The sequence below is a fragment of the Streptomyces pactum genome, assembly GCF_002005225.1.
GTDB classification, from domain to species: domain Bacteria; phylum Actinomycetota; class Actinomycetes; order Streptomycetales; family Streptomycetaceae; genus Streptomyces; species Streptomyces pactum_A.
In genome coordinates this window covers 8,185,639-8,300,981 of record NZ_CP019724.1, presented here as the reverse complement: position 1 = coordinate 8,300,981, position 115,343 = coordinate 8,185,639, and the positions used below count along the sequence as shown (strand labels likewise).

The following is a 115,343-nucleotide window of genomic DNA, read 5'->3' as shown; positions in this document are numbered from 1 at the left end:
GGGCAACGGTGACCGCGATCAGCTTGATGGTGGCCAGATCGGCTGCCGCCATGGCCAAAAGAACCACGAGGACGAGCGCCGCTGAGGCAGCGAACAAGGGCGCGGCGCTTTGGAGGCCCTGTGCCGTGGCCTGGACAGTGTCGCGGGTGCGCTGGTGAGCCTCGGTGATCCGAGCGAGCAGCAGGATTTCGTAGTCCATGGACAACCCGAAAGCCAGGAAGAAGGCGATCAGGGGAAGCATCAGGTCTGTGGTGCCCGTAGCCGTGACGTGGCCGACGAGCCAGGTGAAGTGGCCGTCCTGGAAGACGAAGACCATGGCGCCGAAGGTCGCGGTGAGACTGAGGCTGTTGACCACGAGAGCCTTGACGGGCAGGAAGAGGCTGCGTGTGAAGAAGAACAGCAGCAGCAGCGTGGCCAGGACAATGACAGTCACCGCTGCCGGCAGCGCCCGGGCGACCGCTGCTTGCGAGTCCAGGAACTCCTTCGTGGGGCCGCCGGCCATGACGGGTGCGGGCGCCGGCACGTCCTCGATTGCACGCACGAGACCGGTGGCGTCGCTGGAGTAGGGCAGGGAGGCGGTGCTGATCGCCAGCCACGTACCGCCGACGACGGTGAAGCGCTCATCAGGGGAGCAGACACTTTGGGTGGGCGAATCGGAGCACGAGGTTCCTACGGCTTTTCCGTCGGCGTATGTGCCGGTGGCCGTGCGCAGCCCCTGCACGTGCGGCAGACCCGCCAGCCGACGGGCATAGGCATCAAGGTCCTTCACTCGCTGAGCACCGGCGGGCTGCCAGCCGCGCAGGACGACATCGATATGCGTACGGAACTGCGGGAAGTCGTGGCGCAGGGTTTGCGCGGCGTGCACCTCCGGGGCGTGGGAGGGAAGAGCGCGCTCGTCGCTGAACCCGAATGCGGCATGCCGGAACGGCAACGCCAGGAGCAGCAGCACAGCGGTGACGGCAGTCACGACGACGAGCGGACGGCGCATGACGGTGGTGGCCAGCCGGTGCCAGCGACCGGTCGTTGCTGTACTGCGGCGCCACCGGGCGAGCAGGTCCCGTTGCGCCAGGCGTTCCCCCCAGCACGCCAGGGCCGCTGGGATGACGATGAGGGAAGCCAGCGAGGCCAGCAGGACGACGCTGATCCCGGCGAGCGCGAACGACCGCAGGAAGTACAGCGGGAAGAGCAGCAGACCGAGCAAGGACGCGATCACCGTGGCTGCGGAGATGACGACGATGCGTCCGGCGGCACAGGTGGCGCGCACCAGTGCCAGGGTGTGGGGGTGCCCGGCGGCGGTTTCCTCGCGGTAGCGGGCGACGAGAAAGAGGCTGTAGTCGACCGCGAGAGCCAGTCCGACGGCTGTGGTGAGGTTCAGAGCGAAGGTCGAGACGGGGGTGAAGGCAGTCAGGCCCCGCAGGATGGCGGCCGTGCCGGTGATGGCGACGACGCCGACTGCCACGGGGAGACAGGCAGCCAGGACACTGCCGAAGACACCGAGCAGCAGCAGGAGGGTGATGGGTAGCGCCCATGCCTCCATGCGGAGCATGTCCAGTGTGATGTGCCGCTCCAGTGCACGGGTGACCACCGCTTCCCCGGATGCTTGGACCGTCAGGGGCCCGCTGGACCGGGTGACGGTGGCCAGCACGGTGTCGGTGATGGTGCTTTGTGCGCGCTGGTCACCGTCGAGCCACAGGGCGATCAGCGCGGTGTGGCTGTCGGCGGACCGCAGCAGCGGGTCCGGGACGGGCCGGGCAGGCAGCGACGCTGGGTCAGGGCCGATGGGTCCGGTCCAGTAGGAGTCGGCGCCGCGCACGCCTGGTAGGTGGCGGAGCTGGTCCACGAGGCGGGTGCCCGCCGTCCGCGCGGCCGCGTTGTCCACGGAGCCGCGGCTGGTGGCCAGCAGCATCACTTCCGGCGTGCCTGCGTGGGTACTGTGACGCAGGATGATGCGGGTGCGTGCGGAGTCGGTGTTGTCGGTCAACCATCCGCCGTTGGTCAAGTGGGCGGGCAGGCCGATGGCGAGGAAGCCGCTGACCGCGGTGAACAGGACGGTGGCGGTCAGGATCCGCAGTCGGTTGCGGACAGCCCAGAACGTCAGGACGGCAAGCCAAGACGTTCGTGTGGCGGAGCAGCCGGGAGTGCTGGGGCGCGGCTGCTCGCTCATGAGTGATCACTCCTGTGGGCATCGGGGCCGATGCCTCTGTGGGCCGGTGAATAGGTTCAGTTGCTCAGGGCGGGACCGTGTGTGCGCTTGGGTGGCTGGTGCCCGAGCCGGATGAGGGCGCGCCGGGCGAGGTCGGTGATGCCGTGGGCGTTGAGGAATTCCAGGGTGGGTAGTTCGCACCCCAGCCGGTCACGGGCGGCGATCACCGCCTCGACGGCCATCAGGGAGTCCAGGCCGAGCTGGTCGAGCCGCTGGTCACGGTTCAGGCGGCTGGGGTCGATCTGGAGGATTCCGGCGAGGACCTCGGTGACGGCATCGGCGGCCAGCGTGAGTGCTTCTTCGGGGGTGGCGGTGGCGAGCTGGTGACGCAACTGGTCGCTGAGGTCCTCCGCGGAGGTGTGGGCGGGGATGAGACCGGCGAGGCGGGGGTGCTGCACCGCGGGCAGCATGCTGCGCATGCGCCTCCAGTCGATGCGGCCGACGGCGGTGACCGCGGTGCCGCGGGCGGCGGCGTGTTCCAGAGCAGCGCATGCCTCGTCGGGGCTGATGGTGCTCAGTCCCAGTCGGTTCAGCAGGTCGGTGATGCCGTGGCGGGCGGCATAGCCGGCTTCGTCGACGGCGCCCCAGGCCACCGTGGTTCCGGCTTGTCCTGTGGCTTGCCGGTGGCGGGCCAGTGCTTCCAGGTAGCTGTTGGCTGCTGTGTAGTGGGCCTGGTAGGCGTTGCCGACCCAGGCAGTGACCGATGAGCACATTGCGAACAGACGCAGGTCGCGGTCGTGTGTGAGCCGGTGGAGGAGGGCGCCGCCCAGCATCTTGGGCTCCAGGACGGTACGGAGGCGCTCATCAGTCAGTTCTACGAGGGAGGCGTCGTCCATGCCCATCGCGGCGTGGACGACACCCGATAGGGGATGACCGCTGGTGTCGATGGTCTGCAGGACCCGCCGTAGATCCGTTTCCTGGGTGACATCGGCGGCCACCACGGTGACCTGTACGCCGCGCCGGCCCAGCGAGTCGGCGAGGTCAGCAGCTTCGGGTGCCCCGGCCCCGCGGCGGCTCACCAGTGTCAGATGGCGGGCGCCGTGATCGGCCAGTCGGCGGGCGGCGACGGCGCCCAGCCCGCCCAGCCCGCCGGTGACGAGGTACGAGCCGTCCGTGGACAGCCGCAGCGGTTCGGCTGCTTGCACAACGGAGGGTGGCTCATCGAAGGTAATGATGATTTTGCCGATGTGGCGTGAGCGCTGCAGGACGCGCAGGGCTTCGTCCACCCTTGCCGCCGGATACGTCAGATGCGGCAGCGGCCGGTACGTGCCGGTGCTGACGCGGTTCACCACCTCCTCGAAGCACGCTTCGGCCTGGGGGAGGCACTCGGAGATCATCTGATGGGCGTCGATGCCGTAGAAGGCGATGTTGTTCTTGAAGGGGCGAAGCCCCAAGGGGGTGGAGGCGTAGATGTCGCGTTTGCCGAGCTCGAGGAACCGACCTCCGGGGCGCAGGCATTCCAGGCTGCGGGTAATGGCCTCCCCCGCCAGGGAGTTGAGCACGACGTCGACGCCTTGGCCGCCGGTGAGCTGCGACACCCGCTGGCCGAAGCCGAGCGTGCGGGAGTTGAGCACGTGCGACACGCCCAGCATCCGCAGCAGATCCCGCTTGGCCGGTGTGCCGGCGGTGGCGATGACGCGTGCACCACGGCTTTGGGCCAGTTGCAGGGCCGCCAGTCCGACGCCGCCGGCTGCGCCGTGGATCAGGACGGTCTCGTCGCGCTGGAGGCGGGCCAGACGCTCGAGGGCGTGATGGGCGGTGAAGAACACCACCGGCAGCGTCGCGGCCTCGGTGCAGCTCATCCCATCCGGGACGGGGCCGACCAGGCGTGCGTCCACGGTGACGTGTGAGCTGAGGCTGCTTGGTGCCAGGGCGTAGACCCGGTCGCCCGGCCGGAAGGCGGTGACGCCCCGGCCGACCGCGGTGATGGTGCCGGAGCACTCCAGTCCGAGGGCCGGGCCCCCCGGCAGCGGTGTTTCGGCGCCCGGCGGCAGGAGGCCGATCGCCAGCATGACATCGCGGTAGTTCAGCGCTGCCGCCTCGACGGCGATGACGACCTCGTTGTCCGCGGGCGCGGCAGGATCGGTGGCGGTCCAGGCCAGTCGAGGCTTCAGCCCGGCCTGATCCAGCCGCAGCGTGTACGCCGTCGAAGCCGTGTCGGCGGGGCGTGCGACGGCGGGTGCTTGTGGTCGCACACGTGGCACGAAGCGGCCGTTGCGGGTCAGGACGACTTCGTCCTCATCGCTGGGGTGGAGAAGTTCGGCCGCCAGGCGCTCCGCGTCGTCCGCGGGTCGCGGGCCTTGCTCAAGGGAGATGCGCCGCACAGCGAGTTGCGAGTGTTCGTTGGCGAGCGTGCGCGTGGCCCCCCACAATGCGGCATCTTCAGGGTGAGCAGGGACTTCGGGGGCCGGGTGCAGGCCGCTGGGCCGGGTGACGACCCATAGTTGGGCCGGCGCCGCGCGGGAGGTGTCGGAGCAGGCGGTAGCCAGTGCCCGCAAGGCGCCGAGCCGTGCTGTTGCCTGGTCGGTGACGGCGGTGGCCTGATCGCCTGTGGGGTCGCTGTCGAAGATCAAGGCGACGTGGACGGAAATCTGGTCTTCGGTCCACCGGGCTGCCTGCTCTGCGGCCTTCGCGCACACGGTCGTGCGCACTTCGGCGCCGGCCCGGGCGAGTGTGGCAGCCAGATGACGGGCCAGAGGGCTGTCCGTGCTCTCGGCTGCCACGATCCAGCGGGTGGTGTCGACCGCCGGGAGCCCGGGAAGGGCGAGCGGTGCGGTGCGGGCGGCTCGCTGGGCGCAGATGACGGAGTAGTCGAGCTGGTCGGCAGGGTGGTCGTGGCCGAGTTGGGCGACCTCGCCGAAACCGCAGGACTGCAGCAGCGGCCCCCAGGCATCAGCCGCCAACAAGGGGGAGTACTTACGCAGCGAAGTGTCGGTGAAGTTCCAGAACCCTTCGAGGGGCCCGAATACGGGCGCGAGCAAACCGGGGTTGTGGGTTTCGAAAGCCAGCAGTTGGCCATCGTCAACCAGCAGCCACGACACCTTGGCAAGGGTCTGACGCAGATCGGTGGTGGCGTGCAGGACGTTGGTGGCGATCACCAGGTCGAAGGAGGCTTCGGTGAAGCCCTGTTCTGCTGGATCCTCCTCCAGATCCAGGCACTGGTAGGTGAGGAAGTCGGCGTCTGCGAAGCGGGACTGGGCGTGGAGGAAGAAACTGGCTGAGCGGTCGGTGAACGTGTAGGTGGTGCGCTCCGGCGGCAGTTCGTCCAGTAGCACGGCGGTACTGCCACCGGTACCGGCCCCTACTTCCAGGATGCGCAGTGGTCGGTCGGCAGGCCAGGCGGCCACGATCTCCCGGAGGAGACCGCGAAGCAACTGATTGTGGAACCTGGGCTGCGCGGCATCGCTGTAGAAGTACTCGATCAGGTGCCGGTCGGGCTCGTCGAAGAGCAATTGCAGTGGATCCCGTTCGCCGCGCAGCACCTCGGCCAGGTGCAGGCTGCATCGGCCGAACAGAATCGCTTCCACGACATGCTGCGGAAAGGCGGACATCGTCTGGCGGAAGTGCTCCAGGGACCGGCGCTGAGCGGGCAAGCGCCAGCGCTGGGGCTCTGCCGGCTCAGCAGGGACGGGCTCGATGACGCCGCATGCTGTGACCCGGGCGAGCAGCTCGGCCAGCCGGGCATGTTGACGCAGCATTCCCGCGTCCACCAGGTCACCGACGCTGAACTCTTGGACACCGGGAGGCAGGAGATGAGCCAAGGCGTCGGCAATCAGGTGCGCACACGTCTGGTGCAGGCTGTTCAGCGCGGCGTCGTGGCCGTCGCGCCGCCATGCCTCCTCCAGCACCTGCTGATGCGGTTGGACGGCCTCGGCCAGGATGTGTGGCGAGGGGAGGGGGGCCGAGCGGTTGCGATCGGCCGTGGTGGGAGCGGAACGCAGGGTGCTCACAAGGTGCTGGACGGGATCGGTGACCGCGTCCGCCAGGCGTCGCAGCCGGGCCCCGGCCATGACGGCGCAGACCTGCCCATCGGGATCGGTGATGGTGATGTCCCAGCACTGTTCACCGGTACCGCGTTCACGGGCCCGCACATGGATCAGCCCGGTGTTCGGCAGTTCCTGCCAGATCTGCAGCGCGTCGACTCCCACCGGCAGGAAGGGCTGGTAGAAACCGTCCACGGCTGTGAAGACCGCTCCGGCCTGCAGGGCTCCGTCGAGCAGCGCGGGGTGAGCGTGGTAGCCGTCCGCAGGAGCGGTCTGCGTGTAGGTGGCCACAGCCTCGTCCTGGCCGAAGTCAAGGTGGGTGAGGACCTGGAAGGCCGGTCCGTACGACAGGCCGGCCCGCTGTGCACGCGCGTAGTGCTCGCTGCCGGCCATGCTCGACCGCAGCCGGGCGCGGATCGCGTCGATGTCCATGGGCTCGGGCCGGTCCGCAAGGAGGCGCCGTACCCGGGCGCGGGCGTGCAGTTGCCATGCCGTCGACGGGCTGGGTCGTGCCGCGATCTCGAGCGCCTGGTCCTGCTCGCTCAAGGAGACCTGGACGTGTACGTCCGCCGTGTCGTCGTTCCACGGCACGTCCAGCGCCCTGAGGATGAGCAGGTTGTCGACTTCGACCGGTGCGTCATGCACGAGGCGTCCGGCAGCCAGAGCCATCTCCAGATAGCCGGTGGCCGGCATGACCACGCTGCCGGTGACCTGGTGATCGGCCAGCCACGGCAGCCGGTCCGGTTCGATGAGCGTGGACCAGGTGGGCTGTTTGACCGGCACACCGACCCCCAAGAGGGGATGCTGCACGGGTCCCGTTTCGCCGAGGCTGCGCAGCCACCACTGCGGATCGCCGTGGAACTGCCGCTCACGCTGCCAGCGGTAGGAAGGCAGGGCAACCAGTCGGCCCGGCACGCGGAAGATGGTCTCCCAGTCCGGCCGCGCACCGACAGCAAGGAGCTGGGCGACCGCGGTGGCCACCGCGGTCGGCGCGTCGACGGCCCGGGCGCACGGCGCCAGAATCAGCGAAGGCCGCTCGGCCGCCCGCATCGCTTTGCGAAGGTAGGGCCGCAGCACAGGGTGGGGGCCAATTTCTACGAAGGTGTCGTACCCCTCTGTGAGGAGGTGCTCGAGCGCGGGCCCGAACGCGACCGGCTCCCGTACGTTGCGCCACCAGTAGTCCGCGGTCAGCTCCCGGCCAGTGGCCGGCAGTCCTGTCACCGTGGAAACGAGCGGAACGCGCGTCGCACCGGCGTGGAGGCTGGCCAGGGCAGAGGTCAGACCCTGGCGAACCGGGTCCATGGCCCGGCTGTGGAAGGCGTAGTCGAGGTCGAGCAGGCGGAAGAACACGCCACGGGCTTCCAACTCCTGCCCCAGCTGGGCAAGGCGCCGCCCGGGCCCGCAGATGGTGACGTCGTCGGCGCCGTTGACCGCGGCGATCTCCAATACTCCGCCGTAGGGTGCGATCTCCTTGACTGTCTGCTCCCTGGACGAGCTGACGGCAGCCATGCGACCGGTTCCCCGGGTGGCGGCCTGCGCGCGGCTGCGCTCGGCCACCACCAGTGCCGCAGCCGGCAGATCCAGCGCCCCGGCCACATACGCGGCGGCGATCTCCCCGACGCTGTGCCCAAGGACGGCGGCCGGGCGGATCCCCCTGGACCCCAGCAGCTCGGCCAGAGCGACCTGGAAGGCGAACAGCACCGGTTGGGCGACCTCCGTGGCCTGCATCCGCCCGGCGTCAGCCGTCTCCATCTCCTGCTGTACGGACCAGCCCAGGTACGGCTCGAGGGCCTCGTCGACGCGGGCGACTGCGCCGCGGAAGACCGGCTCCTCACGCAGGAGGTCAGCGCCCATACCCGCCCACTGGCTGCCGTTGCCCGCGAAGGCGAACACCACCCGGCCGTCGTTCAGTGCCTGCCCGGTCGCGGTGCCGGCCGGGGGCGCGCCCTCGTGTGTGCTGAGCGCCTCCAACAGCCTGGCGCCCTCCTCCGCGGTGCCCGCCAACACCACCGCACGGTGCGGGTGGGCGGTGCGCCGACGTGCGGCAGTCCAAGCCACGTCGTACAGGCCCCGCTCGGACTCCTGCCGGAGACGTTCGGCCATGGCGGCTGCCGTCGCGTCCAGAGCCTCCTCGGAGCGGGCGGAGATGACCACAGGAAAGGTGGCACGCCCGTCCCAGCTCGTCGGCCGCGGCGCTGGGGCAGGGGCAGGGGCGCTGCCCAGGATCACGTGAGCGTTGGAGCCACCGAAGCCGAAGGAGTTCACGCCCACCGCCAGCGGGCCTTCGGCCGGAAGCGGCAGGGGTGCTGTGCACGGTTGGATGCCCAACCCGGCGAAGTCGATATCCGGGTTGAGAGTATCGGAGTGCAGCGTGGCAGGAACATGCCGACGCTGCAGGATCAGCAGAGCTTTGAGCAGACCGGCCATGCCGGAGGCCGCTTCGAGATGCCCCAGATTGGACTTGACCGATCCGATCGGCAGTGCGCCGTTGGTACGGTGCCTGCCCAGTGCCCGCCCGATCGCCTGGCATTCGACGGGGTCGCCCGCCGGCGTGCCGGTGCCGTGGGCTTCCAGGTAGTTCAGCTCGCCAGCGTGCATGCCGGCACTCGCGTAGACCTGCTCGAGCAGGTTGCTCTGGGCGGTGGCGCTGGGCATGGCCAGGCCGGCGGTGCGGCCATCGCTGTTGGCGCCGCTGGCGCGGATGATCCCGTGGATGCGGTCCCCGTCCGCCAGAGCGTCGGCCAGCCGTTTCAACACGGTGACGCCGCCGCCTTCCGCGCGGACGTAGCCGTCGGCTTCGGCAGAGAACGGTCGGCAGCGTCCGGTCGGCGACAGCATGGAGGCGGCGGAGAACCCGACGAACCCCATGGGGTTGAGGAGTACGTTGACACCGCCGACCAGTGCCATGGAGCTTCGTCCGGCTCGCAGTGCCTCACATGCCTGGTGCAGGGCGGTCAGGCTGGAGGAGCAGGCGGTGTCGACGGCCATGCTCGGGCCGTTCCAGTCGAACAGATAGGAAATGCGGTTGGCGGCATTGGTCGAAGCCACCCCCGCCATGGTGTAAGCGGTGGACGAACTGCCGCCCACCATCTGCAGGTCGCCGTAGTCGCGGCTGGAGATGCCGACGAATACAGCCGTGTCCGATCCCGCGACGACATGTTGGTCGATCCCTGCGTCATCCAGGGCTTCCACCGCCATCTCCAACAGCAACCGGTGCTGCGGGTCCATGCGGCCGGCCTCGCGGGGCGAGATGTTGGAGAAGTATCCGGTGTCGAATCCGGCGATATCACCCAGGAACCCCCCGCATGACGTGTAACTGCGGTCTCCCCTGCGTCGGCGGCTGTCGACAAAGCGGCTGACATCGAACCGGTCAGCGGGGACGCTGCTCACCTCGTCGCGGCCTTCACCCAGCGTTTCCCACAGCCTGTCCAGGCCGGTGATGTCACCCGGCAGTCGGCAGGAAACGCCCACGATGGCCACAGCCTGGCCATCGTGGTCCACGGTGGTGCTGGCCACGAGTACACGCTCCGATGTCGTACGGATGCCGCCAGAGGAATCGTCCGGACACCGTCAGGCTGAAGGAATCCCGCCCGGCGGGACGGTTAGCGAGTGGATCTTAGAAAGGGATGACAAGCGGGTTAGACCGCAGCCGATGAGGCGCCGCCCCGTGGAGCGACGACACGGGGCGGCGTAACCGGCTGCTGACCTGCAGAAGCCGGTCCAACCACCCGCAAATCCGGGCACCGAAGCGCACGCCTGGGGTTCACCAGCACGGGTGAATGCGACCGTCACCTGTCCTCGTGGCACCGCGCAGCGCCGCACAGGGGAGCTCACGCGATCGGGTGATTGATGCCAGCCCGAGTGCCCGCGACCGGTAGTGTCCGCGCTGCGTGACGACGCCTGGTTCGTGGGACAGAGCACCGCTCCGTTCAGGGCTGGGACGGCGGTCATGGGCAATGCCGTCGCACTGGGCCCGGGTCGCGCTTCGCTGGCATCTTTCCCGCTGACGTCCTGGACGGTTTCTGTGAGCATGTCCCCACCTGTCGAGTCCTGCGCCGACCTGTCGATGTGTCAGTGGTGGCGTCCGTGCACGGTGCAAGTCATCGACGACGTGCCGGCCGGACAGCAGACGGCGGTCGAGGCGTTCGTGGAGCATTTGACGGCTTCCTTCGAATTCCAGGGCCACAGCGTGGTCGACCGCTCGCACGGCGACGTAGATCTGCTGCTGATGTGCGGGCACATTCCCGACGGTCCTCAGCCGCTGCATGAGCGCATTCCTGAGCGGTACCCGCCCCTGAGCGCCACACTTCGCCAACGCCACCAGCTACGTCGGACACCCCGGCATGTGGTGGCAGTCGTCGAAGTGCCCGAACGGCTCAGTTGCTTGCCGCACCCCGAGGTAGTCGCCGCCGCACGCACGGCCATGGGCCGCTTCGGAGCCGCCAAGGTGCTGTTCGTCACCCGCGGCAGCGCCCCTCGGCAGGTCACTGAGGCGACGTTGTGCACCATGGAGGGCGGCCACCCCACCGAGCACCGCAACGTGGCCGACCGCATGCGCGACCGCCTGGTCACCGCCGCCTGCGCCACAGAGGTCGGCGAGCACTACGACATCGTCCGCGACGCATTGCCCACCGATGCCTGGCAGGCAAGCCCCACTCCAGAGGCAATCGCCTCCGCCGGCCGCCGCATGGGAGAACTGGGCCTGCTGACCGCACCGGTGCGCGTCGCGGATTTCGTCTCCCCCCAACTGGCAGACATGTACGAGCTCTACATGGGAGTCCGCGGCTACAGCGAAGGAATGCTCTTCGCGTACGACCCCGACCTCGACTGCCTGATGGTCACCGGCTCCGGTAGCTGGGACGTCGACAAACGTGCCCTGACGCGCGAGCAGATCGTGGCCGTCGACCCTCACCTTGTCAACGGACAGCGCCTGCGCGTCCTGGCCCCACACGACACACTCCCGCTGCAACCATCCGTGGAGACATGGGAAATCTGCGCGCTGATGGAAGCAGTACCCAAGGTGCGCGTGAGCCGCGACGACGCAGGACGATGGCGGTTCGACCCGAACGGGGAACGACTGGTTCCGATGATCCGGGCCGGCATCCACGCGCACGTGGGCGTCACCGGGAGCGACGATTCGGTCATCGAGACCATCGAGCCGGACCGGCAACAGTTCCCCTACGGCTTCGGCTGCGGCACCGACCTGACCATGGAGGTAGCCCGCACGACCATCACCCGCTCCGCCGCCGTGCACGACCCCGACGACCACCGCCGCTTCGTACGCTGGCCACTCCTCTACCACGGCGAGATGGCCGTGGAACTATGGAAGCCCGGCTTGCGCCAGGAGTCGTTCACCGGCCTGCTGGACCTGTACGGCACAGCCGTGAAGTACACGCCGGATGACGTCCCCCAGCCGGTGTGAGCCGTGCCCACCGCCTTCATCACCGGAGCCAGCTCCGGGATCGGCCGCGCCTTCGCCGGGCAACTGGCCGCCCAGGGCTATGACCTGACGCTGGTGGCTCGCACCACCGCCAGCCTCGACCCGACCGCTGCCGCGCTGCGACGTTCTGGACGACAGGTACGGGTACTGGCCGCCGACCTGGTCACTGACACCGGCATCAACCGGGTCACGGCAGCTCTGGAGAGCCGGACGCCGGATCTCCTGATCAACAGCGCGGGCATGGGGCTCGGGGGTGCCTTCCCCTTCACGAACGCGGCGGCCGAAGAGGCTCAGGTGCGCCTGAACGTCGTTGCCGTCATGCGCACCACCCATGCGGCCCTTCCGGGCATGCTGCGTCGCAATACCGGCGCGGTCGTCAACGTGACCTCCGTGGCTGCCTGCGGACCCGCTTGGCTGGCCAGCACCTACCCGGCCAGCAAATCCTGGGTGCTCTCCTTCACCGAATCCATCGCACGCTCGGCGACGGTCCGACGCAGCGGTGTTCACCTCATGGCCGTCCTCCCCGGCTACACCCGAACGGCGTTCCACACCCGGGCTGGTATGGGCACCGACCACCTACCGGCATGGATGTGGCTGAGCGCCGACCAGGTCGCCAGTGACGCCCTGCGCGACCTGTCCCAAGGCCGACTGGTCAGCATCCCGTCCTGGCGGTACAAAGCCGCAGTCTGGGGCATGCGCCACCTCCCGCACCGCCTGACCGCCGCACTGGGCTGGGACTTCAGCACCGGCCGTGGAGCGCCGGCCGAACCACCGGGAACACGCGCATGAGCGTCCGCTTCCCGCAGCGCCGGCGGGCTGCGGGACGGAAGCCGCAACTACGCCTGTCCGAACTGTTGAAAAGCCACCGTTTCCCTTGGGTTTGTGCTGTCACCCTCGCCTGGTCCTCGACCGCGGCAGGACTGACCCTGCCGTGGCTGGTCCAGGACGTAACACGAGCCCTGATCGAGCAAAGCCCGGTCACACGTCCGCTCCTCATGCTGACCGCCCTGACCCTGGCCACAGCGCTGGGCCAGGCAGGTTGCGGATGGCTGCTCGCCCGGGTCGGGGAACGCCTGCTGCTCAACCTGCGACGCCACGTGACGGACCACATCCTGCGCCTTCCCATGCCCGCGGTCCGGGCCTGCGGCAGCGGTGACCTCCACACCCGCATCACCTCCGACGCCGCTCAGGTACGCGCCTGGGCAGAGACCGCTGTAGTGCACCTCCCAGCGGCAGGACTCGGGACCATCGCCACCCTCGCAGCCATGGTGGCCGTCGATCCGGTGCTCACCCTGCTGGCGTCCGCGGCATTCGTCCTCGCCGGCGCGCCATTGGTCGGCGTCCTGGCCCGCACGCGGCGCGCGGCCTCTGACCAGCAGGCCGCCCTTGCAGACCTCAGCCAGCGCTTCCTCTCACAGCTCGTGGCGCTGACCACCATCAAGGCATACCGCTGCGAGGCGCGAGCCACCCGAACCATCAGCCACGCGGCGAGCGATCTGAGCTCCGCCTCCGTCACCGCCGCGCGCCTGCAAGCGCTCATCGGCCCCTTGGTGGGACTGGGGCAGCAAGTCGCACTGGTTACAGTCACCGTCACAGCAACACACCGCATCACCTCAGGCGGCATGTCACTGGTCACCTTCAGCGCTTTTCTCTTCCTCCTGCTGTTCCTCCCTTCCCCGGTAACAGTCACCGCCCTCGGCATCGCCCACCTGCGGACAGGTCTGGCTGCCCGTGCTCGTCTCGAGACGCTGCTCGCTCTCCAGACCGAGCAGGAGCAACCCCGCACGAAGCCGCGTCCGGCCCCTCTACCAGTACGTCACGCCGTGGTCTTCCGAAACGTCACCTTCACATATCCAGGCACCGGTCGGCCCGTGCTCGACGGTTTGTCCTTCACCGTCCCGGCGACCGGCCTGACTGCCCTCACCGGCCCTACAGGAGCCGGCAAATCGACGGTCTTCTCCCTGATCAGCCGATTCTCGGAACCCGACGCGGGACATATCCGCGTCCTGGGACAAGAGGTCGGATCATGGCAGCTCTCGTCCCTGCGCCGCCGAATCGCCTACGTGGAGCAGCGCACCACCGTCCTGGAAGGCACCGTTCGGCAGAACCTGCGATTGGGCAGTCCTGACAGCACCTCAGACGACGACCTCTGGGAAGCGCTCAAGACAGTAGGACTGCATGAAGTCGTCCAACGACTCCCCTACGGCCTGGACACGCTGCTGGGCCGGGGGCAGGCACTGTCCGGCGGCCAGCAACAACGCCTGTCACTAGCCCGTGCGCTTCTCACTGGTGCCAACCTCTTCCTGCTGGACGAGCCAACCTCACAGCTCGATCACACAAGCGAACAGCAAGTACTTCAGCTCCTCCAACACCTCGCGGCGACACGCCCGATCATCATGGCCACACACCGACCCGCCACACTCCGCCACGCTCACCACACCATCGCCATCCCGCCCCCCGCGGACCGCAGCACCGATCCCGCGGAGGCCGTCACCACCCGCCTGCCTTCAGCCGCACACACCCAGACACCCGCCATACACCGTGCCGACGAAACCCACCACGACGAGGTTCTTACTCCCGCGCTCCCGCCCCCCGAAAGCGTCGTCAGGCCGCACTCCCATCAGGAGACTTCCGCGTGAGCGCCACCCCGCACCACACCAGTGGACCACTGGATCGCCTCTTCCTGCGCCTTGGCACCATCACCGGGTTCGTCCTGGACCTCGACGGACCGGCCCCACCACCGGAACAACTCGCTGCCCGCGTCATCCAGCGGGCGTCCAGCCTGCCCACGCTCAACCTGTCACCTCCCACGTCCGGCAAGCACCAGTGGAAACCGCACCTCGAAACACTCTCCGAAGCAATCCACGTGCACCGAAGCGAACCGCCCGGAGCAGAACAGGGCCTGGAGAGTGTCACCAACACAGTGCTCCGGCAGCCCTTGCCCAGCGCCCCCCACCCACCCTGGGACCTGTGGCTTCTCCCTTCCGACCGGTGTCGCTTTCGCATCTGCTACCGGGTTCACCACGCCCTGCAAGACGGAGCCGGCGCCGCACACACGCTCCTGACACTCCTGGCGGACCGACCGACGCCAGGCCCACACCCGCATCGTGCCACCGCTCCCACAGCCTCGGGTGCCCTCCGTGAAGGATGGGCCCTCACGCGCTCCCTGTTCCCCAAGAAGACCTGGCCCGTCCTGCACCAGCCCCCAACACACCGGACGCAGTGGACTTATCGAGACGTTCCCGAGGCGTGCGCGCGCAAAGCGGCACAGGCGCATGATGTGACCGTCAACGACGTATGCCTGGCGGCACTCGCCCAGGCCCTTCAGCACTGGCGTACGACCTACCTGGAGCCCACCCCGCGCTGTCCCGATGTACATGCCCTCGTGCCACTGTCTCTGCGCCAGGACCACGAGCGTCATGCGCCTGGCAACCGGGTAACCGGGCTTCGTCTCACCCTGCCCTCCTCTGCGCCTGACTTCGGTCAGGCCCTTCACTCCGTCCACCGTCAGACCCGACGGGTGCGTGCCACCCGCCAACGGGACGTATCGCGTGTGGCCCTCCGCCTGATGCCCTCCCGCCTCGGAGAGATGACGGGCAAGGTGATCACCGCCAAGGCGACATGCCCCTTGATCGCCAGCACGATCGGCCTCCCGGCTACTTTCACCTGCCAGGGAGCTCACCTTTACGCCGCATCGATGTTCAACGATCTGTACGACGAACGACTGAGTTACATCTCGTTCACCCGCGCCGCGGGCATCATCAGATGCGGCATGTTCTATGACAGCGCGCTTCCCGGTGCCCGCGCCATCCCGGAGTTCTGGAGCGCGAACTTGACCTCGGTCGTCGAAGAACTCCATTAGAAGCGCGTCCGCCTTCCTCACGCCCCTACTCCGCGATCACTGCTGGGCTTTCGATGAACAGGCCCACTGGAGCCGGCGTCGGAATGCGGCAGTCGTCATCAGCGGTGCGGCCGCAGAGGCGGAGCGAAGTGCCGAGGGCACAGGTTCTTGGAGTCTGGGCAGCACGCCATCACCCCTTCCGGTGCCGGATCGTCCAGTGGCTGCGCGGAGCTATGGGGGTACCGCCCGAAACAACGCAGGAAACGCCCTTCGCCGCCTCGTCCGACAGCCGCGCGGCCGCCACCAGCCGTCTTCGCCTGCCGACGGCTGCTTGCGGTCGCAGCATCGTCGCCCGCGTCGTACACGGGTCGTATGAGCGTCCACTGCGCAGCTCGAGCGGTGTAGGCGTACCGGGTGCCGCCACCGGCATCGGCACATCGGCGAGTGAAGCAGCGGCGGCGCTGGCGAGCGGGGTCGACCGTCCGGTGCAGCGCGGCACGTCCGAGTGCGTAACGGCTCAGCAGCAGCGCGATCTCCCCCAATGGCTCCCGGCCACACTCCACTTCACCGCCACCTGCATCCGCTACTGGCGAGACACACGGCCCTGCCCACACTGACCATCAGTTACCAACCCCTGGCCTGCACCCGTCGGGGGAATTGTTCACGTCGGTAGAAGTAGCTGCTGAACAATGCCGGCGGTGCTGCAGTCATGGAAACAGGTGACTGAGGGTCCGGAGGTTTCGGCGGTCGCACGCCGGCCATCGTTCGTCGGCTGGTGCTGTGGCCGCTGAGAAGCTGCTTCCGGGCCGTGCATGACAAGTCGAGCTGAGTCGAATCTGCGGTTGAGGAGGCGATTTCCGTGCACACGTCGGACATGCTGGAGGCCGAGGGGGTATCGCTGGTCAACCGTGGCTTGGCATTGTGGAGCCAAGGTCTGCGCGAGGAGGCTGTGACCCTACTGCGGCAGGGAATCGCCGTATGCCGCCAACTGGCCGTGGCGGAACCCGCCAAAATCAACCATCTGGCACTGGCCCTGAGCAACCTGGGCGGCATGCTCATCGACTGGGGCCGGCCGGCCGAGGCCATCCCCGTGCTCGAGCATTCGATCAAGATCACGCGGATCTACAGCGACAAGAGCCACGAGTTCACCGCCGACCTTGCGGGTGCGCTGAAGAACCTCGGCAGCGCCCTGAACGAGTGCGGGTCCCAGCCGGAGGCGATCGCGGTCTTGACCGAGTCGGCCGCGACGTATCGGAGTCTGGCGGAGCAGGGCAGGCCGCAGTACGAGGTCCCCTTGGCCCGGGCGTTGAACAGCCTGGGCAATGCCCGCGGCCTGGTCGCCGAGGCGAGGGACGACTTCGACGCGGCCATTGCCCTCCTGCGCCGTGAGGATTCCGCCGAGGCGGCGATGCAGTTGGCCGTGACGCTGGCCAGTCAGTGCGGAGTCCTGTTGCATCTGCACTGTAACGAGCATGCCCTGGCCAACTCCGAGGAGGCGGTGGCGATCTTCCGACGGCTAGGCGATACCAACCCCGGGGGTGTTGAGCCGTACTTGGCCAATGCTCTGCCCACCATGGCCAAGGCCTTGGTGGCCGTCGGCCGGCTGGACGAGGCGCACACCGCCGCCACCGAGGCGATCGGAATCGTCCGTAGGTACTCCACGGCGAATCCGGACGGGTGGCGACAGCAACTGATCCGGGCGCTCCGTGTGCTCGGTGACCTGCTCCCCACGCTGAACCGGCACGCGGAAGCGGCCGAAGTCGCCGAGGAACTCGTGCGGCTGGTCGAGGAAGACCGCCACGATGTCAAAGCCCTCCACCAGCCTGCCCCCGAGAAGCCCGAGAAGCCGAAGGGGTTCTTCTTCTCCCGCTTCAAACGCAGGCGCTGACAGGCTGTTTCGGTTCCTTTGCGCAGGAAGGCCGTGACCTGCGTCGGTCCCATGAGCCGGGTCACCACCCACCTTCGACAGGTGGCATGTCCCGTCGGTGGCGATCGTGGTCGGCCGGGTCGTTCTGGCGCGTGGACTGGCCACGAGTGCTCCCGCCTCACGCAGCGGGGTGGCGGCCTGCCGCGGATCGGCCAACTTCTCCGTCAGACGGACCAGACGACGCCGCGAGATCAGAAGCGGGCCGAGGGGCAGGCGCAGCCCGCCTCCAGCATCCGCTCCCGCCAGGCTCGGCTCCGCGCTCCGCGGGCGCTCCTTCATGAGGGGAGTCGCTCCGCGACGCACCGGCCAGCGCGCCACGCGGTAGCGAAGGTGGGCGAAGGTCACGGCTCTACGCCCCGGCGGGCAGTTCACCACTGTCGAAATAGACCACCTGCGTCTGCTCCGGTTGTTCGGCCAGGTGAAAAGCGGTGTAGGCATAATCGACCGCTCCCTGTCGCGGATGCCGCTCGGCCGTCAGCGGCTCGCGTTCCTCGGCTTGGGCCGCGGGCACGTGACCGGCAAGCTGGAGCAGGTGATCGCGCTCGTGACGGTCGAGCCGCAGCGCCGCGGCGAGGGCGTTGAGCACTTGTTCGGAGGCGCGGATCTCCCGCCCCTGCTCCAGGTACGAGTACCAGGTGGCGCTGATCCCGGCCAGCAGTGCCAGTTCCTCCCGGCGAAGGCCCGGGGTCCGGCGGCGGCCGGTCTGGGGCAGGCACCGGCGCCCGGCCTCCGAGTGCGCAACAGCTTCCCTGCGCCCCACCAGGATCTGCTGCCGCTCAGTACCCCAGCCCCGGCGTCAAGGACGGAGAGGACGAGTTCATGTCCGGAATCAAGGGCAAGGTCGTGGCCATCACGGGAGCCAGCAGCGGCATCGGCGAGGCGACCGCGCGACTGCTGGCCGAACGCGGTGCGCGACTGGTCCTCGGTGCGCGCCGGTCAGAGCGCCTGGCGGAACTGGTGGCCCGGATCGAGAAGGCGGGCGGCACAGCCGTACATATCCGCACCGACGTGACCCGGCGGGAGGACCTGCACGACCTGGTCGCGCTGGCCGGTGAGCGATTCGGCCGACTCGACGTACTCGTCAGCAACGCCGGAGTCGGCACGGTCTCGCCTCTCGACGATCTACGATCGTCGTGCGACCCACCGCCCAGAGCTGACCTCCTCCGCTCTTCCCCACGCGGACGCCGCACTCCCGGCCGCAGGAGAGGCAGTAGCCCGGCCCACTGCTCCCGCAGACAGGAGGGCTGCTCGCGGCCCCCGGCGCAGGGTCGCGCCAACCGTTCGACGGCACAGGCCTCACTCGTCGGCCGGGGTCCGGGCAGCCGGTGGGGTCATTCCCAGACCACGACGTTACGTCGCACGGGCACCGTCGAGGTGTCGCCGGCGAAGAGTTCGGGCGAGTGTGCGCGGATACGTTCGATGTCGCTGAAGACGGCCCTCAGGTGGGTGCGCATGGCCGTGTGGGCGAGCGGGACGTCCCCGCCGAGGATCGCCTCGAAGATCTCGTGGTGCTGGGCGGCGAACGCGGCCGGGGACACGTTCTCATGGAGGCCGAGGCGCCGGGCCCGGTCCAGGTGGCCCTTGGCCGCGGCGACGGTGGTCCACACATTGCCGTGTCCACTCAGCCGCATCAGGCCCTGATGGAACGCCTCGTCCAGTTCGAAGAACTCCTCCAGGTCGAGGTCGGCGCACTTCTGGCGGTTCAGGTTGGCCCGCAGGTCCTCGACGACTGCGGGGTCGAGCCGCTCGGGGAGGTCGTGGAGCGATGCGAGCTCCACCGCCTCCCGGAGGAACTGCGCGTCCGCGACCTGCGCCGGATCCACCCGCGACACGAACGACCCGATCTTCGGGAAGACCTGCACCAGGCCCTCCTGAGCCAGCAGGATCAGACTCTCCCGCACGGGCGTGCGGCTGACGCCCAGCGACGCGGCGAGTTCGTTCTCCGAGAGAGCCGCACCCGGGGCGAGTTTGAGGGTCAGGACCATCTGACGCAACTTCAGGTAGATGTCGCGCCGACTCGTCCGCCCGTTCGTTTGAGGCATGTGCACATCGTACGTAGACCGACGGGACAAGTATTGCCATGCTCCGCGACGGATGCTTGTATACAAGTACTTCGCGACCAAGGAGTACCTGTGAGCAAGATCGAACGCGTCGAGGTGTTCGTCGCCTCTCCCGGCCGGACCTTCGTCACTTTGCGCATCACCACCTCGGACGGAGTGACCGGGCTCGGTGACGCCACGCTCAACGGTCGTGAGCTGGCCGTCGCGAGCTACCTGCGCGACCACGTGGTTCCGCTGCTGATCGGCAGGGACCCCGCCCGTGTCGAGGACATGTGGCAGTACCTCTACAAGGGTGCCTACTGGCGGCGCGGGCCGGTCACCATGACCGCGATCGCCGCCGTCGACACCGCGCTGTGGGACATCAAGGGCAAGACCGCTGGGCTGCCCGTCTACCAGCTCCTCGGCGGCCGGTCGCGCGACGGCGTACTGGTCTACTCGCACGCCAGCGGCACCGACACCCCCTCGCTGCTGGCCGACGTCGAGCGCCATCTGGAACTGGGTTACCAGGCGGTACGGGCCCAGGCCGCCGTGCCCGGCGTCGGCGGCACGTACGGCGTGCGCAAGGGCAAGGTCTACGAGCCGGCCGCGACCGAGCTGCCCGACGAACAGCCCTGGGACACCGAGGCCTATCTGGGCTTCGCGCCCACCTATCTGGAAGCGGTGCGGGAACGTTTCGGCTTCGGCTTCCACCTCCTCCACGACGTGCACCACCGGCTGACCCCGATCGAGGCGGCCCGTTTCGGCAAGAGCGTCGAGGGCTGCCGCCTGTTCTGGATGGAGGACCCGACCCCGGCCGAGAACCAGGAGTCGTTCCGGCTCATCCGCCGGCACACCACGACACCGATCGCGGTCGGCGAGGTGATGAACTCGATCTGGGACGTCCAGCACCTGATCACAGAACAGCTCATCGACTACGTCCGCACCACCGTCGTCCACGCGGGCGGCATCACGCATCTGCGGCGGATCTTCGACCTCGCCGCGCTCTACCAGGTACGGACCGGGTCCCACGGGGCGACCGACCTCTCCCCCGTCAGCATGGCGGCCGCCGTGCACGTCGACATCGCCGTGCCGAACTTCGGCATCCAGGAACACATGGGCCACTGCGACGAGACAGCCGAGGTGTTCCGCACGGGGGTCACCTTCGCCGACGGCATGCTGCGCCCCTCCGAGGAGCCGGGTCTCGGCGTCGAGTACGACGAGAAGGCGGCAGAGCGCTTCCCCTACCGACGGCGCTACCTCCCGGTGGCCCGCCGACTCGACGGGTCGGTGCACGACTGGTGAGCGCCGACGCCCTCTCCCGACTCGACCGCACGGTGCTCCCCCGGCTCTCGCCCGAGCTGCGGCCCGTGATCGACCCCGCCGAACTGCGCACCCGGGTCGTCCACTTCGGTCTCGGCGCCTTCCACCGAGCACATCAGGCGGTGTTCACCGAGCACGCCGCCGCCCGGTCCGGCGAACCCTGGGGCATCACCGCGGTCGCGCCCCGGTCGGCCGGGACCGTACGAGCACTGCGGGACCAGGACTGTCTGTATTCGCTCACCGAACGCCGTCCGGACGGACACCGCACCCGCGTCGTCGGTGCCGTCGTCGGCGCACTGGCCATGGGACCCGATGCCAAGGCCGTCGACGCCCTGCTCGCCGACCCCGAGGTGACGGTGGTGACGGTGACCGTGACGGAGAAGGGTTACCACCGCTCCCCGTCTACGGGCGGGCTGGACACCACGGCGGGGTCTGTCGCCGGCGACCTCACGGCTGCCCCCGACGGACACCTCACCACGGTGGTCGGACGCCTGGCCGCCGGACTGGCCGCCCGGATGCGCGCGGGCGCGCCCCCGGTCAGCGTTGTGTCCTGCGACAACATGGCGGACAACGGCGCCGCGCTGGGCGGCGTGGTACACGACTTCGTCCGTGCGTCCGCCTGGCCGGACCGTGCGGAGATCCTGGACCGGATGGCCGAGGCCGTCTCCTTCCCCGGGACGGTCGTGGACCGGATCGTGCCCGCGACGAGCGAGGCCGACCGGGCGGCGGCCGGCGCCGCGCTCGGGGTGTTCGACGCCCTGCCCGTGACCGGTGAGCCCTACCGTCAGTGGGTGCTGGCGGATTCCTTCGCCGCTCCCCGGCCGCCCTGGGAGTTCGACGGCGCCCTGTTCGTCCCCGATGTCACGCCCTACCAGCTCACCAAGCTCCGGCTGCTCAACGGCTCCCACTCGGCCCTGGCCTACCTCGGCAGGGCCGCGGGGCTCACCACGATCGCCGAGGCCATGGCGACGGGCTGGGGCGAGCGCCTCGTCCGGGCGCTGTGCGCGGAGATCGCGCCCACCCTCCCGGCCGGCGGCCCCGGTCCGGCCGCGTACGCCGACGACCTCGTCGTACGTTTCCGCAACCCCGCCATGCACCACCTGCTGCGGCAGATCGGCTCCGACGGATCACTGAAGATCACGGAGCGCTGGCTGCCGGCCCTGCGCGAACTGCGGGCCCGGGGCACGAGCACCCCGGTCCTCGAACTCGCCCTCGCCGCCTGGGCGCACAGCACCGGCACGGCCGACGCACCCGCCGATCCCGTCGCCGAGGCGCTGACCACCTGTTGGCGGGCCACGGCCCGCCCCGCCGAAACCGTACGCGCGCTGCTGCGCGTGCTCGGCGCGGCGGACCTGGCGGACGACGACGCGCTCACCACCGCCGTCGCGGACCGGCTCCCCGCTCTGCGTGCCGGACGTGTCGAAATCTGAAGCCCCGTCGGCACCCGTCAGCCCAACGCCTCTCAGGCCGGGGCATCTGAGCCGCACTCCATTTCCCCGAACAACGGAGTTCAAGATGAAGGACAGCGTCATAGCCGCTCAGCAGGCGCCATCCGCCCAGCGCACCACACGCGATCTGACCCGGGCCGCCGTCTCGGGCTGGCTCGGCACGGCCATGGAGTTCATGGACTTCCAGCTCTACTCGCTGGCCGCCGCGATCGTCTTCAACAAGATCTTCTTTCCGGACGTCAGCCCGGCCATCGGGCTGATCGCCGCGATGGCCACGTACGGCGTCGGGTACGTCGCCCGGCTCGCCGGCGCCGTCTACTTCGGGCGGATGGGCGACCGGATCGGCCGCAAGAAGGTCCTGTACCTCACGATCCTGCTGATGGGCGCCTCCACCACCCTCATCGGCGCCCTGCCCACGTACGCCACCATCGGCCTCCTCGCGCCGGTGCTTCTCGTCGTGCTGCGCCTGGTGCAGGGCTTCGGCGCGGGTGCCGAGATCGCCGGGGCCACCGTGATGCTGACCGAGTACGCGCCCGTACGGAAGCGCGGTCTCATCTCCTCGCTGGTGTCGCTCGGCACGAACTCCGGAACGCTCGCCGCCTCCGGCCTGTGGGCCGTTCTGCTCGCCGTGCTCAGCGAGGATCAACTGCTCGCCTGGGGCTGGCGGTTGCCCTTCCTGCTGAGCTTCGCGCTGATGATCTTCGCGGTCTGGCTGCGCCGCAGTCTGAAGGAGAGCCCGGTCTTCGAGGAGCGCCCCGACGTGGTCGACGGTGTGGCACTGGCCCGCGACGAGGCCGAGTCCGCGATCGCCACGGCGGACAAGCACGAGGGCGGTGTCCTGGCAGCCGGTATTCGCCAGCGCAAGGGCAAGGCGTTCTTCCTCGCGCTGGGGCTGCGCTTCGGCCAGGCCGGCAACTCCGGGCTGATCCAGACGTTCCTGGTCGGCTACATCGCCACCAATCTGGCGGTCGGCCGGTCCGTCCCGACAGACGCGATCGTGTACGGCTCACTGGTGGGATTCGCCACCGTGCCGGTGATCGGCCTGCTCGGTGACCGTTTCGGACGCCGCACGGTCTACCTCGCGCTGTCGCTGCTGACCGTCGCCCTCGCCTTCCCGGTGATGCTCCTCGTCACCTCCGGCTCCACCCCGGGCGTGATGATCGGCATGGTCCTCGGTTTGAATGTCGGCGTCCTCGGTCTGTTCTCGCTCGAAAGCGTCACGATGGCCGAACTCTTCGGTTCCCGCAACCGGTTCACCCAGCTCGCACTCGCCAAGGAGATCGGCGGCATCCTCGCCACGGCGATCGGCCCGGTACTCGCGGCCACCCTCACGACCGTCACCGGCAGTTGGTGGCCCATCGCGGCGATGCTCATCGTCTATTCGCTCATCACCTTCGTCAGCGCGTTCCTCGCGCCCGAGACACGCGGACGCGACCTGGTCCGGCTGGAGGACGCCGTATGAGGGCGGTAGTGGTGCACGGTCCCGGCGACGTACGCGTCGAGGAACGGGACCGGCCGGTGCCGGGCACGGGCGAGGTGATACTGGCCCTGGAATGGGGCGGCATCTGCGGATCCGACATCGCGTACTGGGAGAAGGGCGCGTCCGGCACCGCTTCGCTGGCACACCCCCTCGTGCTCGGACACGAGTTCGCGGGTCGGATCGCCGCGCTCGGCAGCGGGGTCACCGGCCTCCGCGAAGGGCAGCCGGTCACCGTGCACCCGGCCCGACCGGTCGGTGACGGTGTCCTTCCCGACCGGATCGCCGGACGGACCAATCTCCACCCGAACGTCCGCTACTTCGGCTCGGCGGCCTTCGTCCCGCACACCGACGGCGGGTTCAGCGAGTACCGGGCGGTCCCCGCAGCCCAGATCCGCCCCATACCCGACGGTGTCGGCACCGAACAAGGCGCTCTGGCCGAACCATTGGCCGTGGCGCTGCACGCCGTGGGCCGGGCCCCGGAACTGCGCGGCCGTACGGTCCTGGTCAACGGCTGCGGGCCGATCGGCTCCCTGGTCGTCGCCGCCGCACGGTATCGCGGTGCGGGCCGGGTCGTCGCCGCCGACCTGACGTCGTCCTCCCTCGCTGTCGCCCGAGCCATGGGGGCCGACGCAACGTGCGACCTCGCCGCCGGCGAGGGGTTGCCCGAGGATGTGGAGGTGGTCTTCGAGGCGTCCGGCGCCCCGGCCGCGCTCGGGCCGGTGCTGCGGGCCACGGCCCGAGGAGGCACGCTCGTCCAGGTGGGCAATCTGCCCGGTACGGCCGCGGCCGCCGCTCTCGGAGACCTGGTGACCCGGGAGATCACCTGGGTCGGCTCGTACCGCTTCGTCGAGGAGATCGACGACGCACTGCGCGCACTGGGGGACGGCCTGGACGTGACCCCGCTGATCACACACCGCTTCCCGCTGGACCGGGCAGAGGAGGCGCTCGCCGTCGCCGCCGACCCGAGGAGCGGGAGCAGCAAGGTCATGCTGCGCCTCACCGCCGAGGCCACCGAGGCCACCGAGGCCGCCGAGGCCGCCGAGTTGTGACGCGGTGCGGGCCTTCGTGTACGGGCCCGCCCGCCACGCGGGGCGCCTCCGCGCTGTGCCTGCGCACCCTGCACTACGTGACCTAGTCCGCCGCCCGCACCGTCCGCCAGGAGAACTCAGTGCCCTTGCCGTCCCCTCCCCACGCCGCCGACAGCCAGGTGCCGGTGGCCGACATCGTGTGCGTCGGCGAGACGATGGCCGTCCTCAGCCCGCCGGACGCCCGCCCGCTCGCCGAGCAGCCCGTGCTCAGCTTGGCCATCGGCGGCGCCGAATCCAACGTCGCCTGCGGGCTGGCGGGGCTCGGGCACCGCGCCGCCTGGCTGAGCCGCCTGGGCGACGATCCGTTCGCCCGCCGCATCCTGGCCGAACTCACCGCGCGCGGCGTGGACGTGAGCGCCGTCGAAGCCGATCCGGACCGGCCGACCGGCGTCTACTTCAAGGACCCCGGTCCGGGCCGCACTCGCACGCACTACTACCGCGGCGGCTCGGCCGCGACCCGGATGGGACCGGAGCTGGCCCGGCAGCCCGTACTCCGCCGGGCACGCATCGTGCATCTGTCGGGCGTTGCCGCGGCCATCTCCGACAGTTGCGCCGGCCTCGTGGAGGCGCTGCTCTTCGGACGGGAAGGCCGCGACCTGCGCGGCCCGGTCGTCTCCTTCGACGTGAACCACCGCCCCGCACTCTGGCGCGACGGCGCGGCAGCCGCGCGGAGGCTGCTGGCGTTCGCCCGGGCCGCGGACATGGTGTTCGTGGGACGGGACGAGGCCGAGGAGCTGTGGGGCACCGCCCGTCCGGACGACATCGCAGCCCTGTTCGATCCCGTACCCCTCGTGGTCGTGAAGGACGCCGAGCACGGAGCGGCCTCGTACGCCCACGGGTCGCGGACGTTCGTACCCTCACTGCCCACCAAGGTGGTCGAACCGGTCGGCGCGGGTGACGCGTTCGCGGCCGGTTACCTGGCCGGCGTCCTGGAGAACCGCGACGAACGCTCACGGCTGCGCCTCGGCCATCTGGCGGCCGCCGCCGCGTTGCGGACCAGGGACGACGTTCCGGTCATGCCGCCACGCGCGGAGACCGACCCGTACCTCGCCCTGGACGACGACGCCTGGGCCACCACGGCACCGCGCTGAGGGAGGTGGACCCGGCGTGGCGTGCTCGCGCCGCAGGTCCAATGTGGTCACCACGCTCGGAACGCAGCCGTCGTACGAGTGGACGCTGACCGAAGAGACAGAACCTAGCCGATCCGTTCGGCCAGAGCGACGATGATTCCCGAGGGACCGCGGAGGTTGCAGAGTCGGTAGATGTTCTCGTACTGCGCCACCTCGCCGAGAAGTTCGGCGCCATGGCGGCGCAGGCGGGTGATCGTGTCGTCGATGTCGTCGACGGCGAACATGACCCGGTGCAGGCCCAGGGTGTTGGGTGGCGGGTTGAGCGGTCCGGCAGTGATCGCCGCGGGGGTGTGGAACATCGTCAGCTCCAGCTTGCCGTGGCCGTCCGGGGTGCGCATCATCGCGATGGCGCTGCGGACCCCGTCGAGGCCGACCGTCTGGTCTGCCCAGGTTCCCTCGATCTGCGCTTCGCCTTCCAGCTCCATGCCCAGCTCGGTGAAGAAGGCGACGGCAGCCTCCAGGTCGTCGACGACGACGCCTACGTTGTCCATCCGCTCAATCGTCACGGGGTACTCCTTCTTCGTCGCGCGGTCCGTTCCGATAACTGGTACCCCTGGGACGGAGCCGGTGCCGCGTTCTCGACGCCCGGAAGTGTCAATGTTCTGGCGTGAGGGACAGCCGGCCATCCGCCCGCATACCCACCTCGACTCCGCGGCCCGACAGGGCGGCTTCGCCCCTGGCCCCTTCACTCTTCCCGCACGGCCAACCGCAGCGTCTGGATCTCGAAGGGGCGGAGGGCGACGGGGACGCTGTTGCCGTCCGTGTCCGTCGTCGTCAGCGGGCGCTCCAGGAGGTCGGTGATCCGCGCGCCGGCGAGGGGGAAGCCCGTGCGCAGGACGCCCTCGGCGCGTCCGCCGCGGGACTCGTAAAGGCGTACGACGACATCGCCCGAGGAGTCGTCGGCCAGTTTGACTGCTTCGATGGTCACCCCGTTTCCTGCCACGGACACCACCGGTTCGGGGGCGCCCGCCGCGTTGGCCAGCCGTAGCGGCAGGTTGAGCGCGTAGCCCTCCGCGACCGCTTCCTCGATCGTGGCACCGGGCAGCAGCGCGTACGTGAAGCGGTGCCTGCCCTGGTCGGCCTCCGGGTCCGGGATGCGCGGAGCACGGACGAGGCTGAGGCGGACCGTGGTGGTCGTACCGCCGTCCTCGCGGACCGTGCGGGAGACGTCGTGGCCGTAGGTGGAGTCGTTGATGAGCGCGACGCCGTAGCCCGGTTCGCCGATGTGGACCCAGCGGTGGCCGGAGACCTCGAAGCGGGCCGACTCCCAGCTTGTGTTGGTGTGCGTCGGGCGCTGGATGTGGCCGAAGGCGATCTCGGCTGACGAGTGGGCCGCCCGGATGTCGACCGGGAAGCCCGCCTTGAGGAACTTCTCCGCCTCGTGCCAGTCGATGTCCGTCTCGAAGTCGATCCGGGGGCTGCCGGCGCGGAGTGTGATCGTCTGGACGATACTCGACCCCCTCCCGAAGGAGCGCTCCACGCGGATCGCCCCGAGCAGCGAGTGCTCCTCGACCGCTGTCACGGAGTCCGTGTCCAGCAGGTCCGTGTAGCGGTTCCTGTAGTGCTTGTCGACGTCCCAGGCGTCCCAGTGGTTCGGGAGATCGGTGTGCAGACGGAGCAGGTTGCCCTTGTCGGCCAGGACCTCGCGGCCGCCGGAGCGCAGATCACGTACGGAGGCCAGGGTGCCGTCCTCGGCGACCTCCACTCGGACCAGGCCGTTGTCCAGGACGCGGCCGGCGACCGTCACCGGCAGGGGTCCCTCACCGGCGCCGAGCGGTGCGCTGCCGTTCGCCGGGACGACGGTGTGGGCCAGGGAGCCGTCGGCGGTCCGAACGACCTCCCGGCGCTCGACCGGACTGGTGTTGAAGACGCGTGGGGCACCTGCTCCGAGCGCGGTGACCGCCTCGGCCGTCAGGTCCTCGACCTCCCTCGCCACGCGCGCGTACTCGGCCTCGGCCTCCCGGTGCACCCAGGCGATCGACGATCCCGGCAGGATGTCGTGGAACTGGTGGAGCAGGACCGTCTTCCAGAGCCGGTCGAGGCGCCCGTACGGGTAGGCGTAGCCCGGCACGTGGAGCGCGGCCGTCGTCGCCCACAACTCGGCCTCGCGGAGTCTGTGTTCGCTCCTGCGGTTGCCCTGCTTGGTGCGGGCCTGCGACGTGTAGGTGGCGCGGTGCAGCTCCAGATAGAGCTCGCCGACCCAGACCGGGGCGTCGGGGTACTCCTCGCGGGCCTTGGCGAAGAAGTCGTCGGGATGCTCGACAACCACTTTGGGCGAGCCTTCCAGGTCGGCGAGCCTGCGAGCCCGTTCCATGATCTCGCGGGTGGGGCCGCCGCCGCCGTCGCCCCAGCCGAAGGGGGCCAGTGAGCGCGTGGCGGCTCCCTTCTCCCGGTAGTTGCGCGTGGCGCGGGCCATCTCCACCCCGCTGAAGCGGGCGTTGTAGGTGTCGACCGGCGGGAAGTGGGTGAAGATCCGCGTGCCGTCGATGCCCTCCCACCAGAAGGTGTGGTGCGGGAACTTGTTGGTCTGGTTCCAGGAGATCTTCTGGGTCAGGAACCACTCGTTGCCCGCGAGCTTGGCGAGCTGCGGGTAGGCCGCGGTGTAACCGAAGGAGTCCGGCAGCCAGACGCCCTTGGTCTCGATCCCGAAGTGCTCGATGAAGAACCGCTTGCCGTGGATGAGCTGGCGGGCGACGGCCTCGCCGCCGGGCAGGTTGCCGTCGGCCTCGACCCACATGCCGCCGACCGGCGCCCACTGGCCCTTCTCGACAGACTCCTGGATGCGGGCCCACACCTTCGGGTGGTTGTCGCGCACCCACTCGTACTGCTGGGCCTGTGAGCAGGCGAAGATGAAGTCGTCGTATTCGCCGGCGAGCGAGGTGACGTTCGAGAAGGTGCGGACCGTCTTGCGCTTGGTCTCGCGGATCGGCCAGAGCCAGGCGGAGTCGATGTGGGCGTGGCCGACACCGGAGATGACGTGGGCGCTGGCGTTCGCGGGCTTCGACAGGGACGGCCGCAGCGCGTCCCGTACGTCCGCCGCCGTGCCGCAGACGTCGTCCAGGTCCAGCAGGTCCAGGGCTCGGTCGAGAGTGTGTGTGATCTCGTGGCGGCGCGGGTCGTGCTCGCCCAGCTCCAGCATCAGCTCGCGCAGCACCTGGATGTCCAGGTCGAGGTGCCAGACTTCCTCATCGAGGACGGCGATGTCGGCGCGCCGGAAGGTGTAGAGCGGTTTGTCGCCGGCGGTGAGGATGTCACCGAGCGGTGTGGTCCTCGCGAAGTCGTCGGCGAGGATGTCCGGATTGGAAGCGGCCTCCACCAGGTAGTCGATCCGCTCACCGCCGGTCGCGGGGTCGGCGATCGCCACGTACTGGTTGAACGGGTTGACGGCCTTCAGCGGGGTGCCGTCCGTGAGATGGACGAGCGCCTCGGCCTGGTTGCCCGGCCAGCCGCCGACGAAACCGAGGTCGATGACGGCCTCGACGCGCTTGGCGGCCCATTTCGCCGGCACCTTCCCGCGCATCCGGAACCAGGTCGTGCCCCAGGGCGGCCCCCACGGGGTGTCCATGGCGAAGGGCTCGTACGGGGCCGCCCCGGCCTCTTCGAAGGAGACGGGCTCCCCCGGTGCCTGCCAGGCCTCGACTTCGAGAGGCACGGTGGCCGCGTAGATCGCTGCCTTGATGCGCTGGTCGTGAAGGCGCTGGACGCGCTCCTCGATGCGTCGGCGGTCGTCGTGCATGAAAGTCTCCAGAGAGGAAGGGAAAGCGCTTACTGCACAATGGATCCGACCAGGATGGACTCCGGCACATCCTGCGACCTCGCTCCGTTCACTGAGTCGACGAGCGGGTGCGGGGCAGCGGTTCACGGCCTGTCCCCCAGGAGCTCGGCTCGGCGACGGCTCGCGCCGCTTACGCCGGACCTGTCGCACGGTGGTTCCTGGAAGGCGACCAGTCGGGACGGTGCCGCTTGCGACCCCGCGGTATGAGCGCGCCCAGCCCTCACCGCCCCGTGGTTTCACGACCGTGCTTTCCACGGGGCGGTCGGCGAAACGGTCAGCCGAGCCGTACGGACAGCCCGCGCCCGGTGAAGACCGGCTCGGCGGGAACCCCGTCCACCGTGATGCTGCGGAACCGTCCTCGCAGCGTCCGGGTCTCAAGCACCGGCAAGACGGCACCCCGCCGCGGACGGCATGAGGTGTCGAGTCGGACGACGAGTCTGCTGTCCCGGCCGAGCAGCACACGACGGCTCACCTTCAGCGCGGGGACCCGGTCCCCGTCGAGCGTCACGTCGAGAGTCGTACCGGCCGCCTGGATGTACGAGCCCCGCACCCACAGCGGCGAAGTCGCGTGCAGGGCACCGCCCTTCACCCGTACGTCGCCGCAGCCGAGCGCGTTCGTCGAACCGGTCGCGAGGACGCCCTCCTCCAGCGTGCTGCCACCGGTGTAATCGTTGTCGCCGGTGAGGGTCAGCGTGCCGCTGCCGTGCTTGACGAGCGCGCCCCGGCCGCCGATGTCGTTGCGCCAGGTGTCGGTGGCGCCGAAGCCCCCTGCGGCCGCCTCCAGCGTGACGTGCACGTCCGTGTCGAAGGCCCCGTAACCGTCGGCCGCGGCGAAGAGGTTCAGCCGCCCCCACTTCTCGAAACCGTCCAGGAGGACGTAACCGGCGGGCAACGCGGTCGTCCTGAGCACCTCGCGCCGCTGGGCCGCCGAGAGATACGGCAGTCGTGTCTCCAGCAGGACTTCGGCGCCCTTCGGCACGGTCATGCGGTCGTCTACGTGGCGTCTGGGCAGTACGTACGTCAACCGGGGGCCGAGCGCACTCCAGTTGGCGGAGCGGTCCGCGTACGGATCGGTGTCCGGACCGGCCGAGTGGGCGTAGCCGTACAGGGTGTCGGGGTTCGTGCCCGTCTGCTCCTGGAAGTACGCGGCGGCCTGCGCACGGGCGGCCGCCTTGAGGCCGGCGTTCTTCGGGTCGGCGAGCGCCGCCGCCGCGAGGGCGGTGGCGAGGGTCCGGCCGCCGACCACGTCCACGGTGGAGTGCATGCCGGCCACGATGCGGGTGTGGGCGAGCTCGGAGGCACGGGCCACCAGTTCCTGGAACCGCTCGGGGACCGCATAGCCCATGGCCAGGGCCGCGAGGTAGAAGGCGTTCGTGTGCCCGCTGGTGAAGCCGCCGTCGTCGGCGGGGTCGGTGCCGCGCTGCCGCAGCAACTGCGGGACGACCACGACGTCGGACTCGTAGACGGGGAAGCCCTGTTCGTCCGTCCTCCCCGTCTCGACGACCTCGTTGTCCTCGTTCATGCGCCACGGACGGGGGTACTGGTAGGCGAGCTTGGAGGGGTTGCTCGACGCGAACGGACCGCGCACCGTGTCGACCAGTTCCGCCACCTTGCCGAGGTCCGAGTCGTGGGAACCGGCGCCCAGCGCGGAGCCCTCGGGCGCGTCGGCCGGGAGCGTGTCGTGTATTTTGCCCGCCGGGATGCCGTCCGGCGCCGAGGTGATGCCGGTGACGGCCTTCGCTCCGCGCTTGTAGAGGTCGGCGAGCGGTCCGAGGCCGGTGATCACCGCGTAACTCTGGTGCTGGCGGTCCTGGACAAAGGCCGTGCGGGCCTCGGCCTCCGTGCGGCGCCGGGTGACACGCGCGCAGTAGCGCATGTTGGCGCGCAGCACGTCGGGCATGAGTGAAACGCCGGTGTTCCAGGCCGTGCCCGTCTTCCAGATGCGGGCGAAGCCGTCGAGGATGTGCACGGCCGCGTTGGTCTCGGACGTGAGGTTGCCGATGGCGTTGGTGGTGTACGCGTCCACGAAGGCGGCGGACGTGCTGGTGACCACCGAGGCCGCGGCCGCCGGCCAGGACACCGCCACGGGGCCCGCGACCAGCCCGGACGAGACGCCCACGGAGGTCCGCAGGAACACACGGCGGTCGACGGCGGCTCTGTCATGACGGTAACGGGGGTGCGCACCGGGCATGAGGGTGCCTCTCCTTCTGAAGTCGCGACGGGAGGGAAGACGGCGAGAACGGTGAAACGCGAGAGCGGTGAAACGCCAACGGCACGCGAGCTGAACCCGGACTTCTCACGGCGAGTCGAACGCCCGGGTTCTCCGGACAGCGGTCGACGGGGTGTTCTGAGCAGCAGGTGCGGCCCGTGTCACCGCCGGCAGAGACGGGCAGGCGCCACCACTTCCGCACCCGGCGGCACCCGAACCGCTCTCGGCGACGAAACCGGCACCCCTGTCCAGGCCGGCGGCGGTTGCGAGGAGTTCGGCGTCGCCCACCGCGAGGCGGGGGGTGCCGAGAAGAGCACGGGGTACGCGGAGGACCCCCTCGCACCGGCGAGGTGCCTCACAGGCGGGCCCGCCTGTGGCCACCGTGGCCGTACGCACGCAGCGGGGCAACACGTCGTCGGTCAACGCGGTCGACCCCGTGGAAGCGGACAGGGCATCGCGCGTCCGCTGCCCCCTGCTCCTGCGCGCGTGATCGGTGACCGCACTCCGCGTGGGGCCGGGGGTTTTCCCGGCCTTCGCGAGAAGGGGGGTCTTCGTGCCGTCCACGTCGGCGCTCGTAAGTGGCACGAAGACGCACCACGTCGGTGCCGACGACGATGGGCATGGAGTTCTGCACGGAGCCTCTCTCGTCGTTGCGCGGTCCTGCGCATGCGAAGCGAACGGCGGGCGAACCGTGTCCCTGAACGGGCGATCGTTTCTTGGGGCGAGCACTAGGGAAGCCCCGGGACGGGCTTCTGGCGAGCGCGGCAGGCGGGTGCCGCGCGAGTTCGTTAGGAAGCTAACTAACGAAGTAGGGTGCGTCAAGGGATACGGAATTCCGGTGCCGTACAACCTTTTTCGACCGACCGCCGCGGCATGACCTGGGAGAGCCCATGAAGCTGAGTGAGAGCGCCCGCGCGGTGTTCGCCGTCCTGGCGGAGGCGGGCACCGCCACCCGGCCCCAACTGGCGGCCGGCGCGGGGCTGTCCAAGCCGACCGTCTCCTCGGCCGTCGCCGAATTGGAGAGCGCCGAACTCGCCGCCCATTCCGGCACCGTCTCCGGCGGCACCGGCCGCTCCGCCGCCGTCTACGGACTCGGGCCCGCCGCCGGCGCCGTCCTGGCCGTCGACCTCGGCCCCAGCCACACCCGGGTGCGGGGCTGCGCTCTGGACGGCACCCTGCTCGCCCACGGCACCGGGCTCCGGGAGGAGTCCGCCGACACCGTGCGCAAGGCCCTGGACGCGCTGCCGGCCGGAGCCCCGCTGCGCGCCGTCGTCGTGGCCGTGGGCGACGTCGCGGCACGGGACCGACAGGGCGTCGCGACGCGCCCCGCGACCGCCAAGGCCGGCCCCGCCTACGACGCCATGGCCGTCGCGCTGCCGCCCGGTGCCCCCGTCCACCTCGAGAACAACGTCAACTGCGCCGCGCTCGCCGAGCTGCACGAAGGCGCCGCGCGCGGCAGGGACACCTTCGGCTACCTGCGCATCGGTGTGGGTATCGGCCTCGGCATCGTCGTCGGCGGCCACGTACTGAGCGGGGCGAACGGCGCGGCCGGAGAGGTGGCCCGACTGCCCTACCCCTGGGACGACGGCACTGAACCGCGCCATGAGGCCCTGGAAGCACACATGGGCTCGCGCTCCCTCCTGGGCAGAGCCGCGGAGGCCTGGCAGGGCACCGACGGCCCGTGCCCCCGGACCGTCGAACGGCTCTTCGCCCTTGCCGACGAGGGACATGGCACGGCCCGTGCCGTGGTCGACCGCCACGCGGCCGACATCGGTCGGCTCGCCGCCGCGGTGACCGCCGTGCTGGATCCGGGACTGCTCGTCCTGGGCGGCGGCACGGGCGCGTATCCGCAGCTCCTGCCCGGTGTACGGGCCGAGCTCGCCCGGCTGAGCTGGCCCACCGACGTGGTCAGCAGCATGGTCGGCGACAACGGCACCGTGGCGGGCGCGAGCCGGCTCGCCGTGGCCCATGGCCGTCAAACCGTGACCGGTGGTATGCGGGCGAAGCATTGACGGCTTACGTGTGGGTCTGCCAATGTCCGGACAAGCGCTTTCCATAGCCGGTGGGACCCGGCTCTGAGTGAGGCGTCCCGCCGTACACGCAGTACGGCAGCCGTGCGAGGGCGCGCTCGTACGGCCACGGCCCGCGGGGGCCGGGGATTCCCACCCGTCAGTGCGCCGCGGCCGGGCGAGGCCGCGCGCAGGAGCGCCCGCCCCTTGGAAAGACCCGAGCCGCTCGACCGGCCAGGGGATCCGTCACGCACTCCAGGAGGACCCTGTGGGTCACCAGATCTCGCGCAGAACCCTCTTCCGCACCGCGAGCGGACTCGCCGTCACCGGAGCGCTCGGCAGCGCGCTCAGCGCCTGCAGCGGTGGCACCGGCGCCGGCAGCACCAGCAGCGACCTGACCATGACCTGGTGGGGCAGCGACGACCGGCACAACGCCTACAAAAAGGCGCTCGCCCACTTCCAGCAGGAGAACCCGGAGATCAAGATCCGGGAGACCTACTCCGGATACGAAGGCTACTTCGACAAGTTCAACACCAACATCGCCGGCGGCAGCGCCCCGGACCTGCTGCAGATGGACACCGCCCTGGTCGCCCAGTACGCGCGCAAGGGTGTCCTGGCCCCCATCGACCAGTACGTCGGCAAGGCTCTGGACCTCACGGGCTTCTCCAAGACCCTGCTCGCGGCCGGCACCGTCGACGGCAAGCTGTACGGCGTCCCGTCCGGCATCGGTGTCAACCAGCTCACCGTCAACCGGACCGGCTTGGAGAAGCTCGGTCTGAAGCTGCCGGACCGCGAGTGGACCTGGGCCGACCTGAGGAAGATCTCCCAGGACGTCCACAAGAAGAGCGGCGGCAAGGTCCACGGTGTCGACGACGTCGGCGGCGGCGCCCTCCAGGCCTTCGAGGTCTTCGCCCGCGAGCACGGCCAGACCTTCTTCTCCGACGACGGCAAGAAGGTCGGCTTCACCGCCGACACCCTCCAGGAATGGTGGGAGTACTGGGCCGAGATGCGCAGGCTCAACGCCTGCCCGCCGCCCGCGATCACCTCCGCCGCGCACAACGACCTCACCAAGAACGCGGTCGTCATCGGCAAGGCCCTGTTCACCTTCGACATCGGCGTCTACGGTGCGGGCGGCTCCATCACCGAGGCACAGCTCGACTTCCTGCCCACCCCGCAAGGCGACTGGTCCAATGCCCGTGAGGGCAACTACGTCAACGGCGGGGTGCTGCTGAGCGCCACGAAGGCCAGCAAGAAGGTCGCCGACTCGGTGAAGGTCATGACGTTCTTCGCGCAGGACGAGACGGCGATCAAGGGCATGCAGTTGCTGCGCGGCATCCCGCCGACGGAGAAGGCCCGCGACCTGATCGCGTCGAGCCTGACCGAGACGGACAAGCTGAACATGGAGTGCGCGGACTACATCTCCCAACGCGTCTCGAAGGCGGCCAACGCCCTGCCCGCTCCGGCGCCGCCGCCGCAGGGTGCGGACCAGATCTGGGACCTGCTGTTCCAGTCGAACCTCGCCGTCGCCTTCGGCAAGAAGACGATCAAGGCGCAGCTCGGCGAGTTCTTCGACCAGGCAGCCGGGATTCTGGGCGGCTGAGCGCTCCGCTCGGCCGACGTGCCGTTCGGGAACCGCGGGCCGGTCGCGCCCGCCCGGGGGGCGCGGCACGTCCGCCGAGCAGCGCCGCACCAGTCAAAGACCGGGGAGAGGGCCAGGGAGAGCCATGAGTATGACCACCGCGAAGACAGACGCGGCAGTGAAGGAGCAGTCCGCTCCCGTGACCCCGTCCGACCAGCGGGAGCGCGACCGCATGCGCCGCCGCCTCGCGAGAAGGCGGGGCGGGGGCTGGTGGCCGTACCTCTTCCTGGCCCCCTGGTTCATCGGCCTGTTCGGCCTGACGATCTACCCGATGATGGACTCGCTGTATCTGTCCTTCACCGACTTCGACCTGCTGACACCCGCGCAGTGGGTCGGAGTGGACAACTACGACAAGATGTTCACCGACGACCCGGTCTTCTGGGACTCGGTGCACGCCACCCTGCTGTACGTCGTCGTCTCGGTGCCGCTGAAGCTGGCGCTCGCCCTCGGCGTGGCGATGCTGCTCAACCGCGACCTGAAGGGCATCGGCCTCTACCGCGCCGCCTTCTACCTGCCCTCCCTGCTCGGCGGGGCGGTGGCCATCGCCATCGTGTGGCGGCAGGTCTTCGGCGGTGACGGCCTGTTCAACGACTTCCTCGCCTGGTTCGGCATCAAGGGCCAGGACTGGATCTCCAGCCCCGACACCGCGCTCTACACGCTGATCCTGCTGGCCGTCTGGCAGTTCGGCACCCCGATGGTCATCTTCCTCGCCGGTCTGAAGCAACTGCCGAAGGACGTGTACGAGGCGGCCGCGATCGACGGTGCCAGTCCCGTCACCCGGTTCTTCAAGATCACCCTGCCGTTGCTGACCCCGATCGTCTTCTTCAACGTGGTCCTGCAGATCATCGACGCGTTCAAGACGTTCACCCCAGCCTTCGTCATCAGCAACGGCTCCGGCGGACCGCTCAACTCGACCATGCTGTACTCCCTCTACCTGTACAAGAAGGGCTTCACCGACCTCCAGATGGGATACGCCTCGGCGCTCGCCTGGGTGCTCTTCCTGGTCATCGCAGGCTTCACGGCGGTCAACTTCATCGCCAGCCGCTACTGGGTCCACTACGACGACTGAGCGAGGAGTCCGTCCACCATGTCCGCCACCACCACGGCCCCGAAGTCGCCGCTGCACAGGCTGCGCTCCGCCACCGGTTCCCGCCGCATCTTCATCCACACCGTGCTCATCGGCGTGGCGATCGTCATGCTCTATCCGCTGCTGTGGATGCTGAGCAGCTCCCTCAAGCCCGACACCGAGATCTTCACCCAGCCCGGGCTCGTCCCGAGCTCGCTGCGTCCGGAGAACTACTCCGAGGGCTGGAGCGGCTCCGGCAACTCCTTCTCCCTCTACATCACCAACTCGCTGATCGTCACGATCGGCGCGGTGATCGGAAACGTGATCTCCTGCTCGCTGGCGGCCTACGCCTTCGCGCGCTTCGAGTTCCGCGGCAAGAGGATCTGGTTCGGTCTGATGCTGGGCACGCTGATGCTGCCCACGCAGGCCGTGCTGATCCCGCAGTACACGATCTTCTACAACCTGACCTGGATCAACACGTTCCTGCCGCTGATCGTCCCGAAGTTCCTGGCGGTGGACGCCTTCTTCATCTTCCTGATGGTCCAGTTCATCCGCTCCATCCCGCGTGAGCTGGACCAGGCGGCCATGATGGACGGTGCCAACCCCTTTCAGATCTACTGGAAGATCATTCTGCCGCTGATGAAGCCGGCCCTGATCACCACCACGATCTTCACCTTCATCTGGACGTACGACGACTTCCTCCACCAGCTCGTCTACCTGCAGCAGAACGACAAGTTCACCGTTCCCCTCGGCTTGACGCTGTTCCTGGACCAGACCAGCGGCTCCTCCTACGGCGCGATGTTCGCCATGTCGACGCTCGCTCTCCTGCCCACACTCATCTGCTTCCTCATCTTCCAGAAGAGACTGGTGGAAGGCTTGTCGACCTCGGGCATGAAGGGCTGAAACGTGCATCTCCCCCACCAGCGTGGCCAGGTGCACCACCTCTCGGACGACCCGGCTGCCTACGACGCCGTACTGGCCGGCGTCACCGAGGCGGCGTTGGCCCGGCTCGCCCCCGAGGGCAACCTCGAGAACCGGGCGGCGAGCGAGGACATCGGCGACACCTCACTCGGCATCACCTCACTGCTCGCCCTCGCGTGGCACCGCACAAAGGACCCGCGCCTTCCCGAAGCCGTGCGCCGCAGCCTCGCCTTCCACCTGGACTCGCGGGTCTTCACCGAGGACAACCCCGGCTACCCGAACCTGACACTTCGCGACTCCGGTCTGCCGTACGCCCGTTACGTCCTGGAGGCCGGCGCGCATCCCGTGGGTGACTGGCCCAGCACGGTGTGGGCGCTGCTCCAGGCGGTGAACGTCCTGGACGCGGCCGACGGGCTCGTCGACGAGGAGCAGTACCGCGAACTCCTGGGCGTGGCGGGCGGTTACTGGCGCTGGCTCACCCAGGCCACGGTCTTCAACCCGCAGGACGCGGCGAACCAGGCCATCGGATGCGTGGTCGGCGGACTGATGCTCGCCCGTCATCTTCCGCCCACAGAGGGCGAATCGGTCCGGCGACGGTCCATGCGGCTGTACCTCGACGAGGTCCGGGCCCGGCGTGTGCGGGACCGGGGCGCGCTCCTGCCTCCGGAGCACGGGGGCGCGTACGACAACAACTACGGGCCGATCTCCCTGTCGTTCCTCGCCCAGGCCCACCGGGTCAGCGGCGACGAAGTCTTCGCGCGGGACGGTGACGCGCTCGCCCGCTACATCGACGCGCGGGTCTGCGGGAGCGGCTTCGACATCGGCGGTCCGCGCTACAGCGAGCAGCACTCCGCCTTCGAATCCGTCCTCGGGCTTCGGTACTTCGGCCACCGTGTCGGTGCCGACATCGGCCGCTACGCCGGGGACTCGCGCTGGGCCCGGCACGCGGTCGGGGCCGACGGAGAGGTGGACGGGCACTTCGCGTTCCTGCTCGTCTGGCAGATCCAGGACTCCACACGCTGGCACCGCACCCCGAGCGAAGCACCCACCCGTCACCAACTGCGGTCGGGCACGGTCACGGTGTCCTTCGACGACCGGATGACGCCGTCCGTGATCGAGGCGGGCGGCACGGCGCTCGTCGCGGCCGCGGTCAACCGGCAGCACGGATTCGGACCCGTGACGGACACAACCCTGCTGTGTCGTCCGATGGGCTCGGTGCGGGTGGCGGATCACCGCGTCGGGAGGCTCGCGGCCAAACTGGTGAGCAAGCCGGTCGTCGGCCGGGACCATGTACTGCGCCACGTCCGGTCGCTGTACGTCACGGACGGCACGCGGCTGTGGACGATCGTGGTCGTCGAACGGCTGGGCGGGGACGGCTATCTGCTCGCCGGAATGCCGTACGTCGCGGCGGACGGCGACCGGTTCCGCCGGGTGGGTGACCTCCCGCTCGTCGCGGCGGCCGGGGCCCTGCGTCTCACGCACCCTGAGGAGGGCAGCCCGGACTCGTTCGACGCCCGCGCCGCACTCACCCAGCAGCAGGCCGCGTTCGAGCTGGCCGCCGATCCTCGTGGGTATGGCGACCCCGACGCGGGCTGGCGGCACCTGCGGACCTCGACCGCTCTGGAAGCGGGACCCGCGCCGGACGCGCCGGACGGGCTCGACGTCTTCGCGGTGCGCTACGGGGTGGCGGCCACCGAGCCCCTGACCATGGTCTGTGAGCGGACGGAGGAAGGGCTGGTGCTGCGCACGGAGTCCTTCACCGCAGTGCTCGGCGGACCGGACCCGCACGGCGAACCACAGCTCGCGCTGGTTCCCGTGACGCCCTGAGCTCGCCGGCCTCGCCTGAGCCTCCGGCCACGCACCGGCCGCGTCGCAGGCCTGTGGCATCAATCAGCCGGTGGGCCATGAGGCACAGTTCGTTGTCGGGCGCGGATTCCTCCGGCAGGCGGCGGGTTTCCCTCCCGAGCGGCGCCTACCTCGGGGAGCTCGCCGGGAAGTCGGATGGCTGCGTCGAGAACGGCGGCGGGGCTGAGCAGCTCGCTGCCGAGGCCGTGCGCTCCGCGGTGGAGCAAGCCGGCTACGAACTCACAGCATCCCAGGCCCGATCCGCAGCGGCAGGAGCCGGAGTCCACACCACCGCCCTTCGCAACTTGCGATGGCCGCGGGCGTTCGGGGGACTCACGCCGGTCGGATGCAGGGCTGCAGGAGAACAACAATCGCTTATGGACCGGCCTCTCGCTTCATACTGACTTCGGCTCGTCAGGGTGAGGCAGGTTCGTCGAGAGTCAGGCCGGTGCCGGCTATGAAGCCGTCGAGGGTGCCGGGCCGGTACTGAAGGCGCTTGAGTCGGTTACGGACGAGTGCTTCGAGCCGGTCGAGCGCGACGACGGCGAGGTTGGCCAGGCTGCGTTTGATGTGTGCCCATACCCATTCGACGGGGTTGAGGTCGGGTGAGTAGGCGGGCAGCAGGAACACTGTCAGCCATGCGCGCTCGGCGATCAACTTGCGCATGGCGTGAGAGACGTGGGTGTTGAGGCGGTCCCAGACCAGCACGATAGGTGCCTTGAGGAGCTGGTGGACGCCGTCGACGAGCGCGATGAAGTCACGCTCGCCCATGCTGCGGCGTTTGCCTCTGCCCGCCCGGTGGGCGCGCAGGCGGTGGCACAGCCGGGTACGGGAGCCGGGCCGCATGGCGATCAGTCCGGCCACCGACAGCCGCCCCGAGCGTCGCCCGCTGACGGTCACGACCGGGGTGTGCCCGCGCCGGCCCCAGGTTCGTCCCCGGGGCGGCTTCCGCGTGAACCCTGCTTCGTCCTCGAAGCAGATGTAGCCCCCGCAGGCCGCCCGGGCTCTTTTACCTCCGCCCAGGTCACCTCCTTCCACACGGTGACGGCCCTCTCGTCGCGCTCGGCGACCCGCCGTGCGGGGACCTGCGGGCTGAAGCCGAGCCGGTGCATCAGCCTCGTGGCACCGGAGACGCTGTAGGAGACGTGGAACTTCCGGCCGATCAGCGTGGCCACCCTCGCCGCGGTCCACACCTGGTCCTCCACCCAGCCGTGGGCGGCCGGGCCCTCATCGAGGTACGCAGCCAGTTTCTCCAGACAGCGCGGGGACAGCCGGCAACGGGATCCGCTCGGGCCGCGGGAGGCCAGAGCCTCATGACCACCGTCCCGCCACAGCTGGTGCCACTGGTAGGCCGATTTCAGGCTCACCCGCAGTCGCCGTGCCACCTCCGGCGGCTTGATCTCCTGCTCGAACAGCTCGGCCGCCTGCATCCGCACCGACTCCCGGCGCCGACGTCCCGCAGCGGTCAGCCCGCCCCCATCCGCATATCTCACACACCACGGAATACAGCCACCGCTCCAGACCCATCAGGGACTTCGCAAAGATTCACCCTGGCGAGCCGAAGTCAGTAACGCCGTTCGAGGGCGGGAACGAGGTCTCCCCGTCCTTGGTGAGGCGGGTCCAGCCTGCTGGCGGTGCGAGGAGCGTGCGGACATGTGGCTTGCGTCTTCGGAACCGCACGCTCCCCCGGTAGTTTCGGAGGATGAGGTAGCCAAGGTGCTCCAGAGCTTTGACGGCGAAGCCGTTCGCCGGGCACATCCCCTCGCCTTTCCCGAAGGGGAGATACGACCGCCTCTGGTCGTCGGTCGGTTTCTCCCAGCGCGAGGGACACACTTCGAATGGCTTGTCCCATACGGCCCCTGACCGATGGATCGCGTGCGTGCCGATCAGAACGTGCTCACCCTCGTGCACCGAGACGCCGGCTATGTCATGCGCGGTGGCGGCCACCCTGACCAGGCGCCATGCGGTTGGATAGAGGCGCAGCGTCTCCCTGACCAGGAAACGGACCTCCTCTGGTCGTACTGTTGGGCGGTTGTACCCGTGCTGAATGCCGAGCAGCACCACCCATTCAAGGGTTACGCCGGTGAAACCGACCGTGGAAAGGACGAGCCGCTGCAACAGTTGCGCGCGATCCGCCGAAGACAGTTCCCCCGGCAGACCCAGCACCAGATCGACCAGGTCCACCGCGTCGGCCAGGTCCGCCGCGTCGGCCGAGCGTTGCGGCAGGCGTCTCAACTGCTCCGCGAACCCGGCCCGGATGAGGGGTACCGAACGGTGTGGTCTTCTCACCAGGTGACCGACGATGTCGTCCGCGACCACGCTCGATGTCACGTAGTCATCGACAAGCATGTTGATCTCGGTATGGTGCTGGTCCGCTATGACGGGGGCGAAGTACCGCCGGATCAGTCCGACTCCCCACCGCTGATGCCGCAGACGGCTGCGGCTGTCACTCAGCTCACGGACGGCGGCGTCAACGTCGAACGACGCATCGAGATCGCAACGGGCCAGGACTTTGATCAGCTCGCGTGACGCTTCGGTCCGAAGCGCCTGGGAGAGGGGCGTCGGCCCGATCCGGAGGAACCCGGACTGTGGCAGGTAGTTGTCAGCCGAGTCGACCAGGACCTCCCGGGCCGCGTTTGCGTCGGCGATGAAGAGGGTCCCGAAGCGGAGCCTGAATGGACCATCGGCGTGCGCCGCCAGTTGTTCCCACCGCCGCAGGTGGGTCCACAGACTCCGTCTATTCAAGAGCACGAGGTGTTATGCCCGTCTGACAGGGGATGAGACGCGGCGATCCATCTGCGCACCCCTTCCCGAAGGTGAGGGTGTCAGTCGCTCCGTCCGTACTTGCCGCCGTACCCGTACCGACGGGCACGCATCTCACCGCTGAGCACTCGAAGAGTGCTGGCTATCCACGACATCGCGGCCCTCCTCGTTGATCGGTGCCATCAGTTGTCCGGAGCCGGCCCCGACCGGTACAGGGTCTGGTGGTGTCATTGCTGGAGGGCAAGGGTCGGACGCGAAGATCCCCGCTACGCGACCCATGTCACCGCCAGTGCGTCAGTCCCGCTGCCCATACCCGACGAAGTACCCGTGCCGGCGCGCACGCATTTCACCGCTGAGCATCCGAAGGCCGCTGGTGATCCACGACATCGTGGTCCTCCTTGTTGATCGGTTCTTCGCTGTACGGACCGGGTTGAGGCATAACGGTCCGCCACCGAACCACTCGGTGCATGAGCATCCCGTTGACAACTCAGCAGGCCGCAGGTGCACCTAACGGGTTATAACGCTACCGGCATGGCAGATACGAGTGAACGGGCGAAACCAGCCAAGGACGGTGATGCCACTGCAGCTCCTGCCGCCAGGCGCGGCGCGCGGCTTCGCACATGAGCCGCAACCGCCTCCCGCCGTAGCTGCGGAACAATCACCGAGGCAATGGCGCGCACGTTGGCTGGTCTGTCGTGACCCTGGCCGGCACGCAGGTGCTGCCGGTCGGCGCGGACGCCTGCGAGGCCATCGGGGTGCCGTGTCTGTGACGCGCGGTGAGACCCCAGTCGTCATCGAAGGCGGCGGCGTGGAGTCGCGCATGAGGAACGTCGTCCTGAAGGGCGGTCTGAGAATGCGGACGCGGCACGGCGATGAGATCTACCAGGAGGGGAAGCTTTCCACTGGCCCCCGTTATGTTTTTCGCAGTCCTGCAAGAGGGCCGCCGGCCTCCGGGCCCGGCATGACTGTTGCTCCCTGTCGAACGGATGACCTGGGGGTGGTGTCACCGGGCTCGAGGGGTGCCGTCGGAGACGCTGATCAGAGGTCCGACCACCGCCCGGCCGGGCGCAATGCCCGGCCGCTCGCGGGCGGCAGGTCTGCATAACGTGGATGCGCGCGAACGGCCCCAACCGCCGAGGCCGGCACGCATCGACACAGGTGGGGGCACGGTGATCAGCATCGACGGGGTGGGCGTCTTCCTGGGCCTGGACGTCGGCAAGCACGCGCATCACGGCCACGGCCTGACCCCGGCCGGGAAGACGGTCTTCGACAAGCCGCTGCCCAACAGCGAACCGAAGCTGCGGGCCGTCTTCGACAAGCTCCAGGCCAAGTTCGGCACGGTTCTGCTGGTCGTGGACCAGCCCGCCTCCATCGGCGCCCTGCCGCTGACCGTCGCCCGCCACGCCGGCTGCCAGGTCGCCTGCCTGCCCGGACTCGCGATGCGGCGGATCGCCGACCTCTACCCCGGCGAGGCCAAGACCGACGCGAAGGGACGCCGCGGTCATCGCGGACGCCGCCCGCACCATGCCCCACACCCTGCGCACCCTCGAACTCGCCGACGAGGTCACCGCCGAGCTGACCATGCTCGTCGGCTTCGACCAGGACCTCGCCGGCGAGGCCAACCGCACCTCCAACCGCATCCGCGGCCTGCTCACCCAGTTCCACCCCCGGCCTGGAACGCGTCCTCGGCCCACGCCTGGACCACCAGGCCGTCACCTGGCTTCTCGAGCGTTACGGATCCCCCGCCGCTCTGCGCAAGGCCGGCCGCCGCAGGCTGGTCGAAGTCGTCCGCCCGAGAGCCCCGCGCATGGCCGAACGGCTGGTCGACGACATCTTCACCGCGCTCGACGAGCAGACCGTCACCGACCCGGGCACCGGCACCCTCGACGTGATCGTCCCTTCGCTGGCGAAGTCGCTGGCCGCCGTCCATGAACAACGCCGGCCCTTCAGGCCCGGATCGAGACCCTGCTGGAGGCCCACCCTCTTTCCCAGGTCCTGACTTCGATGCCCGGCATCGGCGTCAGGACCGCCGCAGTCCTCCTGACCACCGTCGGCGGCGGCAGTTCGTTCCCGAGCGCAGACCACCTGGCCTCCTACGCCGGCCTCGCCCCGGCGACCCGCCAGTCGGGAACCTCGATCCACGGCGAACACGCCCCCAGAGGCGGCAACCGGCAACTGAAAAGGGGCGATGTTCCTCTCCGCGTTCGCGGCCCTGCACGATCCCGCCTCCCGGACCTACTACGACCGCTGCCGAGCCCGCGGCAAATCCCACACCCAAGCCCTCCTCCGCCTCGCCCGCCACCGCATCAGCGTCCTCTTCGCCATGCTCCGCGACGGAACCTTCTACGAACCGAGAAACCCTCGACTCGCTTGACGAAGGACATAGAGGCCCCCCGGGCAGCATCATCTGCCTGCGTCGGCTCCGCACCTCAGGATGGAGAAGGTGCCTGGACGGCAGACTCCGACGGCCAGCCGAGAACTGTGAGCTCGGGCCACTGCTGTTGCCAGCGGGCCGTCTTGGCCTCGTACACCTCGCGCGGAGCAAGCACCGGGTTGGGGCGTACGACGAGGTTGAACACGTCGGAGAGCCCGTGCGGCGCGTAGACACGCCACCGCCCGCCCCACTCCAGGCGCACGCCCAGGCAGCAGGTGGTCGACGCGAAGCTGTCGATGGCCGCCTCCGTAGAGACGTGAGGAGCGCACGCGACGCCGAACTTCTGCTCGTACCAGAGATGGACGCGAGCCTCGTTGCGGACCTCGACCTCTGCCGGAAGCCCTGTGAACGCTTCGCCGACGGCCTTGATCACCGCGTCCTCCGCTTCCCACGACAGATCGCGGTCGTCGAAGTAGAAGACGTCATAGTCTTTGATCCCGCTGGTGGGACGCCTGTCCGTGACCACGTTCCAGACGGTCTGGAACAGACATCCCGCCGTCACGTACCAGTTGGGCAGCCCCAGCCCCGCCGTGCGGTTCAGCACCTCCACCAGCACCTCATTGCGAGCCAGCGCGGACTTCAGGGCGGCAAGCTGCTCATCAAGCGGGAGGCGACCGATCATTGCCCATGCCTACCACGTGACGGGCCTACAACGTCCACGGCCCCCTTCTGCGAGGCCCTGCCGGGCGGCAACCGCAACGACGTCACTCAGGTGCCGCCCTTGCTCGACGCGATCCCGCCGGTGCGCGGCCGGGCCGACCGTCCCGGCCGCGCACCGGATGCGTTGTTCGCCGTACGCGGCTGCGACCACGACATCCACCGAGACCGGGTCCACCATCGAGGCATCGTGCCGGCGATCGCTCGACGTGATACCCGGCAAACCCGCCTGCTGCCTGATCGCACATCGCCAACATGGCGCGCTGTGCCGGGTCATCGACGGCTGACGAGCTGTCTCCGCTCACCACGCCGGCTCTCACCTTGAGCGGTCACGAGGAAGTCGCGCATCAGGTCATCACGCTCTTGTGGGAAGGAGCGTGTCATCTGGTGGAAGCGCAGGCTGATCGTTCGATAGCGGTCGCCTCCGACGCGGACACCCCGCTTGGACTCGTCTTCCTCCATCACGGGTGCAGGCTACGGGCAGGAGAGTCCCTGTGACCACGCTTTTCCCGTGATCTACGGCTTCGACAACCTTGATCATCAAAGGTCGCGTGTCACTGCTTCCAGTCGGGCCCATTCGGTTTCGGTCGCTGCTCGATCTACCGGGGTGCATCGCTCGTCACGTCGCCTGAGAACGTGTCCGCCTTGGCTGCGTACGCTGCGGTGAACCGCTCGGCGGCCTCCCACAGCTCGCCTTCGCGCCGCGGGTCGTAGGACTCCCGCGACGAGCGATCCGCACGGCCGCGGTCGACGTAGGAGCCGGTCGGCGCCTGGATCGCGCCGAGGACGACATCGGCCAGGTAGCGGCCCGCGGCACCGCGGCTGGTGGCGAACGGGGTGAGGGCCATCATCGGCATGATGCGGCGCATCGCGAACCGGGAGACGGGTCCTGCGTTGCGGGCGAGGCCGGTGCCGGGGACGAACCCCGGGTTGTAGGCGACGGCGTCTATCCCGGCCGGCAGCCGGCGGTACTCGTGAACCAGGTAGATCACGGCCAGCTTGCTCGTCGAGTACGCGGTACGCCCGCCGGCTGCGGTGTCCCGCTTGGGGAAGGCGCCGACCTGGCGAGCGCCTCACGAAGGACCTTCGCCACCTGCTCGCCGCCCAGGAAGCCGCCCGCCCCGCGATCAGCAACCGCGTCACCGCCATCGATCCACTCAGACGTCTCCAGTGAGCTTCGGCTGACCGTCACCGATGACCGGGCCCGCCGACCTGTCGGTGGGCGGGGCCCGAAACGTCAGGCCACCGATCGCAGCCGGTCCAGTTCGCTGCTGATCGCATCCCGCAGCACGTCATGCCGCGGACCAAGCCTGGACTGCTCGTCACTCCACCGCTCACGCGGGTAGAGCCACACCGGAGCACCCACCACATCGGCCGGCTCCCAGTCGAACCGCGGCCAGACGTGCGCGTGCAAGAACGGGTCCGTATTCCCCAAGATCTCCAGGTTGACCCGTCGGAAAGCCGGATCCAGCCGCCGACAGGCACGCTCGACCGCTTCACCGAGCTGGTCCATGTCGGACAGGAACGACAGCCGCTTCGGCCTCGACAGATCCGACAACCGCTGCACATCCGGTTCGTCGATGAGCAGAACTGAGTAGCCCGGCAGGAACTGAACATCCCCGATCACCGCGAACCCGGCCGTCAGGCGTCGCAGCACGGTCGGGTTCTCGCCCCTCAGCGCAGTCCCGATCCGATCCATCCGCCAGTCAAAAGTCATGGCCAAAACCTACAATCCGGCGATCAAGGGCTGCTCTTCGATCCCCACCCTCCTCACACAGTTCCAAGGCCAGACAAGTGCGGGGAGGGGCGGCCACTGCAGTTGCTTACCGGCTGGTGACGGGGCGCCAGGGGGGCGCTCCCATCCCCGGTGTCTCAGTTCGGCATTTCCTGTAAGAACTACTAACAAAATGATCTTCGAGGTGGTTGGACTGCTCCGGACCTGGTGATCTGGGGGTGCGGAGTGGCGCGGCCGAAGCCATGGGAGGCCGACGACGAGCTGTGGGCGGTGATCGAGCCGCTGCTGCCCAAGGTTGAGCGTCGAACCCGGCACCCCGCTCGCTGCCCCCCTGACCGACGGCAACCGCGACAACGTCACCCATCTGATCCCACTCCTCCAGGCTGTGCCGCCCGTGCGCGGCAAGCGCGGTCGGCCCCGGCGCCGCCCGGACTGGTACTGGGCGACCGCGGCTACGACCACGACAAGTACCGCCGCCTGGTCTGGGCTCTCGGTGTGAAGCCGCTGATCGCCCCTCGCGGCACTGAGCACGGCTCCGGCCTGGGCGCCCAACGCTGGATCGTGGAGCGTGCGTTCGCCCACCTTCGCTGGTTCCGCCGCCTGCGGATCCGCTGGGAAATCCGCGACGACGTCCACGAAGCCTTCCGCACGCTCGGATGCGCACTGGTCTGCTGGCGACGCCTGAACTCAGATGTCACTCGTTAGTTCTTCTGCAGGGTGCGGGTGACACCCGCGATGACGGCGGTTGTCAGCACCCAGCCGAAGGCGATCAGCAGGTAGGCCAGCCACTGGAGGCTGTCGTTCGCCCAGTACCACGCCGTGCGCTGACCCAGACCTCCGATGGGGATCAAAAGGTCGAGGGTGTAGACGAGGGGCTGGAACGGGGCGCCTTCGCCTTGTTTGACCGGGTTGGGGGAGTGAGTGCCGAAGGACAGCGTGCCCAGCGAGGTCAGCACGAGGAGCCAGACGCCGGCCAGCCAGGGGCGGTAGCCATAGCCGACGGTCGCATCGAGCAGGTGCCCCCACACACGCGCGGCCGGGGGCAGAGTTCGACGCCGATGGCGCTGTTTGGCCAGGAGCACGCGGCGGGCATCGTCGTCGTGGCCGGCCTTCCGGTACCAGCTCGCCAACTGCTCATAGGGCTGGGGGCTGTAGCCCGGGCTGCGTCGTATCCATGCCACGCGGCGGGCCACGGAGTCCCGCCGCCCCACTGCCTCCCGTCGCTCGCCTGCCTCGTCCAACTTGATGGAGCCGTAGACGAAGCCGTCCAGCTCCACCACGTCCGGCCAGCTGTGGTCGCTGTCGTGGAGGTAGGACACCTGCGCGCCCCGCAGGTCCACGATGCCGGACGGTGGCCGGGCGAGCCTGAAGTCGAAGTCGACGGCCTGTACCAATACTGCTTCCACTGACGGACCGTAGCCGTCGGGCGGCCCGTTCAGGACGGCTCCTTCAAAGGTCAGGTCCGAGATCCGGGCGCCCCGCAGCCGTACGGTCCCGTGAGCGGTGAACCCGTCGGAGAAGTCGAGCGTCGAGGCCACGGCGTTGTCCAGGGCGAGCGCCACCCCGCGCTGGCCGGGGTGTTCCAGTAGTGCGCCCCGCATGTGCAATCCGCCTGGCAGCTGTGCCCCCATGAGACGGACTTCGCCGTGCGCGACGAATCCGTCCTTGCAGTAGAAGCCGCCCTCCGCTACCAGTCCGCCGGCGGACACCGCCCATTCCTCGGGTGCGGTGATCTCGGCGCCGTTGAGGTTCACGGCGCCGCTCACGTGGGCGTTGATGAGCGACAAGGCGGTGATCCTGCGGTGGAAAGACGAGGCAGAGCTAGCTTCCAGGCGGGAGTGCCGCAGGTCGAGGCGTCCCTCGATACGGATCGAGCCGGCTTCCACGCCCGGCACTCGGCTGCCAACGATCGCAATGGACTGGGTCGATGCTCCGGAGAGGTCCACGCCCTCCTCGAACCAGCAGTCCTCGATCCAGAGGGCGTGAGCGATCTGTGCGCCGGCCAGGTCGAGGTGCCCGGATATCCGCGCCCCGGCGAGCCTCAGGCACGCGACGGCGCTCGGCTGCTCGGTGTTCGCGCCCTGGAGGAGAGCCACGATCACGGCGGCCCGGACCGTCCGCTCGGGGCCCCATTGCCCACCCTCGGAGACACGGCCGTCCTCGGGCACACCCGTGCGCAGGTCCACGTGGCGTCCCTCGGGGAACGCGTCCCACAGCTCACGTTCCGGTGAAGTCAACTCGTCGTATGAGAACACCCATGCAGAGTAGTGATCTTCCTTTGCGCTCGCCTTGCCTCACCGCGCGCGGATCGGAGAGCGGTTCATTCTGTTAGGAGCTCTAAGCGGTTCTTGATACGCGGACGATATGTGCCCGCTCGTAACATCGAGAGTATGCGTGTGTTGATCGTCGAGGACGAACCCTGTATGCGGAAGCCATCCGCGATGGCCTGCGCCTGGAGGCAATCGCGGCCGACCGCCTCGACGACAAGGCATCCGGCTTCGAACCCGGCGCGACGACTACCTCACCGAACCGTTCGAACTACAGGAACTCGTCCTCAGGCTCCGGGCGCTCGACCGCAGGTGTGCCCACAGCCGGCCTCCGGTCCGTGAGATCGCGGGGCTGCGACTGGATCCGTTCCGACGCGAGGTCTACCGGGACGGCCGCTACATCGCGCTGCCGCCCAAGCAGTTCGCCGTACTCAAGGGCCTCATCGCCGCCGAGGGTGGTGTCGTCAGTGCCGAGGAACCTTTGGAGCGCGCGTGGGACAAAAGCACCGATCCGTTGACCAATACTGTGCGCATCACCGTCTCACCCTGTGAGCGCCTCGGTGAGCCGTGGTTCATCGCCACGGTCGCCGGCGTCGGCTGCCGAACCGATGCACAGCCGCAGGCCGAGAATGGGGGAGAGAACCGTGGTCAGAGCGCCCGGATTGAGTGTCCGCCTCAAGCTCACGCTCAGCTACGCCGGATTCCTCATGCTCGCCGGTGCCTTGCTGCTCGCCGCCATAGGAGTGTTCCTCCTGCGACAGGGATGGTTGCGAACCAACGAAGAGGGGGCATGGAGAGCAACTCCGGGCACCGACTTCGTGCGCGGTTTCGCGCCAACGGCAGCCGCGGTGATGGTGTTCCTCCTCGTGTTCGGCCTCCTGGGCGGATGGATCCTCGCCGGCCGAATGCTCGCCCCGCTGACTCGCATCACCAACGCCACCCGCACGGCCACTACGGGATCGCTCTCGCACCGTATCCAGATGCCGGGCCGCCAGGACGAGTTCCGCGAACTTGCCGACGCCTTCGACGCGATGCTCGCACGGCTGGAAGCACACCTAGCCGAGCAGCAGAGATTCGCGGCCAACGCCTCGCACGAACTACGCACCCCGCTGGCGATCTCGAAGTCACTTCTCGACGTGGCCCGCACCGATCCATCACAGGACACCGGCGAAGTCCTCGACCGTCTCCAAGCTGTCAATACCCGAGCGATCGACCTCACAGAAGCATTGCTCTTGCTCAGCCGGGCCGACCGGCGATCCTTCACCCGAGAACAGGTCGACCTGTCCCTCATGGCGGAAGAAGCCACCGAAACGCTGCTCCCCCTCGCGGAAAAGAACGGCGTCACCATCGAGACCCGCGGCGACATCACCCCCACGAGCGGATCGCCGGCGCTCCTGCTGCAACTGACCATGAACCTCGTGCACAACGCGATCGTCCACAACACGTGTGGACAGGGCAGGGTGTGGGTCACTACCAGCGCCCACCCCGGCACCGTGATGCTCACGGTCGAAAACACCGGCGAGAAGCTGAATCCGCGCCTGGTCTCGACGCTCACCGAACCATTTCAGAGGGGCACCGAGCGCATCCACGCCGACCAGACGGGCGTCGGCCTCGGCTTGGCCATCGTCACAACCATCACCCGCGCACACGACGGCGCCCTCACCCTCACCCCGCGCGACACCGGCGGCCTGCGCATCACGGTGGAGCTGCCCGCGCACACGTCCCCGCGGTCGTGATCCACGCCCCGTCGGCCACGCGGGTGGTGCGCCGTGTCGACGTACGCCAGGATCCGCCGGATGTCCCACGCGTGCTGCGCGGCGTCGTGGGCGTTGTGGTGCGCCACGTCCCCGGCGCGCTGGATGCCGCGTTCGAAAGAGGGGCAGAAACTCCAGCAGTTCATGGGCCTTGGTAGCTCCAGTCCGGTGCGCTACCGGCGGGTGATGATGCTGCTGGCCTGGGCCGCCGGGAGCCGGGCCCCGGTGATCGCGAAGCTGGTGCAGGCCGACGAGGACACCGTCCGGGACGTGATCCACCGGTTCAACGACATCGGCCTGGCCATCCTGGCCCGTCGGTGGGCGGGAGGCCGTCCCCGCCTTCTCAACCGCCGGGCTCGAACTCCGCCACCGCCTGCGGGCACGGGCCGAGAACCGCATCCGCTGTCGGCCGGTCCGGGCTACGGGACCACGCCCGTGCCGATGTTCAGCCGCGCGTGCAGGACGGCTCCCGGGCCGCCGCCGGAGCGTTCACGGAGCATGCCGTCGAGGATCTGCCTGACCTCCGCGGCCTGCGACTCGGTGAGGTCGGCGAGCCACGCGGCGCCGATCGGGTTGCTGCCGCGGAGCGTGTCCAGGAGCTCGGCGGCGGACGCGAAGGACATGTCCACCGTCGCCTTCCGCACGGCGACTGCCCGCAGTCCCGCGTCCCGCAGCTCCGCCGCGAACCGGTCCGGGTCAGCGAGCCGGAACGGCAGCGGGGGCGGGTCGGCGGGCAGCGGTACGAAGCCCGGCACGGCCGCCTTCAGCGCGCCGATCGTCCAGCCGATGAACTCCACGTGTTGCGGCAGGCCGAACGCGGCCACCAGCACCGTGCCGCCGGACCGGGTGACGCGTGCCATCTCCGTCAGTCCGCTGTGCAGGCCGGGGAACAGGGACACACCGTTGAGGGACACGCACACGTCGAACGTGTCGTCGTCCAGCTCCAGGCGCTCGCCGTCCATGACGAGCGCGCGGATCTCGGTCTCTGTCAGGCCCCCGTCGTGGGCGCGCTGGACGAGGCGGTCCACCATCGTCGGCGCGAGGTCCACAGCGACGACCTGTGCTCCCCGGCGCGCCGCCGGGAGAGCGAGAGCACCGCTCCCGGCGGCCACGTCCAGCAGCCGGGTGCCGGGTCCGACCCGTACGCCGGACAGGATCTCGTCGGCGAACAGGAGCGAGCGCGGCGTGATCCGGCGGTCGAACGCGGGGGCGAGGGCCTCCCATGCGGCGCGGATCTGGGCCTGGGTGGGCGCTGGGTGTCGGGTGGGGGCGGTCATGACTGTGCTCCTTCCTCTCGTGCTGTCTCTGTCTCGTGCGTGCTCTGTCTGTCTCGTGCGTGCTCTGTCTGTCCCGTGTTCGCCTAGTGCGGGGCCGGGAGCGCGGTGCGCAGCGCGGCCACGAAGGCGTCCGGGTGTTCGAGGTTGGAGTCGGCGCCGCAGTCCTCCAGGATGTGCAGCGGCCAGCCGTGCCGTTCGGCGGCGCGCTCGGCGAACCGCAGCCGCGTCTCAGGGTCCCGCCGACCCCAGATCAGTGTCGTGGGAACGTCGATGCGGTCGAGATCGGCGTCCGGGATGGACGGCATGCCGAGGTGTTTCATCAGGGCACGACCCGCGGCCTTCGGACCGGGCGCGCGGGCCCTGTCCAGCGCGTAGTCGGCGATCCGGTCCCAGCACTCGCCCATGTCGCGCTGGACCCCGTCGAAGTCCACCATGCACCGGTTCAGCATGCGGTCCCAATTGCGTTCGGTCGCGTGCATCTGGAAGGCGGCCACGGTGAGGGCGAACCGCGGCTCCGGGCGGAACGAGCCCAGGCCGAAGGCGTCGGCGAGCACGAGTCCCGCGAGGCGTTCGGAGTGTTCGACCGCGAACCGGGCCGCGGCCGCGCCGCCGATGTTGTGCCCCACCAGGACGGGTGGTGCGGCACAGGTGTCGTCGACGAGCGCCGTGAGCCACTCGACGGCCCGGTCGGCGGTGGGCGGGCGGCCGTCCTCGATCTCGGACGCGCCGTGCCCCGGCAGGTCGGGAACGACCAACGAGTAGCCGTCGACCAGCTCCGGAATCACCCGGACCCACGAGAAGCAGGTCTGGCCGATGCCGTGCAGGAGCACGACGGGCGGTCCGCTGCCGCCCTCCAGGACGGCGGTCGACACACCGGCGAGGTCGCGCCGGTGCTCGATGAGGGGAATGTCCGCGAGCAGACGCCGCCTGGCGTCCTGTGCGGTGGCTGTGGTCATCACTGCCTCCTCCACTGACCCCTTCGTTCTACGAGGAGTCTCCGTCCGGCGGCGCGCGTGCCGCATCGGGCGAATCACGCAGATCCGGGCGGGTGCGCGGCGTGGGTCGAACCACCCATGCGCGAAGGCGGAGCCCATCTGGAGGCGCAGCCCGGCTGTGCGGGCTCAGCGTGTGAGGCCGTGCTCGTAGGCGTACGCGGTGGCCGCGGCCCTGCTGGAGACGCCCAGCTTCGTGAACATGTTGCTCAGATGGCGGGCCACGGTCTTCTCGCTGATCACGAGCGTGGCGGCGATCTCCCGGTTGCCGGCGCCCCCGGCGACGAGCCGCAGCACCTGCGCCTCGCGGGAGGTCAGCCCGCCGGGCAGCGGGGGCCGTGCCCGCTCGGACCGCGCTCGCAGGCGGGCCAGGTCAGGAGCGGCGCCGAGCTCTTCGAAGACCGTGCGGGCGGCGTCCAGCTCCAGCCCGGCCGTGTCGTGGTCGCCGAGCAGCGCGCACGCCTCGGCCATCGAGACACCGGCCCGCGCCGCCTCGTAGGGGACCCGCAGCTCCTGCCACAGCGTTCGGGCGGCGTTCAGGGCCTCCCAGGCGCCGGACGCGTCGCGTTCCGCGAGCAGGACCGTGCCGTCCGCGCCCGCGGCGACCGCACGCAGATACGGCGGCCCGAGGTCGTCCGCCGCCTTTCCGAGCTCGTCGGCGGCCTCCCGCGCGCCGCTCGTGTCGCCGGTGGCCAGCAGAATGTCGACGTAGGCGGCGAGGATCCGGGCGCGCCGCACCCGGTCGCCCTCGGCCTGCGCCGCGACCCTGCGCACCGCCGCGTCGGCATCGGCGGTACGGCCCTGGGCGAGCCGCAGCAGCGCCAGGCCGGGCTGCGGCGGGCAGCCCCAGCGTTCGGCCTGCCGGTAGGCCTCCTCGGCGTGCGCGAATTCACCGCGCAGCCGGAGCAGTTCTCCCCGCTGGTACTGGGCCATGCCCAGCGCGGGGTCGGAGTCGCGGTCGGCCATGTGGGCACAGGCCTCACGTACCTCGGCCAGCGCGTCGGACCACGCGCCGCGCATCTGCATGACCTCCGAACGGTGCACCAGACACTGCCCGCGGTAGGGCTTGAGGCCCGGTTGTCCGTCGCACCAGCGGCTGAGCGCTGCCGTCCACTCCGTGGCGCGCCGCACGTCGAACGCGTCCCGGCAGGCGAGGATCACCGCGCAGTAGACGATGCCCGCGGTGACCGGGGAGACCTCTCCGGCCGTCACGCCGACCATCGCCTCGTCCAGGAGCGCCGTACCGCGCACCACGTCCCCGGAGCCGATCAGCGCCTGGCCCTGGCCGAGCGTGCCGAACGCGGTGAGGTCGGGGTCGCCGAACCGCGCGGCGATCCGCTCGACGTCGGCGCACGTGGTGCGGGCACGGTCGAAGTCCCCGGTCCCGAGTGCCTGCACGCCGCTGGGCACCAGGAGATAGCCGCGTTCCACGCAGTCCGCGCCGGACTCCTCCAGCAGGCGTCCCGCGCGGCTGAACCAGCCGCCCGCGCGCGAGTGCTCGCCGAGCAAGGCCAGGGTCAGGCCGAGCCAGAAGGCGCACCGTACGGCGCGGCCGGTCGCGCCCTCGGCGCGGAAGGCGAGCCAGGCCCGCTCCCAGGCGGCGAAGGCCGTTTCCTCGTGCCCGACCAGATACGCGGTTGTGGCTAGGTGCTCCGTGTCCTCAGCCGGGAGCGGCGCTCGCGCGTCGGCGGCGGACAGCCGGTCGTAGGCCTGGGGCCAGTCCCGGCGGCGGTACGCCGCGCGGCCTTCCGCCAGCCCGCCACGGTCTGCGGCCGCCGTGGGTTCGGCCATCGCGCGCTCCTCGGGCCGGGTGGGGTCTGTTTCCCACCGTAGGCGCGTCGGGTCACTTGTGCACTGCCCGGTGGGCGGTGTGCGTTCTGTTTTGTTGTGGGGCGGGGGCGGGGGTCGCGTGCTCACGCCGAGCCCGGCATGGCTGTTGCCCCCTGGGATGACGAAGAGATGACCTGGGGGGATGGTGTCACCGCGTCCGAGAGGTGCCGTCGGAGACGCTGATCAGAGGCCCGACCACTGCCCGGCCGGGCGCGAAGCCCGGCCGGGCGCGGGCGGCTGCTGGAGCGGTCCCTGACACGGGTCGTGCCCGACGGCGATCCGGGGTGTCTCCAACACCGGTGCCTCGGCACTTCATCGTGTGAGCCGTCGCAGGGCGTGACACGGATCCGTCGCCTACTCGGACCGTTGGTGCCCCCGGCTTGCTCCGCACACCGGAGGGAACACGGGTCAACCAGTCAACGGACGGTGGATCACGAGGCGTTCTGCGACGTGGTGGGCGGGCGGTGCGACTGACCGTCGGCGGGTCCGTGGCCGGCATGGGTGTGACGGCCGTAGGAGAGGGTCAGTCGGTCGGGTTTGACGGTGACGACTGCCTGGGCCCGAGGAGGTCGTGACGTCAGTTCGAGGTGCGAACAGTTCTGGAGGATGGTCGCCAGGATGATCTGGAGTTCGGCCCAGGCGAAGTTCTCCCCGATGCATTTGCGTCGCCCGTCGCCGAAGGCGAGAAAGGAACCACGGGTGGCGGAAGCCGCTCCGGCCGTCCAGCGGTCCGGGTCGAACCGATCGGGATCGGAAAAGACCTCCGGGTCGTGCTGGTGGAGGTAGGGGCTCCATACGACGTCCGCACCTGCCGGAATGGAGTGCCCGCCCAGATCGGTGTCGCGGGTCGCCGTTCGCGTCACCATCCAGGCGGGCCCGTACTTACGCACGGCCTCCTGCAGTACCCGGCGGGCGTAGTCCAGCCGATCGACGTCGTCGTAGCGCAGTCGTCGGCCCTGGCAGACGGAGGCGAGTTCGGCGCGCAGGCGTTGCTCGATGTGTGCGTGCTGGCTGATCTCGTACAACGTCCAGGCGAGGGTGGTGCCGGTGGTCTCGATGGCACCGGTCAGCAGGGTGATGGCTTCGTCCTGCAACTGCTGCCGGCTCAGTGGCTCCGGGGCGGTGAGGAGAGTCTCGAAGAGTCCCGCGGGGCGGGCGGCGTGTGGGCATCCGGGGGCCTGCGCGGGTGCCGGTCCGGTGGTGGGGCCGGTGGTGGGGCCGGCGTGGTGGTCGATGGCCTGATCGATGAGGGCGCGTAGACGGGCGACCCGGGCCGCGTGGGCACGGTTCGCCGGCAGCGGCAGCCGACTGGCCCAGGCCGGCAGGAGGGTCTGCCGAATCGTTCCCTTCATGATGGCCGGCATGAGCGCGGTGAACTCGCTCTGCAGGTGGGTCGGCAGGTCCGTACCGAACAGTGCGACGAGGAAGGCCGCCAGGGTCAGGTCGTTCATGTCGGCGAAGACGTCGCGTTGCTCGCCGTCCTCCCACGCGGCGACCATCGTCTGAACCTGATCGATCATGGCGTCGCCGCGGGTGGCAATGTGCGCTTTGTTGAACATCGGCTGCATCAGGCGCCGGTTGCGCAGGTGGGTGTCTCCGTCGGCCACCGTGGCGAGCCCGTCGCCGAAGAACACGCGGAGTGCGTCGATGATCTTGCCGCCCTTGGTGAAGTCCGCGGCGTCGGTGACCAGGACCTTGCGGGTGAGAGCGGGGTCGGTGACCACGTAGGCGGGCGCGGTGCCGATGCGTATGCGCACGACGCTGCCCCGCTCTCGCAGCGAGGCGATGAAGGGAAGCGGGGTGCGGGCGAGGTGGTGGGCGTGTCCAACCAGCGGAAGGCTGCCCAGCGCAGTCGGTGTGGACGTGAAGTGCGGGGCGTTCACTGCTCGGCTCTCCTCGTGGTGGGGGCGCTGAGGTGCGGCCGGAGCATGCCCAAGATCAATCCCATGGATGCTGCCTGCACGTGACCTTCACATTCCCGAGGAGGCCGCCCGGCCGTGCGCGACCTTCTTCACCGGCGGCGCGGCCGAGCCACGGCGGCGCGCGGACTCGGACGCCCGTTCTGTGCCGAGGGCGCGATCACCGTCCGGTGCCTCCGCGAGGACAGGGGCGGGCCGGGACCGTGCGGCGGTCCCGGCCGCCGGCGTCATGGTGCGAGGACGGAGCGTACGTGTTCGACCTGCGGCGGAGCCGCGAAATGCGGTCCGGCCAGCGCCCGCCACCGGGCGAAGTCCTGGGAGCCGCGGAAGGCGACGGTGTGGTGCTCGAGGGTCTCCCACCGGACCATGAGCCGGTAGCGCGTGGGGGGTTCGACGCTGCGGTGCAGGTCGACCCCGTCACAGCCGTCGGCCGCGAGGAAGAGGGGCAGGGCCTCGGCGACGGCCTCCTCGAACATGTTCTCGTGGCCCGGATGGATCTCGATCCGAGCGATCTCAGTGATCACGGTTGCGTTCCTGTTCCTGGGGAGTGTCGGGGCCGGGGCCAGTCGCGGGTCCGGGCGGCGGCTTTGTCGTGCTCGGTATCGACGCGCGCGGTGACGCCGGTCCCGACGAGGGTGCGGGTGGCGTCGACGGAGGCGTAGATCCAGAGGATGCGCATGGGTTCGGTGGCGGAGGCGTTGCGGAAGCGGTGGGGGGTACCTGCGGCGACGTAGGTGGTGTCGAAGCGGGTGACTCGGTGTTCGGTGCCGTCGATCTCCACGATGGCGTCGCCTTCGAGGATGGTCACGCTCTCCGGGCAGTTGTGGGTGTGCAGGGCGATGCCGGCACCGCCCTCGAAAAGGGTCTGCCCGGTGAGGAAGACTTCGGCGCCGACGGCCTGGGTGACCAGGGGGATGGTGCGGGCGCCGCCGCCACGGCTGAAGGCGGTCAGTTCGGCCGGGCGCAGGACGGCGGGCGGGAAGGAGCCGAAACAGGGCTCGTCGGTCGGGTGGTTCACAGGGTCTCCGTGGCGAGGCGGGACAAGGGGCTGTTCATGCGGTCGTTGTGGCCGGGTCGATCCGGACGGTTCGGTGTTGACGAACTCGCGGATGCCTTCGGCTCCGTGCACCCGGCCGCGCCGGACTTCTTGACGCCGCCGGTGGGCAGGCGCGGGTCGGAGGCGACATGCCGTTGACGTAGACGGAGCCGGCGTCGAGGACCCGGGGGAGGCGGCAGGCTCGGTCGAGGTCGGACGTTCACGGGGCGTCGCCGAGGCCGTACTCGGTGCGGTTGGCCAGGGCGACGGCCCCCTCGGCGTCGGCGTCGGCGAGGACCACGAACGGGGCGGAGCCGCCGGGCGCGGTCCCTCCGTGCTGGAGGACGGTCGCGGCGAGGGCCGGCGCGGCGAAGCGGAAGGACTGCCGGGAGAGGTAGTTCCAGGGCGTCACCGCGAGGGCCACGCCCAGCGGTCGTGGACGACGGTGCTTTCGGAGGCGACGGGCCGGTCCGGGATTTGGCCCGGTGCTTGCCCTTCGTAGTACTCACGATCGCCTGACGCGGAGCCTCGTGGCGGCCGGCCGGGCCGTCGCCGCGACACGTGACAGCCCTGGTGGGCCGCACCGAGGCGTGGTGCGGCCCACCGGGGAACGAGGAGATCCGCGAGCATCGCGCGCGGCTCAGGTGACGCTGATGGCGCCGGTGACGACGGCGAAGAGGATGTAGGCGGCGGAGACGAGGACGCCCCAGCGCAGGGCGTGCCGCTGGAAGTCGCCCAGCTCGGCCTTGACCAGTCCGAGCAGGACCCACATCGGGGCGCTGGTGGGACCCATCATGTGGAGGATCTGGCCGATGGCGCCGGCGCGGGCGATCTCGTTGGCGGGGATGCCGTAGTGCGCGGCGGACTCCGCGAGCACGGGGACGACGCCGAACCAGTAGCCGTCGTTGGACATGAAGAAGCCGAGCGGCAGGGCGAGGATGGCGGTGAACAGGGGGATGATGTTGCCCCAGCCTTCGGGGACGACGGCGAGGGCGGCGTCGGCCATGGCCTTGATCATGCCGGAGTCGGTCATGATGCCGGTGAAGACGCCGGCGGCCAGGACGAGGATCATCACCGGGACGGCGTTGGCGGCCTGGCGCTTGATGAGCTCCTGCTGGTCGCCGATGGCACGGATGTTGACGAGCAGGGCGATGACGAACGCCACCATGAACAACACGAGCAGGTCGGCGACCTCCATGATGAGCAGGACCATCAGGAGCAGGGTGAGGGCGGCGTTGAACCACATACGCCAGTCGGCCTTGACCGGCTCGAACGCCTCACCGGAGGCGATCTCCAGCTTGTAGGCGGCGAGCTTCTCGGTGTCGATCTTGTGGCGTTCGCGCAGGCCGAGCCAGTAGGCGACGGCGATGATGGCCAGGCTGGTCAGGGCCATGGGGCCGATCATGTGGACGAAGTACTCGGTGGCGCTCAGGTGCAGGACGCTGATGCCGCGGGTGGCCGCGCCGCCCCAGGGGGTGGTGCCGGAGATGGTGCCCAGCGCCATGGCCGCCAACGTGGCCAGGATGAGGGGGTTCATGCCCAGGCGCCGGTAGATGGGCAGGAAGGCGGAGCAGACGATCATGTAGCTGGTGGTGCCGTCGCCGTCGAGGGCGACCAGCAGGGAGAGCACGGCGGTGCCGACCACGATGCGGACCGGGTCGCCCTTGGAAGCGCGGACGATGGCCTGGACGATCGGCTCGAAGAGTTTGGTTTCCATCATCAGGCCGAAGTAGAGGACGGCGAACAGCAGCAGCGCCGCGGTGGGCGCGACGGTGTCCAGACCGTTCATGATCATGTCGCCGAGTTGGGTGCCCTTGCCCGCGACGAGGGCGGCGGCGATCGGCGTGAGCATGATGGCGGTGAACGCGGAGAGGTGTTTCCGCATCACGAGCAGCATGAAGCTGCCCAGGGTGGCGAAGCCGAGGACGGCGAGCATCGTTGCTCCTTGGGGCAGGGCTGAGGGCCGCCGGTCAGGACGGCGGCGCGGGACGGCGCGTGGGGTCAGTGCGGGTCGGTTCGGACGGCGACCGGCAGGGCACGCGGGACCGTACTCGGCTCGTGCGTCGGGTCGGTCACGGGGGCTTCGGGCTCCTGTACGGCGGTTCGGCGGGCGCACGTTCGCGGCGGGCGGTGGCTCGCTGGAAGCGTGAGGAGTGCGCCTGGCATGGCTGGGGCTTCCGGGGGCTGCCGACGGGGAAGCAGACGCTGTTCGTTCCGTCGAACTTCCGGACAACCGGTTTACCGGATTGCCGGTAGGTAACTAGAATCCGGCCATCGCGTCAATACCGAAGTGAGGAAATCGATGGCCGAACTCGCCAGGATCACGGTCGAGCCGCGCGAGCCGCTGGCCGCCGAGGTCTCCCGCCGCCTGATCGACTACCTGATGTCCGGCGAGGTCCAGCCCGGCGACCGCATCCCCTCCGAACGGCGGCTGACCGAGATGCTCGGAGTGAACCGGCCCACCGTGCGAGAGGCGATCAAGTCGCTCGGGTTCCTCGGCCTGCTGGAGATCCGGCAGTCCAGCGGGACGTACTTCCGCGGCACCGACTCCGACGTGCTCTACCGCTTGTTCGAGCTGGGGCTGGTCCTGGGCGAGCGGGGCGCCCGCGACATGGTGCAGGCCCGCGCCGAACTGGAGGTCATCGTCGCCGGCCTGGCCGCGCAGGCGCGCGACGAGGCGGGCGTCGAACTGCTGCGGGCCCGGTTGACGGCGATGCGGGAGTGCCCGGACGACGAGTTCCCCGAGGCGGACACCGCCTTCCACGCCGCCCTCGGCGAGCTGGCCGGCAACACGGTGCTGCGCGACATGCTCAAGGGCATGCGCGCGATGATCCAGCGCGGCTGGGTGGAGCGCACCGGCGCCGTGCGGTCCCGCGAGGTGGCCTACGCCGACCACGTGCCGATCTACGAGGCGGTCGCGAAGGGCGACGCCACGGCCGCCCGTACGGCGATGGCCCGGCACATGGACGGCGCCTCCCGCCGCCTGATGAAGGCGCTCGAACAGCGCGACGCATAGCGGGGCACCACGGACTGCCGGACCGGCACCGGCAAGCCGTGGCCCTCCATCAGCACAACCGGTTGACCGGTTGACCGGTTCGGCCTACAGTGACGGCACGGCACACCACGCAACGCTGCCGCCCCAGCTCGGCCCTGCCTTCCCGATGTCGCGGACGTACACCGCCGACCGGAGCAGGTCCGCGGTCGGGACCCATACCGGTCCCCGCCTACCGGAAGAGGTAAGAACCCCGGTGATCCAACCCCAACCCCTGGTCGCCATGATCCACGCCGTGCCGGCCGCGCACCGCATCGCCGAAGAGGCCTTCGCGCGGGAGTTCCCGCAGGCCACGGTCTGGAACGTCCTGGACGACCGCCTCCTGAACGACGCCCGCGGCGCCGGCGGACTCACCGGCCCGCTGCGTCGGCGCATGCTCCGCCTGATCGGCCACGTCATGGACGGCGGCGCCCAGGCCCTGCTGCTGACCTGCTCCTCCTACGGCGAGGTCGTGGACACCGCCCGCGCCCTGTGGGACGTGCCCGTCCTCAAGTCCGACGAGGCGATGTTCAAAGCCGCCCTGGCCGGTCCGTACCGGCGTATCGCCGTCGTCGCCTCGACTCCGCCCGCCGTTCCGGCCGCGGTCGCCCAGCTCGAAGCGTTGGTCCCGGCCGTCCGCCCGGACCGTCCACTCGACATCGTCACCGCCCTGAGCGAGGAGGCCGGCGCGGCGGACGGCGCCGAGGCCACCGCCCGTCACCTGGCCGACGCACTGCACGCGGCGGGGAGCGCCGACGCCGACGCGGTGCTGCTGGCCCAGTACTCGCTCACTCCCGCCCGCGACGCCCTGGCCGGCCTGGTGGGTGTACCGGTCCTGGACGGTGCGGGTGCCGCCGCGCGTGAACTGCGCGGCCTGCTCGCACCCGAGGGGCGGTCGGCGTCCCCGGCCGCGGCGGTCGCACCGTGACCGCGCGCCTGCCCTGGCCGCTGGCCTACACCGTCTCCGGCGACGACTGTTCCTCGCCGGTGCCGCTCGGCTACACCGCACCGCTGACCGAAGCCGTCCGCAGTCTGGCCGAGTTGGGCTACGACGGGGTGGAGGTGCAGGTCCGGGAGGCCGGCGCGCGCGACGCCGAGGCGCTGGCGCGGACGGTGGAAGCCGCCGGCCTGAAGGTGCTGGGCGTCGGCACCGGTCCGGTCGGCGCACAGGACCGGCTGACACTGACCGACCCGTCGCCCGACGTACGCCGCCACGCCCTGCACCGCCTGCTGGGCGCGGCCCGTCTCGCCGGCGAGCTCGGCGTACCGGTCACCCTCGGACAGAGCCGCGGCACCTTCCTGCCGGGGCTGGCGGACATGCAGCGGCTGTGGGCCGGACGCGCCGTGGCGCAACTGGCCGCAGAGGCGTCCGACCGCGGCAGCCGGCTGCTGCTGGAACCCCAGTCGCGGGCCAACACCTCGCTGTGGAACACCCCCGGCGAAGCGCTCGCCGTCATCCACTGCCTCGATGCCCCGGCCGGACTGGTGCTGGACACCCACCACCTCGATGCCGAAGACGTCGACGTGGTCCGGGCCGTCACGGACCATGCCGGCTCCACCGGCTGTCTGCAACTCGCCGCCCCCTCCACCCGGGGCCCGTTGTCCGTGGGCGACCCCCGGCTCCCCGCTCTGTTCACGGCGCTGCACGAGGGCGGCTTCACCGGCTGGCTGACCCTGGAACACACCCAGGACGGCGACAGCGCGAAGGCCGCCGCCCGCTCCTGGACCGCACTCGACGCGGCGGCCGCACTGTCCTGACCCGCCCCCTCCCGACTCCCCCACCACCTGTTCTGAGAGGAACCCGCACCATGAGCAGCAAGACCTACCGCCTCGGCGTCCTCGAGGGCGACGGCATCGGTCCCGAGATCGTCCCGTCGTCCGTCGAGATCGCCACCGCCGCCGCCCGGGCCGCCGGCGTCTCGGTCGACTGGGTGACCCTGCCCCTCGGCGCGGCCGCCATCGAGACGCACGGCACCCCGGTCCCCGAGGAGACCAAGGACGCCCTCGCCGGCCTGGACGGCTGGTACCTCGGCCCGCACGACTCCGTGGGCTACCCCGAGCCGCACAAGTCCGCGCTCAACCCCTCGGGCACCCTGCGCAAGCACTTCCAGCTCTTCGCCAACATCCGCCCCGCCAAGAGCTTCCCCGGTGCGAAGGCTGTCTGCGACAACGCCGACCTGGTCATCGTCCGCGAGAACACCGAGGGCTTCTACGCCGACCGCAACACCTTCGCGGGCACCGGCGAGTTCATGCCCACCCCGGACACCGCGATCATGCTGGGCATCATCACCCGGGAGGCCACCGAGCGCGTCGCCCGTGTCGCCTTCGACCTGGCCCGCTCGCGCCGCAAGAAGCTCACCATCGTCCACAAGGCCAACGTCCTCAAGCTGACCACCGGCCTGTTCCGCACGGTCTGCCAGGAAGTCGCCGAGGACTACCCGGACGTGGCCGTGGACGACTTCCACATCGACGCCATGACCGTCCACCTGGTGCGCCGCGCCCAGGACTTCGACGTCATCGTCACCGAGAACATGTTCGGCGACATCCTCTCCGACCTGGCCGGCGAGATCTCCGGCTCGCTGGGCACCGCCCCGTCCATCAACTCCTCCGCCACCGCGGCCATGGCGCAGGCCTCGCACGGCTCGGCCCCCGACATCGCCGGGCGGAACATCGCCAACCCGGTCGCCATGATCCTCTCCGGCGCCATGCTGTTCGAGTGGCTCGCCGCCAAGCACGGCGACGAGAAGCTCGCCGCCGTCGCCAAGATCATCGAGCAGGGTGTGGCCGACGCGATCGCCGCCGGCACCTCCACCCGCGACCTCGGCGGCTCCGCCTCCACCACCGAGTTCACCGCCGCCGTCATCAAGGCGATCGGCGCCGGCCAGTAGCAGCATCCCGGTCGTCCGGGGCGGGCTTCCACGCCGCCCGCCCCGGACCTCATGAGCCGCACGACGCACAGCCCGAGGAGAGACCCGAGCATGACCCTGCGCATCGGCTGCATAGCCGACGACTTCACCGGCGGCACCGACGTCGCCGCCGCCTTCCGGCGTGCCGGCCTGCGCACCGCCCTGGTCTTCGGCGCCCCGGACGACACCACCGGTCTACCGGCGGACTGCGACGCCGCCGTGGTCGCGCTCAAGTCCCGTTCCACTCCGGCCGGCGAGGCCGTCGCCGACTCCCTCAGCGCCCAGCGCTGGCTGTGGGCCAAGGGTGCGGCGCAGGTTTACTTCAAGTACTGCTCCACCTTCGACTCCACCCCGCAGGGCAACATCGGGCCGGTCGCCGACGCCCTGATGGATGCCGCCGGTGCCACGGTGACCCTGCACTGTCCGGCCTCTCCGCCCAACGGCCGTACCGTCTACCAGGGGCACCTGTTCGTCCACGACCAGCTCCTGTCCGACTCGCCGTTGCGCCACCACCCGCTCAACCCCATGACGGACTCCGCCCTGGTAAGGCTGCTGTCCGCGCAGACCCGCCACCCGGTGGGCCTGGTCGGCTGGGCCACCGTGCGGCGCGGGGTCGAGGCCGTCCGCGAGGCGATCACGGCACACCAGCAGGCCGGCGTCCGGCACGTCGTCGCCGACGCCCTCACCGACGAGGACCTCGCCGTACTCGGTGCCGCCACCCTCGAACTGCCCGTCGTCGCCGGCGCCGCCGGCCTCGCCGAAGGACTCGGACACGCGTATCCGGCCTCCGGACCGGCCGCCGCCGAACCGGTCCCGTCTCAGGGGCGGGCCGCCGTCCTCGCCGGCAGTTGCTCGGCCCGCACCCTGGAGCAGATCGCCCAGTTCTACGCCGCCGGCCTGCCCTCCCTCCACCTCGACGTCCTCGCCGCCGCGTCCGGGCGCGACGTAACCGGTGAGGCACTGGCCTGGTACGCGGAACAGGACCCCGAACTGCCCGTCCTCATCTACGCCTCCGCCTCGCCCGAGGAACTGGCGGCCGTCCAAGCCCAGCTCGGTGTCGCCGAGGCCGCCGCACAGGTCGAGGACCTCCTCGGCACGCTCGCTTCCCACCTCGTCGAACGTGGTGTTCGCCGCCTGCTCGTCGCGGGCGGTGAGACCTCGGGCGCCGTCACCACCGCGCTCGGCATCCGCGCCGTGCTGGTCGGTGAGGAAGCCGACCCCGGCGTGCCCTGGACGTACGCGACCACCGAGAGCGGCGACCTCGCCCTCATGCTCAAGTCCGGCAACTTCGGCGCACCCGACCTGTTCACCCGCACCCTCACGGAGACCGAGTGACCGGCTACGCGGACGAGTCGGCCGCCCGCGCGCTCATCGTCCGTACCGCCCGCTCCCTGTTCACCCGCGGACTCACGCACGGCTCCACCGGGAACCTGTCCGTCCGCCTGGCCGACGGAAGTCTGCTGCTCACGCCCACCGGATCCAGCCTCGGTACGGTCGAGGAAGCCGAGCTGTCGCGCACCGACCCGCACGGCAAGCACCTCGACGGACCCCGGCCCACCAAGGAGGCGTTCCTGCACGCCGCCTTCTACCGCGCCCGGCCGGACGCCCACGCGGTCGTGCACCTGCACTCCACCCACGCCGCCGCCGTCTCCTGCCTCGACGACGTGGACCCCGCCAACGCGCTGCCCCCGCTCACCGCCTACTACGCCATGCGCGTCGGCGCCCTCCCCCTCCTCCCCTACCACGCCCCCGGCGACAGCATCCTGGAACCCCTCGCCGAACGAACGGCCCGCACCCACCACGCCGTCCTCCTCGCCAACCACGGACCCGTCATCGCCGGCGCGTCCATGGAGCAGGCCGCCGACGCCATCGAGGAACTGGAGGAGACCGCCAAGCTGCATCTCCTCCTGCGAGGACACGCCACCCGCCCCCTCACCCCCGAGCAGGCTGCCGCGCTCGCCCCCACATCCCCCTGACGGCCGGATGAGCCGCGAGCGCGGCAGTCACCCCAGCGAAGGAGCCTCATGACAGTCACCCCCGTCCCCACCGCCGACCTCGTCGACCAGTACGGCACCGACCTGCGCGTCTGCGACCTGCAATTCCGCCAGTTCGGCGCCCACCGCGGCTTCGCCGGCCCGGTCCGCACCGTCTCCTGCCACGAGGACAACGGCCTCCTGCGCGACCTGCTGCGCACTCCCGGCGATGGCGCCGTCCTCGTCGTCGACGGCGGCGGCTCCCTGCGCACCGCCCTGGTCGGCGACCTCATCGCCGGCGCCGCCCAGGACAACGGCTGGGCCGGCCTCGTCCTGCACGGCGCCGTCCGCGACAGCGCCACACTCGCCGGACTCCGCCTCGGCATCAAGGCGCTGGGCACCATCCCCCGCAAGAGCGCCAAGGACGCCGCCGGAGCCGTCGACATCCCCCTCACCTTCGGCGGCGTCACCTTCCACCCCGGCGACATCCTGCACGCCGACGACGACGGCATCGCCCTTCTCCCCGAAGGCACGGTGAGCTGACCGGTGGTTGTGAAAACCTCGGTGGTCGTTCGCGGTCACCGCGCTCGGCCTGGTGGCCGCGGTCTTCTACGGGGGGTGGGCCGCCTTCGGCATCGTGGCGATCCTGTCCGTCCTGGAGATCTCGCTGTCCTTCGACAACGCGGTGGTCAACGCCGGGATCCTGAAGAAGATGAATGCCTTCTGGCAGAAGATCTTCCTCACCATCGGCATCCTGATCGCCGTCTTCGGCATGCGCCTGGTCTTCCCGGTCGTCATCGTCGCGGTCAGCGCGTCGCTCGGGCCGATCGAGGCCGTCGACCTCGCGCTCACCGACAAGGACCGCTACCAGGAGCTGGTGACGGACGCCCATCCGTCGATCGCCGCCTTCGGTGGCATGTTCCTCCTCATGATCTTCCTCGACTTCATCTTCGAGGACCGGGACATCAAGTGGCTCGGCCGGCTGGAGCGCCCGCTGTCCAAGCTCGGCAAGGTCGACATGCTGTCGGCCTGCATCGCCCTGATCGTGCTGCTGATCTCCGCGCTCACCTTCGGCGCCCACGCCCACCAGCACGGCGGCACCCACGCCGACAAGGCGGAGACGGTCCTGCTCTCCGGTATCGCCGGCCTGATCACCTACCTGGTCGTCGGCGGTCTCTCCGGCTTCTTCGAGGACAAGCTCGAGGAAGAGGAGGAGCGCGAGCACGAGGCCGAGGAGCAGGCCGAACGCGCCGGCAAGCCCAAGTCGGCCGTCAAGCTGGCCGGCAAGGCCGCGTTCTTCATGTTCCTCTACCTCGAGGTCCTGGACGCGTCGTTCTCCTTCGACGGCGTCATCGGCGCCTTCGCCATCACCAACGACATCGTCCTGATGGCCCTCGGCCTCGGTATCGGCGCCATGTACGTGCGGTCCCTGACCGTCTACCTGGTCCGCGAGGGCACCCTCGACGACTACGTCTACCTGGAGCACGGCGCCCACTACGCCATCGGCGCCCTCTCCGTCGTCCTGCTGGTGACCATCCAGTACGAGATCAACGAGTTCATCACCGGCATGATCGGCGTGGTCCTGATCGGCGCCTCCTTCTGGTCCTCCGTCCGCCGCAACAAGCGGCTCGCGGCGGCCGAAGGGACAGGCAACACCGACAAGGCGAAGGTGGCCTCAGAAGTCTGATCGGATTCCACGGGCACGGCTCAAAGGAACGGCACGACGGTGAACCATGACGACCTGGTACTCGACGACCCGGTGGGATACTCACTCGGCGGCCGGCACGCGCATCTGGCCCGACGGCGCGGCCGGGCCACCACCTACCTTCCGGAAGTCGCAACCTTCTCCGCGATATCCGCGGGCACGGACGCACAGCAATGGGCCGACCTGGCCGCGCTGCTCGGTGCGGGCGCACTCGCCGACACGTTCGCCTGTCCCGCCGTGCCTCCCCCGAGCTGGTTGCCGGTCTTCTGCCTTGAGGGCCGGCAGATGATCCGGTCCGGTAGCAGCGAATCCGACCGTCCTCGCGCCGAACCCGACCCCAACCCGACAGAGCTGAGCGCGCACGGTGCGCCCGAGATGCTCGACCTCGTCAAGCCCTCGGCTCATCAGTCATTACGACGAAGGCTTACTGCCCGCCGAGTCGGAGTACGGCAACCACGTACAGGCTGCCGGACACCGTGAGAAGCAGAAAGGCGAGAACCGTGTGGCCGACGAGCACGCGTGCTCGGGCAAGACCCAGATGCGCCCGGGCCGCACGGCTCACACGGGGTCTGCGGGCACCTCGCACGGCGTTCGCGTCGGCCTTCTCGATCGCTCGGCGCAGCTTCCTGCGGCTTCGCTCGGTCGTGATACCCAGGCGCACGCCGTGCGCGTCGCGCACCAGCAGGGTCCGATAGGCGCCGCCGTACGAGAAAGTCGTCAGCAGCCGGACGGTGGTGATCCGGTCGAGGTCGACGGACCGTTCGCCGGTCAGGGTGTGCGCAGTCAGGCGCGACGACGAGTGCCGGAACGGTGCCTTCTCCTCGCACAGTGCGGTCAGGAGGATGAAACCGGCGATCGCGGACAGCAGGCCGAGCACGATCGGTGCGCCGTCGGGGACTACTCCCGCCCTGGCCAGCCCGTAGCCGCCGAAAGGCAGCAGGAGGACCGCCACCGCCAGGCCCGACCCCATGCGTGCACGCGCCACGCTGCGGGCTGTGGCTGCTTCCACTGACGCCTCCGTCTCTGTAGGGGGACATCAGCATGCACGCGCGGCCGACCTCTGCACAGTGCCGGCGTCCGGCAGTCTTCGGCTCGGGATCCATCGGGTCCAGGACGCCAGTACCAGCAGGACTCCGTGACCTCATCGTTCGGGCTTCCCTGCACTCCCGGGCGGCACGCTGGACCGCGGTGCCGGCTCGTCGCCCGGCTCCGCGGCGACGATGCCCAAGGCTTCAGCGACATCCTCCGACCTGACGTCTGCGAGGCGTACCGTTTCGACCTGCGCCCTGCGCATCTCTGACGAGGGGCGCAGCCCCTACTTCCCCTGTGGCGATGGCGCGAGCGAGCCGGCTCGGCGGCCGAGGGCGCGCATCGCGACGGCGCCGGCGAGGGGACCGGGAGCGAGCAGGAGGAAGGCGTACCGCCAGCCTGCGGCTTCGGCCAGCAGGGGGGTGAGCTGGATGGTGATGACGGTGAGGGCGAATCCGATGGCGGTCTGGGCGGTGAGGGCGGTTCCGACGTAGCGCTGGTCGGCGACTTCGCTGAGGGTGGTCGAGAACACCCCGGAGTCCGCGATCACGGCGGCGCCCCACACCGTGCAGAAGGCCAGCAGGAGTGCGGCCGGGGCAGGGAACAGGAGTGGAGAGAGCAGGCAGCACACGCCACTGACCAGGAGCGCTGCCAGGGCGGCGGGCGGGCGGCCGAAGCGGTCGGCGCCCCAGCCGCCGAGCAGGCAGCCGATCGCTCCGCCGATTCCCATGGTGAGGAACACCGCGGTCTCCACCGAGACGGGCAGCTCTTCGGCGCGTCCGGTGGTCAGGAGGAAGGTCGGGATCCAGGTCCACAGGGCGTAGAGCTCCCACATGTGTCCGAAGTAGCCGAGGTTGGCCAGGCGCGGCCCTCGCTCGGTGAACATCGTGAGCGCGTAGCGCGGGTTGCGGACGGGAGCGGCCGGTGCGGCGTGGGGACCGGGCCGGACGAAGAGCAAGGAGATGACGGAGGCCAGGAACCCGGCCGTCGCCGCGGCGAGCAGGACACCGCGCCAGGGCAGGGACCCCACGCCGGCGATGAGGTGGGGGAGGGTGGAGCCGAGGGTGAGCGCGGCGATGAGGACGCCCATGGTCAGGCCCCGTCCGGCGCGCCCTGCCCAGGAGGCCATGAGCTTCATGCCCACGGGGTAGACCCCGGCCAGGAACACACCGGTCAGAAAGCGCAGCGGGACGGCGAGGGAGAACTGGTCGACGAAAACGGCCAGCACCACGGTGCAGGTGGCCGCTGCCGCGGCGCTGACGGACAGCAGGCGCGGGGAGGGGACCCGGTCGGCCAGGTTCAGGGCGGTCGAGGTAAGTGCCCCGGCGACGAAACCGAACTGCACGGAGGCGGTCAGCCACACGGCTCCGCCGTCAGTGAGCCCCCACGCGTTGCGCAGGCTCGGGACCACGGCCGACATGGAGAACCACACGGCGAGACCGAGCACTTGCACGGACGCGATCGCACCGCGCTGCAGACCGACGTTCAATAGTGCCCCCTGTGTCGAGTTCCTTCCGTCGGACACGCACACCGTAGGCGAAGGCCGGTCACGAGCGGCCGTCGGCCCCGAGCCCCGCTCCCCCGAGCGTCGGCAGACCGGACCACGTCACGATGAGCGTGGATCAGGAAGCCGGCGCCGCAGGGTGATGAAGGGCGTCGGCAGGGTCGTCAGCAACAGCTACAGCCCTTTTCGCAGCCGCAGGTGTCCTCCGGACTCGCGGTGGCGGTGTGCGTGTTGGGCGCGCAGCAGCCCTTGCCCTGCCAGGCGTCGCGGCCTTCCTTGGCTGCGATGCCGGCGATGACGAGGGCGGCGATCGGGTCGGCCCAGGTCCAGCCGAGCAGCAGGTTGGCCAGCAGGCCGGCCAGGAGTACGGCGGAGAGGTAGGTACACAGCAGGGTCTGTTTGGAGTCGGCGACGGCGGAGGCGGAGCCGAGTTCGCGGCCGGCCTTGCGTTGGGCTGCCGACAGGAACGGCATGATCGCCAGCGAGAGGGCCGCGAGGATTATGCCGGGGATCGAGTGCTCGGCTTCGCTGGTGCCGGTCAGTGTGCGGACGGAGTCGATGGCGACGTAGAGGGCGAGGGCGAAGAAGGAGACGGCGATGATCCGCAGGGTGCGCTGTTCTCGGGCTGCGCGTGCGGCGTGGTCGCGGGCGGAGAACTGCCAGGCGACGGCTGCGGCGGAGGAGACTTCGATGACGGAGTCGAGTCCGAAGCCGATCAGGGCGGTGGACGAGGCCAGAGTGCCGGCGGTGATCGCGACAACGGCTTCGATGACGTTGTAGGTGATGGTCGCGGCGACGAGCAGGCGTATGCGCCGGGTGAGCATGTCTCGGCGGGCCGAACCGCGGCCGGTGGCTGTCGCGGTCATTCAGCAGCAGCCCTTCTCGTCCGCGTCTGGGCAGGTCTTGTCCGCTTCGACGGCGACCACGGCCGCCAACAGGTCGTCCAACGCGTGGCCGAGGCGTTCGTCGGCGAGCTCGTAACGGGTGCGGCGGCCGTCGGGGACGGTGACGACCAGGCCGCAGTCGCGCAGGCAGGCCAGGTGGTTCGACAGCCGGGTGCGGGAGATGCCCAGGGCCTCGGCGAGGTCGGCCGGGTAGGTCGGGGCCTTGCGCAGGGCGAGCAGGACGCGGCAGCGGATGGGATCGGCGAGGGCGCGGCCGAACCGCGCCAGCACCTCGATGTCGGCAGCGAGTGTCAGCATCCTCCGACAGTACATCGCATCGTGAATTCAGGATATCGTGCACTGACGGTGCCTGGCGCCGACCGCGCTGAAGGCCGCCACCATGCAAAAGCCGTCCTCGGAGGCGAGGGTGTGGCCGCCCATGGTGGTGGTCATCTGCGCCGGGACGACGCCGATCGCCGCCGACCCGATGGTCGTGCCGAGCGAGCGCGTCAGGGTGTCGAAGCCGTTGGCGGCGGCCGTCTCGGAGACCGGGACGGGCTCGTGACCAGGGCGGGCATCGCACCGCAGGCGAGGCCGACGCCGCCGTTGATGACGAGGCCGACGATCACCAGGCCCAGGCGGTCCCCGTGAGCGGCAGCGCGATCCCGCGACCCACGACGACGACCAGTGCGCCGCGCTGGTGTCCTGCTTCAGGGCCGGGGACGCAGCGTCCTGCCGTCCGAGGGCGGTTTTCGACCGATGTTGGCGACGAGTTCCGCGCACAGGTGGCGCAACTTGATGTTGCGACGCTGGGACGCTTTGCGCAGCAGGGTGAAGGCCTCCTCAGCCGAGCACCGCTGTTGAGCCATGATCACGCCGATGGCCTGGTCGATGACGCTGCGGGACTCCATCGCTTTCTGGAGGTCGGCCGCGTACTCCTCGGCGTCGGCGATGCGTTGGGCCAGGGCGATCGCCCCCGTGGCCTGTGCGGCCAGGGTCCGCAGGTCGAACAGGTCGGTGTCGGCGAAGCCGGCCACCTTCGCGAAATACAGGTTGAGGGCGCCCGCCGTGTGAGTCCGGGCGGCGACCGGAAACGAGACGGAGGAGCGCGTACCGCACGCCGCGGCGTAGGCCGGGTAGGGACCCCATCGCTCCTCCCCCAGCATGTCCTTCACGGCGATCTCGTGACCGGTGCGCAAAGCCTCCAGGCAGGGACCGTCGTCCTGCCCGTACTGCGCCTCGTCCAGGTCAGGAGCTCCCGTCCCCGCGCTGACGACGGTCAGCGGCCGGTGCTGCCGCTCCAGGGTGATCCCCACGCCGTGGGCGGTGGATGCCATGGCCAGGGCACTTTCCACCAGAACCTGGAGGAACTGTTCCAGGGAGTCGGTCCCCAGCAGCAGGGACGTCATGTCCGGCGATTGGTACGTCTCGTCACCCATGGTGCTCCGCGTCCTTCCAGGACCTGACGGCACGGCCCATCACCGGCCCGATCCTGACGTACGGCAGGGGCGGCCGCTGTCACCTCCACTCCACCACGCCCGGTCTCCCCGCGCCAGGGTTCTTAGCCGCCCCGTGGCCCAACGTCCGGCCCGCGTCACGGCTCAGCGTGCTCTCCATGCCAATCGGCGCAGGCCACGACCTCGAAGCCCCGGCTGGGAAACACCGCGTCCATGAAGAAGTCGTGCATGGCCACGTCGCCATCGGCGCAACCGTCACGCAGAACGGTCACCCGGTAGTCGCGATCTGCCGCGTCGTAGCACGTCGCAGCCACCATCGCGCTGGTCGCGACGCCGGCGATCGCCACAGTGGTGACGCCGCCTGCGCGGAGCACAAGGTCGAGATCCGTGCCGGCGAATGCGCTGGCACGGCGTTTCACGACGACGACGTCCTCGTCGGTGACCGGCAGAGCGATGCCGGTGCCGGCCGATCCTTCGTGGAAGGTGTCCCCCGCCTCGTAGAACGCCCTGAACAGTGCGTTGCCCGGCGGCAGATCGGCACCGTTGCCCCGCAGGGCGAAGTGCACGAACGCGATGAGGGCGCCGGCCTCGCGGGCCCGGGGAATCAGTTCGGTGAGCGGCGGCACGACCTGCCTGGCGAACGGGTAGCTGCCGGTGATGCCCCGCTGGATGTCCCCGATGATCAGTGCTGTGGTCATGAGGCCCCATCCAACTGGTTTGTCCAGCAACCGTGTTCAGCGCACGACCGGCGTTGTTCAGTGCACGACAGGCGTTGTGGTGGCCATGATAGTGCGATGGTCGCCGGCGCACAGGTGGCGCGGCCGGGCGCGGTCGCGACGAGGACTCGGGGCGGGCTGACGTGGCAGTCGCCGTGTCACCGCCTGACGCCGCGGGCCGGCACGGAACCCGAGGCGCGGTCGGTACGGGGTCGGTGAAGGGCGCGGCTCGAACATCGCGGAGCAGTGGGTAGCATCGGCTGCCGTGGCAGACGATCGCACGGACTCGGCCTGGGGGACCTTCCTCGAGCTGGGCGGGTCGGCGGAGGGCCCGATGCACGTGCGACTGACCCGTGCGCTTCGGGCGGCGGTGACCGGCGGGCGTATCGCCTCCGGCAGCGCCCTGCCGCCGAGCAGGACACTCGCGGCGGAGCTGGGCTGCTCACGCTGGGTCGTGACGGAGGCGTACGCGCAGCTCGTGGCCGAGGGGTACCTGGAGGCGCGCAGCGGCTCGGCCACCAGGGTCCGGGCACAGGCCGCCCCCGCTCCGGCGACGAGCGGGACCGACGCCGTAACGCGGTGGGAGCCGGCGTTCGACATGCTGCCCGGCGTGCCCGACCTGCGGGCGTTTCCCCGCAGACGGTGGGCCGACGCGGTGCGGGAGGCCACCGGCGCACTGACATGGGGCGAGCTGGGATACCCCGACGCGGCCGGTCACGCCCGGCTCCGGCAACGGCTCGCGGCGTACCTCGTGCGGGGGCGCGGCGCCTCACTGGACGCCCGGCAGCTCGTCGTCTGCGCCGGCACGCTGGACGCGGTGCTCAGGCTGTGCCGCGCCCTGCGGGCTGATGGTCACACGCATATGGCTGTGGAGGACCCTGGCTGGTCGCGGCTGGGCTCCGCGGTCAGGGCGGCGGGTCTGGTGCCCGTCCCGGTTCCCGTGGACGGCGACGGCCTGCGGGTGGACCTGCTGCGGCGTGCGTCGCAGGTCCGGTCGGTGATCGTCGCTCCGGCTCACCAGTTCCCGACCGGTGTGGTCCTCGCCCCGGCCCGCCGCGCCGATCTGGTTGCCTGGGCCCGGGAGGTCGACGGCCTGGTGCTGGAGGACGACTACGACGCCGAGTTCCGCTACGACCGCCACCCCGTGGGCGCCCTCCAGGGCATGGCTCCGGAGCACGTCGTGCTGATGGGGTCGGTCAGCAAGACGCTCTCGCCGGCCTTGCGGATCGGTTGGGCGGTGGCCCCGCCGCGCTGGGCGGACGCCCTGGGCGCGGAACACGTCGGGGGCATGCCTCCGCCCGTCATCGACCAGGAGGCGTTCGCCCGGTTCCTGGCCCGCGGGGCCTACGACCGTTATCTGCGGGCGTCACGGCTGCGCTACAAACGGCGACGCGACCACCTCCTGGACGAACTCGCGACGTCGCTGCCCGGGTTTCCGGTGTCCGGCGCGGCAGCCGGTTTCCATCTGCTGCTGTCTCTGACGGACTGCTCGGCTCCCGCCGTCGTCGAGGAGGCGGCACGGCGGGAGGTGCGGCTGGCGGATCTCGACGACTACCGCATGGTGCGGGCCGCGGACGCCGCCGGCTCGAAGCTGGTCCTCGGGTACGGCAATCTGGCCGATCAGGCCGTGCCCGGCGCCGTGCGGCGCCTGGCACGGGCCATCGACGCGGCCCGGCTCCGCGACCGGTCTGGCATCGACGACGGGAGGACCGGGGAGCGGGCGGGCTGACGGGCGACGTGCGGCCCTCAGCCCTGTGCGGCGAGGTCGAGCCGCGCCCTGAGCTCGCCGGGCAGCTCCAGCTCGACGGCGCCCAGCACCTCGTTCAACTGCTCGACGGAGCTCACCCCCACGATCGGGATCACCGGCGGGTCACCCCCGAGCAGCCAGGCCAGCACCACCTGGTTGGCCGTTGCACCGAGCTCGGCGGCCACCTCCCGCAGAGCGGTCAGGCGTTGCCTGGTGCCGGGGTGGTCGTAGGCGGTCGGCAGGGACTTGTCCGGACGTGTGTACGCGCCCGAGAGCAGTGAAGAGTAGGCCATCAGCGTCAGGTCCGGCTCACTGCGTACGTAGTCGAGGAGTTCGGCGGTCACATGGACGTGTCCGCTCTCCGGCAGCCCGACGTCGAAGCGCGGCTGGAGGTAGGAGTAGCGCTGCTGGACACAGGTGTACCCCGTCCAGCCGTTGGCCCGGGCCGTCGCGCGGGCCCGCTCGGTCCGCCAGGTGGCGTGGTTGGAGCAGCCGAGTACCCTCGCTTTGCCGCCGCCGACCAGGTCCTCGAGAGCGCCGAGCGACTCTTCCAGGGGAACGGACCGGTCCTCGATGTGCGTCCAGTACACGTCGATGTGGTCCGTGCCCAGGCGTCGCAGGCTGGCTTCCGCGGCCTTGCGTATCACCGGTGCCGACAGTCCCTCGGCCGTCTCCAGGCCGCTGCCGGGGATGGTGGGCCGGGCTCCCACCTTGGTGGAGATCGCCACCTCGTCGTACCGGCGACGGCTCGCCAGCCAGCGGCCGATGGTGCTCTCGCTCTCGTCCCCGGTCCCGCCGGGGGCCCAGAACGCGTAATTGTCGGCGGTGTCGACGAGATTGCCTCCGGCCTCGACGAACCGGTCGAGAATGGCGAAGGACGTCTTCTCGTCCACGGTGGTGCCGAAGGGCAGGGCGCCCAGGCACAGGGTGCTGACAACGGGGCCTGACGGCCCCCCGACACGACGTCGGAGCATCGGTGTCACCTCAATCTTCCGCACACGTCCATGACATGCGGTCTCTGGCAGGAACGGCTCCACCGTAGGTACAGAGCGGTCCGGTGTCCCGGTCCAAAGGGCTACCGGAAAACCGGACCGATCGCGGCGTCGGCACCGCGTTCCACCCGTTCCAGGGCCGGGCGAGCGCGCCGACTTCCACAGGCGCACCCCATAGAGTGGTCTGATGTTCGATCGTCTGGAGATCAGGGTGGTGCCGCCGGGCCCCCGCTTCGCCGCTCAGTTGCGGTTCTGGGTCAACGGCGAGGACGTGGTCGAAGGGGCGGTCCATGAAGGGGGCCGTGGGCCGTTCGCTGCCGATGTACTGCCTGTCGGCCGGCCCAGCCTCCTGCGGGCGACTGACGAGGCGCGCCGCCTGGAACTGGGCGAACCGGAGTGCACCGGCGGTTGCTGCGGTTTCCTGACCGTCGTCGTGCGGCGGTTCGGCGATGTCGTGCAGTGGTCGGACTGGGAGGTGCCGTGGGAAGTCCCGCACACCCCCGCGCCCCCGCCGCCGGAATTCCACTTCGACACCGCCCAGTACGACGCCGAAGTGGCTCGCGCTGAGGCGGACCGCTCGTGGCAGGTCACGATGTAACCCCGTGATCAAGCGTCGCCGGGCGGCCAGTGCGCCGGGATGAGCGCCGTAGGCGGCCCGAAGGGGTGTGGTGTTTCGTCTGATCACTTCGCCGTGGACACGGCTGCGCGTGCGGCAGGATGCGGACGCATGACCCTCGCATCACGTTTCACCGTGCCGGGCCAGGTCTGGGCCGTGGCCACGTCCGATCCGTCCGGGCCGCTGCATGTGACCAGTTACGGTACGAATCCACTGGAGACGGTCGTGACGATGACCGGTCTTTCGGGCACGGCGGAGTGGCGCCGGACGTATCCAGGGGCGGGCAGGCCGCGGAGCCGCCTGTCCGCGGACGGGACGCTGTGGCTCGCCTACCCGGATCGCGACGGACGGCTCTTGGAGGGGATCCTGCCCGACGGATCCACCGGTCCTACCGCCCGCCCGAAGTGCGGTCCCGAAGAGGAGATCGGCTCCTTCGTCCTGCTCGAAGACGGGTTCGTCATCGCCTGGGCCAGGGTTTCCCGACTGGTTCGAGCAGGGCGAAGCCCGAAAGCTGCTCCGCCGGAGCCCCGCGTGGCCCGCTATACGGGCGAGGGGGAGTGCCTCTGGTCCACGCCGATCGTGCTCGGGGCGGTGTCGTACGCGGGTGTGGTGGAGACGGGGCGCCATACGGGTTGGGAGAGTCGGCCGCGTGGTCCTTGGCTCCCGGAGGAGGTTGGCGTCGACGCCTGGGAACCGCTGCTGGTGTCGGGTGATCGGGTCGCGGCCAGCTTCACCGACACACGGGGTGGGATCGGCAGGACGTTCTTCCTCGACCTGGACAGCGGCGAAATCATCTCGGCCACCTCTCCCGCTCCCTCGGGTCGGAAGGCGATAGCGGGCCCGGGCGAGTTCCTGATCGGCTCCCAGGGCTACGGTGCGTTCACGACAGGCCGCTTCGGTCGAGACGGCGCCGAGACCGCGCGGTGGGCCAGCCACGGGGCGATGCTCGTCGACGGCGACGGCGTCGTGAGCGGTCCGGAGCTCGAGAACGGTCTGCCTTCGACGTCACGGTTCCGGCGCCTCGCTCCGGGCGACACCCTGGTGGACGGGCCGACGCTGACGGGCTACCACACGTCCTACCCCGCGATGGACCGCGAGGGGACCACCGTGTTCTGGCGAGACGGCAAGCTGCTCGCCGTGGACGCGGACCTGGCCGAACACGAACTGTTCGCGATGGACGACAGCCGAGCGGTCATAGGCCGTGCACTGCTGCTGAGCGAGGGCAGTGTCGCCGTGTCCTTGGACAGCGAAGTCTTGGTCTTCCGCACCCCGTTGGGTCCCCTGGCCGAGAGCCCCTGGCCGTGCGGGGACGCGAACCTCCGGGGGAATCCGCTGCTGAGCTGAACCCGTCCGCGTGACGGCTCCGCGCTGTGCCGAGCGCCGCGCCGCTCACGGCTTCGGCTGAAGGCGCGGCACAGTCCCACAAGGAGCGGTCGTCTGGTGGATCGGGCAGATCGAGCCCGGCTGTCGGCCGGCCTGAGCTGGGCGTTAGCCTCGGCGCATGGTTCCTGTGCGGCCTTCGAAGGTGATCACGCGCCACCGTGACGGGGCGATCTACGCGTACGTGGTGGACTCCGGCGCCCTCGGCACGCTGGAGCCCGCAGCGGTGTTCCGGCCGCGGCCCGGCGACGAGGTCGCGGAGTCGGCGGTCCGGACTGATCTTGAGCGAGTCGTGTACACGACCCTCGGCGGCGTGGTCTGCCTCACCCGCGCCGGTGACGTGGTCTGGGCGTCGGCCTTCGAGCCGCACTCCGACCGGCTCCATGGCCACCGTCCTGGCTGTGCGCTTTCCCTGGACGACCGGACCGTGTGGGTCTACCGGCCGGACGCGATGGCGGGGCGCGGGGGCGCAGATCAGTGGGTCGTGCACGATGCCGACAGCGGGGCGGTCCTTGCCCGCCGGGAGCTGGAGACGGCCGGGCACGGCGCCGGCCACCACGTGCACCCCGTCGACGGCGGTTTCTACCTCGACATCGGTGAGGGCCAGGACGGATCCGTCATTCTCAGGGGCAGACTCCGGGCCGACCGCGAGCCGGAATTCATGACCTACCCGTGGTGGGACCGCTGCCTGATCGACCTGGCGCCGGACGGGCGGCAGTTCATGACCGTCGACCACGGACAGGCGGACGTCGGCTTCCACGACCACCCCAGCGGGAACATGCTCTTCACCCTGCCCGTCGAGGCCTTCGGGTACGACCCCGAGGAGACCTTCGTGGAATGGAGCGGCGGTTACCTGACCCCGGACACGGCCGTCGTCACCCTGGGCGGTGAGGGCCATGACGAGGAGGAGTGGTTCCGCCACCACCTGGTCGACGTGCGCACGGGCACGCTCAGTGGTGAGATCGCCGTCGAGGTGACCAACCCGTACGACCTGGTGCCCCTGGGCGACGGCTCCTGGCTCACGGACGGCCCCGACGGCCATCCCGTCCGCCGGGCCGGTGCTCCGCACCCGGCAGGATGAGGGGCGGTCGACAGCCTGAGGCAGTTCTTCGGGACCGATGCCATGCCTCGGGGCGCCCCCTCCCGCAGTCCGAGAAGGGCCTCGGCTGGCGCACGACAATGGCGGTGCGGAGAACGTCGGGTGATCGGGAGGGACAGCGCCGCACGATGGGGACATGGATGACACGACCTTGGTATCCCGCTTCCTCCATGACGGCTTCGTGAAGTTGGAGGGCGCCGTCGCGCCGCGGGTGGCCGCGGACTGTGCGCGGCTGCTGTGGCGGGAGACGGACTGCGCCCCGGACGATGTGGCGACGTGGACGCGGCCCGTGCACTGGGTGGCCGGGATGGCCCAGGGGCCGTTCGCCGCCGCACCCAACTCCCCCGCCCTGCACCGTGCGTACGACCTGCTCGTCGGTGCGGGCCGCTGGGAGCCGCGCTACTCGCTGGGCACGTTCCCGCTTCGCTTTCCGCACGAGGAGGAGCCGGACGACGCCGGATGGCACGTCGAGGGGAGTTACCTTCCGGAGGGCGAGAGCTGGTACTTCACGAATCTGCGCTCCCGGGGCCGGGCGCTGTTGATGCTGTTCCTGTTCAGCGAGGTCGGTGAGGAGGACGCCCCGACCCGGATCCGGGTCGGCTCACACCTCGACGTGCCGAAGGTACTGGCGAAGTACGGAGAGGACGGGGCGAGCGGGCTGGCCCTCGCCCTCGATCTGGTGGCGGCGTCCGACCACCGTCCACTCGCCCTCGCCACCGGTTCCCCGGGCGACGTCTTCCTGTGCCATCCGTTCCTGGTGCACTCGGCGCAACCGCACCACGGGGCGCGACCGCGCTTCATGGCCCAGCCGCCGCTGATGCCGGCTGTGCCGTACGAACTGGAGCGGGCCGACGGCGCGTACTCACCCGTGGAGATCGCGATCCGCCGGGGCCTGGGACAGGGGACCGCGGGCCCGGGCGGGGACGGCACCGACTGCGCCGCCGGGCAGTAGAGACGTCATTCGACTGTCCCTTCAACTGAGCGCGGCGGCCCTGCTGCTGGCCGCACGGCCGCCACTGACCGCCTAGACACCCGGCTCGGTATCGGGCGCTTCGTCGTAGCGGGTATAGACGGCGGCCATCCTTCCCGACGCGTCCAGTGCGGCCAGGATGGCGTCACCGATGACCGTGAGCTGGTCGACCTGCTCGTCGGTGAGCGCGTCGATGACGTGGCGGCGGACGGTGGCGACATGGCCGGGCGCCGCATGCCGCACTTCGGCCCACCCGGCATCGGTGAGTCGGGCATTGGTCGCCCGGCGGTCCTCCGGGCAGGGAAAGCGTTCCACCAGGCCGCGCTTCTCCAGTCGCGCCACCACGTGCGAGAGCCGAGGCAGGGTGGCGTTGGTCTGCTGGGCCAGGGCCGTCATGCGCAACGTGCGGTCGGGCGCCTCGGAGAGCATCGCCAGGGTGTAGTACTCGAACTCCGTCAGGTGGGCGTCATTGCGGAGCTGTGCGTCGAGCACGCCCGGCAGCAGCTCCAGCACCGCGCGAAGACGTATCCAGGCGCGTAGCTCGCGACGGTCGAGCCCAGGTGTGTCCACGGTCACATCTCCATCCGGAATGGTTGTAGCGACAAGTTTGCTGAATCCGACACCGGTCAGTTGTCGCTACAACCATTATCGGACAGGAGCACCGTCGTGGCACACGTGAGCACCATCGGCGCCGGCACCACGGGGTCGGCCATCACCGGTATGGCCGGCCGGCGTCGTCACCGTGCCCGGTCTGGGCTCCGTCGAAGCCGGTTCGCTGGGCCGGGCCCGGGAGCCGGAGACGTTCGGCTTCCTCCAGCTCACCCACCCGGCCGACGAGAAGGTCGGCTGGACCGGCGGGCTCTCCGTCGTCACCTGGCGACCGGCCGTCCGAAGACTCACACGGCGCGGCTGCCCGACGGATCCACCGCCATCGGTGCCGGGCGTCTCAGCCTCGACCACCTGCTCACCGGCCGCCGGTCCACCCGGCCAGTGAGTGCCTGACCAGTCGCCCGCAGTCCCGACCGAGGAGTCCGCATGACCAGCTCAGGTTCCACCACGACCGCCACCGCCGACGCCCGCATTCCGGCGTCGCACCCCTTCGCCGCGCATCTGCGGCACGCCACCGCGCTCGAAGCCGCCGAACCGCACCGCCTCTGGTCACCCCAGGACGGCGCCCTGCCCAGCCTCTACCTCTCGCACGGCGGCGGCCCCATGCCCTTCGAGAGCTCCGAGTGGCTGACCCCACTGCACGACTGGGCCCGCTCCCTGCCCAAGCCGAAGGCCATTCTGATCGTCTCCGCACACTGGGAGTCCGCGCCGTTGTCGTTGAGCGCCGCCCGGCCGGACGAACTCGTCTACGACTTCGGCGGCTTCGACGCGCTGTACCACACCTTCCGCTACGACACCCCTGACGCCGGCGAGCTGGCCCGGCAGGTGACGGGGCTCATGCCGGGCACCGAGCGGGTGCATCAGCACGCCCGCCGCGGACTGGACCACGGCGCCTGGGTGCCCCTGAAGATCATGTACCCGAACGCGGACATCCCGGTCCTGCAACTGAGCCTGCCCACCGAGGACCCCGACCGGCTGCTGGCCATCGGCGCGCGACTGCGGCCCCTGCGGGAGCAGGGCGTGCTGGTGATCGGCTCGGGCCACATGACCCACGGCCTGCCGTTCATCACCCAGGAGATGGTCCGGGAGAACAAGGCGCCCGGCTGGTCCGCCGACTTCGACGCGTGGGCCGCCGACGCGCTGGCCCGCGGTGACGTCAGCGAACTCGCCCGCTTCCGCTCCGCCGCCCCGGGCATGCCCTACGCCCATCCGACCGTGGAGCACTTCACTCCCCTGTTCGTCACTCTCGGCGCGGCCACCGACCCCACCGGACCGGTGCTGACGACCCTCGACGGTTACGGTCTCGGCCTGTCCCGACGTTCCTTCCAGGCGGCCTGAGCCCAGCGGACCGGGCCACGGGGGATCACCCGCTTGTCCTCAAGCGCACTTGAGGTCATACGGTCTCCGCACGACGTGCAGGGCGCCGAGCCCCGCACCGAAGTCCGGGAGAGGACACCCCATGGCGACTCAGCGAATTCCCGACGCCGAACTGGCCGGGCAGCCCGCCGCGTACTGGACCGGTGTCGCCTACGAGGCGCTCATCGCGTACACCCGGACCAGGCAGGCCGAAAAGGGCTACACCCAGCCCCAGTTCTGGCTGCTGCGCAACCTGTCGGTGAACGACATCTCGCCCGACGGCGAGGGGATGAGCGTGCCCGAACTGCGAGAAGCCATGGCGTCCTACATCCGACCCGAGGATGACCTGGCGGCGGAGGCCGAGGGACTGGTGGAGCGAGGCTGGCTGACCCGGGACGCCGAAGGCCGGTTGTGGCTCACCGAAGAGGGGGAACAGGCCCGTGTCGACCTGGCCCGGAACTCTCCCGCGATCCGCGCCGCCCTCCACGAGGGCATCGACGACGCCGACTACGTCACCACGGTGAAGGTACTCCAGCGGCTGATCCGCAATGCGGGCGGGACGGTCGCCTGACAGAACGAGGGCCCGGGACCGGCGCCCGGACCCTGGTGACTTCATGGCAGGTCAGCCGGCCCGGTCGCCCATCGGGGTCACGCCACCGTCCACCCCGCACTGAGGCGACGGGCACGGTGACCTCATCTCGAAGGCGCCCTATGGCTTTGAAGCGGCCGCGGCCTGGAGGACCTCGTCCATGGACTGCAGGCGCCAGTGCTTCAGGAGGTCCTGAAAGGCGACGGCACCGTGAGGGTAGGCGATCGAGGCATTCGCCGGCCGCGCCCTTCACCGTTGTAGTAGCCGGGGTGCACTCGGCGTGGGACCACTCGTGGTCGGGGGCGTCCTCCGCCATGGCCGCGAGCCGGGCGTCCTCCGCCTCGCGGGTCGGTTCCATGACGGCGCCCTTGGCTTGGGCGGCCGCGACGAGCACTGCGGCGTGCTCGTCGAGCACGTGTGTGTAGTTGACGCTGCCGGCGCGTCGCGCCTACACCGACCTGTGCGACGAGATCGAGCCGGGCGAGGAGGCTCAGATCGACTACGGGGTCCTGGGGCAGTGGGTCGACCCGTGCACCGGAAAACGCCACCGGGTCTGAGCGTTCGGCGCTCTGGGCGGGTGTGGTAGCAGGCCGATGGCCGCGACGCGGACCACGCCCTGTCTACTATTGTTTCGGCGTGCATCGGAATGTCGGAACAAGGGTGACGGGGTGGCGAATTGAGCACGATTGCGATCGTCGGCGCAGGTCCGCAGCTGGGGCGCGCGATCGGTCGGCGGTTCGCCGCCGAGGGATTCGACGTGGCGCTGATCGCCCGGAACCGTAAGACGCTCCGGGCGGTGGCCGACGATCTGTCCGACACGGGCGTCCGGGTCGGGGTGTTCCCCGCCGACGTCACCGATCGTCCCGCTCTGCACGCGGCGCTGAGCGCCGCCGAGGAGCGGCTGGGGCCGATCGACGTACTCGAGTACTCGCCCGCGCCCTCCCCGGCAGACCTGCGCCGCGCGCCGCTCGTCGAGGCCACGAAGGTCACCGTCGACTCGGTTCTGGCTCAGTTGGATCTCTACCTGCTCGGCGGTGTCGCGGCGGTGCAGCACGTCCTGCCCGGCATGCTGGAGCGCGGCACGGGGACGGTCCTGGTCAGCAGTGGCGCGGGGTCGGGCCCGGTGATCGCCCCGCACGTGGCGAACGTCCAGATCGCCACCGGTGGAATGCGCAACTGGATCCTCAACCTGCATGCGGCACTTTCCGGTACCGGCGTCTACGCCGCGCACGTGGCGATCGCCGCCTTCATCGGCCAGGGGGGCCACGACTCCCAGCCTCAGACGATGGCCGACGCCTACTGGCGGCTGCACACCAAACGCACCGAAGCCGAGCTGGTCGTCCAGGACCTGCCGGACGACTACCTGGAACAGGGCCTGGCGGACAAGTTCGTCGAGTCCTGAGCCGCTGACGGCTTCGCGGGTCGTTGTCAGGCGTGTGAGTTAGGGACCCGGCGCCGTGGGCGCCGGTCCGCCGCTCGGCCAAGTCGCGGTTCACCGCCCCACGGCCCGGGAGATCGCCAGGCCCGCCGTCCGCAGCGCCGTCCGAGCGGCGGCCCGGGTCCCGCCCTCGTCGGGGGCGACCAGGGACAGCGCGCCCAGCACGTCACCGCGACGGTCCAGGATCGGGGCGGCGACGGTTGACATGGTGGCGGGCCCGGAACGCAGGGGGTTGGGCACCGTCATGGCGCAGACGCCCTCCGTGCGGACGGCGGCCATGAGCCGGCGCAGGAGCGCCGCGTCGTTCGCGTCGGCCAGCGCCTCCTGCCGCACCCGCTCGGGGGCGTGTGCCAGCAGGGCGATGCCGATGCCGGTCCCGGTGAGGGGGAGGCGACCGCCGACCCGGTACTTGACCTCTGCCGAGTCCCGTGCGGACAGGCGCTCGACGAGAACGGCCTCGTCGCCGTCGCGCACGGCGAGGAGGATGTGCTGGCCGGTGACCCGGTGCAGCTCCTCCATGAACGGCAGCGCCGCGGCGCGCAGTCCGTGGCCGCGGGGCGCCAGCGAGGCGATCTCGAGGAGTTGCAGGCCGACGACGAAATCGCCGTTTTCGAGGCGTTCGAGGGCGCCCGCATCCGTCAGCTGGGCCGCGATCCGGGACGTGGTGCTCTTCGGAAGACCCGCCCGCGCCGCGAGCGTGTGCAGGGGCAGGCCCTCCCCGGCCTCCGCGAAGGCGCCCAGGACCCTGAAGGCCCGCTCCAGGATCGGTTCTCCGCGGAGCGGCCGTCCCGAGCGAGGGGTCTGTACTGGCGTTCCACTCATCGGAATCGTCCGTGCGCGTCGGCGGCCACGGTCCGAATACTAGCTCCGTGACTCGCCCACCCGGCGACCTGTGGACGCCGGTACTGGTCAATTCGCGCTCAAAAGACCAAGGAGACATCAATGATGGCCGACCCCGCGCTGCGCGACGTCTACGTCCCGCACGCCTATCCCGAACAGCAGGCCGACCTCGGTGAGATAACCATGAACTACGCCGAGGCCGGTGATCCGGACAAGCCCGCCGTGGTGCTGGTCCCCGAGCAGGCGGGCTCCTGGTGGGGGTACGAGGAGACCATGGGCCTCCTCGCGGAGGACTTCCACGTCTACGCCGTCGACCTGCGGGGCCAGGGGCGCAGCAGCTGGACGCCGAAGCGGTACAGCCTCGACAACTTCGGCAACGACCTGGTCCGGTTCATCGCCCTGGTGGTGCAACGACCCGTCGTCGTCGCGGGCAATTCCTCCGGCGGCGTCCTCGCGGCCTGGCTGTCGGCGTACGCCATGCCCGGGCAGATCCGGGGTGTGCTGTGCGAGGACGCCCCGTTCTTCGCGTCCGAACTCGTCCCCACGTACGGCCACTCGGTCCGCCAGGGAGCGGGCCCCCTGTTCGAACTCTTCCGCACGTACCTCGGCGATCAGTGGAGCGTGGGCGACTGGGAGGGCTACCGTCGCGCGGCCGGCGCCGCGTCGTCGCCGATGGCGCGGCACTTCGTGGCCGACGAGATCCCGCAGCACTTGAAGGAGTACGACCCGGAGTGGGCACGAGCCTTCTGGGAGGGAACCGTCGGCCTGAACTGCCCGCACGAGCGCATGCTGAGCCAGGTCAAGACGCCGGTACTCCTCACTCACCACACGCGCGGCATCGACCCGGAGACCGGCGACCGGCTCGGGGCACTCTCCGACGAGCAGGCCGCGCAGGCCAGGCGGTTGATGGAGTCGGCTGGGGTGAAGGTCGACTACGAGTCGGTGCCGGACGCGTTGCATGTGATGCACCAGCTCGACCCGGCGCGGTACGTCAAGATCTTCACCCAGTGGGCGGCCACGCTGGCTGAGTGACCGGCGGCCGCGCCGGACGCGTCTACAAGGCGGCGAGGAGAACCAGGTGTATTGACCCGCAAGTTCGTTGAAGCGGCTGATGGGTGGCTGGCTGCCATCGAGCGCGGTGTGGCACCGGTGGTAGTTGCAGGTGTGCAGGAAATCCGCCAGGACTTCGGTGCGTTCAGCGTTGCCGGAGCACGGGCGCGCGTACGCCCGTTCGTCGAGCAGGGTTCGATTCAGGCACTCCACCTTGCCGTTCGTTTGCGGACGGTGGGGTCGGGTGCGTCTGTGGATGATGCTTGCGGCGCTCAGGGTCTGTCCGAACGGTGTGGATCTGTAGCGGGAGCCGCATCCAGCGGGGCATGCCGCCACCCTGGCCAACGACTTATTGAGACGTCGGATACCGGGGACTGGGCTAGATCATTTCCCGCAGCCCTGGTCATCCCGGCATCTGCTCATGACTCGGCCGCTGTCGTACTCCAAGCGCGGAACGAACTGTGGGAAGCCACGGTGTGCCGTGGGGGCGTCGGCACGGATTCACCTGCCGACGCCCCTCATAGGCTGCATCTCCCGGCGGCGAGTGCCGTGATCGCGCACTCGGCGGCGTGCCGTGCCGCGAGCGCGGAATGGAAGGGCCCGCAACCGTGGTAAGCGCGGCCGGTCGGTCCGTTCGTGATACGCCACTGCCAGGCGGTGTGTGCGGCAGGGGGAGAGGGGTGGTGCCAGACGGGCTGTGCGGAGGAGGGGGGGTTCTCCGCGTTGTGGACCACTACGTCGTGGGCCACTCCGCCGATCACGGTTGAGGCGCGCCTCACGTCGTCGTCGGTCCTCCAGGCCAGGGGCGTCGGGGAGGCCTCCGACACTTCCAGGAGGACATCGGCGAGGTCGGCCAGACTCCGGTACAGCGCGGCACGAACCGCGTCGCTGTGGTGACGGCCCCACCGGCATGGGGTCCGTTCGGCGATTTCGTCCACGATGGTCTGTGCGGCGATGTCGTCCAGAGAGTCCGGCTGTTCGAGGCGTTCCCGCGCCAGAGTCGCGGCGGCGCCCCACGCGAGGTCGTCGCGGGTCATGGCGGTGCCGCGGGCCAGCGACCACAGGTCGGCGGGCCCCAGGTCGTCGACCGTGTGCTGGATGCAGCGGGCGGCCGCGTCCGACGGGGGCGGGACGTCGGCGTTCAACAGGCCGGCGCGCACCTCGGTGGCCGCGCTCACGTCGCCCGGTTGCAGCGCGCCCAGCGGCAGTGAGGCCGCCGCGTGGAGCACGTGCCGGTAGAGGCGCCGTACCGGATGAGAACCGGCGGGCGGTGACGGGCGTCCCGCCAGGAAGCACAAGGCCTCCAGCAGGTCCGCCGGTGCAACCCTCAGGTTGAGGCACGCCCTCGACAGGCGATCATTCATCGTGCCCCCTTTCCGCTCTCAGGGACGGACGCCGGTCTGGCGCGGTCCCGGGGGTCGCGCCAGACCGGCCTTGCCCTGTAGCCGAGTCAGTCGTCCAGGACTGCCAGGGCGTCGATCTCCACGAGGAGTCCGGGAGGAAGCTGCATGTAGACGGTGGTGCGGGCGGGGAAGGGTTCGCCGACGGCCGCCGCGTACGCATCGTTCAGCTCGGGCAGGTGGGCGGGGGTGGTGAGGTAGACGCGGAGCATCACGACGTCCTCCAGGCCGGCGCCGGCGGCCTGGAGGACGGCGGTGACGTTGCGCAGGGTCTGGGCGGTCTGCTCGGCGACCGTGGTACCGACGACATCGCCGGTGGCCGGGTCGAACGGTAGCTGCCCGGAGACCTGAAGGATCGGGCCCTTGCGGATGCCCTGGGACAGCGGGGCGGGCAGGGTGGGTGCGTTCTCGGTGCTGATGACGGTTCCTGTCATGGTGTGTCCTTGGCGGAAGGGCGCGCAGAGCGGTCTGTGCGTGGAGTCAGTTCCAGGCCTGTCGTTCCCGGCTGCGGGGGTCGTCGACCTGGGTCCACTCGGCGTCGATGTGCATCGTGGTCCGGCGTGTGGTGTCGTACTGGTCCCAACCGGGGTTGCCGGTCCTGGCGAAACGGATCCAGGCCTCGTGGGTGCGGGCGGCGAGGTCCGCGGGGGGCTTGTCGGGGCCGAGCAGGGCGCCCTCACCCGACAGTTGCGGGAGCTCCGCGATGTCGAAGACGAAGGGGAGCTCCATCGCGTGGGTGGCGCCGAGGTCTCCGTCCAGGGCGCGGGAGCGCCAGGCGAACTCGTAGCTGAACGTGGCGGACCGGGGGTGGGCGGCATGTGCGCCGGCCAGGGCCCAGCTGCCCGCGCCGAACAGCGCGTCGCCCATGATGGCCGACCGCAGCTCACCGAAGGACGCCTCGGGGCGGGTGCTGCGGTACGTCTCCACGAGCTGCGCGGGCTTCGGGTGCGAGCGCGCCGCCGTGTCGTCGACGTCCCCGGCGGTCGACGTGGCGTGCTTGTCCACGGGGACCAGGTAGAGGTTTCCCTCTTCGGTGTTGGTGCCGACGAGCAGGTCGACATCGGCGCTCAGGCCGGCGGCGACGGATACGGCGGGCTGCGTGTCGAGCACCAGGCTGAAGGGGCTGAGGCCGATCAGCGGGTCGTGGTGCGTTTCGGTCCGCAGGTCGATGCCCACGAGCCGGGAGGCGGCCTCCACCAGGCGTTCGTCGGAGATGTCCGCGAAGGCGTCGGTGTGCGGCTCGATGCCGAGTTCCTCGGCTGCGGCCTTGGTCACGCGGGCGGCCTGCTCGGAGGAGAATGCCCCCAAACCACTGCCGCTCTGCACGATCGCCCGGCGGAACAGGCCCGCGACCTCAAGGGTGGCGAGGATGCCGCCGACGACGGTCGCCCCGGCCGACTGGCCGAAGAGGGTGACGTTGTCCGGGTCACCGCCGAAGGCGGCGATGTTCTTCCGCACCCAGCGCAGCGCAGCGACGACATCGAGCAGGCCGCGGTTGGCGGGCGCCCCGGGGATGTCGAGGAACCCGGCGATGCCCAGCCGGTAGTTGAGTGTGACCAGGACGACGCCGTCGCGGGCGAAGGCGGAACCGTCGTACAGCGCGGACCGCGTCGACCCGGCGACGAACCCGCCGCCGTGGACGAACACCATCACGGGCAGACCGCTGTCCGCGGCGGTGGGCTGGAAGACGTTGACGGTGAGGTAGTCCTCGCCACGGCTCCAGCCGGCGCCGAAGTAGGGGGCCATGTCGATGCTGCCGAGCTTCCGCTCGGACTGCGGGGCATTGGGGCCGGGCACGGTGGCGTCCCGTACGCCGTCCCAGAGCTCGTGCGGCTGCGGCGGGGCGAACCGGCCGGCGCCCATCGGAGGAGCGGCGTAGGGGATGTTCAAGAAGGTGGCGGTGCCGTCGTCCTGACGGAGGCCGCGGACGGCTCCCTGTGCGGTGGTGACGACGGGCTCAAGTCCGTGACTCACAACTATGCCTTTCCGGGGGCGTCAGCCCTGCTCGGAGTACGGGGCGAAGGGCGCCCAGCCCTTGATGTCGAACGTGTTGCCGTTACGCGCGATTTCGGCGGCACCGTGACCACCCAGGTGCGCGGGGATCAGGAGCGCGTTGTTGTCGGCCGCCCAGCCCAGCACCTTGCGGCGGGTGGCGCGGGCGCCCGCAGGGTCCTCGCAGAAGCAGCTGTTGGCGTCCGGCTCGACGATCTGCACCGGGTTGTGCAGCAGGTCACCAACGAACACCGCGCGGTCCGTCCCGGAGGTGAGGGTCAGCACGGAGGAGCCGGGGGTATGTCCGGGAGCCGCGTCCAGGCGCAGGTCGGCGTCGATCTCGTGGCTGTTCCGCCACAGCAGCGTCTGGCCGGCCTGGTGCACCGGGGCCACGCTGTCCTCGAAGACGTTCTGGTTGCCGCGGCCGGGCAGCGGCTGGTGGCCGTTTGCCGGGTTCCAGAAGTCGAAGTCGTCCTTCGGCATCAGATAGGTGGCGTTGGGAAAGGTGGGAACCCAACTCCGCCCGTCAAGGTACGTGTTCCAGCCGACGTGATCGATGTGCAGATGCGTGTTGATCACGATGTCCACGTCCTCGGGCTGGACACCTGCCCGGGCGAGGTTGGCCAGGAAGTCCGTCTCCAGGTGGCTCCAGACCGGCGCGTACGGGCGCTCCTTGTGGTTGCCCACACCGGTGTCGACGAGGATGGTCTTGCCTCCGCTGCGCAGCAGCCAGGTCTGGATCGCGGAATTCACGGTGTGAGTCTCGGAGTCCAGGAAATGCGGGGCCAGCCAGTGGGCGCCGTCTTTCCAGACTTCCTGCGAGCTTTCCGGGAAGAAGGCGTGGGGCTCCATTTCGACGGACCCGTAGTATTCCCAAACGCGGGTGATAGAGACGTTGCCGAGCGTAATCTGTTCCATGTGATTTCCTTGGAGTTCGTAAGGTTCACCCAACCGTACGAGCGGCTCCGGCGGGCGCAGTATCCGTCACGTGACTGCACCGGTGCGTACGGCTCCGAACTCGGGGATCTTCCTCTTGTAGGCCAGGTGAAAGACGAGGCGGCTCCCCGTTTCGAGTTCCGTTCCCGGATGCCTTGTGGACGAGCACGTGGCCACGTCGCCGCGTTCGCGAGGCGGCAGCCGGATCCGTATGCCCGCTTGCTGGCCGTGTCGTGTGCGGTGGCTGTCCCCGCCTTTCACGCCGGCGGCTTTGATGCCTGCACATCAGTGAAACGCAAGGGTGCGCGGTCACTCCGTGACGCGTTCTGGCGGATGTCAGACGGCTCGGGCGTCTTTGCACTGGTCCTTGAGGTCGACGCAGCACACCGCGACAGCCGGGGCCGGCGCGTGCGGCGACGGGATGTCGACGCTCTCGGGCGGGACCATGGTGGTGCGGCCGGGGTCCGGGACGAGCGGGTCCGCGGCTCGCACCAGCGCGGTCGAGTTCGCGTCGAGGCGACTGGTGTGCTGCAGCAGGCGACGGCCGGCTGCGGCTGACGCGCAGTTCCTCCGGGAGCAGGGACAGTGCCCTGACGACTCTGGGGCACGCCGTGTGCGAGGAGAATGCCGGTCGACGGCCGGTGACGCGGATCAGGTGGGCCACGGTCTCGTGCGCACGGTCGGCCGCGGCAGTGAGGCGGGGGGCGCATTCCGAAGCATGGCCCGCCGGGAGACGCTCGAGAGCCGGCCGGGTTCATTCCCCGCTGTTCCGGCCTGTCGGCAAGAAGCCGGACGGGCCCTGAGCCAAGGGCTGCGTACGGCTTCCGTCGAGGTGGAGGGGAGTCGTCGGCGGAGCAGGTGAGCAGCCGGTGTCGGCGGAGTCGTCGGCCCGGGCCCCGGCGATCTGGGGCTGCGTGATCCGCATCTGCCAGAGCATTTCGCGGGTGGCGTCAGGGCTGATGATGTCCGAGGGTGTCACCGTGGTCGTCACCGGGAGCCCGAGGTGGCGACCGCGATGTGTCTCTTGCGGCCGTTGCTTCCCTCTCCGGCGTCGAAGCCGCAGGTGGCCTTGGAGTCGCAGGGGCATCGTCGTGGCCGGTACGGACCCGTCGGCGGAGCTGGTCGGCCGACAGGTATCTGCGCCGGCGTATTCGATGGGAGTCGGGCCGATTGTCCCGAGTCCCGAGTGACGAGCCGTGCGGGACCGCAATTCATGCTCGCGCCGCCGCGTCGGCAGGACGGAACCATGATTGAGATCCAACACCCGTCCTCTGCTGCGCCGATGGCTGGACGACGACGCTGTCCACCTGTCCGAGATCCATGCCGGTCCTGCGGTGATGCAGGGCATCTGCGACGGCAGGCCACGCTCTCTTGGCGCAGACTGCCGACATCGAGATGTACTGGGCTTCCACGCACGCCGCGAGCACCAACGCGTCCACCCAGTGACGCAACAGGATTAGGCCCTCACCGCTTGATCACGACATTCCCCTCAGAGGTACTGCGCCCCCGGTGAGTTCGCGGCGGTTCGCGCCTCGGACCTGTCGGTGGCCCGGGAGCATCCCGGCGAGGCGCTCGCCTCGCCGAGGGGAGCTTCTTCGGGCTGCTCAAAGCCGAGATCGGCACCCGCCGCGGGCCCGACCGGACCACGGCTCGCGCTGAGATCTTCACCTTCATCGAGACCTTCCTTCACCGCAAGCGGTTGCGGAGGCATCCAGTCTGGGGCTACCTCGCCCCGCTGCAGACCCGGCAGCGACACGAGCAAGCACACGCCGTCGCAGCGTAAGCATCGAGTGTCCACTACTGAGGGGAAACCTCACTCAGCCCTGGACGCCGGTTCCCGACAGGATGCCTTCGACCACGTCGCGGAGCTGTGAGCGGGCGGTGATGCCGAGCTTGGGGAACACCCGGTAGAGGTGCGAACCGACCGTACGCGGTGAGAGGAACAGCTTCTCCCCGATCTCACGATTCGTCAGGCCACGGGCAGCCAGCCGGACGATCTGCCGCTGCTGGGGGCTGAGTTCGGCGAAGGCAGTGGGTACGACGTCGCCGGCCTCGATGCCGGCGGCGCGTAGTTCTGCCTGTGCCCGCTCGACCCATGGCCGCGCGCCCAGCCGCTGGAAGGTTTCGAGGGCGGCGCTCAGCAGCGGACGGGCCTCGGCGATACGGCGCTGCCGCCGGAGCCATTCCCCATAGTCGAGCTGTGTCTGCGCCCGTTCGAACGGCCACTGCTCACCTGCGGGTTCCTTGAGCGCTGTGCGGAAGAACGGCTCCGCGTGCTCGGGTTCCGCCAGCAGGGCGCGGCCCCGGTCGATCAGTGTCCTCACCCGTGCCGACATGCCTGTACCGAGGCGCCGCGCCGACCGTTCCAGTAGCTCTGCGGCGTGCTCCTGTCGTCCTCGGCGGACGGCCGCCGCCGCCAGTTCGGCCAGGAGGGTGTAGGAGACGTGGTAGTGGACCGGATCGCCGTCGTCGGTGAACGCGGAGCGGAACTGCGTGTACGCGGTGTCGTAGTCGCCCTCGGCCACGGCCGCCATCCCCAGGGCCCGACGCGCGAAGACCGCGACGGAGCGGCTCTCCAGTGGATCGACGAGAGCCAGGGCTCGTTCGACGAGCCGGCGTGCGGTGGCCGGGTCGCCCAGCAGACCGACCACCGTGGCATCGAGTGCGTGAGCACACGCCTCGGCGTGGTCGAGTCCGGCCGACGATGCCATGGCCGCGATGTCAGTCGCCACCGAGCGGGCCTCGGCCCATCGGCCCTGCTCCAGGCGGGTCCAGCCGGCCGCGCATCCCAGTCCGTCCGGGAGCCGTCCACGGGCCTGCCACTGGTCGAACGCCTCGTCGAAGGTCCTGGCGGCGAGGGTGGTCTGGTCGAGCAGCCAGGCGACGATGGCCAGCGCGGTCAGGCGACTCGCGTCGCCCTTGGCCTCGGCGATGAGCCCGGGCAGGGCCGGTGTGAGGAAGGCTCCTGCGCTGCTGGGGTCGGAGACGGCCAGTACCCAGGCGCGCAGCGCCGCTCCGGCGGCATCGTCGGGCATGCGGGAGAGCAGGCTCTGGATCTGTCGCTGTTGGGACTCCTCGCCCGAGTAGTAACGGACCACCGCCGCCGCGGCCAGCGCGTCGAGAACGAGGGGCGACCGGGCGTCCGCCGCCTCGTCGGCAACACGCGTGAGCAGGGCGAAGGCTGCTGTGTGATGGGAGCCCAGGGACATGAGCTGTCCGGTGGCCAGCGCGGCTTTGCCCAGCAGTGCCTGGTCGTCGGTGCACTCGCGGACTGCGGCGGCCAGGTGTTCCACCCAGCCGAGTTGACCGGTGAAGACGGCGGTCGCGGCGGCTTCGGTCAGAAGACGCGCCCGGTCCTCGCGGCGCGGGCTGAGTTCCGCGGCGCGCTCCTGGGCCGCGGCCGCGGCCGCGAAGCCACCCCGGCGCCGGGCCCGGTCGGCCGTCTGCTGCAGTGCGGCCGACACGTCCTGGTCGGGACGTACGGTCGCGGCGGCGAGGTGCCAGGCGCGGCGGTCGGGCTCCTCGCCCAGCAACTCCGCGAGAGCGAGGTGGGCCCGGCGGCGTTCCCCGAACGACGCGGCATGGTAGACGGCGGAGCGGACGAGCGGGTGGCGGAAGGAGATCCGGGATCCGTCCTGCCGCACGAGACCGGCCCGGTCCGCGGGTACCCATGCCTCGTCGTCCGCCTCGGGAAGTCCCACGGCCGCCGCCGGAGCGTCCGCTGCGTCGGCCGCCGCGAGCAGCAGCAGGATGCGGCGGGTCGGTTCCGGCAGATCCGCCGCGTGCCCCGCGAAGATCCGCTCCAGTCGGTCGGTGACCGGCAGCGGACCCTCCACGCCACTGCCTTCAGGGTGCCGGATCGCGGTGGCGTGGGCGAGTTCCACCAGGGCCAGCGGGTTGCCGGCCGCTTCCTCCAGGATCCGCACCCGGGCTCGGCCGGTGGGCGGCGTGGGCTGCTGGTCCAGCAGCAGGTTGGCCGCCTCGGTGTCCAGCGGGCCGAGCTGGAGGCGCTCGTATCCCTTGTCGAAGCCGGGCAGGGCGGCCGCGGTGCGGACTCCGACCAGCAGCGTGACAGGCTCGCTGTCCATGCGTCGCGCCACGAAGGAGAGAACGTCCAGTGATCCGCGGTCGATCCACTGGGCGTCGTCGACTACCACCAGCAGCGGTGCGGTTTCCGCCAGGTCCGACAACAAGGTCAGGACCGCCAGACCGACGAGCATCGTGTCGGGAGTCTCCGCACACTCTTCGAGCCCCAGGACGGCTCGGAGCGCGGAGCGCTGCCGCGACGGCAGTTCCTCCGCTTCAGCGAGTACCGGGCGCAACAACTGATGAAGACCGGCGAATCCGAGGTGCGCCTCGGATCCGCTCCCCACCGCCCGCAGCACTCGGCAACCCGCGCCCCGTGCACGATCGGCCGCGAGGTCGAACAGCGTGCTCTTTCCGGCACCGGGTTCACCCGTGACGATCAACACGTCGCTGTGGGACCGGTCAGCGCCCACACGCCGGATGATCTCTGCGGTCTCGGTTTCTCGGCCCACCACCGCCGGACCGGAATTGCGCGTCGAGCGCTGGTCCCCACGAGCCCTTCCATCGTTTTGCACGGATGCTCCAAGGAATCGAGATACCCCAGACACTAGCGTGGGGCTACGGCGGCAGCGCCCACAGCGGCATCGAACCGGCTCAGAGCACTCAGAGCGCAGCCGTCGTCCGGGGCACCGATGCAGTCACATGACTGCATACCCCGACTGTTCGTCGAGCCGCGGAATCGTCACGCGGGCACGGCCGCGTCTTTCCGGCGCGGCGGGCAGGAACGGCCGTGCGTCGCCGGTGGTGTCGTGCCATCGACGAAGAGGATCGCCAGTTCGCCGAAGCGTTCACCTCACCCCGGAAACCCGAGCCTCAGGTGGACGAGGGTGGCCAGCAGCCGGTCGGCAAAGACCAACATCTGCTTGCGGCCCGCCCCAGCCTCCCGGCACCGGACACCCCCGCGCCGCTGGTGCAAAGCGGCCTCGCGGGCCGCCGTCCACTTGGGCATGAGTTCTTCGAGCAAGTCGCCGAGGTGTGCGCGGGAGAGCCCGGACAGAGCAGGATGGGAACAGGTCGTACGGGCCCAGGTCGGCTTCACAACTCACCTAACCCGTACGACCCTTCCCTTGTCACGACCCGACTTGCCCCGCTCGCATTCTCCAGGACGCTCACGTGAATTCGTCTCACGCGATGCCTGCTGCGAGCTGAACCGTGGGACCCCGCACCAGAAAACGTGATGGCTGCCCTTCAGATTGCATGCGAGGATCGAACGATGAGCAACCCTCGCTGCGAGCTGCTGCGCTGGCAGTTCAACATGAGCTGGGCACTGTTCGAGTACCACCTGGAGCGGCTCGCGCCCGATGACTTCCTGTGGGAGCCCACTGATATGTCGTGGACAGTGCGCCCGGACACCGCCGACCCTGGCTGCCGGACTGGGCCGATACCGAGCCTGACCCCGTTCCCGTTCCCACCATCGGCTGGGTGAGCTGGCACATCGGCTGGTGGTGGAGCACTGCCGTCGATCACGCACAAGGACGTACTCCCCGGGAGCGTACCGACATCACATGGCCAGGCAACGGACCGGCGGCCGTCGCCTGGCTCCAGGATCTGCGTACCCAGTGGCTGGCGGTCCTCGACAAACTCACCGACGCCGATCTGGATGCCGCCTCCACACTGCCGTGGCAGACTCCGCCGGACAACACCATCGGACACATGCTCGCCTGGCTGAACGCCGAGCTGATGAAGAACGTCGCTGAGATCGGGCAGCTGCGGCTGATTCGGGCGGCATCGAAGCAGTAGGGCTCAGGAGGCTCGTCGTCCAGCACGGCCGCCACGACCTCGAGCCCGATTGCTCCCCAGGTCGTTACCCGCGTCGATGCCCTGGCTGGTAGCCGGCACGTTGGCGGATGTCTTGATGCTCTCTGCGTCCAGCACGCAGGCGCTCGGCTCGGCATTCCGGCCTTCGGCCTCACGTACCAGGCGCCGCAGCAGGCCGTTGAGCTGATCGAAGACACCCTCCTTCTGCCAGGTGGCGAAGTAGCCGTACACCGTCGCCCACGGCGCGAAGCCATGCGGCAGGTACCGCCAGGGGATCCCGGTGCGGTCGACGTACAAGATGGCGTCCATGATGCGGCGCAGGTCATGCCCGGGCGGGCGGCCGATGTCCAGGCTCTTGCCTCTGCGCTCGGCCCGCCAGGCGGTGAGCGTGGGGCCGATCAACTCCCAGCGGGCATCGGACAGATCGCTGGAGTAGGGGCGCTGTCGCGTCATGTTTGGGATCAGACGGGAGCGACTCGACTCAAACGGGCAAGAGTAGTGGAGCTTCCTGTCCCACAGACCGCATTTGCCACTTTGGCCTCAACGGCCACAGATCCACCCACTCGCACAAGCGCCACCAAACAACCTCGCCAGGACGAAACGCTCTTCAACTGATCGTTTCAGAATGAGATTTGTTGTGGTGGCTCGGTGGCCGGGCGTCACGTCGACAGGAGCTGGTGGGTGTCGGCGGCACCGGTATCCGGGGCGGTTGCCGCGCCTGCACGAGGTTCTCCTGGCGGAACTGCGTAAAGAGGGCTTGCTGGCGATGGACGATGCTGCGATCGACGGCTCGCGCGTCAGGGCCCTCAAAGACATCTCAGAGGGTTAACGAGTCGAGTCGTCTCCTGGTCGGGGTGACGGCAAGCCGGGGCGTGCTTCAACGATCGGCATACGTCACCATGGTCTGCCGGGCGGAACAGCATGTGGTGGCCCGGTAGGAGCGGTCTGTCGGTGAGGGTGGGGTCGTCGATCAGAGCGAAGACGAGATCTTGACTGAGGAGCTCGCCGCTCTCGGCCCAATGAGTGGGGGTAGTGGTCGCTTGGTCCGGGTGGTGGCCAAGCTGATGAGGAAGAACGTCCATGAGGTCGATCTGCTTGTCCCCCTGCCTTTCGACGATGCGGTGAAGCGCGTCTCCGATGTGCTCGGGAGGTCGGGCCACGTTATTGAGACCGTGCCAGTTCGCCTTGGTGAGGACGAGACTATCCGCATCGTCGCCAGCGGCGGTGCCGGCGGTCTGAATCCCGTAGTAGTGACCGCGCGAGTGCTGAAGGCCGATGAGGCCAGCTCGGAGGTCTGGCTTCGTGCAGCCGCCAAAGAGGGTCTGATCAGGCAGCGAGCCGGGGAGAAGACCGCCGTCCGTCTCGCCACCCAGTTGAGCAGGGCAACCGGAGCGGACAGGGCAGGCGGGTGAGCGGCAAGCCGACAGTGGCCCTGACTGCGTCTGAGCGCTCGACGCTTCCGGAGACGGAGCCATCGGCGCGAGGGCACGTTGCTCGTCGAAGAACTGCCGGGTCTCGAGGCAGTGACGGAGCTGACCGAGGAAGCGGTTCGGCAAGTGCCGTCGTGCGGCGGCGTGCCAGTCTCCGTGGTCGCGTCGGTGTCGGTAGTGAGCGTTGAATCCGGGTTAGGCGGTAAGGACGGCGAAGGCCCAGAGGAAGCCGGCGTTGCTGAGGCCGGATCTGCGGCGGCACACTCGGCCGTCCGTTCACCGAGGGATACATGTCCTCGAACATCTCAGCCGGAAACAGCCGGCCCCGATGCTCGGCCAGGAACGCGAACACACTCCCGGCCGGAATCAGACCCCGGCACGTCCCCCACACATCCGGCCCGACGGTCTCGCCGGCCCATTCCCCCATCGCCACACAACGAGTCCGGCCCTGCCGCTCACGCGGCAGGGCCACAACCCAAGATCTTCATGAGCCTTCTAGCACGCAGCGGCCTCCTCCACCGTCGCCCGTACCGTCAGAACGGCGTCGACTCCGGTGAGCTCCAGGACGCGCCGCAACTGTTGCGTGGGCGCGGCCACCCGCAGGTCGGTCGCTTGGTGGGTGAGAATCAGCAGATTCAGCAGCGTCGAGTCCGCGAAGGTGATGCCGGACGCGTCCAGGACCACCTTCCGGTGCTCCCTGGTCGCGGTGTCCAGCGCGTCTGCGAGAGACGTGATCGAGTGCATGTCGTACGACCCGCGCGCGACGACGACCCGGACGCCGCGCCCCTCGTACTGCGCCACCGTAACCCCGTCCACAACGCGCGCCTCGTCCCGTTCGGTCGACCGCTCTCCGCTCCCACCGGCGTCGTTCACGTGCCGTGGTGTGCCAGCCCTGCCCGAAGACACCATCGCGTCCCTCCTGTGACCTTCCCTCGGGATCACGTCAGCCTGTTACGCGAAAAGTATGTCATGTATTCGCGGTCCGGCAACGCCGGTCCCTAGAATGCTGTGCATGGTTGGAGTGCCTGAATCACATACCGGATGGACGTTCGTCACCAACCACGCGCGCGTGCTGGCGGCCATCGCCGACAACCCGAACGTCCGGATCCGCGACATCGCTGCCCACTGTCGGCTTACGGAGCGCGCCGTCCAACGGATCATTTCTGATCTCGAACAGGAGGGTTACCTCTCCCACACCCGGGACGGGCGCAGCAACAGGTACCGCATCGAGCCGGACAAGGTGCTGCGTCATCCGGCGGAAGCGGGCCTGTCCGTGGCCGCCCTGCTGTCGCTGCTCGTACAGGACGAGACCGACCGGATGAAGCCGAATGCCGGGTCGTCCCGCCTGGTGGATACCGACAGCACTCGGTAGGGCCGGCCTGCACCTGCGACACGGCCCGAGTCGGGGTCGCCCCCGCACGCCCGCCCGGGCGCCCCGCGCGGGAGTCGGCGGCGGCCGGCCGGATCCCACTCGGCCGCCGGCATGTTGTCGCCCGACCACGCCGGCCGACAGTGCGGCTCGGTCCGCCTGCGCGAGGTGGCCTCGGAACCACCGGGCGAGGCGGCGCCCACCTCGCGGGCCTGCGGCATCTGCGGCGCTGGTTCGATGCCGGGTTCTTCGTCGAGCGGATGCGCCAGCCCGGGGACCGGGAGCGGTTGGGACCGCTCCCCCGGGGCTACGACGAGGTCCGCCGCGTCGGCGCGCGGTGCTGGATGGTCCAGTTCGCCGCCGACGACCCGCAGGGGCGCGCGCCCGGCGATGCTGTCCACCTCCTCCACGACGGAGTCCAGGCTGTCGGCAGCCCCCGCGGATTCGGCGTCGCAGGGGTAGTCATCCGGGAACAGGTCGACGACGGACCGTATCCGGCCAGCGGCGTCGACGACCTCGCCCTGTCACCTCCCGGTGCCCCGGCGCACCGTCGAGGCAGTCCATGGCCCGAGCGTCATCGGTCACGTCCACGCATACTCGCCGTGCCCTGCCGGCGAGGTGAGCACCAGGTGCCGCCGGGCGGCTTCACTCCCTCACGACATGCCCAGCGGCGGTCGCCGCCCTCGACACCGTCCAGATCGCCGTACCCCACAGGGAGAGCGCGGAGACAAGGCCCACCACGAGGCGAACCGTCCGGTCCGGGCCGCCCGCGAGCCACACCGCCGTGCCCGTCGCTCCGGCCGCGCACAACAGTGCCGCCGGCACCCGCAGCCGGGGCTGCTCGAAAACCGCCGAGAGCGGGAGGAAGTGCAGCCCGACGACCAGCGCGACCAGCGGGGGAATGAGCACGGGGGCACCAGTACGCGCGCACACCTGCGCGATGACCACGATCAGCAGCCACTGGAGAGCGTTGATCAGAAGAAATCGCCGGCGCCGGTCTCCCGGGAACGGACCTCCCGCCGACGCGGGCAGAAGACGGCGCGCGGTAAGCATCAGCCCCACCGCGACGGCACAGCCGATCACGACCTCGACCAGCCGCAGCACGCCGTCGAACGCACTCGTGGCCAGCAGCCACCACCCCAGCCCGAACAACGCGAGGAACCCCACCCCTGACTTGAACATGATCAGCACCCTAGACGGGAGAGCAACCCGCCGCTCGGAGGATTCCCGAGTTGACGCGCGTTTCGCCGGGGCTCTTGCAGAAGCCGTCGAACGGACACGGTCGCCGTGCCGGCGGTCAGCGTTCCTCGCGCAGCAGGCGGGTGGCCGCGTGTCCGTCGGCCGGGTGCGGTGGACGCAGGAGTGCGAGTGTGCCGCCTGCCCCTACGGGCGCAGCTCCAGGCTGATGTGAGGGGACAACGCACCGAGGAAGTCCGCCGCGTCGAAGAGCGCGCCCGCGGAAACGACCCCGACCGCATCGGTCCGGCCGCCGAGCACGCGGCCGAGCGCTTCCACCACCAGCGGGGCGGTGACGGCGTAGGTGTCCTGCCCCCGGGCGACGGCACGTCGTTCGGCGCCATCCGCGCGCACCAGGACGTCGACGAGAAAGGTCTGAGCGGACCGCCCCTGCTCGTCCACCGCGGCCGGCGCCGGTGTGTCCGGTGCGGCGATGTCCCGCGCCGCCTCAACCGTCATGTAGGTGCGCACTTCGGGAATGGCCAGGTGGCTCGGAATGGTCACCACGTCGGCCATCGTGAATCCCGCGATCACGGAGCGTCGGCCCACGGGGGCGGGGAAAGCCCAGTCCTGGGTCGCCGTCGCGACGTCCGTGTACTCCAACCGCCCGCCGGTGTAGCGGACGTACCGGCCGTCGCGCCGCTGCCGTGAGACGGCGCCCGCCTCACGTGTCCCCGCGGTGGGGTGCCAGTTGCTCAGTCCGTACGCGATGTGCGCCTCGTCGGCCACCGTCCAGTCACCCATGGCGGCAGTGGCCAGCAGGTCGCCGAAGCCGCCGAAGAAGGCCATCGCCGGGACGATCAGCACCCCGCGTCCCGGGCCCGGTCGGCGAAGTGGGCGAAGGTGTCCACGTTGGCCTCGATCTCGGCCGCCACGTCCAGGTACGGGACCCCTGCCCGCAGGGCCGCCTCGATCACCGGTGAGGCCGTCACGGCGAAGGGACCAGCGCAGTTGATCACGGCCGCCGCTCCGGCCAGCGCACGATCGAGCGAGGCCGGGTCGTCGACCGAGGCGGGGCGGGCGTCCAACCCCGTCTCGTGCGCCAGCGTCTTCAGCTTCTCGGCGTCGCGGCCGGAGAGGACCGGAAGGAACCCGCGTTCCCTCAGCTCGGCCACCACGAACCGCCCGGTGTGCCCGTACGCGCCGAACACCGCCACCGTCTGGCCCGATCCCATGAGTTCTCCCGTGTGCTCGAATGACCCGCCGCGCTCTGACAGGAACATCCTCGCGAGAAGCGGCACTCACCTCCACTGTCCGGAACGCCACGGCCCATACAATTCCGGACATGACCACTGTCGCGCTGGCCGCCACCGACGGCATGCTGCACTTCGAGCTCTCCCTGGCGTGTGAGGTGTTCGGGACCGGCCTGGCGGGCGTGGCGCGCCCCTGGTACCGCCTCTCGGTGTGCGGCCCGAGTGCCGTGCGGGTCGGCCGCTTCAGCCTGGAGCCCGACCACGGGCTCGACCGTCTTCCATGCGCCGACACCGTGATCGTCCCGGGTTGGGCCGACATCGACCAGGACCCGCCGGCCGAACTGATCGAGGCGGTACGCGAAGCCCACGTCGCCGGCGCGCGCGTGGCCTCCCTGTGCACGGGTGCCTTCGTGCTGGCCGCCGCCGGCCTGCTGGACGGAAAGCGCGCGACCACGCACTGGGCCCACACCGGGGAGCTGGCCAGGCGCCACCCACGGGTGGCGGTCGACCCGGACGTCCTCTATGTGGACAACGGCAGCGTGCTCACCTCCGCCGGCAAGGCCGCGGCCATGGATCTGTGCCTCCACCTCGTTCGCCTCGACCACGGCGCCTCGGTCGCCAACAGGCTCGCCCGCCGCCTGGTCGTGCCACCGCACCGGGCCGGCGGTCAGGCCCAGTTCGTGGCCACCCCGGTCCCCGCCCCGGACAACCACCCGCTCGCCGGGCTCTTCCCCTGGGTCCTGCAGCGGCTCGACCACCCGCTCACCGTCGAGGACCTGGCCCGCCAGGCTCGGATGAGCTCGCGCAACCTGGGCCGTCACTTCAGGTCGGCGACCGGCACCACTCCGCTGCAGTGGCTGCTCACGCAGCGCATCCGTCACGCGCAGGAGCTGCTGGAGACAACGGACGACACCGTCGACAGGATCGCCGCGGCAACCGGCATGGGCACCGCCACGACGCTGCGCCGCCACTTTCACCGGACGGTCGGCGTGCCGCCGGACACCTACCGCCGCACCTTCCGCTCACAGACCGGCCCCGCTGGGACGGACCCGGCGCCGATCGTCGACGCCCTCCGCCCCTAGTCCGTCGTGCCAGCCGGAACCAGGTCTCGGGCGGATTCGCCTCTTCGTACTCGGGGCCGTGGGACGGCAACACCACGTTCTTACGGGCGGCGGCGTTTCGCGTCAGGGTGAGGGCGTCCCCGACCGTCGACGGATGGGCTCCGGCGAGGAACACGGCCTCCACGCCGTCGAAGGCCCGGGCACACTCCAGCGGCCGGGTGATCGGCCCTTCCACGTCGTCGACCCTGTCGGGCCAGCCACCGCACTGGTCCGGCTCTGGCGCAGGCGCGGTCATCCATCGAGGAAGCGCAACAGCTCGGCGGTGACGAACCGGGGGTTCTCCTCGACGAGCCAGTGCCCGGCGTTCGGTACGTCCACCGCCCGCACGATGTCGGTCATGCGCGGGGCCACTGTGCCACGGATCGCGTCGAGCTGTCCCTGGGCGGTCATGAGCAGGACCGGGACACGTGTCGGTGCTGCTGCCACGGTGTCGCGGACGTCTTCGTCGAGGGCGCGGTAGAGCTCGAAGCCGCCCGACAGGACCTTGGGCCGGCTGTAGGTGCGTGCGTACTCCTTGATCTCGGCGTCGGTGAAGGGGGACCTGGCGGAGGTGCCACCGAACGCCGTGCCGCCGTAAGCGACCTGGGGATAGAACAGCGTTAGGTACGCGCGGACATCGTCGCCCACCACCGCCTCGGGGACCCGGCGCTGGGAGTGAAAGGCGATGTGCCAACTCAGTGAGCGGTAGGTGGGCGCGTCGATCGCGGGCCCGGGCAGCGGCAGGTCGAGGTAGCCGAGGCGTGCGGTGTCGTCGGGGAATCGGCTGGCGTACTGGAATGCCACCGCGGCGCCGAGATCGTGTCCGATGACACGGGCGTCACGCACCCCGAGCCGGTCGGCGACCAGCGTGTGCACGTACCGCGCCAGCGTGGCTTTGTCGTAGCCGGTCGGCGTGCCGGTGCTGTCCCCCAGCCCGGGAAGGTCAACGGCGTAGACGGTGTGGTGCTTGGCCAGTTCGGGCATGATCGGCCACCAGCCGTACCAGGTCTGCGGCCAACCGTGTATCAGCACGACCGGCGTACCGCTCCCCCCGGTCACATAGTGCATCCGGACGCCGTCGACGTCGGCGAACTCGTGTCGGAAGGTGTTCTCGAACCGGGGATCGTCCTGGGTGGCGACCGCGTAGGCGGGAACGTCGTCGCCTGCTGAGGGCGTGGAGCAGGCCGCGGTGGCGATCGCGAGCAGGAGGGTGAGCACGACGGTTGCCACCATGTGCGCGGACCGGAGGAAGCGGTGCGGCAACGGCTGTGGTGCTGTGATCATGTGTTCCCGTCCTGGAGAAGGTGGCTCAACGGCCGGTCTCGTCGTCGACACGTTCGCGGAGGATCTCCGCGTGGTTGTGCCGGTACGCGCTCAGTCTCGCCAGGCACTCCACGACCTGGCACGCGATCTTGCGGTTTCGGCAAGATGGTCCGATGGATCGCAAGACGGGCGGCGGAAGTGGCGGCCTGCCTCCGGCCGAAGTGGCCGGTGTTTCCAAGGCGATGTCCCGGCCTGGGCTTTGTCGTGTCACGGTCGTGTGACCACGCTGGCCCCCGGCGTTTCCTCCCGCGCATGATGTCACTCGCACTTACAACATCCAGGGGGGAATCATGCGTATCCGTATCACCACCGCAGCCGTCACCGCCGTACTCGCCGTCAGCCTTGTCGGCTGCAGCAGCGACGACGACACCGACAGCAAGGCCGACACCGCCCCGAGCACCGCGGCTGCGACCTCGAGCAGCGCGGCTGCGGCTCCGAGCAGCGCACCTGCGGCTTCGAACACCGCGGACAGCAGAGAGACCTCCGAGGCCGACAAGGTCGTCCTGCCCGAGCCCACCGGCGACGAGCGAACCGCCGTCCTCGCGGCGATAAAGGACGTCAACCCCAAGCTCGTCCAGGACGAGGACAAGGCCATCGAAAAGGCGCGCTACCAGTGTGTGAACCTGGACGGCGGCGTCTCCGACACGGTCGACAGTGCACTGGAACTGTTCTCCTACGGCGGTGTCATGCTCACCGATGACGACGCACGTCACCTCAACACAGGCCTGCGCAACACACTCTGTCCCGAAGCCTGATCAGCCCCCGCTCCCCCCCGGCCCGGCCGCACCCTCCGTGGCCGGGCCTCGCCATATCCGACGTGTGCACCGCCTGCGGCCCGGCACATGGTCGGGGCGTCCTGCCGCGGCCCGCATCACGGAGGCCGCGCGTGCGGCCGCGACCGGGACTCCCTCCCCCTGTCCGGCCGACGGGCCGCACCGACCGGATCGGTCACGTGGGTCCGGTGCTCGTGGGCGTGTGCGGTGTCCCGCGGTAACCGTCCGGCACCGGGTCCGCCGGTCCGGGCAGCCCAGCGGGACCAACTCCTGGCATCGGGCGCCCGAGGGCCGACTCGGTGCTCTCGCCGAGGAAGCCGCCCGACTGGTGCTGCCACAGCTTGGCGTAGGCGCCGTTCGACGCGAGCAGCTCCTTGTGGGCACCCTGCTCGACGACCCTTCCGCGGTCGAGGACGACGAGACGGTCCATGCCGGCGACGGTGCTCAGACGGTGTGCGACCACGAGGGCCGTACGTCCGTCCATCAGCCGCCACAGGGCGTCCTGGACCAGGAGTTCGCTCTCCGAGTCCAGTGCGCTGGTCGCCTCGTCGAGCAGCAGGATCGGCGCGTCACGCAGGATGGCCCTGGCGAGGGCGACGCGCTGGCGCTGACCGCCCGAGAGTTTGACTCCCCTCTCCCCCACCAGGGTCGCGAAGCCGTCGGGGAGTTGGCCGGCGAACTCCGTGACGTGCGCGGCCGCGGCCGCCGCGTGGATCTCGTCGTCGGTGGCTTTGGGCCGGGCGAAGGCGATGTTGTCCCGCAGGCTGCGGTGGAACATGGCGGGTTCCTGCGGGACGTAGGCGATCAGGGAGCGCAGGTCGCACTGGCGCAGCCGGCTGATGTCCTGACCACCGATCAGGATGCGTCCGTCGTCGATGTCCGACATCCGCAGCAGGAGCCGGGTGAGTGTGGTCTTGCCGCCGCCCGACCTGCCGACCAGACCGATGCGCGCGCCCGCGGGCACGTCCAGGTCGAGTGCCTGGAAGATCGGTTTCGCACCCGCGTGGGAGAAGGTCACCGACTCGAAGCGGATGCCGGTGTCCCGCGGTGCGAGCGGTTCGGGTTCCGTCGGGTCCAGCACGGTGGGCGGATCCAGCAGCAGCTCCGTGAACTGCGCGGCCTCGGTCATCGAGCTTTCCAGACGCCGGTAGATCTGGTTGAACTCGAACATGATCTGGGTCGCGTTGGAGTAGTAGGTGAAGGCGACGACGACCTCCTCCACTCCCTGGCCCGGACCACCGAAGGCGATGGCGACCAACAGCCCCAGCACGTTGGTCAGCACGGACATGGGGGCGATCAAGGTGTCGACGCGCAGATTGCCGTAGTCCCACGACCTCAGCGTCAGACGCCGGGAGTCGGCGACGCGGCCGCGGTGTTCGTCGGCCTCCCTCCGCTCGGCCGCGAACGCCCGGATGGTCTCCATGTTCATGAGGCTGTCGGCGACGTGCCCGGAGACCCGGGCGATCGCCGCCTCACGGTCGTTGACGAGCCTCTGCCGGCGGCGGATCAGAGGTGTCGCGGCCAAGACGGTCAGCGCGATCATCACGAGAAGGCCGGCGACGAGCATCGGCTCGTAGCTCCACAGCACCACGGCGCCGAACACCAGGGGGACGAGACTGCCCACGATCCGGTATGTCACCGTGTCGACGAAGTCCTCGAAGCGCTTGCCGAAGCTCAGCACCCGCTTGGTCAGGGAGCCGGCGAAGTTGTCGTGGAAGAATGCCGCGTCCTTGGCGAGGAGTTCGTCCATGCCGCTCACGTACAGGTGTTCCATGCCGAGGGCGTCCACACGGTTCAGGCAGTGCTGCCCGACGCGCCACACGGCCTCGGCGAGCAGCAGCGTCACACCGAAGCCCAGAACATACGGCAGGGCCGAGGTGAGGGTGAGACCGCTGTCTTCGGCGGCCTGCCCCGCAAGTTTGGCGATCAGCAGGGGGGCGACGTAGCGGATGCCGATGTTGCCCACGGCAGGCAGCAGCAGCGCGGGCAGGGCCAGCCGTCGTAGTCGCAGCAGTTCCCGGCCGTAGCGGTGCAGTGCCAGAACGACCGCGCTCCTGCCCGGTGTCGGCCCTCGCGTGTCTGTCGTCCCCATCACGCTCCCGGAGGTTCGGAAGTCGGCAGTTTCCCGGCAAGGGAGGTTCTCAGTCCAGGCATTTAACGCGGACGGTCGAGAACCGGACACCACTGTGTCCGGCGCCGGCAGCGGACGTACCGGGTGGTGAGCGCGCGGTAGTTGACGCGCGTGTCCGGCCGCTCGGCTCCGCCGGTCACAGCGCGGCCCGTCCGCGGCTCGCCCGGCTCCTAAGGACGCGAACGCGTGCGAGGATGTCCCCTGTGACCAGATTGTCTTCCTCGCCTGTCACCGAGGGCAGGCCTCCTCACCACGGCCTGGGTCCCCGTGCCGCTGCCGTGCTTGTGTTCGGGTCCTCGGCCGCGGTCCTGGTGGTCGAGATCGTCTCTTTACGGCTGTTGGCTCCCTACCTCGGCCTCACCCTCGAGACCAGCACCATGGTGATCGGTATCGCCCTCACCGCGATCGCCCTCGGCTCCTGGCTGGGCGGACGCATCGCCGACCAGGTCGATCCCCGTCGGCTCATAGGCCCCTCGCTCGGCATCTCGGGAGCGGTCGTGGCGCTCACCCCCGCCGTGCTGCGCACGACAGCGGAGTGGGCCCCGGCGATGCTCCTGCTGATCGCGTCGCTGACCATCCTCGTGCCGGGCGCGCTGCTCTCCGCGGTGACACCGGTGGTGACCAAGTTGCGCCTCTCCAGCCTCGCCGAGACCGGAACGGTCGTCGGCCGGCTGTCCGGCGTCGGCACCGTCGGAGCCATCGCGGGCACCGTCCTCACCGGCTTCGTCCTCGTGTCGCGCTTGCCGGTCAGCGGCATCCTGATCGGCCTCGGATCGCTGCTGGTGATCGGCTCGGCGCTGGTCGAGTGGCGAACGCGCGGGTGGAGCAGCGCCCCGGTCCTCACGCTCGTGGTCGTTGCCGGCGGCCTCGCCACGACGGTCGCGCCCGGCGGCTGCGACGCGGAGACCAGGTACCACTGCGCACAGGTCGTCGCGGACCCCGAGCGGGAGAGCGGCCGCACGCTCGTCCTGGACGGCGTGCGGCACTCCTACGTCGACCTCGACGACCCGACCTTCCTGAAGTTCACGTATGTGCGTGCCATCGCGTCGGTGACCGACGCCGCCTTCCCGGAAGGCGAGCCACTCGTCGCCCACCACCTGGGGGGCGGCGGGCTCACCCTTCCCCGATACCTTGCGGCCACGCGGCCCGGGACCCGCAGCCTGGTGTCCGAGATCGACGACGGCGTCGTGCGCGTCGACCGCGACCGACTCGGTCTGAGGTCGGTTTCGGGTGTCCGCGTACGCGCCGAGGACGGCAGGCTCGGCCTGCGGCGTCTGGACACCGGCAGCCGTGACCTCGTCATCGGCGACGCCTTCGGCGGCGTCAGCGTGCCATGGCACCTCACCACCATGGAGGCGATGACTGACGTACGGCGGGTGCTCAACGAGGACGGCCTGTACATCGCCAACCTCATCGATCACGGTGCTCTGGCCTTCGCACGTGCCGAAGCAGCCACCCTCGGCGCGGTCTTCGAGCACGTCGCCCTCGTCGGGGACCCGAGCGACATCGGCCCCGACACGACCGCCACCGCCGAGGGTGGCAATCTGGTGGTACTCGCCTCCGACCGGCCGGTCGACCTGCGCGCGGCCCAGGAAGGGCTGGACGCCAGGCGAACCGGCTGGAAGATCGCCACTGGAGACGACCTCACCGCCTGGATCGGCGACGCCCAACTGCTCACCGACGACTACGCACCCGTCGACCAGCTCCTCCAGCCCTCCAGGACACGAGGCAAACCGTGACAGGCGCGGCAAGGGCGCTCAGTCGAGACAGAACTCGTTGCCCTCGATGTCCTGCATCACGATGCACGAATCGTTGCCGTCGTACAGGAGTCGCACGCGTACGGCGCCGAGCGCGACCAGTCGTGTGCACTCGGCTTCGAGCGTGGCGAGGCGCTCTTCGCCCACGAGCCCGGTGCCGACCCGCACATCGAGGTGCAGCCGGTTCTTGGCCACCTTCCCTTCGGGAACGCGCTGGAAGAACAGGCGCGGGCCCGTATCGGAGGGATCACTGCAGGCGAACCATGCACCCTGATCCGCAGGGGGCCGGGAGCGGTCGAACTCGTCCCAGGTGGCGAACCCCTGCGGGGGCGACGATACGACATACCCCAGCACCTCGCACCAGAAGCGGGCGACACGCTCAGGTTCCGCGCAGTCGAAGGTGACCTGGAACTGCCTGATCAGTGACATCGGCGCACCATAGCAAGGGGGTTACCAGGCCGTGTCGAGGAGGATCCGCGCCAGTCCGTCCGGCTGGGAGAACATCGGCCAGTGGCCGGTGTTCAGCTCGACCAGCCGCCACTGCTCGCCGGCCAGTAGCCTCACCACGTCGTCGCTCGGCTCGGCACCGTCTAGCAGGCACTTGATGTACGTCGCCGGAAGCTCGCCGAGCGGCCGGGCCAGCACGGCCGGGTCGGCCAGGGAGGCACCCGGGTGCGGCGTCGCACCGTCCACGAGCCGGGCGGTCTGCTCATCGGTGAGGCCCTGACCGTCGCAGTCGGCCTTGGTCAGCGGTGCCCAGAAGCCGCCGTTCCCGGCGAGGGCGGCTGCCAGCTTCGCCGGGCCCTCCCACCAGGTGGAGACGAACGACTCGCCGTCGGCCGGAACGCTGGAGTCGACGAAGACCACGCGCGCCAGCCGGTCGCCGATCCGCTCGGCGGCCTGACCGACCGGGATTCCCGAGTAGCTGTGCCCGACCAGCACGACATCGCGCAGATCGAGGCGCTCGACCTCATCGACGATGTCCCTGACGTGAGTCTGCTGCCCAGCAGGCAGGCCCCTCTTGTCGGCGAGGCCGGACAGCGTCAACGGGTGAACGCCGTGGCCGGCCGCACGCAGCGTGGGCACCACGTCATCCCACGCCCACGCTCCGAGCCACGCGCCTGCGATCAGTACGAAGTTTCGACATGGCCGCACAGTAGTGGAGGGGTCTGACAGCGCCCCACGAGAACCCGGGCTCGGCGGGCGAGCCGGCTGACGCGCCACGCGTTAGCGGAGGTAGACGACTCTCGGGCCCAAGGCGCGTGTCTCGACGAGTTCCGAGATCCACCCGGCGCTCACGCCGCGGAAGAACGGAATGCCACCATCCACCAGCACCGGGCAGACCTCGGCCCGGTACTCGTCGATCAGCCGGTCGGACCGGACCGAGCACGCGGACCGTTCCTGACACGGCGAGTCCCACGGAGGCTGAGTGCCGAGCGGCACCGAGTCGGCCGGCGCGCGCGGTTGTCCAGTCAGGGCGCGGGACCGGCCGTCTGCTCGGCCCGTTCCTCGGCGTGGTGAGGGCTGGAGGCGGCGACCGCGAAGGGCCACACCGACTGGACAGACGTCACGACGCGTTCGGCGACGCCGGCGTTGCCGTGTAGCTGCATCTCGATCAGGAACCACACTCCACCGGCGGCCATCAGAGTGGTGATCGTGATCGAGGGCGCAAGCCGCAGCGTCCAGGGAGCGGCTGCACCACCGTTGGCGGCAAGTACCGGCCACACTGCCAGGAGTGTGAAGCCGACCACCACCACCGCGCCGTGGCGCAGTGAACCCCCGCTGCTCGGTGCGGGAAGCAGTGCCACTGCCAGCGCGGCGAGACCACCGCCGCCCAGCGCCACGCGTCCGGCGGTGGCAGCGGTCCGCAGTCCCCAAGCGGTCAGCAGGTGACAGGCGCCCAAGGCCAGGAACGCCGCCGTCATCACCCAGAAGCCGGAAGCTCCGTAGGCCCCCAGGGTGCTGATCGTTTGAGTGGCGGGATCATAGGCACGCCCTTCGAAAAGTGCCGCGCCCGTCCAGCCTCCGATCAGCAGGACGGGCGCGCACCCCGACGAGAACAGGACCCATTTAGGGACGAATTGCATTGAGTAACCATAAAGCGACACCTGGGTGGATCACGGGCCGGTCCGCCGACGGCGGGCAACACCGGCGGCCGGACGGGCGGCGCCGAGGGCCCCGACTGCCGCCGGCCCCGTTCGTCTCGCGCGGGTCAACCACCACTGCGCGGCGGCGGACCGTCGCCGTGACGCGGTCGCCGCTCCGGGACGGTGTGCCGCCCGGTGAAGCGGTCAGGCGGCACGGCAGAGCACCGCGGGGGCGGTCGGGGCGGGGTCTCGGGCCACGGCCACGTGGGCCGGGCGGGCGGTGGAGACGGCGGCCGCGGCCCGCGGGCGATTCCGGGCGAAGACGACGAGGCGGAGCACCGCGAACCGCCCGGCACCGGCGAGGCCGGAGGCGGACAGGTAGACGGCCTGCTCGAGCATCGCACCGGGTGCCGCCCACAGCTGATGCAGGGCGAACATCGCTGCGCAGGTCACGGCGTACGCGGCCGCCGCCGACCCGGCCGACTGCACATGCTGGCGCCGGGTCGCGCACCGGCCGGCGCCGAAGGTGAAGCGGGCATGGAGCTCAGTGGCGAGGAGGGTCGAGCCCGCGGTGATCAGGGCGTTGGCCAGTGCCCAGGGGATCCAGACGGCGACGGCCGTCACGGCGAAGCTGGAGGCGACTCCCACTCCGCCGCCGCAAAGCACGAAGCGAACGAAGGAAGCCAGGGCGCCGGGTGCCATCCGCCGCCGACTCCGTGCTGTATCCATCATGCGCCCCCTGCCGGCCCAGGAGCGAAGGTCGCGTCTCCCGTACTGCGCGACCTTCGCCCCACTGTTTTCCGTGCTGGAAACGCTACGTTGCGTTCATGTACGACGCAATCGATTTATTGCGTCCGATCGATATAAGCGCAGACAGATGCCCGTAGTTCGTTGCAATGCCTCAACTTAACGCAACGAACTCAGAGTCTCCTCGTTGCAATGATGCGCGATGGTCGCCATGCGCCCGGGTTGCGGGTCCGCAGCGTCGATCCGCGACCGGTACGCAAGGGCGTCCGCCGACCGACGTCTCAGCCCCCGGTCAAGGTGCGGCCGAGAAGGGGCAGCAGGTGGTCCCAGTGGCGCCGCAGCGCGTCGGGGTCGAAGGCCTCGGTGTCGGACATGGTGAAGCCGTGCACGGTGCCGGGGTAAATCTCGGAGGTGTAGTCGACCCCCGCGGCGTCCAAGGCCCGGTTGAGCTCACCGAGAGCCTCCGGCGTCACGTCCGACTCGGCGTGCCCCAGGTAGACCTCGCCGGTGAGACCCCGCAGGCCGTCGGGCCCGTCGGCGCCCACGGGACCGTGGAATCCGGCGACGGCGGCCACCTGGCCGGGGTGAGCCGCAGCGGTGCGCACCGCCAGGAGGCCGCCTATGCAGTAGCCGGTCACCGCGACCGGTCCGGCGCCGGTCTCGGGTTGGGTGGTGAGATACCCGAGGTAGGCGTCGGCGTCGCTCAGGACACGTTCGACGTTGTGCGCCTCGATCATGGACATGATCTGGGCGAAGACCGCCGGCCGGACCTCTTGACCGATGCGCTCGGGAAGTTCGATCACCGGAGCCGGGCCGTGCCGGTAGAACACGTTGGGGACGAGCACGTAGTAGCCGTGCCCGGCGAGTTCGCGGGCCATCTCCCGCAACGCGGGCCGGATGCCGAAGCCGTCCGAGTACATGAGCACCGCCGGGTGCCGCTCGCCGTGGTCGGGGAAGGCGGCGAAGGCGTCGGCCCGGCCGTCCGCGGTGGGAATGTGCAGCGTCTTGGTGGGCATGATTTCTCCTGTCGTGGTTGACGTGTCGAGCTCTGCTCAACACGACAGGAGGCGGAGCCCGCGCCGCGGCGCGGGATCCTTGATCCGACAGCGGGTCCGTACCGACCCGTACGGCGCTCAGAGGAGCGCCGGGTCGCCAATCCGTGTGTGGCGCAATGCCGTCCCGGTAGTCATCGCCGCACAACGTAGCCCACGGGCAGGATCGATGCCAACTCCCTTTGTTCACCTTGCTGTTCGTGAGAGTGACCTCGGTCGTGAGGCCCCGGCGCCCCGGTCCGCGGGTGCCCGGCGGACGCCGGATCCGAGGACAGGCCGCGGTCGCGGGTGGTCACCGGCCCCGACCATGCCTCTCCGCCGCCGCGGACTTCCCCTAGTCTTTACCGGCATGATGCGCGCGTGGATGTTGCCGATGTCGTTCGTGGTCTCGGGCGTTCTCGTCTCGACCACGCTGTTCGTCGACGGCTCCCGCGGTGTCGCCGTTGCACTTGTGCTCTTGTTCGTCCTGCTCGCGGGTCTGCACTCGCCGCTGGCCTTCCCCCGGTCGGTCGGAGCCGCGGAGGCACAGCGCCGGAGCGCGGTCGACGGCCGACCCGTCGTCTACTGGCGGGCGGGCTGCACGTACTGTCTGCGCCTGCGGTTCCGGTTGGGCCGCGGCGCCCGTCGGCTGCATTGGGTCGACATCTGGCGTGACCCGGCCGGCGCCGCGGTGGTCCGAACCGCCAACGAGGGTGACGAGACCGTGCCGACCGTCGTGGTGGCGGGCCGGCCGCATGTCAACCCCGACCCGAAGTGGCTGCGCGGGCAACTCCCTCCGAGCGCTTGACGAGAAGGTCGTCAGTTTCGACGGGTCTTCTCGCCCGCCACGGGCAGCTCGAGACGCGACCCGCGGAAGCGTTCCCGCAGGAGTCGGTCGTGCGTCACCACGACCAGCGTGCCGGTGTAGTGGGCCAGGGCCGACTCGACCTCCTCCACCAAGGAGGGGGCCAGGTGGTTCGTCGGCTCGTCGAGCAGCAGCACGTCGAGTGGGCCGGCCGTGACGAGTCGGGCCAGTTCGAGCTTGCGGCGCTGCCCGACGGACAGCGCCCGTACGGGAACCGCGAGGTCGGCGGCGTGGAACAGACCGAGCGCGAGCAGTACGTCGGCGTACTCGTCCGGCTGCCCCGCCTTGCCGGCGGCGAAGGCCGCGAGCAGCGTCCGGTCGTCGAAGGCGGCTTCGGGCGGGCTCTGCTGACGCAGGAACCCGACCCGCCGCGGCCGGCGCACGGCACCGGCGTCGGGGGGCAGTTCCCCTGCCAGCAGTTGGAGAAGGGTGCTCTTGCCGACGCCGTTGGGTCCGGTGACGAGCAGCCGGTCACCGGGGGCCAGTCGCAGTGACGGAACGTACAATCGCCCCTCGACCAGGGCGCCTTCCAGGTGAACGGCCGTCGCCGTGTCCGCTGCGGTCGGCGTGCCGTCGACGCGGCCCGTGAACCGCAGCGTCTTCGGAGGCGGCGGCACGGGGTGGTCCGTGAGCCGTTGCAACCGCTCGCGTGCGTTCCGGATGCGGCTCTGTGCACCGTGGGACCGCGAGCGCGCCCGGAACGCCCCGGCGCCGCTGAACGCCCACGGGCCCTTGCGGGGGATCTCGGCCAACTGCCCGATACCGGACTCGGCCAGGTGTCTGTGCCTGCCGACCTCGACATTCCATTGTTCGTGTTCCCACACCCACCGGGCCCTGGCGGCCGACTTGGCGGCGAGATAGCCGGCGTATCCGTTGCCGTAGCGCCGTACCGTGTGCTGATCGTGGTCCACCTCCAGCACCGTGGAGGTGACGCGGTCCAGGAACGCCCGATCGTGCGTGGCCACGATCACCGTGCCCCGATGGCGGCGCAGGCGTCCTTCGAGCCAGGCCACGGCCTCGTCGTCCAGGTCGTTGGTGGGCTCGTCGAGCAGCAGCAGTTCGGGGGCCGATGCCAGGGTGGCGGCAAGCGCGAGCCGGGAGCGCTGACCTCCGGAGAGGGTGCCGAGCGGGCGCGTGCGGTCTATGGACGCCTGCTCGCCGAGTCGGCGCAGGCTCACTTCGACACGGCGATCCGCTCCGTGTCCGCCGCGTGCCTCGAACTCGGCCGTCAGCGCGGCGTAGTGCGCGAGCTCGGCCGGGCCCGCCGCGGCCAGCGCCTCCTCCGCGTGCCGGATGCGGCGTTCCAGGGCGCGCAGTTCGCCCAGTACGTGGTCCACGGCATCGCCGACGCACGTGGCGTCCGGCAGGTCGAGAGTCTGGCGCAGGTGGCCGATCCCGCCCGGCGCGGAGACGGTCAGGCTGCCGTTGTCGACCGGCTCCTGTCCCGCGAGCAGCCGTAGGAGAGTGGATTTGCCGGAGCCGTTGTCCCCGACGATCCCGGCCTTCTCGCCGGGGCGGACGGTGAAGGAGACGCGGTCCAGCACGATGCGGTCGCCATAGCGCTTGGTCACCTCCGCGAGAGCGATCTGGGAGGTGGTGAGGGAGGAAGCAGCCACGGTGGTGCCGACGGGGGCAGGGTGCAAGGGCGGTCCTTCGCTGGGCGGACGGGAGGGTGCGGCAGGCGGAACGGGAGCCCCGTCCTCCTGCCGACGGACAAGAGTCTAGACGAGACGTTCCGTCTCGTCTAGTACCCCCCGAGCCCGGGCCCGACGACCGGTGTCAGCCGCCGGTGACAGGGTCGAGTGCCAGCGCCGCGAAGGTCGCCAGCCAGTGATCGGTGGTGAAGTCGCCGCGCTCCACCGCCGGCAGTCCCGCCGTGAGGTGAGCCTCGGCCGCCGTGGCCAGGCGAGTGCGGACCGAGCCGTCGGGCAGGGCGTCGGCGAGGGAGCGCAACGCGGCCGCCCTGCTGAGGGTCAGGCCGAGCAGATGGCCGATCTGCGGATCGGCCCGGTCGGAGACGACCGGTACGTCGAGCGGCGGGCAGGGGGCGCCGGTGCCAAGCGCGGGCAGGAAGCGGTCGAGCCACTGGGCGAACCGCTCCTTCGGGAGCACCCTGCGCATCGCGTCGGCCTCGCTCAGCGCTGGGGACAGGAAGTCCTGTCCCGACGGTTCCCAGTGCGCCGGTGCGTCGTGGTCGTCGGCGAACCAGGT

General features: G+C 70.0%; 89 protein-coding genes and 16 pseudogenes (2 of these 105 only partly in view). 51 read left to right on the top strand and 54 right to left on the bottom strand.

The window, feature by feature from the left end:
• Both B1H29_RS36010 and B1H29_RS36005 read right to left on the bottom strand, forming a co-directional pair.
• Nucleotides 1-2,164: the 5' portion of an MMPL family transporter gene (locus B1H29_RS36010; protein ID WP_055420003.1), read on the bottom strand. It extends 248 nt beyond the left edge of the window; only the first 2,164 of its 2,412 coding nucleotides appear in the window; it begins with the start codon at nucleotides 2,162-2,164; its stop codon lies off the left edge, out of view.
• Between the two features lie 56 nt (nucleotides 2,165-2,220).
• Nucleotides 2,221-9,702, bottom strand: a complete 7,482-nt coding sequence (locus tag B1H29_RS36005) for a type I polyketide synthase (RefSeq protein ID WP_234393101.1) — start codon at nucleotides 9,700-9,702, stop codon at nucleotides 2,221-2,223.
• Between the two features lie 577 nt (nucleotides 9,703-10,279).
• Between B1H29_RS36005 and B1H29_RS36000 the strand changes: the two genes are divergently transcribed.
• From B1H29_RS36000 to B1H29_RS35980, 6 genes and pseudogenes are all read left to right on the top strand, one after another.
• Complete coding sequence (locus tag B1H29_RS36000; RefSeq protein ID WP_055420847.1) at nucleotides 10,280-11,608, top strand: hypothetical protein; 1,329 nt, start codon at nucleotides 10,280-10,282, stop codon at nucleotides 11,606-11,608.
• A 3-nt stretch (nucleotides 11,609-11,611) separates the two neighbouring features.
• Entirely contained in the window at nucleotides 11,612-12,415 is an 804-nt protein-coding gene (locus B1H29_RS35995) for an SDR family NAD(P)-dependent oxidoreductase (RefSeq protein WP_055420004.1), read from the top strand.
• Entirely contained in the window at nucleotides 12,412-14,265 is a 1,854-nt protein-coding gene (locus B1H29_RS35990; RefSeq protein WP_079160659.1) for an ABC transporter ATP-binding protein, read from the top strand. Before B1H29_RS35995 ends, B1H29_RS35990 begins: the two co-directional genes overlap by 4 nt.
• Nucleotides 14,262-14,759: pseudogene (locus B1H29_RS40290) on the top strand (wax ester/triacylglycerol synthase domain-containing protein); the annotation flags it as partial. The gene B1H29_RS35990 and the pseudogene B1H29_RS40290, both read left to right, overlap by 4 nt.
• Nucleotides 14,760-14,906: 147 nt before the next feature.
• A complete protein-coding gene (locus tag B1H29_RS39730) occupies nucleotides 14,907-15,488 on the top strand; it encodes a hypothetical protein (RefSeq protein WP_234393102.1) in 582 nt (193 codons plus the stop codon).
• Between the two features lie 838 nt (nucleotides 15,489-16,326).
• Nucleotides 16,327-17,355: a tetratricopeptide repeat protein gene (locus tag B1H29_RS35980; protein ID WP_055420007.1), complete on the top strand. Its 1,029-nt coding sequence runs from the start codon at nucleotides 16,327-16,329 to the stop codon at nucleotides 17,353-17,355.
• 388 nt (nucleotides 17,356-17,743) lie between these two features.
• Here the strand turns inward: B1H29_RS35980 and B1H29_RS35975 are convergent, their stop codons facing one another.
• Nucleotides 17,744-18,154 (bottom strand): helix-turn-helix domain-containing protein, encoded by a 411-nt coding sequence (locus B1H29_RS35975; protein ID WP_055420008.1) that lies wholly within the window; start codon nucleotides 18,152-18,154, stop codon nucleotides 17,744-17,746.
• Between the two features lie 59 nt (nucleotides 18,155-18,213).
• Here B1H29_RS35975 and B1H29_RS35970 point away from each other — a divergent pair.
• A pseudogene (locus B1H29_RS35970) lies at nucleotides 18,214-18,522 on the top strand (SDR family oxidoreductase); the annotation flags it as partial.
• 203 nt (nucleotides 18,523-18,725) lie between these two features.
• Here the strand turns inward: B1H29_RS35970 and B1H29_RS35965 are convergent.
• Complete coding sequence (locus B1H29_RS35965) at nucleotides 18,726-19,436, bottom strand: GntR family transcriptional regulator (protein WP_055420009.1); 711 nt, start codon at nucleotides 19,434-19,436, stop codon at nucleotides 18,726-18,728.
• 90 nt (nucleotides 19,437-19,526) lie between these two features.
• Here B1H29_RS35965 and manD point away from each other — a divergent pair, with 90 nt between their 5' ends.
• From manD to B1H29_RS35940, 5 genes are all read left to right on the top strand, one after another.
• The gene (gene manD, locus B1H29_RS35960) at nucleotides 19,527-20,735 is read left to right on the top strand and encodes a D-mannonate dehydratase ManD (RefSeq protein ID WP_055420010.1); all 1,209 of its coding nucleotides are present in this window, start codon (nucleotides 19,527-19,529) and stop codon (nucleotides 20,733-20,735) included.
• Nucleotides 20,732-22,183, top strand: a complete 1,452-nt coding sequence (locus tag B1H29_RS35955; protein ID WP_055420011.1) for a mannitol dehydrogenase family protein — start codon at nucleotides 20,732-20,734, stop codon at nucleotides 22,181-22,183. Before manD ends, B1H29_RS35955 begins: the two co-directional genes overlap by 4 nt.
• Nucleotides 22,184-22,268: 85 nt before the next feature.
• The gene (locus tag B1H29_RS35950) at nucleotides 22,269-23,663 is read left to right on the top strand and encodes an MFS transporter (protein ID WP_055420012.1); all 1,395 of its coding nucleotides are present in this window, start codon (nucleotides 22,269-22,271) and stop codon (nucleotides 23,661-23,663) included.
• Nucleotides 23,660-24,730 carry an L-idonate 5-dehydrogenase gene (locus B1H29_RS35945; RefSeq protein ID WP_055420013.1) on the top strand — a complete coding sequence of 357 codons (1,071 nt, stop codon included), beginning with the start codon at nucleotides 23,660-23,662 and terminating at the stop codon, nucleotides 24,728-24,730. Before B1H29_RS35950 ends, B1H29_RS35945 begins: the two co-directional genes overlap by 4 nt.
• A gap of 119 nt (nucleotides 24,731-24,849) precedes the next feature.
• Complete coding sequence (locus B1H29_RS35940) at nucleotides 24,850-25,860, top strand: sugar kinase (RefSeq protein WP_234393103.1); 1,011 nt, start codon at nucleotides 24,850-24,852, stop codon at nucleotides 25,858-25,860.
• Between the two features lie 104 nt (nucleotides 25,861-25,964).
• Here B1H29_RS35940 and B1H29_RS35935 read toward each other — a convergent pair whose 3' ends face one another.
• The 3 genes from B1H29_RS35935 to B1H29_RS35925 all read right to left on the bottom strand — a co-directional run bounded on the left by B1H29_RS35935 (nucleotide 25,965) and on the right by B1H29_RS35925 (nucleotide 31,865).
• A complete protein-coding gene (locus B1H29_RS35935) occupies nucleotides 25,965-26,405 on the bottom strand; it encodes a VOC family protein (RefSeq protein WP_234393104.1) in 441 nt (146 codons plus the stop codon).
• Nucleotides 26,406-26,584: 179 nt separating this feature from the next.
• Nucleotides 26,585-29,635: an alpha-mannosidase gene (locus B1H29_RS35930; protein ID WP_055420015.1), complete on the bottom strand. Its 3,051-nt coding sequence runs from the start codon at nucleotides 29,633-29,635 to the stop codon at nucleotides 26,585-26,587.
• A gap of 313 nt (nucleotides 29,636-29,948) precedes the next feature.
• Complete coding sequence (locus B1H29_RS35925; protein WP_055420016.1) at nucleotides 29,949-31,865, bottom strand: phosphatase PAP2 family protein; 1,917 nt, start codon at nucleotides 31,863-31,865, stop codon at nucleotides 29,949-29,951.
• Between the two features lie 908 nt (nucleotides 31,866-32,773).
• Here B1H29_RS35925 and B1H29_RS35920 point away from each other — a divergent pair.
• From B1H29_RS35920 to B1H29_RS35900, 5 genes are all read left to right on the top strand, one after another.
• Nucleotides 32,774-33,895, top strand: a complete 1,122-nt coding sequence (locus B1H29_RS35920) for an ROK family protein (RefSeq protein ID WP_055420017.1) — start codon at nucleotides 32,774-32,776, stop codon at nucleotides 33,893-33,895.
• A 265-nt stretch (nucleotides 33,896-34,160) separates the two neighbouring features.
• Nucleotides 34,161-35,492: an ABC transporter substrate-binding protein gene (locus B1H29_RS35915; protein WP_055420018.1), complete on the top strand. Its 1,332-nt coding sequence runs from the start codon at nucleotides 34,161-34,163 to the stop codon at nucleotides 35,490-35,492.
• A 130-nt stretch (nucleotides 35,493-35,622) separates the two neighbouring features.
• On the top strand, nucleotides 35,623-36,600 hold the full coding sequence (locus tag B1H29_RS35910; protein ID WP_055420019.1) for a carbohydrate ABC transporter permease: 978 nt from the start codon (nucleotides 35,623-35,625) through the stop codon (nucleotides 36,598-36,600).
• Between the two features lie 18 nt (nucleotides 36,601-36,618).
• Entirely contained in the window at nucleotides 36,619-37,500 is an 882-nt protein-coding gene (locus B1H29_RS35905; protein WP_055420020.1) for a carbohydrate ABC transporter permease, read from the top strand.
• Between the two features lie 3 nt (nucleotides 37,501-37,503).
• The gene (locus B1H29_RS35900; protein WP_055420021.1) at nucleotides 37,504-39,345 is read left to right on the top strand and encodes a hypothetical protein; all 1,842 of its coding nucleotides are present in this window, start codon (nucleotides 37,504-37,506) and stop codon (nucleotides 39,343-39,345) included.
• Between the two features lie 432 nt (nucleotides 39,346-39,777).
• Here B1H29_RS35900 and B1H29_RS40285 read toward each other — a convergent pair.
• Nucleotides 39,778-40,856 (bottom strand): IS630 family transposase gene (locus B1H29_RS40285; RefSeq protein WP_432280061.1). Its coding sequence is split into 2 segments (ribosomal slippage): nucleotides 39,778-40,355 and nucleotides 40,355-40,856, totalling 1,080 coding nucleotides; the frame shifts between segments, so codons are not numbered across the junction.
• A 52-nt stretch (nucleotides 40,857-40,908) separates the two neighbouring features.
• The gene (locus B1H29_RS35885; RefSeq protein ID WP_079160656.1) at nucleotides 40,909-42,114 is read right to left on the bottom strand and encodes a cytochrome P450; all 1,206 of its coding nucleotides are present in this window, start codon (nucleotides 42,112-42,114) and stop codon (nucleotides 40,909-40,911) included.
• A 1,181-nt stretch (nucleotides 42,115-43,295) separates the two neighbouring features.
• Here B1H29_RS35885 and B1H29_RS35880 point away from each other — a divergent pair.
• Nucleotides 43,296-44,500 (top strand): annotated as a pseudogene (locus B1H29_RS35880) (IS110 family transposase).
• 55 nt (nucleotides 44,501-44,555) lie between these two features.
• Here the strand turns inward: B1H29_RS35880 and B1H29_RS35875 are convergent.
• Complete coding sequence (locus B1H29_RS35875; RefSeq protein WP_055420022.1) at nucleotides 44,556-45,182, bottom strand: nucleotidyltransferase family protein; 627 nt, start codon at nucleotides 45,180-45,182, stop codon at nucleotides 44,556-44,558.
• Between the two features lie 57 nt (nucleotides 45,183-45,239).
• Between B1H29_RS35875 and B1H29_RS38715 the strand changes: the two are divergent.
• Nucleotides 45,240-45,428, top strand: a pseudogene (locus B1H29_RS38715) (IS5/IS1182 family transposase); the annotation flags it as partial.
• A gap of 62 nt (nucleotides 45,429-45,490) precedes the next feature.
• Here B1H29_RS38715 and B1H29_RS35870 read toward each other — a convergent pair.
• The 3 genes from B1H29_RS35870 to B1H29_RS35860 form a co-directional block, all read right to left on the bottom strand.
• Nucleotides 45,491-45,682 carry a hypothetical protein gene (locus tag B1H29_RS35870; RefSeq protein WP_079160655.1) on the bottom strand — a complete coding sequence of 64 codons (192 nt, stop codon included), beginning with the start codon at nucleotides 45,680-45,682 and terminating at the stop codon, nucleotides 45,491-45,493.
• A gap of 134 nt (nucleotides 45,683-45,816) precedes the next feature.
• A complete protein-coding gene (locus B1H29_RS35865) occupies nucleotides 45,817-46,209 on the bottom strand; it encodes a hypothetical protein (RefSeq protein ID WP_199832399.1) in 393 nt (130 codons plus the stop codon).
• A 245-nt stretch (nucleotides 46,210-46,454) separates the two neighbouring features.
• A complete protein-coding gene (locus tag B1H29_RS35860) occupies nucleotides 46,455-46,934 on the bottom strand; it encodes a hypothetical protein (RefSeq protein WP_055420023.1) in 480 nt (159 codons plus the stop codon).
• A 328-nt stretch (nucleotides 46,935-47,262) separates the two neighbouring features.
• Between B1H29_RS35860 and B1H29_RS39725 the strand changes: the two are divergent.
• Nucleotides 47,263-47,657, top strand: a pseudogene (locus tag B1H29_RS39725) (transposase); the annotation flags it as partial.
• Here the strand turns inward: B1H29_RS39725 and B1H29_RS35850 are convergent.
• The gene (locus B1H29_RS35850) at nucleotides 47,654-49,207 is read right to left on the bottom strand and encodes a hypothetical protein (protein WP_055420024.1); all 1,554 of its coding nucleotides are present in this window, start codon (nucleotides 49,205-49,207) and stop codon (nucleotides 47,654-47,656) included. The pseudogene B1H29_RS39725 and the gene B1H29_RS35850 sit on opposite strands and share 4 nt — an antisense overlap.
• Nucleotides 49,208-49,342: 135 nt before the next feature.
• Between B1H29_RS35850 and B1H29_RS35845 the strand changes: the two are divergent.
• The 3 genes and pseudogenes from B1H29_RS35845 to B1H29_RS35835 form a co-directional block, all read left to right on the top strand.
• A pseudogene (locus B1H29_RS35845) lies at nucleotides 49,343-49,868 on the top strand (response regulator transcription factor); the annotation flags it as partial.
• Nucleotides 49,864-50,955: a sensor histidine kinase gene (locus B1H29_RS35840; protein WP_055420025.1), complete on the top strand. Its 1,092-nt coding sequence runs from the start codon at nucleotides 49,864-49,866 to the stop codon at nucleotides 50,953-50,955. The pseudogene B1H29_RS35845 and the gene B1H29_RS35840, both read left to right, overlap by 5 nt.
• Before the next feature lie 123 nt (nucleotides 50,956-51,078).
• Nucleotides 51,079-51,321 (top strand): annotated as a pseudogene (locus B1H29_RS35835) (helix-turn-helix domain-containing protein); the annotation flags it as partial.
• 71 nt (nucleotides 51,322-51,392) lie between these two features.
• Here the strand turns inward: B1H29_RS35835 and B1H29_RS35830 are convergent.
• From B1H29_RS35830 to B1H29_RS35795, 8 genes are all read right to left on the bottom strand, one after another.
• Nucleotides 51,393-52,250 (bottom strand): class I SAM-dependent methyltransferase, encoded by an 858-nt coding sequence (locus B1H29_RS35830; protein WP_055420026.1) that lies wholly within the window; start codon nucleotides 52,248-52,250, stop codon nucleotides 51,393-51,395.
• Nucleotides 52,251-52,333: 83 nt separating this feature from the next.
• Nucleotides 52,334-53,206: an alpha/beta fold hydrolase gene (locus B1H29_RS35825; RefSeq protein WP_079160654.1), complete on the bottom strand. Its 873-nt coding sequence runs from the start codon at nucleotides 53,204-53,206 to the stop codon at nucleotides 52,334-52,336.
• Nucleotides 53,207-53,371: 165 nt separating this feature from the next.
• On the bottom strand, nucleotides 53,372-55,033 hold the full coding sequence (locus B1H29_RS39970) for a LuxR family transcriptional regulator (RefSeq protein WP_055420028.1): 1,662 nt from the start codon (nucleotides 55,031-55,033) through the stop codon (nucleotides 53,372-53,374).
• Nucleotides 55,034-55,503: 470 nt separating this feature from the next.
• Nucleotides 55,504-56,955 carry a cytochrome P450 gene (locus B1H29_RS35815; protein ID WP_055420029.1) on the bottom strand — a complete coding sequence of 484 codons (1,452 nt, stop codon included), beginning with the start codon at nucleotides 56,953-56,955 and terminating at the stop codon, nucleotides 55,504-55,506.
• A gap of 263 nt (nucleotides 56,956-57,218) precedes the next feature.
• Nucleotides 57,219-57,515 carry an antibiotic biosynthesis monooxygenase family protein gene (locus B1H29_RS35810; protein ID WP_055420030.1) on the bottom strand — a complete coding sequence of 99 codons (297 nt, stop codon included), beginning with the start codon at nucleotides 57,513-57,515 and terminating at the stop codon, nucleotides 57,219-57,221.
• A complete protein-coding gene (locus tag B1H29_RS35805) occupies nucleotides 57,512-58,009 on the bottom strand; it encodes a cupin domain-containing protein (RefSeq protein ID WP_055420031.1) in 498 nt (165 codons plus the stop codon). The genes B1H29_RS35810 and B1H29_RS35805 overlap by 4 nt, the downstream gene beginning before the upstream one ends.
• A gap of 238 nt (nucleotides 58,010-58,247) precedes the next feature.
• Nucleotides 58,248-58,451, bottom strand: coding sequence for a hypothetical protein (locus B1H29_RS35800; RefSeq protein WP_055420032.1), 204 nt, complete (start codon nucleotides 58,449-58,451; stop codon nucleotides 58,248-58,250).
• Nucleotides 58,452-58,667: 216 nt separating this feature from the next.
• Complete coding sequence (locus B1H29_RS35795; RefSeq protein ID WP_055420033.1) at nucleotides 58,668-59,963, bottom strand: CitMHS family transporter; 1,296 nt, start codon at nucleotides 59,961-59,963, stop codon at nucleotides 58,668-58,670.
• A gap of 366 nt (nucleotides 59,964-60,329) precedes the next feature.
• Here B1H29_RS35795 and B1H29_RS35790 point away from each other — a divergent pair, with 366 nt between their 5' ends.
• The 8 genes from B1H29_RS35790 to B1H29_RS35755 all read left to right on the top strand — a co-directional run bounded on the left by B1H29_RS35790 (nucleotide 60,330) and on the right by B1H29_RS35755 (nucleotide 67,624).
• Nucleotides 60,330-61,043: a FadR/GntR family transcriptional regulator gene (locus B1H29_RS35790; RefSeq protein WP_055420034.1), complete on the top strand. Its 714-nt coding sequence runs from the start codon at nucleotides 60,330-60,332 to the stop codon at nucleotides 61,041-61,043.
• A gap of 232 nt (nucleotides 61,044-61,275) precedes the next feature.
• Complete coding sequence (locus tag B1H29_RS35785; RefSeq protein ID WP_107095333.1) at nucleotides 61,276-61,986, top strand: aspartate/glutamate racemase family protein; 711 nt, start codon at nucleotides 61,276-61,278, stop codon at nucleotides 61,984-61,986.
• Complete coding sequence (locus tag B1H29_RS35780) at nucleotides 61,983-62,816, top strand: sugar phosphate isomerase/epimerase family protein (protein WP_055420035.1); 834 nt, start codon at nucleotides 61,983-61,985, stop codon at nucleotides 62,814-62,816. Before B1H29_RS35785 ends, B1H29_RS35780 begins: the two co-directional genes overlap by 4 nt.
• A gap of 50 nt (nucleotides 62,817-62,866) precedes the next feature.
• The gene (locus B1H29_RS35775; protein WP_055420036.1) at nucleotides 62,867-63,946 is read left to right on the top strand and encodes an isocitrate/isopropylmalate dehydrogenase family protein; all 1,080 of its coding nucleotides are present in this window, start codon (nucleotides 62,867-62,869) and stop codon (nucleotides 63,944-63,946) included.
• A gap of 90 nt (nucleotides 63,947-64,036) precedes the next feature.
• Nucleotides 64,037-65,299 carry a 3-oxo-tetronate kinase gene (gene otnK, locus B1H29_RS35770; protein ID WP_055420037.1) on the top strand — a complete coding sequence of 421 codons (1,263 nt, stop codon included), beginning with the start codon at nucleotides 64,037-64,039 and terminating at the stop codon, nucleotides 65,297-65,299.
• Entirely contained in the window at nucleotides 65,296-65,940 is a 645-nt protein-coding gene (otnC, locus tag B1H29_RS35765) for a 3-oxo-tetronate 4-phosphate decarboxylase (protein WP_055420038.1), read from the top strand. Before otnK ends, otnC begins: the two co-directional genes overlap by 4 nt.
• Nucleotides 65,941-65,988: 48 nt before the next feature.
• A complete protein-coding gene (rraA, locus tag B1H29_RS35760) occupies nucleotides 65,989-66,480 on the top strand; it encodes a ribonuclease E activity regulator RraA (RefSeq protein WP_055420039.1) in 492 nt (163 codons plus the stop codon).
• A 49-nt stretch (nucleotides 66,481-66,529) separates the two neighbouring features.
• On the top strand, nucleotides 66,530-67,624 hold the full coding sequence (locus B1H29_RS35755) for a DUF475 domain-containing protein (RefSeq protein ID WP_055420040.1): 1,095 nt from the start codon (nucleotides 66,530-66,532) through the stop codon (nucleotides 67,622-67,624).
• Nucleotides 67,625-68,066: 442 nt separating this feature from the next.
• Here the strand turns inward: B1H29_RS35755 and B1H29_RS35745 are convergent, their stop codons facing one another.
• From B1H29_RS35745 to B1H29_RS35730, 4 genes are all read right to left on the bottom strand, one after another.
• A complete protein-coding gene (locus B1H29_RS35745) occupies nucleotides 68,067-68,651 on the bottom strand; it encodes a hypothetical protein (RefSeq protein WP_234393106.1) in 585 nt (194 codons plus the stop codon).
• 306 nt (nucleotides 68,652-68,957) lie between these two features.
• Nucleotides 68,958-70,160 carry an MFS transporter gene (locus B1H29_RS35740; protein ID WP_055420042.1) on the bottom strand — a complete coding sequence of 401 codons (1,203 nt, stop codon included), beginning with the start codon at nucleotides 70,158-70,160 and terminating at the stop codon, nucleotides 68,958-68,960.
• A gap of 179 nt (nucleotides 70,161-70,339) precedes the next feature.
• Entirely contained in the window at nucleotides 70,340-71,041 is a 702-nt protein-coding gene (locus tag B1H29_RS35735) for a cation transporter (RefSeq protein ID WP_055420043.1), read from the bottom strand.
• Nucleotides 71,042-71,377 (bottom strand): ArsR/SmtB family transcription factor, encoded by a 336-nt coding sequence (locus tag B1H29_RS35730; RefSeq protein WP_055420044.1) that lies wholly within the window; start codon nucleotides 71,375-71,377, stop codon nucleotides 71,042-71,044.
• 82 nt (nucleotides 71,378-71,459) lie between these two features.
• On the opposite strand from B1H29_RS35730, the gene B1H29_RS40280 reads away from it, so the two are divergent.
• Nucleotides 71,460-71,624: a hypothetical protein gene (locus B1H29_RS40280; RefSeq protein WP_159027878.1), complete on the top strand. Its 165-nt coding sequence runs from the start codon at nucleotides 71,460-71,462 to the stop codon at nucleotides 71,622-71,624.
• Nucleotides 71,625-71,769: 145 nt separating this feature from the next.
• On the opposite strand, the gene B1H29_RS35720 is transcribed toward B1H29_RS40280, so the two are convergent.
• Nucleotides 71,770-72,498, bottom strand: a complete 729-nt coding sequence (locus tag B1H29_RS35720) for a GAF and ANTAR domain-containing protein (RefSeq protein WP_055420045.1) — start codon at nucleotides 72,496-72,498, stop codon at nucleotides 71,770-71,772.
• A 155-nt stretch (nucleotides 72,499-72,653) separates the two neighbouring features.
• Complete coding sequence (locus B1H29_RS35715) at nucleotides 72,654-73,214, bottom strand: cysteine hydrolase family protein (RefSeq protein WP_055420046.1); 561 nt, start codon at nucleotides 73,212-73,214, stop codon at nucleotides 72,654-72,656.
• Between the two features lie 283 nt (nucleotides 73,215-73,497).
• Here B1H29_RS35715 and B1H29_RS35710 point away from each other — a divergent pair, with 283 nt between their 5' ends.
• Nucleotides 73,498-74,961, top strand: a complete 1,464-nt coding sequence (locus B1H29_RS35710) for a PLP-dependent aminotransferase family protein (RefSeq protein WP_055420047.1) — start codon at nucleotides 73,498-73,500, stop codon at nucleotides 74,959-74,961.
• 17 nt (nucleotides 74,962-74,978) lie between these two features.
• Here B1H29_RS35710 and B1H29_RS35705 read toward each other — a convergent pair whose 3' ends face one another.
• Nucleotides 74,979-75,953, bottom strand: coding sequence for an aldo/keto reductase (locus B1H29_RS35705; RefSeq protein WP_055420048.1), 975 nt, complete (start codon nucleotides 75,951-75,953; stop codon nucleotides 74,979-74,981).
• Between the two features lie 205 nt (nucleotides 75,954-76,158).
• On the opposite strand from B1H29_RS35705, the gene B1H29_RS35700 reads away from it, so the two are divergent.
• The 4 genes from B1H29_RS35700 to B1H29_RS35685 all read left to right on the top strand — a co-directional run bounded on the left by B1H29_RS35700 (nucleotide 76,159) and on the right by B1H29_RS35685 (nucleotide 80,018).
• Nucleotides 76,159-76,569 carry a hypothetical protein gene (locus B1H29_RS35700; RefSeq protein WP_055420049.1) on the top strand — a complete coding sequence of 137 codons (411 nt, stop codon included), beginning with the start codon at nucleotides 76,159-76,161 and terminating at the stop codon, nucleotides 76,567-76,569.
• Between the two features lie 39 nt (nucleotides 76,570-76,608).
• Complete coding sequence (locus B1H29_RS35695; protein WP_234393108.1) at nucleotides 76,609-77,931, top strand: hypothetical protein; 1,323 nt, start codon at nucleotides 76,609-76,611, stop codon at nucleotides 77,929-77,931.
• Between the two features lie 157 nt (nucleotides 77,932-78,088).
• Nucleotides 78,089-79,048 carry a hypothetical protein gene (locus tag B1H29_RS35690; protein ID WP_055420051.1) on the top strand — a complete coding sequence of 320 codons (960 nt, stop codon included), beginning with the start codon at nucleotides 78,089-78,091 and terminating at the stop codon, nucleotides 79,046-79,048.
• 154 nt (nucleotides 79,049-79,202) lie between these two features.
• Entirely contained in the window at nucleotides 79,203-80,018 is an 816-nt protein-coding gene (locus B1H29_RS35685) for a phytanoyl-CoA dioxygenase family protein (RefSeq protein WP_055420052.1), read from the top strand.
• A 72-nt stretch (nucleotides 80,019-80,090) separates the two neighbouring features.
• Here B1H29_RS35685 and B1H29_RS35680 read toward each other — a convergent pair whose 3' ends face one another.
• Nucleotides 80,091-80,606, bottom strand: coding sequence for a MarR family winged helix-turn-helix transcriptional regulator (locus tag B1H29_RS35680; protein ID WP_055420850.1), 516 nt, complete (start codon nucleotides 80,604-80,606; stop codon nucleotides 80,091-80,093).
• 172 nt (nucleotides 80,607-80,778) lie between these two features.
• Here B1H29_RS35680 and B1H29_RS35675 point away from each other — a divergent pair, with 172 nt between their 5' ends.
• The 3 genes from B1H29_RS35675 to B1H29_RS35665 all read left to right on the top strand — a co-directional run bounded on the left by B1H29_RS35675 (nucleotide 80,779) and on the right by B1H29_RS35665 (nucleotide 82,572).
• Entirely contained in the window at nucleotides 80,779-81,030 is a 252-nt protein-coding gene (locus B1H29_RS35675) for a hypothetical protein (RefSeq protein ID WP_055420053.1), read from the top strand.
• Nucleotides 81,031-81,071: 41 nt separating this feature from the next.
• Complete coding sequence (locus B1H29_RS35670) at nucleotides 81,072-81,983, top strand: dioxygenase family protein (RefSeq protein ID WP_055420054.1); 912 nt, start codon at nucleotides 81,072-81,074, stop codon at nucleotides 81,981-81,983.
• Nucleotides 81,984-82,104: 121 nt separating this feature from the next.
• On the top strand, nucleotides 82,105-82,572 hold the full coding sequence (locus B1H29_RS35665; RefSeq protein ID WP_055420055.1) for a MarR family winged helix-turn-helix transcriptional regulator: 468 nt from the start codon (nucleotides 82,105-82,107) through the stop codon (nucleotides 82,570-82,572).
• Between the two features lie 138 nt (nucleotides 82,573-82,710).
• On the opposite strand, the pseudogene B1H29_RS39700 reads toward B1H29_RS35665, so the two are convergent.
• A pseudogene (locus tag B1H29_RS39700) lies at nucleotides 82,711-83,035 on the bottom strand (monooxygenase); the annotation flags it as partial.
• Here B1H29_RS39700 and B1H29_RS39965 point away from each other — a divergent pair.
• On the top strand, nucleotides 83,016-83,147 hold the full coding sequence (locus B1H29_RS39965) for a hypothetical protein (protein ID WP_267891958.1): 132 nt from the start codon (nucleotides 83,016-83,018) through the stop codon (nucleotides 83,145-83,147). The pseudogene B1H29_RS39700 and the gene B1H29_RS39965 sit on opposite strands and share 20 nt — an antisense overlap.
• A 119-nt stretch (nucleotides 83,148-83,266) precedes the next feature.
• Nucleotides 83,267-83,992 (top strand): SDR family NAD(P)-dependent oxidoreductase, encoded by a 726-nt coding sequence (locus B1H29_RS35655; RefSeq protein ID WP_055420056.1) that lies wholly within the window; start codon nucleotides 83,267-83,269, stop codon nucleotides 83,990-83,992.
• A 90-nt stretch (nucleotides 83,993-84,082) separates the two neighbouring features.
• Here B1H29_RS35655 and B1H29_RS35650 read toward each other — a convergent pair whose 3' ends face one another.
• Nucleotides 84,083-84,850, bottom strand: a complete 768-nt coding sequence (locus B1H29_RS35650; protein ID WP_055420057.1) for an IclR family transcriptional regulator — start codon at nucleotides 84,848-84,850, stop codon at nucleotides 84,083-84,085.
• Between the two features lie 120 nt (nucleotides 84,851-84,970).
• Between B1H29_RS35650 and B1H29_RS35645 the strand changes: the two genes are divergently transcribed.
• A complete protein-coding gene (locus B1H29_RS35645; protein WP_055420058.1) occupies nucleotides 84,971-85,900 on the top strand; it encodes an alpha/beta hydrolase in 930 nt (309 codons plus the stop codon).
• Between the two features lie 48 nt (nucleotides 85,901-85,948).
• Here B1H29_RS35645 and B1H29_RS35640 read toward each other — a convergent pair.
• The 6 genes and pseudogenes from B1H29_RS35640 to B1H29_RS35610 form a co-directional block, all read right to left on the bottom strand.
• A pseudogene (locus B1H29_RS35640) lies at nucleotides 85,949-86,230 on the bottom strand (integrase core domain-containing protein); the annotation flags it as partial.
• 206 nt (nucleotides 86,231-86,436) lie between these two features.
• Nucleotides 86,437-87,282, bottom strand: a complete 846-nt coding sequence (locus B1H29_RS35635) for a hypothetical protein (protein ID WP_167392578.1) — start codon at nucleotides 87,280-87,282, stop codon at nucleotides 86,437-86,439.
• Between the two features lie 86 nt (nucleotides 87,283-87,368).
• Nucleotides 87,369-87,752 (bottom strand): RidA family protein, encoded by a 384-nt coding sequence (locus B1H29_RS35630; RefSeq protein WP_055420059.1) that lies wholly within the window; start codon nucleotides 87,750-87,752, stop codon nucleotides 87,369-87,371.
• A gap of 46 nt (nucleotides 87,753-87,798) precedes the next feature.
• The gene (locus B1H29_RS35625; protein ID WP_055420060.1) at nucleotides 87,799-89,292 is read right to left on the bottom strand and encodes a carboxylesterase/lipase family protein; all 1,494 of its coding nucleotides are present in this window, start codon (nucleotides 89,290-89,292) and stop codon (nucleotides 87,799-87,801) included.
• Nucleotides 89,293-89,313: 21 nt separating this feature from the next.
• Nucleotides 89,314-90,228 carry an MBL fold metallo-hydrolase gene (locus B1H29_RS35620; RefSeq protein WP_055420061.1) on the bottom strand — a complete coding sequence of 305 codons (915 nt, stop codon included), beginning with the start codon at nucleotides 90,226-90,228 and terminating at the stop codon, nucleotides 89,314-89,316.
• Nucleotides 90,229-92,063: 1,835 nt separating this feature from the next.
• Complete coding sequence (locus tag B1H29_RS35610) at nucleotides 92,064-94,847, bottom strand: helix-turn-helix transcriptional regulator (protein ID WP_055420063.1); 2,784 nt, start codon at nucleotides 94,845-94,847, stop codon at nucleotides 92,064-92,066.
• Nucleotides 94,848-95,545: 698 nt separating this feature from the next.
• Here B1H29_RS35610 and B1H29_RS35605 point away from each other — a divergent pair.
• Nucleotides 95,546-96,072, top strand: a pseudogene (locus B1H29_RS35605) (DinB family protein).
• 57 nt (nucleotides 96,073-96,129) lie between these two features.
• Here B1H29_RS35605 and B1H29_RS35600 read toward each other — a convergent pair.
• Nucleotides 96,130-96,543 (bottom strand): annotated as a pseudogene (locus tag B1H29_RS35600) (transposase); the annotation flags it as partial.
• A 250-nt stretch (nucleotides 96,544-96,793) separates the two neighbouring features.
• Between B1H29_RS35600 and B1H29_RS39695 the strand changes: the two are divergent.
• Together B1H29_RS39695 and B1H29_RS35595 are read left to right on the top strand one after the other, a co-directional pair.
• Nucleotides 96,794-96,901, top strand: a pseudogene (locus B1H29_RS39695) (IS5/IS1182 family transposase); the annotation flags it as partial.
• A 241-nt stretch (nucleotides 96,902-97,142) separates the two neighbouring features.
• Nucleotides 97,143-97,502, top strand: coding sequence for a hypothetical protein (locus tag B1H29_RS35595; RefSeq protein WP_234393109.1), 360 nt, complete (start codon nucleotides 97,143-97,145; stop codon nucleotides 97,500-97,502).
• 60 nt (nucleotides 97,503-97,562) lie between these two features.
• Here B1H29_RS35595 and B1H29_RS38705 read toward each other — a convergent pair.
• The 3 genes and pseudogenes from B1H29_RS38705 to B1H29_RS35585 form a co-directional block, all read right to left on the bottom strand.
• Nucleotides 97,563-97,763: pseudogene (locus B1H29_RS38705) on the bottom strand (IS110 family transposase); the annotation flags it as partial.
• A gap of 4 nt (nucleotides 97,764-97,767) precedes the next feature.
• Nucleotides 97,768-97,947, bottom strand: a pseudogene (locus B1H29_RS39690) (hypothetical protein); the annotation flags it as partial.
• Between the two features lie 68 nt (nucleotides 97,948-98,015).
• Nucleotides 98,016-98,336, bottom strand: a complete 321-nt coding sequence (locus tag B1H29_RS35585) for an STAS domain-containing protein (protein ID WP_055420852.1) — start codon at nucleotides 98,334-98,336, stop codon at nucleotides 98,016-98,018.
• Nucleotides 98,337-98,532: 196 nt separating this feature from the next.
• Between B1H29_RS35585 and B1H29_RS35580 the strand changes: the two genes are divergently transcribed.
• Nucleotides 98,533-98,892 carry a helix-turn-helix transcriptional regulator gene (locus tag B1H29_RS35580; RefSeq protein ID WP_055420853.1) on the top strand — a complete coding sequence of 120 codons (360 nt, stop codon included), beginning with the start codon at nucleotides 98,533-98,535 and terminating at the stop codon, nucleotides 98,890-98,892.
• 642 nt (nucleotides 98,893-99,534) lie between these two features.
• Here the strand turns inward: B1H29_RS35580 and B1H29_RS35570 are convergent.
• Both B1H29_RS35570 and B1H29_RS35565 read right to left on the bottom strand, forming a co-directional pair.
• Nucleotides 99,535-100,071 (bottom strand): hypothetical protein, encoded by a 537-nt coding sequence (locus B1H29_RS35570; RefSeq protein ID WP_055420854.1) that lies wholly within the window; start codon nucleotides 100,069-100,071, stop codon nucleotides 99,535-99,537.
• Nucleotides 100,072-100,272: 201 nt separating this feature from the next.
• Nucleotides 100,273-101,300 (bottom strand): annotated as a pseudogene (locus B1H29_RS35565) (saccharopine dehydrogenase family protein).
• 110 nt (nucleotides 101,301-101,410) lie between these two features.
• Here B1H29_RS35565 and B1H29_RS35560 point away from each other — a divergent pair.
• The gene (locus B1H29_RS35560) at nucleotides 101,411-102,400 is read left to right on the top strand and encodes a helix-turn-helix domain-containing protein (protein WP_055420065.1); all 990 of its coding nucleotides are present in this window, start codon (nucleotides 101,411-101,413) and stop codon (nucleotides 102,398-102,400) included.
• A 270-nt stretch (nucleotides 102,401-102,670) separates the two neighbouring features.
• Here B1H29_RS35560 and B1H29_RS35555 read toward each other — a convergent pair whose 3' ends face one another.
• Nucleotides 102,671-103,702: an alpha/beta fold hydrolase gene (locus tag B1H29_RS35555; RefSeq protein WP_055420066.1), complete on the bottom strand. Its 1,032-nt coding sequence runs from the start codon at nucleotides 103,700-103,702 to the stop codon at nucleotides 102,671-102,673.
• Between the two features lie 329 nt (nucleotides 103,703-104,031).
• Here B1H29_RS35555 and B1H29_RS35550 point away from each other — a divergent pair, with 329 nt between their 5' ends.
• A complete protein-coding gene (locus tag B1H29_RS35550) occupies nucleotides 104,032-104,496 on the top strand; it encodes a hypothetical protein (protein ID WP_055420067.1) in 465 nt (154 codons plus the stop codon).
• Between the two features lie 193 nt (nucleotides 104,497-104,689).
• Here B1H29_RS35550 and B1H29_RS35545 read toward each other — a convergent pair whose 3' ends face one another.
• Nucleotides 104,690-106,606, bottom strand: a complete 1,917-nt coding sequence (locus B1H29_RS35545) for an ABC transporter ATP-binding protein (RefSeq protein WP_055420068.1) — start codon at nucleotides 106,604-106,606, stop codon at nucleotides 104,690-104,692.
• Nucleotides 106,607-106,848: 242 nt separating this feature from the next.
• On the opposite strand from B1H29_RS35545, the gene B1H29_RS35540 reads away from it, so the two are divergent.
• Complete coding sequence (locus tag B1H29_RS35540; protein WP_055420069.1) at nucleotides 106,849-108,384, top strand: fused MFS/spermidine synthase; 1,536 nt, start codon at nucleotides 106,849-106,851, stop codon at nucleotides 108,382-108,384.
• 18 nt (nucleotides 108,385-108,402) lie between these two features.
• On the opposite strand, the gene B1H29_RS35535 is transcribed toward B1H29_RS35540, so the two are convergent.
• From B1H29_RS35535 to B1H29_RS35510, 6 genes and pseudogenes are all read right to left on the bottom strand, one after another.
• Nucleotides 108,403-108,831 carry a VOC family protein gene (locus tag B1H29_RS35535; RefSeq protein ID WP_055420070.1) on the bottom strand — a complete coding sequence of 143 codons (429 nt, stop codon included), beginning with the start codon at nucleotides 108,829-108,831 and terminating at the stop codon, nucleotides 108,403-108,405.
• A 21-nt stretch (nucleotides 108,832-108,852) separates the two neighbouring features.
• Nucleotides 108,853-109,557, bottom strand: a complete 705-nt coding sequence (locus B1H29_RS35530; RefSeq protein ID WP_055420071.1) for an alpha/beta fold hydrolase — start codon at nucleotides 109,555-109,557, stop codon at nucleotides 108,853-108,855.
• Between the two features lie 72 nt (nucleotides 109,558-109,629).
• Nucleotides 109,630-109,770 (bottom strand): annotated as a pseudogene (locus tag B1H29_RS40275) (dihydrofolate reductase family protein); the annotation flags it as partial.
• Between the two features lie 104 nt (nucleotides 109,771-109,874).
• A complete protein-coding gene (locus B1H29_RS35520; protein WP_055420073.1) occupies nucleotides 109,875-110,489 on the bottom strand; it encodes a DUF998 domain-containing protein in 615 nt (204 codons plus the stop codon).
• Nucleotides 110,490-110,693: 204 nt separating this feature from the next.
• Complete coding sequence (locus B1H29_RS35515; protein WP_055420855.1) at nucleotides 110,694-111,218, bottom strand: hypothetical protein; 525 nt, start codon at nucleotides 111,216-111,218, stop codon at nucleotides 110,694-110,696.
• Between the two features lie 299 nt (nucleotides 111,219-111,517).
• On the bottom strand, nucleotides 111,518-112,252 hold the full coding sequence (locus tag B1H29_RS35510; RefSeq protein ID WP_055420074.1) for a dienelactone hydrolase family protein: 735 nt from the start codon (nucleotides 112,250-112,252) through the stop codon (nucleotides 111,518-111,520).
• A gap of 385 nt (nucleotides 112,253-112,637) precedes the next feature.
• Here B1H29_RS35510 and B1H29_RS35505 point away from each other — a divergent pair, with 385 nt between their 5' ends.
• Nucleotides 112,638-113,075: a glutaredoxin domain-containing protein gene (locus B1H29_RS35505; RefSeq protein ID WP_055420075.1), complete on the top strand. Its 438-nt coding sequence runs from the start codon at nucleotides 112,638-112,640 to the stop codon at nucleotides 113,073-113,075.
• 11 nt (nucleotides 113,076-113,086) lie between these two features.
• Here the strand turns inward: B1H29_RS35505 and B1H29_RS35500 are convergent, their stop codons facing one another.
• Both B1H29_RS35500 and B1H29_RS35495 read right to left on the bottom strand, forming a co-directional pair.
• On the bottom strand, nucleotides 113,087-114,748 hold the full coding sequence (locus tag B1H29_RS35500) for an ABC-F family ATP-binding cassette domain-containing protein (protein WP_055420856.1): 1,662 nt from the start codon (nucleotides 114,746-114,748) through the stop codon (nucleotides 113,087-113,089).
• A 163-nt stretch (nucleotides 114,749-114,911) separates the two neighbouring features.
• Nucleotides 114,912-115,343, bottom strand: partial view of a DUF2891 domain-containing protein gene (locus B1H29_RS35495; protein WP_055420076.1) — the 3' end only. It continues 612 nt past the right edge of the window; the window shows 432 of its 1,044 coding nt (coding positions 613-1,044); its start codon lies off the right edge, out of view; it ends in the stop codon at nucleotides 114,912-114,914.

Bases quoted from the DNA above. Each gene is read 5' to 3' on its own strand.
- B1H29_RS35990 (WP_079160659.1), top strand. From the start codon at position 12,412: ATGAGCGTCCGCTTCCCGCAGCGCCGGCGGGCTGCGGGACGGAAGCCG.
- B1H29_RS35965 (WP_055420009.1), bottom strand. From the start codon at position 19,436: ATGCCTCAAACGAACGGGCGGACGAGTCGGCGCGACATCTACCTGAAG.
- B1H29_RS35950 (WP_055420012.1), top strand. From the start codon at position 22,269: ATGAAGGACAGCGTCATAGCCGCTCAGCAGGCGCCATCCGCCCAGCGC.
- B1H29_RS35945 (WP_055420013.1), top strand. From the start codon at position 23,660: ATGAGGGCGGTAGTGGTGCACGGTCCCGGCGACGTACGCGTCGAGGAA.
- B1H29_RS35930 (WP_055420015.1), bottom strand. From the start codon at position 29,635: ATGCACGACGACCGCCGACGCATCGAGGAGCGCGTCCAGCGCCTTCAC.
- B1H29_RS35925 (WP_055420016.1), bottom strand. From the start codon at position 31,865: ATGCCCGGTGCGCACCCCCGTTACCGTCATGACAGAGCCGCCGTCGAC.
- B1H29_RS35920 (WP_055420017.1), top strand. From the start codon at position 32,774: ATGAAGCTGAGTGAGAGCGCCCGCGCGGTGTTCGCCGTCCTGGCGGAG.
- B1H29_RS35910 (WP_055420019.1), top strand. From the start codon at position 35,623: ATGACCACCGCGAAGACAGACGCGGCAGTGAAGGAGCAGTCCGCTCCC.
- B1H29_RS35905 (WP_055420020.1), top strand. From the start codon at position 36,619: ATGTCCGCCACCACCACGGCCCCGAAGTCGCCGCTGCACAGGCTGCGC.
- B1H29_RS35875 (WP_055420022.1), bottom strand. From the start codon at position 45,182: ATGATCGGTCGCCTCCCGCTTGATGAGCAGCTTGCCGCCCTGAAGTCC.
- B1H29_RS35860 (WP_055420023.1), bottom strand. From the start codon at position 46,934: ATGACTTTTGACTGGCGGATGGATCGGATCGGGACTGCGCTGAGGGGC.
- B1H29_RS35830 (WP_055420026.1), bottom strand. From the start codon at position 52,250: ATGACCGCCCCCACCCGACACCCAGCGCCCACCCAGGCCCAGATCCGC.
- B1H29_RS35825 (WP_079160654.1), bottom strand. From the start codon at position 53,206: ATGACCACAGCCACCGCACAGGACGCCAGGCGGCGTCTGCTCGCGGAC.
- B1H29_RS39970 (WP_055420028.1), bottom strand. From the start codon at position 55,033: ATGGCCGAACCCACGGCGGCCGCAGACCGTGGCGGGCTGGCGGAAGGC.
- B1H29_RS35795 (WP_055420033.1), bottom strand. From the start codon at position 59,963: ATGCTCGCCGTCCTCGGCTTCGCCACCCTGGGCAGCTTCATGCTGCTC.
- B1H29_RS35790 (WP_055420034.1), top strand. From the start codon at position 60,330: ATGGCCGAACTCGCCAGGATCACGGTCGAGCCGCGCGAGCCGCTGGCC.
- B1H29_RS35775 (WP_055420036.1), top strand. From the start codon at position 62,867: ATGAGCAGCAAGACCTACCGCCTCGGCGTCCTCGAGGGCGACGGCATC.
- otnK (WP_055420037.1), top strand. From the start codon at position 64,037: ATGACCCTGCGCATCGGCTGCATAGCCGACGACTTCACCGGCGGCACC.
- rraA (WP_055420039.1), top strand. From the start codon at position 65,989: ATGACAGTCACCCCCGTCCCCACCGCCGACCTCGTCGACCAGTACGGC.
- B1H29_RS35735 (WP_055420043.1), bottom strand. From the start codon at position 71,041: ATGACCGCGACAGCCACCGGCCGCGGTTCGGCCCGCCGAGACATGCTC.
- B1H29_RS35730 (WP_055420044.1), bottom strand. From the start codon at position 71,377: ATGCTGACACTCGCTGCCGACATCGAGGTGCTGGCGCGGTTCGGCCGC.
- B1H29_RS40280 (WP_159027878.1), top strand. From the start codon at position 71,460: ATGCAAAAGCCGTCCTCGGAGGCGAGGGTGTGGCCGCCCATGGTGGTG.
- B1H29_RS35720 (WP_055420045.1), bottom strand. From the start codon at position 72,498: ATGGGTGACGAGACGTACCAATCGCCGGACATGACGTCCCTGCTGCTG.
- B1H29_RS35715 (WP_055420046.1), bottom strand. From the start codon at position 73,214: ATGACCACAGCACTGATCATCGGGGACATCCAGCGGGGCATCACCGGC.
- B1H29_RS35705 (WP_055420048.1), bottom strand. From the start codon at position 75,953: ATGCTCCGACGTCGTGTCGGGGGGCCGTCAGGCCCCGTTGTCAGCACC.
- B1H29_RS35700 (WP_055420049.1), top strand. From the start codon at position 76,159: ATGTTCGATCGTCTGGAGATCAGGGTGGTGCCGCCGGGCCCCCGCTTC.
- B1H29_RS35695 (WP_234393108.1), top strand. From the start codon at position 76,609: ATGAGCGCCGTAGGCGGCCCGAAGGGGTGTGGTGTTTCGTCTGATCAC.
- B1H29_RS35690 (WP_055420051.1), top strand. From the start codon at position 78,089: ATGGTTCCTGTGCGGCCTTCGAAGGTGATCACGCGCCACCGTGACGGG.
- B1H29_RS35685 (WP_055420052.1), top strand. From the start codon at position 79,203: ATGGATGACACGACCTTGGTATCCCGCTTCCTCCATGACGGCTTCGTG.
- B1H29_RS35670 (WP_055420054.1), top strand. From the start codon at position 81,072: ATGACCAGCTCAGGTTCCACCACGACCGCCACCGCCGACGCCCGCATT.
- B1H29_RS35665 (WP_055420055.1), top strand. From the start codon at position 82,105: ATGGCGACTCAGCGAATTCCCGACGCCGAACTGGCCGGGCAGCCCGCC.
- B1H29_RS35650 (WP_055420057.1), bottom strand. From the start codon at position 84,850: ATGAGTGGAACGCCAGTACAGACCCCTCGCTCGGGACGGCCGCTCCGC.
- B1H29_RS35645 (WP_055420058.1), top strand. From the start codon at position 84,971: ATGATGGCCGACCCCGCGCTGCGCGACGTCTACGTCCCGCACGCCTAT.
- B1H29_RS35635 (WP_167392578.1), bottom strand. From the start codon at position 87,282: ATGAATGATCGCCTGTCGAGGGCGTGCCTCAACCTGAGGGTTGCACCG.
- B1H29_RS35630 (WP_055420059.1), bottom strand. From the start codon at position 87,752: ATGACAGGAACCGTCATCAGCACCGAGAACGCACCCACCCTGCCCGCC.
- B1H29_RS35620 (WP_055420061.1), bottom strand. From the start codon at position 90,228: ATGGAACAGATTACGCTCGGCAACGTCTCTATCACCCGCGTTTGGGAA.
- B1H29_RS35580 (WP_055420853.1), top strand. From the start codon at position 98,533: ATGGTTGGAGTGCCTGAATCACATACCGGATGGACGTTCGTCACCAAC.
- B1H29_RS35570 (WP_055420854.1), bottom strand. From the start codon at position 100,071: ATGTTCAAGTCAGGGGTGGGGTTCCTCGCGTTGTTCGGGCTGGGGTGG.
- B1H29_RS35560 (WP_055420065.1), top strand. From the start codon at position 101,411: ATGACCACTGTCGCGCTGGCCGCCACCGACGGCATGCTGCACTTCGAG.
- B1H29_RS35555 (WP_055420066.1), bottom strand. From the start codon at position 103,702: ATGATCACAGCACCACAGCCGTTGCCGCACCGCTTCCTCCGGTCCGCG.
- B1H29_RS35550 (WP_055420067.1), top strand. From the start codon at position 104,032: ATGCGTATCCGTATCACCACCGCAGCCGTCACCGCCGTACTCGCCGTC.
- B1H29_RS35545 (WP_055420068.1), bottom strand. From the start codon at position 106,606: ATGGGGACGACAGACACGCGAGGGCCGACACCGGGCAGGAGCGCGGTC.
- B1H29_RS35535 (WP_055420070.1), bottom strand. From the start codon at position 108,831: ATGTCACTGATCAGGCAGTTCCAGGTCACCTTCGACTGCGCGGAACCT.
- B1H29_RS35520 (WP_055420073.1), bottom strand. From the start codon at position 110,489: ATGCAATTCGTCCCTAAATGGGTCCTGTTCTCGTCGGGGTGCGCGCCC.
- B1H29_RS35515 (WP_055420855.1), bottom strand. From the start codon at position 111,218: ATGGATACAGCACGGAGTCGGCGGCGGATGGCACCCGGCGCCCTGGCT.
- B1H29_RS35510 (WP_055420074.1), bottom strand. From the start codon at position 112,252: ATGCCCACCAAGACGCTGCACATTCCCACCGCGGACGGCCGGGCCGAC.
- B1H29_RS35505 (WP_055420075.1), top strand. From the start codon at position 112,638: ATGATGCGCGCGTGGATGTTGCCGATGTCGTTCGTGGTCTCGGGCGTT.